The sequence below is a fragment of the Dictyobacter sp. Z7_2 genome (assembly GCF_057551105.1).
In genome coordinates this window covers 2,709,344-2,824,686 of sequence record NZ_BAAJPE010000001.1, presented here as the reverse complement: position 1 = coordinate 2,824,686, position 115,343 = coordinate 2,709,344, and the positions used below count along the sequence as shown (strand labels likewise).

At 49.6% G+C, this 115,343-nt stretch carries 81 protein-coding genes and 2 CRISPR repeat arrays (2 of these 83 running past the window's edge); of the genes, 35 read left to right on the top strand and 46 right to left on the bottom strand.

The genetic code is table 11. The features are described from left to right. The 5 genes from AC27N8_RS11200 to AC27N8_RS11180 all read right to left on the bottom strand — a co-directional run. Positions 1-514: the 5' portion of a CPBP family glutamic-type intramembrane protease gene (locus AC27N8_RS11200; RefSeq protein WP_487066929.1), read on the bottom strand. Its footprint begins 512 nt before the window's first position; 514 of the gene's 1,026 nt are visible here — the first part of the coding sequence; its start codon is at positions 512-514; the stop codon falls past the left edge of the window. 384 nt (positions 515-898) lie between these two features. Then, the gene (locus AC27N8_RS11195) at positions 899-1,033 is read right to left on the bottom strand and encodes a hypothetical protein (RefSeq protein ID WP_487066927.1); all 135 of its coding nucleotides are present in this window, start codon (positions 1,031-1,033) and stop codon (positions 899-901) included. Between the two features lie 519 nt (positions 1,034-1,552). Continuing rightward, positions 1,553-5,617 (bottom strand): DUF6788 family protein, encoded by a 4,065-nt coding sequence (locus AC27N8_RS11190; protein ID WP_487066925.1) that lies wholly within the window; start codon positions 5,615-5,617, stop codon positions 1,553-1,555. Positions 5,618-6,275: 658 nt separating this feature from the next. Beyond that, positions 6,276-6,725, bottom strand: a complete 450-nt coding sequence (locus tag AC27N8_RS11185; protein ID WP_487066923.1) for a YiiD C-terminal domain-containing protein — start codon at positions 6,723-6,725, stop codon at positions 6,276-6,278. Positions 6,726-6,932: 207 nt separating this feature from the next. Continuing rightward, positions 6,933-7,874, bottom strand: coding sequence for a phosphotransferase (locus AC27N8_RS11180; RefSeq protein WP_487066921.1), 942 nt, complete (start codon positions 7,872-7,874; stop codon positions 6,933-6,935). Between the two features lie 277 nt (positions 7,875-8,151). Between AC27N8_RS11180 and AC27N8_RS11175 the strand changes: the two genes are divergently transcribed. Continuing rightward, on the top strand, positions 8,152-9,144 hold the full coding sequence (locus tag AC27N8_RS11175; protein WP_487066919.1) for an HAD family hydrolase: 993 nt from the start codon (positions 8,152-8,154) through the stop codon (positions 9,142-9,144). A gap of 111 nt (positions 9,145-9,255) precedes the next feature. Here AC27N8_RS11175 and AC27N8_RS11170 read toward each other — a convergent pair whose 3' ends face one another. After that, entirely contained in the window at positions 9,256-10,125 is an 870-nt protein-coding gene (locus tag AC27N8_RS11170) for a hypothetical protein (RefSeq protein WP_487066917.1), read from the bottom strand. A gap of 841 nt (positions 10,126-10,966) precedes the next feature. Between AC27N8_RS11170 and AC27N8_RS11165 the strand changes: the two genes are divergently transcribed. From AC27N8_RS11165 to AC27N8_RS11150, 4 genes are all read left to right on the top strand, one after another. Then, positions 10,967-12,610: a PTS transporter subunit EIIC gene (locus tag AC27N8_RS11165; RefSeq protein ID WP_487066915.1), complete on the top strand. Its 1,644-nt coding sequence runs from the start codon at positions 10,967-10,969 to the stop codon at positions 12,608-12,610. Between the two features lie 6 nt (positions 12,611-12,616). Next, positions 12,617-13,066 (top strand): PTS sugar transporter subunit IIA, encoded by a 450-nt coding sequence (locus tag AC27N8_RS11160; RefSeq protein ID WP_487066913.1) that lies wholly within the window; start codon positions 12,617-12,619, stop codon positions 13,064-13,066. A gap of 108 nt (positions 13,067-13,174) precedes the next feature. After that, positions 13,175-13,435: an HPr family phosphocarrier protein gene (locus tag AC27N8_RS11155; RefSeq protein ID WP_487066911.1), complete on the top strand. Its 261-nt coding sequence runs from the start codon at positions 13,175-13,177 to the stop codon at positions 13,433-13,435. Positions 13,436-13,591: 156 nt separating this feature from the next. Next, positions 13,592-14,683, top strand: coding sequence for a cytochrome P450 (locus AC27N8_RS11150; protein WP_487066909.1), 1,092 nt, complete (start codon positions 13,592-13,594; stop codon positions 14,681-14,683). On the opposite strand, the gene AC27N8_RS11145 is transcribed toward AC27N8_RS11150, so the two are convergent. Continuing rightward, complete coding sequence (locus AC27N8_RS11145) at positions 14,684-15,571, bottom strand: NAD(P)-dependent oxidoreductase (protein WP_487066907.1); 888 nt, start codon at positions 15,569-15,571, stop codon at positions 14,684-14,686. It lies immediately after the preceding gene. Positions 15,572-16,104: 533 nt separating this feature from the next. Here AC27N8_RS11145 and AC27N8_RS11140 point away from each other — a divergent pair. From AC27N8_RS11140 to AC27N8_RS11125, 4 genes are all read left to right on the top strand, one after another. Then, a complete protein-coding gene (locus AC27N8_RS11140) occupies positions 16,105-17,463 on the top strand; it encodes a GNAT family N-acetyltransferase (protein ID WP_487066905.1) in 1,359 nt (452 codons plus the stop codon). A gap of 167 nt (positions 17,464-17,630) precedes the next feature. Further along, entirely contained in the window at positions 17,631-20,102 is a 2,472-nt protein-coding gene (gene ptsP / locus AC27N8_RS11135; RefSeq protein WP_487066903.1) for a phosphoenolpyruvate--protein phosphotransferase, read from the top strand. Continuing rightward, complete coding sequence (gene pfkB / locus AC27N8_RS11130; RefSeq protein ID WP_487066901.1) at positions 20,099-21,043, top strand: 1-phosphofructokinase; 945 nt, start codon at positions 20,099-20,101, stop codon at positions 21,041-21,043. The genes ptsP and pfkB overlap by 4 nt, the downstream gene beginning before the upstream one ends. Before the next feature lie 36 nt (positions 21,044-21,079). After that, positions 21,080-22,876 (top strand): PTS fructose-like transporter subunit IIB, encoded by a 1,797-nt coding sequence (locus tag AC27N8_RS11125; protein WP_487066899.1) that lies wholly within the window; start codon positions 21,080-21,082, stop codon positions 22,874-22,876. Between the two features lie 16 nt (positions 22,877-22,892). Here AC27N8_RS11125 and AC27N8_RS11120 read toward each other — a convergent pair whose 3' ends face one another. From AC27N8_RS11120 to AC27N8_RS11110, 3 genes are all read right to left on the bottom strand, one after another. After that, positions 22,893-23,699, bottom strand: a complete 807-nt coding sequence (locus AC27N8_RS11120) for an HAD-IIA family hydrolase (protein WP_487066897.1) — start codon at positions 23,697-23,699, stop codon at positions 22,893-22,895. A gap of 382 nt (positions 23,700-24,081) precedes the next feature. Continuing rightward, positions 24,082-24,897, bottom strand: coding sequence for a class I SAM-dependent methyltransferase (locus tag AC27N8_RS11115; RefSeq protein ID WP_487066895.1), 816 nt, complete (start codon positions 24,895-24,897; stop codon positions 24,082-24,084). Positions 24,898-25,036: 139 nt separating this feature from the next. Then, the gene (locus AC27N8_RS11110; RefSeq protein ID WP_487066893.1) at positions 25,037-26,137 is read right to left on the bottom strand and encodes a threonine aldolase family protein; all 1,101 of its coding nucleotides are present in this window, start codon (positions 26,135-26,137) and stop codon (positions 25,037-25,039) included. Positions 26,138-26,480: 343 nt separating this feature from the next. Between AC27N8_RS11110 and AC27N8_RS11105 the strand changes: the two genes are divergently transcribed. The 3 genes from AC27N8_RS11105 (at position 26,481) to AC27N8_RS11095 (ending at position 31,356) form a co-directional block, all read left to right on the top strand. Continuing rightward, positions 26,481-27,995, top strand: coding sequence for an MFS transporter (locus AC27N8_RS11105; protein WP_487066891.1), 1,515 nt, complete (start codon positions 26,481-26,483; stop codon positions 27,993-27,995). A 169-nt stretch (positions 27,996-28,164) separates the two neighbouring features. Further along, positions 28,165-30,075: a serine hydrolase gene (locus AC27N8_RS11100; RefSeq protein ID WP_487066889.1), complete on the top strand. Its 1,911-nt coding sequence runs from the start codon at positions 28,165-28,167 to the stop codon at positions 30,073-30,075. Between the two features lie 177 nt (positions 30,076-30,252). Continuing rightward, positions 30,253-31,356: a glycosyltransferase family 4 protein gene (locus AC27N8_RS11095; RefSeq protein WP_487066887.1), complete on the top strand. Its 1,104-nt coding sequence runs from the start codon at positions 30,253-30,255 to the stop codon at positions 31,354-31,356. 10 nt (positions 31,357-31,366) lie between these two features. Here the strand turns inward: AC27N8_RS11095 and AC27N8_RS11090 are convergent, their stop codons facing one another. Together AC27N8_RS11090 and AC27N8_RS11085 are read right to left on the bottom strand one after the other, a co-directional pair. Beyond that, positions 31,367-31,654: a hypothetical protein gene (locus AC27N8_RS11090; RefSeq protein ID WP_487066885.1), complete on the bottom strand. Its 288-nt coding sequence runs from the start codon at positions 31,652-31,654 to the stop codon at positions 31,367-31,369. A 212-nt stretch (positions 31,655-31,866) separates the two neighbouring features. Further along, a complete protein-coding gene (locus AC27N8_RS11085) occupies positions 31,867-32,199 on the bottom strand; it encodes a hypothetical protein (RefSeq protein ID WP_487066883.1) in 333 nt (110 codons plus the stop codon). Between the two features lie 601 nt (positions 32,200-32,800). Here AC27N8_RS11085 and AC27N8_RS11080 point away from each other — a divergent pair. From AC27N8_RS11080 to AC27N8_RS11045, 8 genes are all read left to right on the top strand, one after another. Continuing rightward, positions 32,801-34,111: a serine/threonine-protein kinase gene (locus tag AC27N8_RS11080; RefSeq protein ID WP_487066881.1), complete on the top strand. Its 1,311-nt coding sequence runs from the start codon at positions 32,801-32,803 to the stop codon at positions 34,109-34,111. 55 nt (positions 34,112-34,166) lie between these two features. Then, positions 34,167-35,321 (top strand): hypothetical protein, encoded by a 1,155-nt coding sequence (locus AC27N8_RS11075; RefSeq protein ID WP_487066879.1) that lies wholly within the window; start codon positions 34,167-34,169, stop codon positions 35,319-35,321. Positions 35,322-35,335: 14 nt separating this feature from the next. Next, complete coding sequence (locus AC27N8_RS11070; RefSeq protein ID WP_487066877.1) at positions 35,336-36,145, top strand: hypothetical protein; 810 nt, start codon at positions 35,336-35,338, stop codon at positions 36,143-36,145. A gap of 32 nt (positions 36,146-36,177) precedes the next feature. Continuing rightward, on the top strand, positions 36,178-38,802 hold the full coding sequence (locus AC27N8_RS11065) for a protein kinase domain-containing protein (protein WP_487066875.1): 2,625 nt from the start codon (positions 36,178-36,180) through the stop codon (positions 38,800-38,802). 300 nt (positions 38,803-39,102) lie between these two features. Further along, entirely contained in the window at positions 39,103-41,850 is a 2,748-nt protein-coding gene (locus AC27N8_RS11060) for a protein kinase domain-containing protein (RefSeq protein ID WP_487066873.1), read from the top strand. A gap of 310 nt (positions 41,851-42,160) precedes the next feature. Further along, positions 42,161-44,782, top strand: a complete 2,622-nt coding sequence (locus AC27N8_RS11055) for a protein kinase domain-containing protein (protein WP_487066871.1) — start codon at positions 42,161-42,163, stop codon at positions 44,780-44,782. 17 nt (positions 44,783-44,799) lie between these two features. Next, a complete protein-coding gene (locus AC27N8_RS11050; RefSeq protein WP_487066869.1) occupies positions 44,800-46,695 on the top strand; it encodes a serine/threonine protein kinase in 1,896 nt (631 codons plus the stop codon). Positions 46,696-46,822: 127 nt separating this feature from the next. After that, on the top strand, positions 46,823-47,458 hold the full coding sequence (locus AC27N8_RS11045; protein ID WP_487066867.1) for a transmembrane-type terpene cyclase: 636 nt from the start codon (positions 46,823-46,825) through the stop codon (positions 47,456-47,458). 97 nt (positions 47,459-47,555) lie between these two features. Here the strand turns inward: AC27N8_RS11045 and AC27N8_RS11040 are convergent, their stop codons facing one another. Next, the gene (locus AC27N8_RS11040) at positions 47,556-50,900 is read right to left on the bottom strand and encodes a glucodextranase DOMON-like domain-containing protein (protein ID WP_487066865.1); all 3,345 of its coding nucleotides are present in this window, start codon (positions 50,898-50,900) and stop codon (positions 47,556-47,558) included. 553 nt (positions 50,901-51,453) lie between these two features. On the opposite strand from AC27N8_RS11040, the gene AC27N8_RS11035 reads away from it, so the two are divergent. Beyond that, positions 51,454-53,859, top strand: a complete 2,406-nt coding sequence (locus AC27N8_RS11035; RefSeq protein WP_487066863.1) for a protein kinase domain-containing protein — start codon at positions 51,454-51,456, stop codon at positions 53,857-53,859. An 89-nt stretch (positions 53,860-53,948) separates the two neighbouring features. On the opposite strand, the gene AC27N8_RS11030 is transcribed toward AC27N8_RS11035, so the two are convergent. Continuing rightward, positions 53,949-54,380: an ester cyclase gene (locus AC27N8_RS11030; protein ID WP_487066861.1), complete on the bottom strand. Its 432-nt coding sequence runs from the start codon at positions 54,378-54,380 to the stop codon at positions 53,949-53,951. A 23-nt stretch (positions 54,381-54,403) separates the two neighbouring features. Beyond that, positions 54,404-55,474, bottom strand: a complete 1,071-nt coding sequence (locus tag AC27N8_RS11025; RefSeq protein WP_487066859.1) for a medium chain dehydrogenase/reductase family protein — start codon at positions 55,472-55,474, stop codon at positions 54,404-54,406. A gap of 135 nt (positions 55,475-55,609) precedes the next feature. On the opposite strand from AC27N8_RS11025, the gene AC27N8_RS11020 reads away from it, so the two are divergent. Next, entirely contained in the window at positions 55,610-56,227 is a 618-nt protein-coding gene (locus AC27N8_RS11020) for a TetR/AcrR family transcriptional regulator (RefSeq protein WP_487066857.1), read from the top strand. Here AC27N8_RS11020 and AC27N8_RS11015 read toward each other — a convergent pair. Then, complete coding sequence (locus tag AC27N8_RS11015) at positions 56,206-56,628, bottom strand: HEAT repeat domain-containing protein (RefSeq protein WP_487066855.1); 423 nt, start codon at positions 56,626-56,628, stop codon at positions 56,206-56,208. The two genes, AC27N8_RS11020 and AC27N8_RS11015, sit on opposite strands and share 22 nt — an antisense overlap. 115 nt (positions 56,629-56,743) lie before the next feature. On the opposite strand from AC27N8_RS11015, the gene AC27N8_RS11010 reads away from it, so the two are divergent. The 3 genes from AC27N8_RS11010 to AC27N8_RS11000 all read left to right on the top strand — a co-directional run bounded on the left by AC27N8_RS11010 (position 56,744) and on the right by AC27N8_RS11000 (position 61,986). Beyond that, complete coding sequence (locus tag AC27N8_RS11010; RefSeq protein WP_487066853.1) at positions 56,744-57,604, top strand: metallophosphoesterase family protein; 861 nt, start codon at positions 56,744-56,746, stop codon at positions 57,602-57,604. 295 nt (positions 57,605-57,899) lie between these two features. Then, positions 57,900-60,764 (top strand): transglycosylase domain-containing protein, encoded by a 2,865-nt coding sequence (locus AC27N8_RS11005; RefSeq protein WP_487066851.1) that lies wholly within the window; start codon positions 57,900-57,902, stop codon positions 60,762-60,764. A 322-nt stretch (positions 60,765-61,086) separates the two neighbouring features. Next, positions 61,087-61,986 carry an aldo/keto reductase gene (locus AC27N8_RS11000; RefSeq protein ID WP_487066849.1) on the top strand — a complete coding sequence of 300 codons (900 nt, stop codon included), beginning with the start codon at positions 61,087-61,089 and terminating at the stop codon, positions 61,984-61,986. Here AC27N8_RS11000 and AC27N8_RS10995 read toward each other — a convergent pair. Further along, entirely contained in the window at positions 61,983-62,213 is a 231-nt protein-coding gene (locus AC27N8_RS10995) for a hypothetical protein (RefSeq protein ID WP_487066847.1), read from the bottom strand. The genes AC27N8_RS11000 and AC27N8_RS10995 overlap by 4 nt on opposite strands. Before the next feature lie 92 nt (positions 62,214-62,305). Here AC27N8_RS10995 and AC27N8_RS10990 point away from each other — a divergent pair, with 92 nt between their 5' ends. Both AC27N8_RS10990 and AC27N8_RS10985 read left to right on the top strand, forming a co-directional pair. Next, on the top strand, positions 62,306-63,589 hold the full coding sequence (locus AC27N8_RS10990) for an aspartate aminotransferase family protein (RefSeq protein ID WP_487066845.1): 1,284 nt from the start codon (positions 62,306-62,308) through the stop codon (positions 63,587-63,589). Between the two features lie 59 nt (positions 63,590-63,648). After that, on the top strand, positions 63,649-65,163 hold the full coding sequence (locus AC27N8_RS10985) for a CoA-acylating methylmalonate-semialdehyde dehydrogenase (protein WP_487066843.1): 1,515 nt from the start codon (positions 63,649-63,651) through the stop codon (positions 65,161-65,163). Between the two features lie 92 nt (positions 65,164-65,255). On the opposite strand, the gene AC27N8_RS10980 is transcribed toward AC27N8_RS10985, so the two are convergent. The 3 genes from AC27N8_RS10980 to AC27N8_RS10970 all read right to left on the bottom strand — a co-directional run bounded on the left by AC27N8_RS10980 (position 65,256) and on the right by AC27N8_RS10970 (position 71,744). After that, a complete protein-coding gene (locus tag AC27N8_RS10980; RefSeq protein ID WP_487066841.1) occupies positions 65,256-66,329 on the bottom strand; it encodes a hypothetical protein in 1,074 nt (357 codons plus the stop codon). Positions 66,330-66,696: 367 nt separating this feature from the next. Next, the gene (locus tag AC27N8_RS10975; RefSeq protein ID WP_487066839.1) at positions 66,697-69,012 is read right to left on the bottom strand and encodes a hypothetical protein; all 2,316 of its coding nucleotides are present in this window, start codon (positions 69,010-69,012) and stop codon (positions 66,697-66,699) included. Positions 69,013-69,530: 518 nt separating this feature from the next. After that, positions 69,531-71,744: a hypothetical protein gene (locus AC27N8_RS10970; RefSeq protein WP_487066837.1), complete on the bottom strand. Its 2,214-nt coding sequence runs from the start codon at positions 71,742-71,744 to the stop codon at positions 69,531-69,533. 314 nt (positions 71,745-72,058) lie between these two features. Here AC27N8_RS10970 and AC27N8_RS10965 point away from each other — a divergent pair, with 314 nt between their 5' ends. Then, on the top strand, positions 72,059-72,529 hold the full coding sequence (locus AC27N8_RS10965) for a carboxymuconolactone decarboxylase family protein (protein WP_487066835.1): 471 nt from the start codon (positions 72,059-72,061) through the stop codon (positions 72,527-72,529). A 55-nt stretch (positions 72,530-72,584) separates the two neighbouring features. Here the strand turns inward: AC27N8_RS10965 and AC27N8_RS10960 are convergent, their stop codons facing one another. From AC27N8_RS10960 to AC27N8_RS10950, 3 genes are all read right to left on the bottom strand, one after another. Beyond that, positions 72,585-73,466 (bottom strand): PrsW family intramembrane metalloprotease, encoded by an 882-nt coding sequence (locus AC27N8_RS10960; protein WP_487066833.1) that lies wholly within the window; start codon positions 73,464-73,466, stop codon positions 72,585-72,587. Positions 73,467-73,727: 261 nt separating this feature from the next. Beyond that, positions 73,728-74,606 carry a class I SAM-dependent methyltransferase gene (locus AC27N8_RS10955; protein ID WP_487066831.1) on the bottom strand — a complete coding sequence of 293 codons (879 nt, stop codon included), beginning with the start codon at positions 74,604-74,606 and terminating at the stop codon, positions 73,728-73,730. Positions 74,607-74,645: 39 nt separating this feature from the next. Continuing rightward, positions 74,646-75,644 carry a GAF domain-containing protein gene (locus AC27N8_RS10950; protein WP_487066830.1) on the bottom strand — a complete coding sequence of 333 codons (999 nt, stop codon included), beginning with the start codon at positions 75,642-75,644 and terminating at the stop codon, positions 74,646-74,648. A 218-nt stretch (positions 75,645-75,862) separates the two neighbouring features. On the opposite strand from AC27N8_RS10950, the gene AC27N8_RS10945 reads away from it, so the two are divergent. Further along, positions 75,863-76,657, top strand: a complete 795-nt coding sequence (locus AC27N8_RS10945; RefSeq protein WP_487066829.1) for a Cof-type HAD-IIB family hydrolase — start codon at positions 75,863-75,865, stop codon at positions 76,655-76,657. A 265-nt stretch (positions 76,658-76,922) separates the two neighbouring features. After that, entirely contained in the window at positions 76,923-77,270 is a 348-nt protein-coding gene (locus AC27N8_RS10940) for an RNA recognition motif domain-containing protein (protein ID WP_487066828.1), read from the top strand. 105 nt (positions 77,271-77,375) lie between these two features. Here AC27N8_RS10940 and cas6 read toward each other — a convergent pair whose 3' ends face one another. Beyond that, complete coding sequence (cas6, locus tag AC27N8_RS10935; protein WP_487066827.1) at positions 77,376-78,395, bottom strand: CRISPR system precrRNA processing endoribonuclease RAMP protein Cas6; 1,020 nt, start codon at positions 78,393-78,395, stop codon at positions 77,376-77,378. Between the two features lie 476 nt (positions 78,396-78,871). After that, positions 78,872-79,353: a CRISPR direct-repeat array (repeat unit 38 nt; unit sequence GTTACATACCCATCGACCCGTTTGAGGATTCTGTAAGA). 235 nt (positions 79,354-79,588) lie between these two features. On the opposite strand from cas6, the gene AC27N8_RS10930 reads away from it, so the two are divergent. Then, positions 79,589-80,764, top strand: coding sequence for an outer membrane protein assembly factor BamB family protein (locus tag AC27N8_RS10930; RefSeq protein ID WP_487066826.1), 1,176 nt, complete (start codon positions 79,589-79,591; stop codon positions 80,762-80,764). Between the two features lie 1,124 nt (positions 80,765-81,888). Here AC27N8_RS10930 and cas4 read toward each other — a convergent pair. The 14 genes from cas4 to AC27N8_RS10860 all read right to left on the bottom strand — a co-directional run bounded on the left by cas4 (position 81,889) and on the right by AC27N8_RS10860 (position 101,645). Further along, positions 81,889-82,491 carry a CRISPR-associated protein Cas4 gene (gene cas4 / locus AC27N8_RS10925; protein WP_487066825.1) on the bottom strand — a complete coding sequence of 201 codons (603 nt, stop codon included), beginning with the start codon at positions 82,489-82,491 and terminating at the stop codon, positions 81,889-81,891. Further along, positions 82,488-82,757: a CRISPR-associated endonuclease Cas2 gene (gene cas2 / locus AC27N8_RS10920; protein WP_487066824.1), complete on the bottom strand. Its 270-nt coding sequence runs from the start codon at positions 82,755-82,757 to the stop codon at positions 82,488-82,490. The genes cas4 and cas2 overlap by 4 nt, the downstream gene beginning before the upstream one ends. An 18-nt stretch (positions 82,758-82,775) precedes the next feature. Then, entirely contained in the window at positions 82,776-83,789 is a 1,014-nt protein-coding gene (gene cas1 / locus AC27N8_RS10915) for a CRISPR-associated endonuclease Cas1 (RefSeq protein WP_487066823.1), read from the bottom strand. A gap of 503 nt (positions 83,790-84,292) precedes the next feature. Next, a CRISPR array of direct repeats spans positions 84,293-85,599; the repeat unit is 37 nt; unit sequence GTTACATACCCATCGATCCGATTTAGGATTCTGCAAG. A gap of 187 nt (positions 85,600-85,786) precedes the next feature. After that, on the bottom strand, positions 85,787-87,379 hold the full coding sequence (locus AC27N8_RS10910; RefSeq protein ID WP_487066822.1) for an MFS transporter: 1,593 nt from the start codon (positions 87,377-87,379) through the stop codon (positions 85,787-85,789). 97 nt (positions 87,380-87,476) lie between these two features. Further along, on the bottom strand, positions 87,477-88,100 hold the full coding sequence (locus tag AC27N8_RS10905; protein WP_487066821.1) for a TetR/AcrR family transcriptional regulator: 624 nt from the start codon (positions 88,098-88,100) through the stop codon (positions 87,477-87,479). A gap of 81 nt (positions 88,101-88,181) precedes the next feature. Beyond that, positions 88,182-89,945, bottom strand: a complete 1,764-nt coding sequence (locus AC27N8_RS10900) for a cellulase family glycosylhydrolase (protein ID WP_487066820.1) — start codon at positions 89,943-89,945, stop codon at positions 88,182-88,184. A 9-nt stretch (positions 89,946-89,954) separates the two neighbouring features. After that, entirely contained in the window at positions 89,955-91,238 is a 1,284-nt protein-coding gene (locus AC27N8_RS10895) for a hypothetical protein (protein ID WP_487066819.1), read from the bottom strand. Then, positions 91,235-94,678, bottom strand: a complete 3,444-nt coding sequence (locus tag AC27N8_RS10890; RefSeq protein WP_487066818.1) for a hypothetical protein — start codon at positions 94,676-94,678, stop codon at positions 91,235-91,237. Before AC27N8_RS10890 ends, AC27N8_RS10895 begins: the two co-directional genes overlap by 4 nt. A 171-nt stretch (positions 94,679-94,849) precedes the next feature. Further along, complete coding sequence (locus tag AC27N8_RS10885) at positions 94,850-95,560, bottom strand: LamG domain-containing protein (RefSeq protein WP_487066817.1); 711 nt, start codon at positions 95,558-95,560, stop codon at positions 94,850-94,852. A gap of 84 nt (positions 95,561-95,644) precedes the next feature. Continuing rightward, positions 95,645-96,502 (bottom strand): carbohydrate ABC transporter permease, encoded by an 858-nt coding sequence (locus AC27N8_RS10880; RefSeq protein ID WP_487066816.1) that lies wholly within the window; start codon positions 96,500-96,502, stop codon positions 95,645-95,647. 103 nt (positions 96,503-96,605) lie between these two features. Further along, entirely contained in the window at positions 96,606-97,574 is a 969-nt protein-coding gene (locus tag AC27N8_RS10875) for a carbohydrate ABC transporter permease (RefSeq protein ID WP_487066815.1), read from the bottom strand. Positions 97,575-97,712: 138 nt separating this feature from the next. Next, complete coding sequence (locus AC27N8_RS10870; RefSeq protein ID WP_487066814.1) at positions 97,713-99,023, bottom strand: ABC transporter substrate-binding protein; 1,311 nt, start codon at positions 99,021-99,023, stop codon at positions 97,713-97,715. Positions 99,024-99,295: 272 nt separating this feature from the next. Then, a complete protein-coding gene (locus AC27N8_RS10865) occupies positions 99,296-100,303 on the bottom strand; it encodes a LacI family DNA-binding transcriptional regulator (RefSeq protein ID WP_487066813.1) in 1,008 nt (335 codons plus the stop codon). A gap of 103 nt (positions 100,304-100,406) precedes the next feature. Beyond that, entirely contained in the window at positions 100,407-101,645 is a 1,239-nt protein-coding gene (locus AC27N8_RS10860; protein ID WP_487066812.1) for an MFS transporter, read from the bottom strand. A 416-nt stretch (positions 101,646-102,061) separates the two neighbouring features. On the opposite strand from AC27N8_RS10860, the gene AC27N8_RS10855 reads away from it, so the two are divergent. Both AC27N8_RS10855 and AC27N8_RS10850 read left to right on the top strand, forming a co-directional pair. Further along, positions 102,062-102,364, top strand: a complete 303-nt coding sequence (locus tag AC27N8_RS10855; protein WP_487066811.1) for a hypothetical protein — start codon at positions 102,062-102,064, stop codon at positions 102,362-102,364. An 18-nt stretch (positions 102,365-102,382) separates the two neighbouring features. After that, complete coding sequence (locus tag AC27N8_RS10850) at positions 102,383-103,396, top strand: DUF6745 domain-containing protein (protein ID WP_487066810.1); 1,014 nt, start codon at positions 102,383-102,385, stop codon at positions 103,394-103,396. A gap of 10 nt (positions 103,397-103,406) precedes the next feature. Here AC27N8_RS10850 and AC27N8_RS10845 read toward each other — a convergent pair whose 3' ends face one another. The 7 genes from AC27N8_RS10845 to AC27N8_RS10815 form a co-directional block, all read right to left on the bottom strand. After that, the gene (locus tag AC27N8_RS10845; protein WP_487066809.1) at positions 103,407-104,267 is read right to left on the bottom strand and encodes an STM4011 family radical SAM protein; all 861 of its coding nucleotides are present in this window, start codon (positions 104,265-104,267) and stop codon (positions 103,407-103,409) included. After that, positions 104,264-105,622: an STM4012 family radical SAM protein gene (locus AC27N8_RS10840; RefSeq protein ID WP_487066808.1), complete on the bottom strand. Its 1,359-nt coding sequence runs from the start codon at positions 105,620-105,622 to the stop codon at positions 104,264-104,266. The genes AC27N8_RS10845 and AC27N8_RS10840 overlap by 4 nt, the downstream gene beginning before the upstream one ends. Positions 105,623-105,635: 13 nt before the next feature. After that, positions 105,636-106,442, bottom strand: coding sequence for an STM4013/SEN3800 family hydrolase (locus tag AC27N8_RS10835; RefSeq protein ID WP_487066807.1), 807 nt, complete (start codon positions 106,440-106,442; stop codon positions 105,636-105,638). Next, positions 106,426-107,595 carry an STM4014 family protein gene (locus AC27N8_RS10830; protein WP_487066806.1) on the bottom strand — a complete coding sequence of 390 codons (1,170 nt, stop codon included), beginning with the start codon at positions 107,593-107,595 and terminating at the stop codon, positions 106,426-106,428. The genes AC27N8_RS10835 and AC27N8_RS10830 overlap by 17 nt, the downstream gene beginning before the upstream one ends. 16 nt (positions 107,596-107,611) lie before the next feature. Further along, a complete protein-coding gene (locus AC27N8_RS10825; RefSeq protein ID WP_487066805.1) occupies positions 107,612-108,538 on the bottom strand; it encodes an STM4015 family protein in 927 nt (308 codons plus the stop codon). A gap of 62 nt (positions 108,539-108,600) precedes the next feature. Further along, positions 108,601-109,293: an HAD family hydrolase gene (locus AC27N8_RS10820; RefSeq protein WP_487066804.1), complete on the bottom strand. Its 693-nt coding sequence runs from the start codon at positions 109,291-109,293 to the stop codon at positions 108,601-108,603. Between the two features lie 27 nt (positions 109,294-109,320). Further along, the gene (locus AC27N8_RS10815) at positions 109,321-110,535 is read right to left on the bottom strand and encodes a M20/M25/M40 family metallo-hydrolase (RefSeq protein WP_487066803.1); all 1,215 of its coding nucleotides are present in this window, start codon (positions 110,533-110,535) and stop codon (positions 109,321-109,323) included. A gap of 353 nt (positions 110,536-110,888) precedes the next feature. On the opposite strand from AC27N8_RS10815, the gene AC27N8_RS10810 reads away from it, so the two are divergent. Further along, a complete protein-coding gene (locus AC27N8_RS10810; protein ID WP_487066802.1) occupies positions 110,889-111,245 on the top strand; it encodes a response regulator in 357 nt (118 codons plus the stop codon). A gap of 77 nt (positions 111,246-111,322) precedes the next feature. On the opposite strand, the gene AC27N8_RS10805 is transcribed toward AC27N8_RS10810, so the two are convergent. Beyond that, the gene (locus tag AC27N8_RS10805; protein ID WP_487066801.1) at positions 111,323-113,098 is read right to left on the bottom strand and encodes a helix-turn-helix domain-containing protein; all 1,776 of its coding nucleotides are present in this window, start codon (positions 113,096-113,098) and stop codon (positions 111,323-111,325) included. Between the two features lie 442 nt (positions 113,099-113,540). On the opposite strand from AC27N8_RS10805, the gene AC27N8_RS10800 reads away from it, so the two are divergent. After that, positions 113,541-115,343, top strand: partial view of a CheR family methyltransferase gene (locus tag AC27N8_RS10800; RefSeq protein ID WP_487066800.1) — the 5' portion only. Its footprint extends 900 nt past the window's final position; the window shows 1,803 of its 2,703 coding nt (coding positions 1-1,803); the start codon lies at positions 113,541-113,543; its stop codon lies off the right edge, out of view.

The following is a 115,343-nucleotide window of genomic DNA, read 5'->3' as shown; positions in this document are numbered from 1 at the left end:
TCAAGTTCTCCGACGGCTGAAAAGGAACAAGATGGGCTAATCCAGTGATCCAGGCGCTCCCGTAAGCAATCAAAGCAACCACAAAAGGAACAAGAAAAGCCACAAGCAGAGCCAGCCTGACAGTGCGTCCACCCGATACTTTATCCCCAGCCAGCGTAGCTTCAGCTCGTCGCGTAGGATAAGCAGCGAAACCTGACAGCCAATATCTTTTTATCGACTGACTAAGCGGATGTAACACCAGACGGAATGAGATATCACTCCAACCTTCATGCAAGAGGAAGCGTGTCAAAAGAGCAGCGATCCCCGGCGACCACATCAGAAAAAAAATACCAAAGGGATTATCAGTCGCCTCCAGAAACCAATTTGCCAGGGCAGAAAAGATAATCAAAAAGAGAAAATAAACAGCTAATCCCCGGCGAGCAGTTAAGCGTCTCAACCTTAGCTCTGAAGGGGCAGAGAAATCCTCATCCATCCGAACATCCAACGCAAGAGACTTATTTTCACAAAAGAACATGATTGAACGATCCCCTGACATTCTTCAGACAACATCAACGTATATATATCTATACAAACGCAACCATACAAGAAATCGATTCATTTATTTTTCTAAGTGAAACTGTGCTCTAAGATTCATTTATAGATGCAAAGGCATCAGGAGAGGGGCAGGGAGATCAATGAGGAGGAGGTTTATATCCAAATCTGGCCGTAATAGCAAGAGGCCCACCTTCTGGATCATGGCTGATCACGGCGGGCCGCTTCTTTATTGAGTTAGTTTTAATTGTAAGTTAATCAAAATGTGACATAATCATCCCTCCATTTCTGGTTCATGATGTACGCACGTCATCTTCTATCGAAGATAGCCTGACCGGTGTTACGGACGTAGGTACGTCACTTTGTGTTAAAGCCAGGGATAGGCCATTGTGAAGAAATGCGTATGGGTCATGCTAAAAGCAACAGCACTCAGGATTAAGAGAGAAAGGACGACCAGGACGAAAAGAGCGACAGCCTGTTTGTTACGAAGTGCGAGCATCATGTGAGTAACCTTTCTTGCCAGAAAGCTGGCAGCGTTCCTCCAATGGAAGAACAAAAAATTTGGATATTAGCTCTTGAGAGCCAGATAAAGTATTTCGATTTACCAGTAACCAGATTTAGTGCGAACGTTTCTTCATGTAATGACTTAATCAATTCCTTTCACAAACGTCTTACCTACACAACCTCTGGTAAATATATTCGCATCGGATGCACTACTTGGTTCGCGTATCGATCAAGCAGTAGCTTGTGATTAAAATATACACTGAATAAGGACAAAACATGGCTGATTTTATCCATGATACGAGGTACTAGGTCGCTAGTAGACAGGCGAAAAGAATCCTTAATTGGTTTGGGCGTAACCGAGCCAGTGGATGGGGATATCAAATCAGGAGGCAAGACTCAAAATGAGGTGGATATCGTCATTTTTTGGGATGTCTGTATAGTTACAAACACCATTTTATAATTGAGGAGCGTTTTACTGCCATAAAATATATTTCATGACAGCAAAACGTCAAAAACCTTAGTTAGTTTTGAGGAATTCTAATTCCATTTCTCTTAGATCTATGCCCGCTTTACAATCTTCAAATATCTTCTGTGCTTCTTTAATATAATTCTTCCCTGTATTTTTATCCTCTATAGATTTATTTGTTTTTAGTAAAGCCAGTCCGTGGTTATAAATGACGCGAGCATATTCTAACTTCATACCCTTTGCAAGGGTTATATCCTCCGCTTTTTGATAGTAATTGATAGCCTGATCATAAAAACTATTTTCCAGTGCTATACTCCCTAAAACGTGATTAGCACGAGCAATTAGCCACTCTAAGTCATATTTCTTAGCTTCTTCTAGAGCTTGTTCAGCTTGCGAATAAGCCCCCTTAAGATCAGCAAGTTGAATTAATACATGTGCCAAGATAATACGACCATCAATAATTGTTTCCGTCTCAATGCCTCTAAAATTAATGGCATACGTTAACGTCCTTTTTGCACTTCTCAATAATCTTAAACGACCACGCTCATCAGAACTTATATGCTTGTCTTTGCTTTGAATAAAGCGCAGATAGCCCAACGTTATTAGAGATACACCAATATAAATTGCAACATGTGTTTTTCTACCGCTATTCAAAGAACTATACAGAGCCTCTTTGGCTTCCAAAATTTTCCCTTGTTCAAGAAAAGAGAAAGCTAAATATGCATTGAAAAAACTTATTGATGACTTATCCTTGGTAGTCTCTGCCAGATCAATAGCTCTTTTTATTTCACTACCAGCCTCAACCAGATTTCCAGTGCGAATATCCACAACTCCAATATTAAATAAATTGATCAATTCAGCAAGAGCTTCATCAATTTCCTTTGCCAAACGATAAGATCGCCGAAAAGCGGCCTGAGCTTGAGAATAGTCAGCCATTCTTAGATAAAGATCACCCATATTACAGCTAATGATAGCTATGTCACGCTGAGAATTATGCTGCTCTGCAATAGCTAGAGCCTTATTAAGATAAAGTAAGGCATCTCTACAGCGGCCACTAGAACCATCCACGTTCGATAAAATTGTATATACCTTTATAATATCTACTGCACTTGCAATAAGAGCTCGTTTCGCAAGTGATAAATAAGGATCATCGCTCACTTGTTGATTTTGATTGCCATTAATATCCAAAAGCAATTTTAAAGCAGTATTGGCAGTATCTTTAACTTTTTCATGATCACCTTCGCGCCAAAAAACATAACTTTGCTGTACTCTGATCTTTGCCCATACAATTCCAGATACAATATCATTGTTCTGTAATATCTGTACAGCGCGTTCAAGGCATTCTTTAGAACGAGATAACTCACCCTGGTTATACCAGGTCACACCAATATCCCATAAGAGCATTGCATGAATTTCTGCATCTTGTTTATTATTATGCGTGCTCATATGGCTAAGGTATATTTCAAGAGCACTTTCGAAGAATTGACGAGCAACTTCAAACTCTCCACTGAAGCGCGTACATTCTCCCTGTCTTTCGAGCAGGTATGACACACGGCTCCAGTTTTCATTTTGCAAGCCTAGATGTTCTAAAGCAATGCGGTAATGCTCTCTGGCTTCGCGATATGACGAAAGCAAAGAAGCGTGATTACCAGCCAGCTCGGCATACTGAGCAATTACCAGGCCATTAGCGCCACCCTTCACCAGATGGTTTGTAATCGTTGCCGCCTCTTCCTCCTCGCGATCCTTATGCATTTTGCGGAAAACGTCGGCAGCGCGACGATGCTGGCTAGCTCGTCGCGCTGCCGATAATCTATCATACAGGTATGCGGCCAGCAGCGGATGCCAGAAGTGATACGTTATCCGGGTGCCAGTGCCTTCTTCTGTGAGCATGCCAGATGTCAGAGCCTCTTCAAGGAGTTCAAGGACCTCATCTTCGTCGTATTGAGGAGAGGTTGCTTCCATCTCGCTGATCACCTGGAACTCAAATGAGCCTCCCAGCACTGCGGCCTTACCCAGCAAGCGCTGACATTTTTCGCTCAGGCGGTTGAGACGCAGCTCAAGTACCGCATTGATGGTATCGGGCAAGATATCGTTGCCGCTTTTGGTCAGAGCATCCAGGGAGGGAAGGTTGTCGAAGACGGTACGCGCTAATTCTTCGGCAAAGAAGGGATTACCAGCTGCTCGGTCGGTGATCTTCTCTACGACCGTTTCTGGAGCTTGTGAAACCTGCGAGACGAGCGAAATAATGTGATCATTGCTCAGTGGCTCCAACGAGATAACTTCGACTGCATTCTCGCGCCGCAGATCGGTCAGCAGCGGGCGCAAGGCATGATCAGGTGCCAGCTCGTTTTCGCGGCAGGTGCCAACGATGATGATTGGATATCCATAAGTACGGCGTGCCAGATACGCTAAAAGCTCACAACTACTGCTATCGGCCCATTGCAGGTCGTCGAGGGCGATCAGGAGAGGTGTGCTCTCGCTGATGAGCGTCAGTAATTCGCGAGCGGCCTCCCAGAGTCGTAGCTGCTCCTGCTCGGGAGAGAGCGAGTTGGGGAAGTTGACTGGTGGGAGCAGGTCATGGATTTCGGGGAGCAAGGTCCCCAGGGATTGAAATACAAGTGGTCGACGCTTGACTTCCTGGCGCTGCCAGATGCCTTGTTCCATGGCTTTGCGCAGGATCTCGGTCCAGAGACGATACGGGATAGTACCTTCTTGAGCATAGACACGGCTCCAGGCCACAGCCCATCCATGTTTTTTGGCATCGCGTCCCAGCTCTTCAGCCAGACGCGTCTTGCCGATACCAACGTCACCCATTAAGAGGATACATTGTGGACGCCGATTGGGATCGAGTGTTGCAATGGTCGAGCGTCGCTGTGAGCCCAGACGGAAGCGAGCTGTCTGCTCAGCAGTCGTCACCAGATCCTTTAGCTGCTCTAGCTCCTGCTGACGACCTACCAGCGGACTCTGATGTGTACGCCCAATCTGGATCACTGGCGCTTCGTTTCCTCCTGGAGCTGTACTCGTACCAGCTTCACGTGCCACACTTTCAGAGGCCACAGTCTCTTGATGCGCACGTGTCGTCGTCTTATCGCGTCCACGCCGTAGATCATCGTAAAGCTTGCGCGTGTCCGGCAGCGGAGCGATGTTGTATTCCTGCTTCAGGACGGTTGATAGCTTCTTGTATGATCGTAAGGCCTCACCACGACGACCCAGCTTCTCCAGAACGATCATCAAGCGCTGCACGCCTGCTTCATTGGTTGGATCGACAGAAATCAATTTATCCAGTGGCTCGATCGCGCTGGTCAGGGCATCGCGATCGATCATCATATCGGCCAGTTCGAGCAAGAGGCCGATCCAGTTACGCTTGAGCGTCTCACGACGCGTCCGTGTCCACTCATTCAAGCGATCTTCCGGCAAAAACTCACCTGCATAAAGATTCGCCGCCTCTTTGAGGAGCTTCTCTTTTGTCCCGAGATCCACTTCACTATGCTTGGTATCGTGAACTTGAGCAATTAAATTCTCGAAGACATCGGCATCCACCCAGATCTGGCTGGAGCCCGCGAGCGATAGCACCTCGCGCTCAGTCAGGAGCAATGGCGAGGTCGCTGGACGGCTACGGTTCGGCTCAAATACTTGCCGTAAACTATACACAGCGCGATCCAGACGACCTCCAGCGACATCTATATCCTGTTCGGGCCAGAGAGCCTCCATGATCTGCTCACGGCCCAGCTTACGGCCATTGACACTGACCAGACATCCCAGCAGAGCCCGTACGCGCTGATGCTGCCAAGAAGCATCGGTAACCGTCTGCCACTCCAGGGCATCGTGCGGATTGCGCCGCTCCAGACGAAATTGTCCCAGAGTATAGACGCGAATCACTGACTTATCACGTTCACTGGCCTGGGTCGTGGATGACGGCTGATCCCCAAGCATACTTGTCGCTACGTCGGGCGGGAGATGCTTTCCGACGTAACTGCGAGATGTACGCCCATCGATGGTCTGATACGCATACCAGTAGGGACCATGTCCCACCCCTTCACGGCAACGCTTACAACGAGGCTTTCCACAATAACTTACCTGCTGATGATAAGTAATTTTGCCAGTATTATTCACCATATATACTCCTGGGGTCACAGCCCGAAAGTCCTACGGTCATTGGATTTTTCATCGCCCACACATGCTTTAATTCACAGAGCTGTCCCATTTAAGTTTTTAATACCCAACCTCCAGCCAGCAGCGAACGGAACGTCATTAGCCAGAGACCCGGCAGCCATCAGAGTCTTCAGGCCACACAAGCGCATGTACAATACAATATATGGCTCAGAAAAAAGTGAGTCATTAAAAGGACGACCAGATGGCAGGTACATCAAATACTACTCAGAAAATAGTATATCGTATATAAAAGAAAACATCATCACTGCATTAAAATCACATTAAAAAAATCCAGCATGTGATCAGCAAAAAGGCGACATTGACAGGGTGACCAATGGATGGGGTTCTACACAAGGAAGAGTTTATTTAGCAGCGTGAGAAAGACATACAGTAGTGGATCGATTACACTGCTAAATAAACTCTCATCGAGTCAACCCGAAGAACCATCTTTTTTGGTGCATAGAAATATTCTTAATTGCCAGATGTACAATATAGAACGCATCGAAAGGCATAATTTAGCGATCATCTCTCATTGTCGGCAACAACCATACACACCAAGCATACCTGAACAGAACGTTTTCTTCAACATGGGCAGAGGCACCAAAATATGTAAGACATCTTCCTACGTGAGTAAGACCACGTAGCGCCCGGTAAAGGAGACGGCTACCTGTTCTCCTTCGATAATTTCTGCCTTTAGCTCAAGGCGACCACGGCCACGTGAGCGCAACATTTTATCGAAACGATCAAGTTCAGAGTCATCAGGACGATAGCAACAGGCTGAAAAATCGTACTTGACCGGATGCACGTATCTACATGAGCTATCCTGAATGATGATCTCGCCTTGCAGATGGTACTCCTGTAATAAGAACCAGACCATACTCCAGCCAGCAAGAGTAAGCAGGGAGCTCAAACTTCCACCAAAGGCCGTCCCGGCATGATTGATATTCTCTGCCAGGGGAGCGTCTAAGCGCAGCAACTGCTGCGAATAAGCTCCCACAGAAAGATGAAAATGCTGCGTAATAGGTATCTCTTTATAGAGAAGAGCTTGCAGCTCTTCCAACCGATCATACATGTATGTATCTCTCTACTCAACCACAAGACAGTTAATCTATGTATTTTAACTGCTTCACTCGCGTTAATCAAATATAGCCCCCTTCTCCACGAGGCGCAAAGCACTCATATACAACCAAGCGAGCTACTTGATATCATAACATAAGAATAGCCCGATAATTCCTATAAGAATATTATCGGGCTATTTTTTGCTATATGATGCTGCACTTTACTGTAATTGGCGAGCATAGCACTCTATGTTGCGGATCATTGCGGGTATCCACTTCTTCGATTCAGGCAATTCATAGATAGCCTCCAACAGCGTCCAGCGGATACTCGTAATCAGGATACAGACGGCTCCTAAAGCTAATTGCTCATCCAGTGACAGGCTCATCAGTGCTCGTACACATGCATGACGCTCGGCCCAGCCTTTCATCTCATCTGTATAGGCCTCGTAGAGCACAGCAGCCTCGACATTTCTGAAGGCGGCGCCATGCATCAAGCAATACATATCGCCCAGGTAGGGGCTGATATAAGCCATGGCCCAATCTATGGGCACTACCGCTGCGTTGCGCAGGATAAGATTCTTCACATGATAATCGTTGTGACACAAAGTCAATGGCACATGTGCATAGAGATGCTGCAAGCGCTCAGGTAGCCAATGTGCAACAGATATCAAGACCGCCTTGCGAGCAGCATCTAACCCATCATGTTGCAGCAGATAGTCCAAAGCTTGCAGATAGAAGTCAGGAGTCACTGTAAAGTGTTCGGGGACAGTGATCTCTTGCAACTGCACGCAAGAGATACACCGCACACGTGCCAGCACACGTGCAGCCTCCTGAAAATGCTCAATATACGGCTGCTTTTCAAGCGTCGTTGGTCCGACATCCTCCAGCAGAAAAAACTGTTCCGAGGGCGTCCGCCAGTAAGAATGAAGCTCTGCACGAGGCACATGCAACGGTTGCAGTACCTCCTGATACACAGCCAGCTCACGTGCCATCGACCCGGTACTCCGCTTCGCAATCCATGATTGCCCATTGGCAGTCGTCACACGCCAGACCTCTGATAGTCCCCACTTTCGTAACAGTTCCCAATGAGTCGTCTCCGCCCCCAGCGGATGTTGCTGTATATACTCACGCCAGGGCAAAGGTATTGTCGTTAAAGTTTGCATAATTTTCTCATCTGATCAAAAAAAACGCACAAGCCATTCATTATAGTATAGTCAATGCATTAAAAGAATGACAAGCAAAACATGACCTATTTCAGCAAACTTCATTAGAATCTGTTTTGCGACCGGGTGAACATGATCAACATCAGATTATGGGCGCAAACTCTTTTCATCTTCAGCATTTGAAGGTACACTAATCAAAATAGACTGATTAGCGATCACGTTGCTTGATTTCTTGCGATGGACGACAGATAGAGAGCACGTTCCCTGGAGATAGTACATGACACAGCATCCACATAACGCACATCACCCCACTAATGAAAAGACGAATTCAGAAGCAACATCACAAAAAGTTCTTCCATCCTGGCGAACCGGCGCGACGCGACAAGCCATCATAGAATTCGTCAGGCAGGTTACAGATAAGACGCAACCCACCTATCTACCGCCTTCAGAGCGTATTGCCGCTTTCGACAACGATGGCACGCTCTGGTGCGAGAAGCCATCATACGTACAAGAAGGATTCATCATTAAATTTTTTCAGGACAGCGCCAAACTTGATCCTCAGTTGCGCAACCGCCAACCCTACAAAGCCTTCTGGGAGAACGATCGAGCATACTTCAAAACCCTCGGAATACAGGAGGTAGGAGAGCTCGTACTGCAAGCAGTCGCGAACCTTCCACAGGAAGAGTACATCAAAAAAATCAGACAATTCTTCGCCGAAGCGCGCCATCCACTCTATCATCAACCCTTTACCAGCATCGCCTACACTCCCATGCTTGAGCTCATCAAATATCTTCAGCAGCACGAATTCCAGACGTACATCGTCACGGGAGGCGAAACAGATTTTGTCCGAGAAGTCTGTGAAGAGATCTATGGGATTGAGCGCGGTCACGTGATTGGTAGTGCCGTCGAGATTGACATCGACGTACAAGATGGGCATCCAATCATCATCAGGAAAAATGCTCTGTTAGAGCCATTCAACGAAGGAGTAGGAAAAGCGATCAACATCCATCTTCACATTGGCAGAAGGCCCATCATCGCAGTAGGAAATTCCGACGGCGACATCGATATGCTTCACTTCACCGAAGACCAGGGCAAGCCTTCACTTGCCCTTCTCATACACCATGACGACGCCGAACGCGAGTTCTTCTACGAAGATGGAGCTACTAACGCGCTCCAACTCGCCCAGGAGCGTTCCTGGCAAATCATCAGCATGAAAAACGACTTCGAACACATCTTCTCATTCGCCATTCCTCAGGCAGCCGATCTCTAAAAATTACAGCGATAATGAAAGAGAGAGTCTGGAAACTTAATGCTCTCCCAGGCTCTCTCTACCATTGAACGGATTTCTGCTCGTAGCAGGGATTGTACACGGCAACAGGTCTTACTGATCTGCCTGCTTCGTGGTCTCATCTGACGATGAGGACGGTGAGTCTTGACCTGCTAGATAGGAGTTATAGACGTTCGGAGGACTATCAGCTTTCTGAGTGGGCTCTGTTTCAGGAGCTTTAGCTGGCTCTGGCTCCTGTACAGGAATATTTTGTGGCTGCTCTGGTTCAGCAGATCGATTCTGCTCAGGACGCGACTGCTGTTCGGGATATGACTGCTGTCCGGGATACGGCTGCTGCCCGGGATACGGTTGTCCTGGATATGGCTGTTGTCCTGGGTATGGTTGTTGTCCTGGATATGGCTGCCCGGGATACGGCTGCTGTCCTGGATATGGCTGTCCAAAATCTGGTTGCCCGGGATGCTGGACTTTCGAGTTGGCGCGTCCTACCAGACCACCAAGGGCTCCAAGCCCTGCACCAAAACCTATAGCAATCAGCAAGGCAAATACCTGACTAAAAATAATAATCGCAATTTCAAGTTGTCGGGCATTCGCAGATGAAATCTGGGTAGATGTACTACTATTTGAAAGGGCATTCGCAGTTGCATCTAAGGTATAAGTTAAGTCAAGAAAAATCGAAAAGATAGCATAAAGGACTCCATCAAAAATGCCAGCCCAGAGACCTGCGATAGTGCCTGTGCCTACCTTACCAGTCTGCTTGGCGGCAAACAGGCCCGCCAGGAAGAAGGCAACCAGGCCAAGAATCCAATATGCGATAGAAAATAATACGCTCAGGCCACTTTTCAGAAACACAAAGGTGCCAATGCTAGTGAGAATAGCGGCAATGATAAACAATCCAATGCCAAAAATGAGTCCATAACGAAAAGCAATCTTGCCTGATTCAGGTGGATGTTGATCAGGTTGCATAATGTACTCCTTATTAAGAGCGGCAGGCTCTCACTAATCAAAGCGCTTAAAACTGTAAATTATCTAAATCCTACGATGCTATCACCATTATAGAGGAAAATAAATGATATCACCAGGCTCAAAGTCGATGATATCACAGGATTTAAAGATTATTTTTGCCAGGAAAAATTTCTCTACCTGAAAAGCGCCTGATAGAATTCAGCTACCTACAACACGTCTACTAAAGATATATGGATTCACCCATCAAATATTCTATAAGAAGAACGTGTTCGTAAAAGATTCCAAATTCCTATCGGGCATTCAATGAGACGAATAGGACATCGCCAACATCTTTTTGCTTTATGCGAATCTTCTCTCTGGCGATAGCTAACCATGTCTATGCAGATTATATCACCACATCATCATATTACAATACAGCATAAATTATACCGCAAATTATCATCAGAGATAGTCAATATAGCGCTTTAAACGAACTGTGACCAAAAGTCAAGCACTTCCCGCAACCCGACAAATCTGAGCTCATTAAATTAAATTGCCACGTAGCAATGTAGTGGTCTAGACATCTTGACAATCAACTCAAAAAAACTTATAGTAAGTGCATGTAGTTCTTAGCATTTCAACTCCAGGCACCATTCTACCTTTTATAGAGAAATGACCCAGTAAGAGAAAGGAGTGTTCATCTTCCACCTCCAACACAAGCGCAGATTATTTTCGCATCAACCATATACTGATAGGTTTTAAATTGCATTGAAGCTAACTTACTCACGGTTGAAATTAGTTATAAATGCCCTTTTGGAAGGGTTACAGACACGTAACTCTTGAGCAAAGGAGAACTTACATAATGAGTTCAGTAAGCCCATCAACTGAAAGCACAAAAGTCAGCGACCGCATCTTAGGATCGTTACAAACTCTCGGTCGTTCGCTCATGCTCCCGATCGCCGTCCTTCCGGCAGCAGCAATCATCCTACGTTTGGGGCAGGGAGACCTGCTAGGTCAATACCACTGGGGATTTATCCGCTGGGATTGGCTCGCTGACGGCGGTAACGCGATCTTCAGTAACCTTCCTATTATTTTCGCCATCGGTGTCGCCCTTGGCTTAAGTGGCACTGAAGGAACAGCTGCTCTGGCAGCCCTCGTCGGATTCCTCGTCTTCAACGCTGTCTTCAGCAACGTCATCCCTCACGTCACCACCGCAGGCGTATCCGCGCCCGACCCGAACATCACTATGGGTGTGCTCGGAGGTATTATGATAGGTGTCGTTGCAGCCGAGTTTTATAAACGCTATCATACTATCCGGCTTCCCGATTATCTTGGTTTCTTCGGTGGTCGCAGATTTGTTCCTATTATCACAGCCTTCGCCGCCATCATACTGGGCCTGGTTTTTGGAATTATCTGGCCCCCCATCAACATCTTCATCAATAACATCGGCCTGGGAGTCGTCGGCCTCGGCGCATTTGGCGCTGGCATATACGGTTTCTTGAATCGACTATTGATTCCGCTCGGCCTGCACCATATCCTGAACTTCTACTTCTGGCAAGAACTGGGCAGCTATAAAGGCCCTGCCGGAGTCGTTCATGGAGATCTCAACCGCTACTTTGCCGGCGATCCGACGGCGGGAAATTATATGGCTGGTTACTTCCCGATTATGATGTTTGGCTTACCAGCAGCTTGTGCAGCAATGATTCGTCATGCGCGCTTCCCGAAAGTAGCCGCCGGAATTCTCCTCTCCGCTGCCTTTGCCTCCTTCCTGACGGGTATTACCGAGCCTATCGAGTTTGCCTTCATGTTTGTAGCACCAGTACTCTATGTTGTCCATGCTCTACTCACAGGTACAGCACTGGCTGTCTGCTACATTTTGCAGGTACGCATCGGCTTTGGCTTCTCGGCTGGACTGATCGACTATATCTTCAACTTTAGTAAAGCGAACAGTTCAAATTCCTGGATGGTTATCCCTATCGGTCTGGTATATGCCATCGTGTATTACTTTGTTTTCAGCTTCTTCATCACCCGCTTTGATCTGGGGACACCTGGGCGCGGCGAGAGTTCTACTGGCTTGAGCGCAGACTGGATTCTTCCTGAAAGCCAGCGTGGACCACGCCTGAAGGCTGGTGAAGTAGCTCCATACGCAGCTGGTACTCCCGTAGCAACGAACGATGATGAAGATACAACACTGGCACGTAATATACTGGTTGCCCTGGGAGGTAATCCCAATATCCAAAGCCTGGAAGGCTGTATCACACGCTTACGTACCTTCGTCAATGATCCAGAAAAGGTTGATGACGCGACCTTGAAAAATCTCGGAGCCGCAGGTGTGCTCAAGAAAGGCAAAATCGTTCAGGTTGTTCTGGGGACAAAATCTGACCGTATTGCCGAGCGTATCAACAGTCTGCGCAAAGAGACAGTGACGGAAGCGGCTCCCACGGAAACAGCTTCAGAGGAAGATGTTCCCACGGTAGCCAGCACCGAAAGCTCACTAGAAAGTTAAGCGACTATGACAAAATTGAACGTTCTCGCCCCCATCGATGGCATCGCGATCGATTTGACCACCATACCCGACGAAGTTTTCGCGCAGAAAATGGCCGGAGATGGAGTGGCAATCGATCCGTCAGGAAGTATCGCAGTGGCACCGATCAGTGGGGAGTTGGTGAAACTGTTTCCGGGAGGGCATGCCTTTGGCATTGCTGCTGGTGATGTTGAATTAATTGTGCACATTGGGCTCGACACAATCGAGCTCAATGGCACGGGATTCGAAAACATCGCCACGGAAGGACAACACGTCGAAGCGGGCACACCGATTGTGCGCTTTGATCGTGCGACCATCGAAGGCCAGGGGAAAGTCATCCTGAGCCCGGTAGTATCCAGTGGAGGGGGAACCATCGTAAGCCGGGCCAGTGGACCTATCAAGGCAGGGCAGGACGTACTCTTTGTCTTAGAAGTTTAAACATCCGATCAGCCTGGTTCCGTTGTATAATAGAGATACAATAGAATCGGGCTGATCTCTTTTTCACGCCAGATCCGCACATATCAGGAAAGAATGAAAGGAATCACGATGGCCGAACGCACAATCACAGTCGCCAGTAAATCTGGCTTGCACGCCAGACCAGCAGCTATCTTCGTCCAGAAAGCCAAGAGTTTCCAGAGTCAGATCTCGCTTGCCAAAAACGACAAAACGGTCAACGGAAAATCTATCCTCTCAGTCATCTCGCTCGGGGCCACCCAGGGAGACCAGGTTATCCTCCAGGCCGATGGAGAAGACGCGGAGAGCGCCCTCGACAATCTCACCCTTCTGCTCGAAAAAGATCTCGGATAACTTCTTGCAAAGGGAGGCCATGCGGGTAGTTGGCTTCATACGATCATCCATGTTATACTTGCGCACATGGATGAAACGACACCAAAAGCCAGCACGATCTCTTTGACGGCGCATATTTTGCAGGACCCATTGAATCCGTTCCCATGGTATCGAATCATGAGAGAACGCTATCCGATCTACTACTCAAGCGAATTTCATAGCTGGTTCGTCTCGCGTTATGGCGATGTCCAGACCGTGATTGACGATACAGCTACCTTCTCCTCCGAGAAATCCATCTGGAGCCGACCGGGAGCCGATCCCAACCGAAGCAGCAAGACCTTGCTCTGGACCGATCCTCCCCGCCATCGTCAGTTACGGACACTGATTAATCAAGCCTTTACGCCTCGTACGATAGCAAATCTAGCTCCCCGCATCACCCAGATTGTCCACAGCCATCTCGACGCCATAACTGCGCAGGGCTCGTTAGACATCATTAAGGACCTCGCGAATCCGCTACCCATCATTGTCATCGCCGAGCTACTGGGCATCCCCATACAGGATCAGAGCCAGTTCAAACATTGGTCGGATATCATTGTCAGCACAGCACGCAAAGAGAAAAAGCAAGCCGTCATCGATATGAATACCTACTTTCTTACGATCGTCACGCAGAGACGTCAGCAGCCAGAAGAGGATCTCATCAGTGCTCTCATCAGCGCCCACATAGAGGGCATATATCTCACGGATGCCGAGATCCTGAGCTTTTGCCGCCTCCTGTTGGTAGCCGGACACGAGACCTCAAGCAATCTGATTGGAAACGCCATGCTCACCCTTGATGAACATCCAGCCGCGCTCGCCGAGATACAGGAGCGGCCAGAGTTGCTCCCAGGAGCCATCGAAGAGGTTATCCGTTACCGCACGCCAATACAGCGCCTGCGGCGCGCCGCGACCATCGACGTCCAGATCGGCGACCAGTTAATTAAAGCCGGCGAGATTGTCTCCCCAATTCTGGGTTCAGCCAATCGCGACGCAGAATATTTCTCCGAGCCCGAAACATTCGACATCCATCGCACCCCCAACAAACATAGCGGCTTCGGGCACGGCATCCACTACTGCATCGGATCATCGCTGGCACGTCTGGAGACCAGGCTGGCTCTAGAAGCGCTCCTGACACGCTTTAAAACAATCAAGCGCTTACCAGACATCCCACTGCACCACGTCTCCAGCTCCTTCGTCTACGGGGTCAAAAGCCTTCCGATGACCTTCTCTTAATTATAAGCCGGCGTCGTCTGAGATACCCTGGACCATTTCTACCCAGTCGTGTTCGCCGCGTCCTTTAGCGATGCCTGAAAGGAAGCGATCATGTAGCAGGCTCGCCAGTGGTAAAGGCAATTGTACCTGCTCGGCGGTATGAAGCACGAGATTGACATCCTTTAATCCCAGCTTCATTTGAAAGCCAACGGGCGTAAAGCTTTTTTCGGCGATCTTCTTGCCATAGTTTTGATAAATCGGGCTGGCAAAGATGGTGTGGCTGAGCATGTCGATCAGTTTGACACGGTCAACTCCGTTCTGCTCGGCAAATAGAGCGGCCTCCCCCATCGATTCCATAGCAGCGGCGATCAAGAAATTGCCGCTGACCTTGACGACGTTGGCGTTAGCTGGCTCTTCGCCAAAATCGAAGATGCCCTGGCCAAAGATGTCGAGTAAAGCGCGGACACGTTCTTTTGCCTCAGCCTTGCCCGCCACAGCAATCCAGAGTTGACGACCGGCGGCCGCTTCAGGACGTCCAAAGACAGGAGCTGCAACATAGCTACAGCCCTGTTGCTCATGTAATTCGCTCAATTTACGGGCGATCTGCGGAGAGACGGTGCTCATCGACAGGTGGATACCACCCGGTCCGAGACGAGAGAGCAATCCCTCAGGACCTAGCGTGATTGCCTCTAAAGCCTCATCGTTGGCCACCATCGACACAACAATTCCACCGCGTTCCGCTACATCGCTCGGATACAATCCTGACTCTGCTCCCGCATCCACGGCCGTTTTTATCTTGTCGGCATCACGATTGTACACCTTCACAGAATAACCTGCATTTAATAAATTCAATGCCATCGGCTTTCCCATATTACCCAGCCCAATAAAACCGATCGATTCGCTCATCATAGTCTCCTTATTGATTAGTGTGCTTTAATTTTAACACGCAAAAAAAGTGCAATAAGAGACGAAAAATATCCTCACAAGCCAGAGAGTCAGGCAGCATCACGATATCGACCTTGACAAATACGCTTTTATCAAATATAGTTAAATTGAACACCACATCAATTTACGCACGATTGAACAGAAAGGGGGCTACCATATATGAAGAGCGGTAAGAACTATCAGCTATCATTTGCAGACCGGTATGCCACTATTGTCATCGTGCACCTCATCCGCACGTATATTTTGCCACCTGCGAATAATCATCCGGCCCATGGGATCTCTGTGCCCATTTTCGAGAGTGTCTTGAACACGTCACCTCACCATTGACTGCTTAAACACACAAATCTCAACCGTGGGCATCAGAATGCAACGAGCCTACGGTTTTTTGTGGTGGTCGTAGCTCCATACGCTGATGATTCTTAACCCCAACATGCTTATCACCACCAGGATGGATGGAAATCGATTCAACATGATTAGAGAAACGAGGTTACATCATTATGTTTACGTCAGAGGATAAAGCAGCCGCAAATTATCGTCAAGATCTGGGCGATGGCTTGATCATACGCTGGTCAACCGCCGAGGATGCGGATAATATTGCTCAACTGACAAGTATCGTTTTCCGCGATAAAGAGGAAGACCCTGCCAACCAATTCATGTACACAATGACAAAGTTACTGCTGAGCGGTCGCTCGCCTGTAATGGGTCCGGGAGACTATGCGATCGTAGAAGATCTGCACAAACAGGGAAACCCCATCGTCGCCGGCATCTGCTTGCAGCGTCTCACATGGGAGTATGATGGTATCCCGTTTCTCATGGGGCGGCCAGAGATCGTGGCTACTGACCCGGCCTATCGCAACCGTGGACTGATTCGCAAGCTCTTCGATATCATCCACGCACGCAGCGCCGCCGAAGGACGTCTGATAGAAGGCATCACAGGAATTCCATACTTTTATCGTCAATTTGGCTACGAATATGCACTAGAGCTCGAAGGCTTCCATACCGTTCCAGTTGCCGCTGTCCCGGCGGCTAAAGAGGGAGAAGCCGAGCCATATACATTACGCGAAGCGACTCTTGAGGATATTCCACGCATGAAGGATTTCTATGACCAGCAACGAGCCAGAACACTTGTCTCCACTCAGATACACGAGACACATTTCCGCTGGTTTATCGAAGGCTGGAAAGAAAATCCTGAGCATGATAAGCTAGATACGACACTCGTCATTGTCGATACAGAGAACACGGTCCAAGGATTTCTCGCGCTTCCCGCAAGACGCCGCGGCAGTGAGCTTATCATATGGTTAATGGCTACCAATAAACACACAAACGTGCAAGCCATGATGCCATCAGTTTTACGCGCACTCAAGGCCTATGGAGAAAAGATACCAGCCTTAAAGCCAGAGAACCAGGCCATCAAAAACTTCAGGTTCTACTTATACCCTGACCATCCTGTCTATCAAGCCCTGGAAGGTCTCGGCAAGCCAGAACAGCCATATGGTTGGTATATTCGTGTAGCAGACCTGCCAAAATTCATCCAGCACATCGCGCCAGTACTCGAACGACGACTGAGTGACTCTGCGGTTGCCAATTATACAGGTGAATTAAAGCTCGACTTCTATCGCGACGGGCTCCGTCTGGTCTTTGACAAAGGACATCTCGTTACAGCCGAAAAATGGCGCTCGACGGTTTTGAATAATAGCTCCGATGGCGGCTTCCCACCGCTCGTCTTTTATAAGGCACTCTTTGGATACCGCAGTCTGGCTGACCTACGTCAGGCTTATCCTGATGTCTGGATCAACAACCCTATCCTATTCAACGCATTGTTCCCTGCTCAGGTATCGTGGGCCATGGCACTTTAAATATCCTGTAAGTATCTTCCATCATCAAACTGATGCTGGCAAGAATAGCATCTAACAATCTGGCTTGTAATCGATTACAATTAGTATATCATTGTAATCGATTACAAGAGTTCATAAAGATCGCTGATGATCACCATCTATGGATTTGACTCTGGGAGATGCGAAACATGATTGAGATCAATGAACGACAGATCCACTTACAGGCTCACCCAGCCAACAAGCAGGAAGCCATTCGTCTCGTAGGAAAGCTCCTCGTAGATAGTGATAATATCTCCGCAGACTACGTGACCAGTATGGAGAAGCGTGAAGAAGTAGCCAATACCTATCTCGGTAACGGCATTGCTATTCCGCATGGCATGAACGAGAATCGTGATCTGATCAAACGCACCGGAGTCGCTGTGCTACAGGTACCAGCAGGAGTAACCTGGAATGATGGTGAGACCGCACATCTGATCGTCGGCATCGCTGCGAAATCTGACGAGCACATAGAGGTCCTGCGCCGACTGACGCGTGTACTCAGCAACGAGCAAGAGGTTGCTCGTCTGACCAGCACAACCGATCCCCGGGATATTATCGAAACGCTGACAGGAGAACGTCCGGCACCATCCTCTTCCTCAGCTGTGTCTGCTGATTATGAACAATTCTTTGATGGCGTGGTACTCAATAAAACGGGACTTCATGCAAGACCTGCGGCCATGTTTGTCAATATCGCCAAGCGTTTCCAGGCAGATATCCAGGTACGCAATGGAAATCACATCGGCAACGGGAAGCGCCTCCTATCATTATTGCAGCTGGGTGCCGGTCATGATGCTCACATCCGCGTCTCAGCACGAGGAGTCGATGCCAATGAAGCGCTCAAGGCATTGCGCGAGGCTCTTGAACAAAAGTTTAACGAAGAAGACGAAGTATCCAAGCCAGCCACAGCAAAAAGTGCGGAGCCAGCCTGGATACCACAGCAGGTAGCACAGACATGCGTCGGAGTAGCGGCAGCTCCTGGAATAGCTATCGGACCCATCAAGCATTTTATCCACACAGAAATCAAGGTCGAAGATCACAGTAGTGATCCCACCATTGAGGGAGAGCAACTCCAGCAGGCATTAGACGCCGCTCAGCATGACCTCACGGCGCTCTATGAACAGGTAAGCGCACGTTCGGGAGCCAGTCAGGCAGCTATCTTCCAGGCACACAGTGAATTCCTCGCTGACACCGCATTAATCCAGCAGACGGTGACACGTATCTATCAAGGACATAGCGCCGCCTGGGCATGGCAACAGAACATCGAGGAGCGTGTCAAGCAACTCAAGCAACTCAACGATCCGACTCTCGCCGCTCGTGCTGCGGATCTCAATGATGTCGGAAACCGCGTGCTACAACATCTAACCGGCAACGCAAGCACCCAGGAGGAAACGCCATTCAACGCGACGCCATCTATCCTGATCGCCGATGATCTCGCCCCCTCCGACACAGCCACGCTCGATCCGCTTACCGTGCTCGGTTTTTGTACCGCCGGAGGTGGTCCCACCTCGCACACAGCCATCATTGCCCGCTCGCTCGGCATTCCAGCCGTCGTCGGCGCGGGGAAAGATATTCTGACGCTGAAAGAGGGTACGGCCAGCATCCTGGATGGATCAAGCGGCAAACTGTACCTACAGCCCGGCGATGCAGACATTCAGCACGCACTCGAGCTCCAGCAACAGGCTCAGAAACAGCAGAACGTGGCTGCACAGCAACGCTTCGAAGCAGCCACCACGACCGATCAACAGCGTATCGAGGTGGTTGCCAACATCGGCAATGTCGAGGACGCGCGTAAAGCGGCCGAGGCGGGCGCTGAAGGCGTGGGACTCCTGCGCACAGAGTTTCTCTATCTCGCTCGCGACTCGGCTCCCACCGAAGACGAACAGTTTGAGGTCTATCGAGCAATTGTCGCAGCATTTAAGCAACAACCAGTGATTATCCGCACGCTGGATATTGGCGGAGACAAAGAAGTAAAGTACCTCAATTTGCCGCGAGAGGAGAATCCATTTCTAGGTATCCGTGGTGTCCGGCTTTGCTTTGAGCATCCCGAACTCTTCATCCCGCAGCTACGAGCTATCTATCGAGCAGCGGCCTACGGTCCAGTGAGTATTATGTTCCCCATGATTGCTACTCTGGAGGATTGGGAGAAAGCCTACTCAACCGCTGAACAGGTGCGCCAGGAGTTAGATGCTCCAAAGATCCCAATTGGGATCATGGTTGAAGTGCCAGCCGCCGCCATCCTGGCAGAACACTTCGCCAAAGAAGCCTCCTTTTTCTCGATCGGCACCAACGACCTTACCCAGTACACGCTGGCAATGGATCGTGGACATCCTCAGCTTGCCAAGCAGGCCGACAGCCTGCATCCAGCCGTCCTCACCCTGATTAAGAGAACCGTAGAGTCTGCCAAACAAGCAGGCAAATGGGTTGGTGTCTGTGGTGGTCTGGCCTCTGATCCATTAGGAGCACGCATCCTGATCGGTTTAGGAGTCACGGAGCTTAGCGTCAGCATTCCCAGCATCGCCGCGATCAAAGCACAGATTCGTAGCGCATCCCTCACAGATATGCAGAATACCGCCCGGCAAGCACTCCAGTGCCGTACAGCAGAGGAGGTGCATAATTTATGAGTAAAATCGCCACCATCACCATCAATCCAGCCATCGACCTCACCGTCGAAGTCAAGCAATTTGAAATCAACAGCGTCAACCGTGGCCAGCATATGCAGATGGATGCAGGTGGCAAAGGCATCAATGTTGCCTCATTCCTGTCCGATTATGGCTATAAGACAGCCGTCACCGGCTTCCTGGGGCAGGATAACGCAGATATCTTTGAACAGCACTTTAAACGTAAGCAGATCGATGACTGTTTTGTACGGCTGACCGGTCAGACACGTACAGACATTAAAGTCATTGATCCCATAGTTCAGCAGACGACGGATATCAACCTGCCCGGCCTCCAACCCAATCAGAAAGAGATACAACAACTATTCGTACAGTTGGAAACATTAATAGAGACCTGCGACTGGTTTGTGCTGGCAGGCAATCTCCCTCCCGGCATACCGGAAGAGATCTATGCCGATATCATCCAGCTGCTCATTAAAAGCGACAAGCAGATCGTGCTGGATACCAGTCGACAGGCGCTACGAACAGGCATAGCAGCCGGCCCCACGATCATCAAACCCAATATTGTCGAGCTCCAACAGATCACAGGCCAAACATTCAGCGATGAACAGAGTATCGTGCAAGCCGCACAGGATCTGCTTCAGAGCCATGCGCAGCTACAGCTGGTCGTCATCTCCATGGGAGAGCAAGGAGCAATATTTGTCAATACACACACAGCGCTCCTGGCGGAGCCACTCAAAGTGGTAGTAAAGAGTACCGTGGGGGCAGGAGACGCAATGGTGGCAGGATTGCTCGTCGGGATGATTGAACAGGCTGAATTGGCGGGGTGTGCCCGTCTGGCAACTGCCTTCTCGGCTGGTACCATCACTCAGATCGGACCACATCTACCGACGCGTCAGATCATCCAGGAATACAGCCAGCAGGTAGTCATCCAACCACTGATGTAAATAGAGTTTATACCTCTCGTGCAAAGGAGTACGATTATGCCAAAGATTGTGGCAATTGTCTCATGTCCAGGCGGTATTGTCCACACATTTATGGCTGCGGAGGCACTTCAACGCGCCGCCGACGCACTTGGAGAGAGCATAAAAATCGAGACGCAATTCTCGACCGAAGCTCAGAATGTGCTCACAGCTGAGGATATACAAGTCGCGGAGATCATCATTACTGCAAGCAGCGCCGATCTCGACCTCACACGCTTCGCGGGCAAGCCAATCTACACCACGAACACACAAACAGCTATCCGAGATGGGCAAAATGTCATTCAGGAAGCCACAAAACTGCTTCCAGCAACTCAGGCAGCGATTCCAGCAACGCAAGAGATCCAGAGCGCCAACATCGTAGCCATTACCTCATGCCCAACCGGCATCGCGCATACCTTCATGGCCGCAGAAGCGCTCGAACGTGCAGCAGAAGCCTTAGGACACCACATCAAAGTCGAGACGCAAGGCTCGGTCGGAGCGCAAAACACGCTCACACCCATAGAGATCAGACAAGCCAACGTCGTGATTCTGGCCGCTGACGCCAAAGTCGACAAGAGCCGCTTCACAGGCAAATCAATCTATGAGACCTCAACCAACGACGCGCTCAAAAACGGCCAGGGACTCATCAAGCAAGCCCTGGCGCAAGCGGCATCGACCTCGACAGCCACAGGAGCAACAGAAGCCGAACCAGTCGACTATCTTACCGAGATCCAGCAGACAAAAGCGAAGCGCTCAGCCACCAACATGGGTATCTACAAGCATTTGATGACGGGTGTATCGTACATGCTTCCCTTTGTCGTCGCGGGAGGTTTATTAATTGCACTCTCATTTGCCGTTGGGGGCATTAACGCGGCTGACACCAAAGGCACGCTGGGCTGGGCCTTAAATCAGATTGGAGCGGGTACAGGAGCTTTTAGTTTAATTGTCCCCATCCTGGCCGGATACATATCCTACTCGATTGCCGATCGTCCTGGTCTGGCACCAGGTATGATTGGAGGTGTTCTCTCAAGCGGTATTGGTGCGGGCTTCCTGGGAGGTCTAATTGCTGGCTTTCTGGCAGGTTATGTCACACTTTATCTGAGCAAGTGGATCAACCTGCCCAAAAATCTAGCGGGACTCAAACCCATCCTGGTGCTCCCCCTAATCAGCACAGCAATCGTGGGGCTACTGATGATCTTCGTTATCGGCACGCCAGTCAGCTACATCCTGGACGCGCTCACCAACTGGCTCAAAACCATGCAAGGAGCGAATGCCTTCATCCTCGGCCTGCTGCTCGGCGGTATGATGGCGATCGATATGGGAGGACCGATCAACAAATCGGCCTACACGTTCGCAGTCGGGCTTTTGAGCGTCCATCTCGACACCCCTATGGCTGCTGTCATGGCTGCAGGCATGACGCCTCCCCTCGGACTCGCTCTGGCGACATTTCTCTTAAGGGATCGCTTCACAAAAGATGAAAGGGATGCCGGTAAAGCCGCAGCCGTCCTTGGACTGGCCTTCATCACAGAAGGAGCCATCCCCTTCGCTGCCCGCGATCCGCTCCGCGTTATTCCTGCGACCATGATCGGATCAGCTGTCGCCGGAGCCATCTCGATGCTCTTCAACTGCCAGCTACAAGTGCCACATGGAGGCGTTTTTGTCCTGCTCATCCCAGGAGCCGTCACCAATCTACTACCTTACCTGGTTGCGATCGTTATCGGCACCTGCGTCACAACTGGAGTACTCTTTATCACCAAGCGCTCCCTTGTAAACAATAAACTAGAACTCAAGCAACAAGCAGCACTCGTCCAGGCGTAATCTCTATGAGAGAGTTTTAAACTTCAATATCTGCGATCGAATCCATAACCCAGGTCGGGCGGTAGGGATAACGCTCGACCATTTCGCGATTTGAGACGCCAGATAAGACTAAAATCGTATGCAAACCGCTCTCTATACCGGAGACGATATCTGTATCCAGGCGGTCGCCGATCATGACAGATTCCTCAGAATGCGCGTTGAGCTTGCGTAAGGCCATACGCATCATCAGAGGATTCGGTTTGCCAATGTAGTAGGGCTTGACACCCGTAACGGCGGTGATCATAGCAGCGACCGCTCCCGTAGCAGGCACCATACCACCCTCTCCAGGCCCCATAACATCGGGATTGGTAGCAATGAAGCGTGCTCCTGCGGCCACAAAGCGGCTCGCCAGCGAGATGCGTTGAAAGCTATACGTCGTCGTCTCGCCAAGCACGACATATTCTGGATCTTGATCGGTCAAAATATATCCAATATCATGGAGAGCCGTCGTCAGACCGGACTCACCAATCACAAACGCCCGGCCGCCGGGACGCTGTCCATCGAGGAACTGAGCCGTCGCGAGCGCGGATGTAAAAATTGAGTCCGGCGAGACTTGTAGTCCCATATAAGCCAGGCGAACTTGTAAATCGCGCGGAGTATACAGTGAGTTATTGGTAAAAATCAAGAAAGGGATATTTTTATCCCTCAGCTTAGCCACAAATTCTGCCGCGCCCGGTATTAGCTTCGAGCCCCACACAATCACGCCATCCATATCGGTCAAATAATTTTTTATACCTTCCAACTGAGCGCCTCCTTTCCAGAAATCCTGAGCAGAGATTTTCATCAGCAAACAGCTTCAAGTGTAGCGCACAACTACAACGCCTGTCAATTACAACAATTTTACTCTGGAGTTCCATCGGCAAAGATTCCACCGGGGCAAAGCTGGTCAATAGTAAATCAGGGAACCAGTGAGATATCATCAATTGGACAGATGAGCTTCATCAGCGATACGACAGGCTGGGCAATTGGTAGCCCATCAAATAAACTGAACACCTTAGAAAAAACGACAGATGGTGGCAAAACCTGGCAGAAGATCAGCTACACCATCTATTAGCAAAGTAGATTAGCGCACAAAAATATAGAAAAACGACGGGAGATAGCAACATCTCCCGTCGTTTTTCTGTTAGAAATACTTCTCAATATTTAAGAGAATATTTCCTTACACATTATTTATTCTTTGTAGCTGTTATCAACACTGCTGGCAAGACAAACAGAAAACTACCATCCTGCTCTTCAATATGCAGCAGTTCGCGAGCTGCCGGAGAGGCATCACGCATAAGCTGCTCGATTGTCGCCACGGACTCTGCAGGAGTCCGCATCCTCTGGGTCCAGGTGGGAAGATCCAGAGCGATATTCCATTCGCGCTCCGCCTGTACCGTCAGGCCAGCCTCAAGCAGCAAAGCATTCCAGTCAGAGAGGCTTTGTGAGCGTACATGCGAAGGATCACGCAATATCTCGATCTTATGCAGTAACGCATCTATCTTTGCATCGGCGGGAGAGATCGTATCATCTAACAGCAACTTACCACCAGGCTTCAGCACACGTGCCCACTCCTGTACAGACTGGCGAATCTGTGGAAAGTGATGCGCCGCCTGCCGACATACGACGAGATCAAAGCTCGCATCCTCACACGGTAGTTGGAGTGCATCGCCTTCCAGAAAACTGATCGTGGTAAGTTGACGCCTGAGTGCTTCCTGCTCCGCTACTTCCAACATTTCACGTGTGAGATCTAATGCAACGACTTCAGACGCATAGGGAGCCAGAACAAAGGCCGCATGCCCACCACCAGTGGCGATATCCAGTACACGCTCAGTGCCAGTGAGGGCCGCAGCCTCCACGAGCCAGGCGAGATCCTGACCATTCGCATGAACAGTGCTGGTCACATAAGAGGATGCCACCGCGCCGAAGCGGCTCTTGATCAACTGGAGCTTCGCTTGCGTAGCGACATCTTGAGAAGTGTCCTGATGCTTACTATCAGACATAATAATCCCTTTCATCGAAACAGATGAGCGTAGAATCAACTATCCCGCCCTACCATCGAGTATAGACAACCTCAGATGATATGTCTAATACCTATCTATTTTCAATCTGATACCCAGCAAGCATCAACTTCGGCCAGGACTAAGCCTTCTGCTCAGCTCGTTTGAAGATTTCTTGAAAGAGCTCGACGATTGTTTCTTCGCTGAGATCAAGTGCGGCATCGCCTACTGTGAGTTCCGTAACCTGATAAGCAGGCAGTTGCGATGGAGCAAGCCATCCAATCAGCCAGACTGCAGTTTCAGCGGAGACATCCAGGGCAGCCTCCATTAAAGATGTCGCATCGCCGCGCAGAAACACATGCATCATATTTGTCTGAGGTACAGCAGGCTTGATCTCGATCTGCGGGATGATTGAGAGTGCAGCAGCGATATCCCTGGCCTTCTGGCAATAGGCATCCATACGATCCAGACGCTCAGCCAGACATTTGCGCGCTGACACAACGTATGGATACAGTTTAATCAGATTGCCTCCCTGACGACGCTGCCAGATACGCGCTTCCGCAATCACATCAGCAGGGCCAGCCAGTGCAGCTCCGGCGATGCCTCCCAGGCTCTTATAAAATGAGACGTAGACAGTATCAAACAGAGAAGCGATCTCGCTATAGTCGCGCTGATAATAAGGCTTACATTCCCAGAGGCGTGCACCATCCAGATGAGTAGGAATATGCTGCTCGCGAGCCCAATCAATCATCGCGGTCAACTCATCCCAGGCAGGAAGCTCTCCACCAATTTCACGCTGAGGCAGTTCGAGCAGCAGAGCACCCAGCGGCTCCGCCACAGCCTGGAGTTGAGCCAGGGTCATGAGTTGATGAGGAGAGCCTATCGAGACGCTCTGCAAGTTATGTAGACGCTGAGCCGCCTGAAACTCATGGATCTCTAAATGGGAGGTCGGATGATAACCCACACGCGGCACATGACGCCGATCGGTCCAGATACGCAAAGCTATCTGCTGACACATCGTACCACTCGGCATAAAGACAGCCGCCTCCTTGCCCAACAGGTGAGCAATATCAGCCTCAAAGCTAGAGATCAACTCACCGTTACCATACATATCGGGTAGCTCATCCGGCAGCATGTTCTCAGATAGCTCAAGCAGAACCTGCTGCGGGCTCTGAGGATAGTGCCCTGTCAGGAAACGCGTGCAAGCCTTAAAAATATCCTGCTTATTAGAAAGATTAGTCATGTCAAGATCCTTGTGTGGATATCTAGACGCTCCGAAGCGCCAGAGAACAACGTTTATTCAAGATAAAGCATACAGTTTCAGCACGAACAATTTGTATCAATTTCATCTCAGCAGAGTGTATATACAGTAAGTGTACCCGCTAAAACCATAGCAGAAGTCATTGTATAGATAGATCCCAGCGCCTCCGTACTATGAGACGGGTTCACAAGCTATCCTCCTAACTAAAGGCTATACGAAGAATAGCAGCAATTGCGCAGTGGGTCGCCCGACACAACGTTATGTTCAGTATATAATAAGTATATTGCCAGACATACATTTATCAATCAGAAACCGGACAATAGGGATGAAACAGCAAGAACACAATACCCAGGAAACAGCAAACAACCAGTCACCAGTTTCCGCCAACGCGACACAGATCCAGGCCAGCACCACGGGAAGCGCCAATAAATGGGCCATTCTGGCTGTAGCAGCGATTGGCACCTTTATGGCAACGCTGGACTCATCGATAGTCAATATCAGCCTACCAACGATTGCCCATAATTTTAACGTACCACTCAATGGCGAAATTGAGTGGGTTGTGATTGCTTATCTGGTGGCAACAGCCGCTATTATGTTGACTGCCGGGCGTCTGGCCGATATGATCGGGCGCAAGATCGTCTGGATTATTGGTCTGATCATATTTACCATTAGTTCAGCTTGCTGTGGATTATCTCCGACACTGATTTTCTTGATTGTCGCCCGTGCCATCCAGGGGCTTGGGGGCGCTCTGATCATGGCGGTCGGCCCGGCGATGATCACAGGAGCCTTTATGCCACAGGAGCGAGGAAAGGCACTGGGACTCAATGCTATCGTGGTTTCACTTGGTATCAGTGTGGGACCCGTGCTTGGAGGCTTCTTAACCGGCGCTCTCTCCTGGCGCTGGATATTTTATGTCAATATCCCGGTTGGGATTATCGGTTTCATTGCAACTCTGATTGTGCTCAAAGGAAGATCTGAACGTAAAGCCACCAAATTTGATCCACTGGGTGCACTTCTACTTGCAGTTGGTCTGGCCTGTATTACGGCGGCACTTTCGTTTGGACAAGAATTTGGTTGGACTTCGCCAATTATCCTTAGCTTACTGATCATAGGAGTTATTGCACTTATTGCTTTACCATTCATCGAGATGCACGTATCCACGCCTGTCATCGTCCTCTCGCTCCTCAAAAACCGCGTCTTCACCTCCGCCACGCTCAGTCTGTTGCTAGGGACGCTGGCACTCTTTGCTGTCAGTTTTATGATGCCTTTCTATCTGGAAGATCTCAAAGGCTTTCCGACCCAGCTCTCGGGACTCCTCCTCACACCGATGCCGCTCGCGATTGCTTGCATTGCTCCTTTCAGTGGCACGCTGGCCGATCGCATCGGGACGCGCTGGCTCGCCGCTGGAGGACTGGCCATCGCTTGCCTTGGTCTGGTCTTGATCAGCTTCCTCAACGAACACAGCAGTATCTTCGACATCTGCTGGCGGCTCTTCCTCACAGGTGCGGGACAAGCTATCTTCCAATCGCCAAACAACAGTGCCCTGCTTGGAGCAGCTCCCAGACAGCATCAAGGCAGCGCCTCTGGCTTTCTCGCAACCTCACGTGTCGTAGGGCAAAGTATCAGTATTGCACTGGCGGGCGCGGTTTTCGCTGGATTGGGTGGCGCTGCTGCCGGAGCTATTTTAGCTGCGAATACCACATCAGTGCATACAGCAGAACTACAACAGACATTCGATCAGAGCTTCCATGCTGCATTTATTGTCTGCGCCGGAGTAGCCGCAATCGGTATTCTGACCTCTCTGGTACGAGGAAATGAGCAACGCCAGGGCAACGTATAACCTGCCATCTAAATATGTAGCCAGATATAACGCCATCCCACCTTCAAGTTAAATCGATATCATTCGATATATAAATACAGACGAACTATCCCTCATGTGAAAAAGAAAAATAGCTACGGTAGCGCTAGAAACACGAGAAAGCAAGGTGGGCGTGGAGGGCAATGCAGTAATGCAGCATATATCCAGTATGAGGAGGCAGATACTAAAGCGTTTGCTTCCTAAACAGCGATTGACCAATATCGTATCAATCATCATCATTATTCATCTTGGGCTTATCGGGAGCGCCACACTCTTCATCATCCTGCGTGCTCACCATACAGCTCCACAGCGAGCCCTCGCCACGCTGATTACCAATGAAGCCAGGCAATGGAGCACAGATACACAGACAATGAGGCCGACACAGCCCTTTGCGCCTTCAAGCACAAAAAGGATACAGATTGCGCCTTTCTTTAGCCACTATTATCAGCTCCACGGAGCAGAGAACTGCCTGGGAAGAGCCATCACCAGCGCCATTCCCACCAGACAGGGCTGGCTACAATTTTTTCAATTCAGCGCCTTACTCCTGAGACCAACTCAACCATTACTGCTACCAACGCCACAGGATATCACATTCGCATTAGTCGATCATGGCTCAAAAGATACACACACCAAGATTATTAATTTACCGCTTATCCAGGCATTACTTATTGCTGGCGCACAGATTCCCATTGGAGGGCTGAGAAGTAATCTCACTTACGTTGATCTGCGCAAAGCAACAGCTCCTGAACTGATGAGATCAGCTCCCTCCCCAGAAAGCAACCCGACGCTTCAAGCAGGCATTTTTATTCAGGGAGGCACGAGAGGCGGCAGAGCAGTAGGACATGTTATTACGTCAGCATTCTGGCATTATATGCTCAACAAGTACAACGCACCCGATGGCTGGCAAATAAATTTCGGCGCTCCATTAACGGAGGCTCTCACATTTACACTCTGGCAAAAAAAAGTCATTCATCACATGCAACTACAAGTTTTTGCCCGGGGAGTGCTACTACTTGACCAGGATAGCTCCAGGCGGGCACATCGGCCAATCATTCAGCGGCTCGCCACCGGCCCAGACTATCTATGGATCATGGGGCCGCCGACGATAGCAACTTCCATCCAACCCACCATCTGGACGTCCCTCTCAACGATGCTCTTCGCTACCCCGGCTGCACGTAGACCGCTGGCACATGTTGGGAGGAATTTTGCGCTGACACTGCTCGGGGCAACTCTCTGGGCAAGAAGTCGACTCTGGTATCAAGTCCAATGGGCCTTGCCCAGAGGCCGAAGAAACGGTTGGGTGTTAGCAGACACAATGAGTATCTTTCCGCACTATCATCAGGCCGCCTGGTCATCATTTGACGTGCTTTCGCCAGCGCTTGCACGCTATCTGGCACAGCAAGGCGATAATGTGAGTACACTTCTCTATGATGTTACCCGGCAGCGCTACTATAACTATCAAAGTAGTAACCTGCTTATTGCTGCCAGTTCTATCAAAGTGCCAATCATGTTAACTTTTCTTGATATGATTGAGCGACAGCGACGTACTATCAGTAGTAATGAATTGACGTTGCTCACAACGATGATTGAGAATTCTAATAATGACGCTGCTTCGATCCTCTACTATAATAAGATCGGAAGCGCCAAAGGCATCTCAGCATTTATGCAGCGCATCGGAGTAAGTAGTATCCAACCGGACGCCTCAGCCTGGGGATATAGCCTGATCAATCCACAAGCGATGGTCAGCCTCCTCACCAGGCTGCATGCCGGATCAATCTTGAGCACCGATCATCGCCAACTTGCGCTTAATCTGATGCAGCACGTTGAAGCCGATCAAAGAATAGGCATTGGCGATACTGCACCTGGTTCAGCGTATGTAGCGATGAAGAATGGTTGGGTGGTTGGTCCAAATAATCTCTGGGTCATGAACACCTCTGGCATCGTGACATTCAAAAAAGAGACCTATATTCTCTCTGTTTACACACAAAATCAACCAACGTTGCTGGCTGCGCAGACCATTGTGAACAAGGTCTGTGCCAGTATTGTTCCGTTAATCATCTAAAAAGATCAGATCGAGGGCTCCATAGACCTTTCTGGCTTATGGAATAGAAGCTATTTCACAATTGTTCACTCGTAAGTACGATAAGAACAACGCATAATCGATAGTTGTATCACTTTTACGTCTAAAAATAGAAACGCACATGTTAAGGAGCCCTCCAGTTATCAGGAGCTATTTATTTTGAAAATCGCACTTCTCTCCCCCTTCATCCATCCTATTGCGGAACCTTTTGCAGGAGGAACCGAAGCATTTATTTTCCATTTCTCCCGAGCCCTCTTGCAAAAAGGGGTCGAAGTAGTCTGCTATGCCTGCGAGGGGTCATATATTCCCGGAGTCGAGATCCGTACTTTTGCGGTTCCTAAAGATGCGCTCTCCTACCCCCACGCCTCCAGAGAGATGGCTGGCGATGATATACTGGTCATTCGTGCGTATGAAGATGCTATCATGCATCTGGCAATTGAAGATGCACGTACTGATCCATCGATCGACATCTTACACAATCACTCATTCTCGGCCATTCCATTTTTTCTCTCGCACCTGATTGAGATGCCCATCATGCATACGCTGCATCTGCCACCGATGCTCCCAAATATGACCCATGCCCTGAGTTTTTGTAAAAGCCGCAACATAGTACTGCCAATTGTCGCCATTTCTCAGCAGCAGGCTCGGCTCTGGCAACCGTATTATCCAGTCAGCACCGTCATTGCCAACGGCATCGACGTAGAAACACTCCCCTTCAGCCCAACCCACAATGACACACTCGCCTTCGTAGGACGCATTGATCCAGATAAGGGATTAGAGGATGCGATTGCGGTTGCCTCACTATTAGGGAAGCGGTTAGCCATTTATGGGGAGCCACAGCCTTATAACTACAGCTATTTTGAGACATCGATTCAACCACTTTTGAAAAAGCATCCCAATGTCATCTATCATGGCCTGGTCACCCAGCAAACCCTCTTTCAAGCCATCTCGCAGGCGCAGGCGCTGATCTTTCCAATCAAGTGGGATGAGCCATTTGGCAACGTGATTATCGAATCAATGGCGGTGGGGACACCTGTCGTGATGTATAATCGTGGCTCCGCCTCGGAGTTGATCACCGATGGCCTCAATGGAGCCATTGTGCCACCCGATGATATCGCAGGTCTGGCTAAAGCGATAGAGCAGGTAGCAACTATCGATCGTTCTGCGTGTTCGTTATCCGCACGAACGCACTTTAACATGGCTACCTGCGCCGAAAACTACCTCGCATTTATTCAGACCATCAATCAGATTTTGATCTCCTGAGTAACGCTGATTACTCCTCAGAGCGTCGGCCAGAGAGAAACTGATCAAGTGCTCCATGGACAAAGACATGCACATACATCATAGTAACTTGCACGCGCAGAGCAGGAGTCAAGGCATGCTCTACTTGCAAGCGCCGTACAGCACTTTCGGCCAGGGGATAGGCATACGCTTTCAAGTCAGAAAAGACACTACCATCAGGGGTATAGGTAAAGACAAAGTCGCCATGCTCAATCGCAGATCGTCCAGCCAACCATGCCTCCCTGCCGATTGGAGCCCAGATAGAAAGTGAAAGTTTCATAAATACCTCTCTTTTGCCAACGCATGCAGATATATTTATATAATGAGGTCCATTTTACACTACCACAAATACCGAGACAAGGCCGTCCCATAGGCAACATTGATAGAAAATTGCAAGGGATGATAAGAAAGAAAAATTGAGCTGCGGCGATCAATGTTTTTCACCGATGAAAAACCCTGCTGATTGGCCCCAAGGCACATTGCGTGGCACCATTAAATATCAGGAATAGCTACTGGCAGTAGGACATATCCATAGCCCAGGATGCAATAGATATAGATACCTGACCCACGCAGTTTCCCACGTATCCGGTCAACATGTTTATCCATCATCAAGCGCACTTTTGCATCTACATCGCACCGGTAGACATCCATAGCCAGATCAGTATAAGTGACAGGGGTCCCAGCCAACAAAGGTGAAAAAAACTGATATTCGGTCCGCGTGAGTTCGATCAATCGGTTCTGGATACGTATCATGCGGCGCTGAGGAATCAATCGAATATCATCAATATCAACGGCAGAGACAAACGACGTTGCCAAACTATTCATAAGCGATGAGATCCTTCCAGAGTTAAAGCTCCTTCTAGCACAAAAACCACTTTCTCATACATGCATTTCATCTCCACACAAATATTGTATAGAGAAATTCTTCATGAATCAACGGCATTTTTTTCAGAAAAGATAGCCATGAACCGTCGACTCTCTACAATCCACAAAAATTCATAATTAATAGCTGCACCTTTCGGTAAACATATGTTACAGTATTTAAACAGTTATTTCAAATATACCATCGCGGAGACGGAATTTATTCCTAGCCCATATGATTAGAAAGGTTGTTTAAATAGACTCAATCGTTATACAATTTCTCCAGGTAAAAAAAACTGCTATACATATACTGCTTGCTACAAAAATACTTTTAAAAACTAGTGTCTATGATTCATAGAGAAAAGTTTCATTACAATGGAGTAGCCAAGCACTCCAATAGGGAGTAAGCCAGGGCTTTTCTGTGAAAAGAGGAGGTAAATTCTAAAAGAAAAGTGTGCATTTTGTCCCTACCTTCCTCTATCAGATTACCAGGGCTCGTTTTATACTATAGGGAGGGGACTTCTGGCAAAAGCAGGCCCAGGCAAGAGAAAGGACAATATCGGCCTTGATAGACAAAGCAATTGATTTACAAAAGGGTTTGATGATTCGTGGCTACAGCTTAACAGAATTTCTTGGCTATGAAATGGCTACGCTCGTCTATCATGCTCAAACGGAAGAGCTCTGGCTTCCACCAGAGATTACTATCCGGCTTTTCCATCTTCCCGATACGTTTTCAGCTCAGGAGAAGGCCCGTTTCATGAGCAATTTTATCGATGAAGCTCAACGTATGATTCTGCTCCGTCATAAAGCGCTTTTCCCTCTCTTTGGTTACGGAGAGCTGGATGATAGCGCTTATCTGCTCACGCCTTCTATTCCCGGAGAGACATTGGCGATGCGCATGAAAAGGAGAGATCCCTGGAGCCCACAGGAGGCACTGGAGTTACTTGTGCCGCTCGCCGATGCCATCGATACGCTTCATCATCACGGCCTGATCCATCAATTTCTCAACCCTGCTCAGATTCTCATCACACACGAGCAGGTGCCACAAATCACGAGCCTACGGCTAGCGCAAATGGTCGGCATGCAGAATATACATCCATCGCCGCAACCCATCGCGCACCTACAGGCACTGGATGGCAACTACCTTGGTGAGCCAGAATATCTGGCCCCCGAAGTAGTAAAGGGCGATCAAGCCGATCAGCGCTCCGATATTTATAGCCTGGGAGTGCTTCTTTTTGAGCTCTTAAGCGGTCGAACACCCTATAGCGGCGACAACTATCTCACTACCGCCAGAAAGCATCTTTTTGAGGTACCATTGGCCATACGCGAGCTGATCCCAGATCTTCCAACGCAACTGGAGATTGTGATCAATCGCGCCATACACCCGCTTCCTCAGTACCGCTTTCAGACGGCACAGGATTTTATCACGGCCTACCAGCAGGCGTTACAAGAGCATAAGCTGCCATCCTATACATCTATGCTTGAGGCTCTGATGCTGCAAAAGCAGAGTTTGCCAGAGGTCGCTGACGTCAATTATGCACTCTCGATGTCCTACCTTACTGCCAAAGATGAAGCTCAGATTATGCTCGAAGACGATGCCCCATCTACTCCTGAAGATCAGGAAGCTGATGCCTGGTTAAACACGTCTCCGCCTCCCGTCGCCACAACGCGTACGCCGACGCCGATGAGGCAGCAAACTGATCAGATTCCCAGGCAGCGTATCGATAAAGCGACAGCGCTCAATGCAGCGCGGCGCGAGCAAACGAATGATCAACAACCAGATGCGCAGACGCCAAAGGCGCATCCAGCACGTAAACAATCTGGTGCTCCCAATAGACGAGATACCACCTCCTATGAGACATCATCGCTCTATTAAAAGCATCAAAATCGAAGCCTCACCTTCCCATGCGCATATGAGGAGATAATTATCTATGGATTCCAGTCCTATATCCCAGGGAAAAAATATACACATTCTTAGTTCCATGCGTCGCTTACCTTATTTTTTACCAGCGGCCCTAATATTCTTAACTTTACTCGTCAGTATGTTTTGTATGAGCGTTGTTGCATCCTGGTTAGAAATTTTTATTCCGCTTCTCACATGTATCATTACAGCAGTACTTATCCTATCCATAGTACGGACCTATATTGAGGATCAACAAAAAGACCAGAAAGATCTTATCGCTCAGATTTCTTCCACCTGTCAGGCGATCATAGAAGGGAAAAAAGCAGAGCCTATTCACGTCGCGCAAGACAATAAAGAAGTCATCAATCTTACTGCTATCATCAACACACTGCTAGAAAAGAATATCAAAAGCCAAAAAGAAGCCAACGCGAATAAAAAAGAACTTGCGACGCTCAATGCCCAGATCGAGCAATTTACGAAAACGATTCAACCTGTAGCTGATGGTGATTTACGGATTGCAAAAATCCCTATGCCTGGAAGATTAGAAGAGATCACCACTATCTGTACCGAGTTGGTTGAAGATACAGCGCAATTAATTATATGGGCGCAAGATATGTCCAAGCATATCATCCAGATAGCGCACCAGCTCATGACGCAATCGGTCGAAATCACACGGTCGACAGAAAAGCTTGTCGAGCAAGATAGCACGACCATCCAGGCATTGGAAAGTCTCGTCATTCTGGCGCAGCGCCTGGAGCAGACGCTCTCTACCGATCTTGAAATCTTTCAAGCGAGCTGGACATCGCTGCAACACAAACAGCAGATAGCCAACACTTATAGCAATCATATAGATGTCAGATCTTCTAATCCAGCCGCCGAAATGGATCTGTTTCCACTCGTCTTGAACGAGCCACTGGCAATATCCAAAACCACCGAGGAACAGTTCGATTCAGGCCCGCTGTTGACGAATCTATTGGAACGAGCGCATGAAATTACCGGCCTGGCAGAGCAAACGACAATCAATCATGACAGCTTTGCGCAGACCGTCTATCAGATCAATGAAGTGATTATGCAATTTTCCAGCATGGTCAACTTGATGGCAACGCTCGCTGATCGGTGGCGTCAGGCAACAGAAAATTATACACTTCCAATAGATGAAACAAACGACACATCACAATTTTAGGAAAATACATTATTATGACACAAGATACAAATAGACGGTTCTTACTTATCCCACTCATTATCATTATCGGCTGCCTGGGATCATTTCCTATTGCCCAGCATTTTCTTGTTTCAAGCAAACTACAACCGACTAAAACCGTCACAATTACATACAAAGATGGGCAATGTACCTCTAGCATACTTGCCCAGGCTGCAGCATTGCCAACGCCGGTAATACCAACACCTACTGCTACAGCCACCCCTGTTGCGTCAAAGCCGACACCAACAAAAACACCAACAAAAACACCAACACCGCAGTCCACGCCAACCATAGCAGCCTCGCCAACACCAACGTCAGTTGCGTTGCCCGATACGCTGACAACGGTTTGGAAACAGACAAACAATACGCTTCAGGATTATACCCGTGCCCAGGGCTGCGCGACAGCATTCGCCGATACGTACGAAACGTACAACTATCAGCAACTGGAAAGCATCACAGCTGCCCTGCCTATGCTTTCAGCCGACGGAAAAAAGCTCTTTGCCGAAGGATATGGGCAGAGAAAACCAGATCCACGCACAACCGAAAACTGGAAGCAACAGGTCGTCACAAATGCCGTTGTCCAAATGGCATCGGCCACGACACCGACATTAGAAACATACACCTATCAAAACAATGAGCTCTTTCTTACATTCAATGTGCAGTATCAACTGACCACATATACAAAGGGCGTCAAACAAATCACATATGCCTCCATGACAGTGCGACTCAAAAAAACCAAGCCAGATGCCACGATACAAGGTGTTGGTTGGCAGGTTTCTGACTGGCGTGAAAACCAGCAGGCATAGTCAACGAGGAAAAAGGTACAGAGGAGAAAAGGATGTCACAGCATTTTCTGCACTACACGATTACAAGTACGCTGGAAAAACGCGCAGCCAGTACAACCTATCTAGCTGTTCGCGACCTTGGACCAGCACGTACCGTCGCCTTAAAAATCTTTCAAGAATCCAGCTTCAAGGATGAATCCGAGCAACAAAAGTTCGTGCTTGAGGCTGAAAAATTCAGCCTTCTCAGCAATTCACATATCGTGCCTATGATTGAGGCAGGAGTCGAAGAGGAACAAGCATATATCGTCAGTGAATATATGCCCAATGGCTCGCTACGTGTGCGTCTGGATCGGAGTTATCCACAGCGACTTCCGCTCCAGCAAGCCTTAACTATTATCTCACAGATCGGACAAGGGCTCGCCTACCTCCATGCTCGCTACCTGGTTCATGGACAGATTAAACCTGAACATATTCTCTTTGATACCAATGGACGCGCACTCCTGTCCGATCCCTACTGCTCTACCCGTCCCGCACCCTGGGGCATAGACAACGAAAACGCCAGCGATGCGTATCGCTATCTGGCACCAGAACAATTTGAGGGTGAAAGCACTGCATTGAGCGATCAATATGCGCTCTGCTGCGTAGCCTATGAGCTCTTGACAGGACGACCACCGTTCACGCTCAGAGATCCACAAGCATTAGAAGAGCAGCAAAAATATATCATACCGGGCTCGTTCAGTAGTACGCTCCCTGATCTATCGCTCACGATCGAGCAAGCCATCCTGAAAGGACTTTCTAAAGAGCCATCACAACGTCATGCCGACATCATCACATTTTTAGCGGCATTACAGGCCAGCAAGACTTCGACGGCTCCCGACCTTCCTTTGCCGCGTTCGAAGCGCAGAAGCCAATCCTTAACTCCTTCTATCCCCATCGCGCCATCCATCCCTACCCCGCCGCCGATGCCAGCTAAAAAGCCTGCCGAACTGTCGACAAGCGCCACGCAGCCTCAGACGCCCAGCAGTGAGATAGAGGAGACAATCGATGCCTTTGAGAACAATAAAGATAGCATCTTCGCATCCCTATTCGGTATAAAAACGCCACCGAAAGAGCCAATTACACCCCTGCCTCCTACTCCAGAAGAGGATCAATATCCCGATGATCTCTTTGAGATCGCCACATCCCATCTTCAAGCGCAAGATCATCTCGACGAGATGGATGATCTGCCAACGCCACCTACGGTTCATGACGAGGATGAGGACCAGTATCTTGACGATCTCTTCGCAATGCCTACATCTCATTTCGACGAGAAGCAGGAGCAAGACGATGATCTTTTCGAGATGCCAACGTCTCATCTCAGCGAGAAGCAGAAACTGGACGATATTCTCGAGATGCCAACGTCTCATCTCAGCGAGAAGCAGAAACCGGACGATATTCTCGAGATGCCAGCAGCCACCATTCGAGCCAATGCAGTTGGGTCGTTGGATGAACTTCTGCAAGAGATGGCAATAGAAGATGAGCTACTGATGTTGGGGAAAAATGCCTATCCCGGTTCATCAGAACCATATCATGCAGGTGCGATACCACCGATGTCTACATACCCCGAGGATGAGGAAGATGAAGAAGCCACAGTACAATTCGTCTATCCTGAGGAGGATGATGTACAGCCAGCACCATACGAGCCAGAAGAACTGGTTGCCGTTGGAGCAGCTGCCGCTGCCATCCCTCTTGCCTCAACTGTGCCACTGGGACAAACACCACCTACGCCTGTGGTGAAGCGTAGCGGCGCACAATCTTCGTCAAACTTTTTCGTCACATCGCTGGATAGCCTGCGCAATGGAGATTTTGTCTCACAGAGGACAGTGCTATGGGCAGTGCTGCTCTTGATTATGATCGGCAGCCTGATGACCTATAATGCATTGGCAGCCACAACCCCACAATCATCTTCGCTTGCACTATTCGCTACGGATACCACTCCTACACCCAAGGCGGTGCTCGATCAGTTGGGATTTTTGCCTACAGCCACTGCGACCAGCAAGCCTACGGCCATACCCACTGCCACTGCCACACCGAAGCCCAAGCCTACAGCAAAGCCAACCAAAAAGGCCACACCGAAGCCCAAGCCTACGCCCACAGCGACAGCTACAGCCGTACCGGTATACGTTCCACCGGTTATTATACCGACGCCTACGCCAAAGCCTACGCCAAAGCCTACGCCAAAGCCTACACCAAAGCCGTCTCTTATCTATTCAAATACTGTCTCGACGCAATCGACGACAACAAATGTCACAGTGATGGCATTTATTCCAAATTTAACTGTTACCAATACCAGAATTGAGGCGGATATCGTCACTCAGGGCAATGGAGGAGGCATCGTTTTCCGCAACAATGGCACAAGTTCCTACCGCCTGCGCATTAGCACCAATGGTACTTACGATCTGGTAACACCGGCAAAGGCATTGGCAAGTGGCTCCACTTCAGCCATCAAACAAGGCAATAGTGTTTCTAACCATGTCACTATCATAGCCAAAGGAAGCCAGATCACTGTCTGGGTCAACTCAACCATGATTATCAACTTACAGGACAGCAGCTCGAGCTCCGGTAGCGTAGGTATCATGGCCAACGATTTCGGCACAGCTACCACGACCACCTGTGTGCTCAACGTCTATACAGCTTAAGGAGAAAACAGCACAAGAGGAGGCTGAAATATCAGCCTCCTTACCTTACTATCAGGGAAGTCAGAGACCTGAGCAAGCAAGTTCAATACAGCTCATGATCAAATAAAAATTTTCGCATCCAGGCATAAACCTATCGTAACAAAAGAGCAGCCCAATCACTATTTGAAGCAATCCATAGATCCTAATTAATATGCAATTATATTTATCCTGATACTCATACATGGCTGCTATAACAATTGATACATGTGAATAACAGACAATAATTTGTAGCTCAGTACTCATCAAATGAAGGAAATCAGAATGTCGCAGCATTTTCTGCACTATACACTTACAAGCACGTTGGAACGACGTACAACTGGCACAACGTATCTGGCCATCCAGGACGAGCAGCCGGCTCGTACTGTCGTCTTAAAAATATTTCACAAACCGACCTTTAGCAGCGCATCTGAGCAGAAAACATTCATGGAGCAGGCAGAAAAGCTCATCCAACTCACCCACCCACACCTTGTCCCAATGCTTGAAGCAGGTATCCATGAGGAACAGGCCTACGTTGTTAGCGCCTACCTACCAAATGGCTCGTTGCGTATTCGTCTGGATAGAAACTATCCACAGCGACTTCCTCCTCAACAAGCCTTCGCGATCATCACACAGATCGGACAAGGGCTATCCTCTCTGCACGCCCACCGGCTCACACATGGGCAGGTTACTCCTGAACATATTCTCTTCGACGCCAGTGGACAAGCACTTCTATCTGATCTCACCAGCGCCACAAGACTGGCTCCGTGGGATGCCGACAACGAACATATAAGCGATACATTTCGCTATCTAGCCCCAGAGCAATTTGGTAATGAGCAGAGCGCATTGAGCGACCAATACGCACTCTCCTGCATTGCCTATGAACTACTCGCAGGGCGCCCACCATTTACACTTCGAGATCCTCAACAACTGGAAGAACAGCATAAGTACGCAGAACCCACACCTCCGCGTAAGATTATGTCATATCTCTCGCCAACCATTGAGCACGCGCTTTTAAGAGGTCTGGCCAAGGATCCAGCCAATCGTCATGCAGATATCTCTACCTTTCTGATGGCACTCCAGCAGGTACAACCAACGCTAACCGGAGCTGACCTTCCCTTGCCACGCTCAAAGCGCAGAACAACATCCTTAACGCCACCAGGCCCTCCATCACGTCCTGGCAGCACTCAGCCGGAGCAAGCAGTCCCCACACCAGCGATGCCACCTATAATCGCACCGCAATCATCTACCCAGCCAATACAGGCCGCACAAGCAAGTGCGCCGGTAGAGCTACCGGACAATCTTTTACCAGCAGAAAATCCACCCCTGGACGAGGCAAAAGAGGAGGAAGAAGAGGCCATCGGTCCTGGTATCCCAGAGCTTGGCATCAATGCCCTTTTCGCCCCACTTTTTAATACAAAGATACCCAGGGTTGAAGCTGCACAACCACCATCATCGCTGCGCGAAAATATCAGGGCCGCATCGCTCCCTACGGCACCAATTTTACACGACGAACCTTCACAAGCAGCACCTATCCTTGATGATCAGCCATTGCCAGCAATGGCCATCAACGAGAAGCCTGCGCAAGAGGCTATTTTTGCTGACGAACCTTTGCCCACTGTGACGCCGAATGAAGCGCCTCTATTTAAGATCGAGGAGCATATCACTACTTCAGAAAGAGGATTAGAAGAGGAGGAAGCACTTCCTCCTGCGTTAGCGACTCCTGATGCTTTAGACGATTTTGCTCTATTCAACCCGATCAGACTGGAACAGGACGATACCGTTGAAATTTTCGCTACAGATCAAGATGATATGGTTGAAATTTTTGACAAAGAACCAGAAAATAGCTCTCTCGATGAGCTCCTACAAACAATGGCACTCGAAGAGGAGCTGATTGTAGCGGATATACATACCAGACCAACGCCAGCTCTGGAACAACAGCAACTGGATAACCAGACGCATGTTGCTGATCTTCCTACAACAGCGTTGGAAGCTGTCGCTCAACCTGATATCTCTACGCCAGAAGCTGTCTCTCAACCTGATGGAGACGACAAAGACACATTACTCATACAATCAGACCATAAAGTATCCGGTACCACATCACTATTCACACTCTTATCTGCAAAACAGGTCCAGGAGAAACCCATCGCGGCACAGCCTGCCATTCTGGCGCGTCAAGCCCCACAAAAACGCGAGCTGGCCATCGTGATGTGGTCCCTGATACTCCTCGTAATGCTTGGCAGTCTGTGGACCTATAGTGCACTGGCTGCGACAACACCGACGCCATCGACCCTGACGCTGCTTTCAAATCTCTCTTACCCAACGCCGAAGGCTACGATTGACACGCTGGGAATCTTGTCTACCGAGGGCAACGACGGATCTATAGCACTCGTCATACCAACCGCGACCTCAGATCCGGTCTCAGTTCCAACCAAGAACCACCCAACGCCCAAACCAACATCCAAACCAACTGAAAAAGCAAAGCCCACTACTCCATCTATAGCAATTGCCATACCAACGCCCAGGCCAACCAGAGCAGCAATTGTCCCAACCGCTACGCCCAAACCGGCGGCGACAACGACTCCGCCCAAGCCGACGGCCACGCCACAGCCCACAATGCCAAAGGGGGGACAAATCATCTGGTTACGCTCTATTGTCAATAACATGTATGTACGAGCCGCAACTGAGCAGTCAGGTTCTCCGCTGCAAGTCACAGCCACGCAGGTTCAAACACAAGAGGAGTTTAGAATCATCAACAATGGAGACGGCACAGTGGACTTCCAGGCTGTCGTCAATGGGAAATACGTCAGTGCCAAAGGTGACCAGACAAATACACCGCTACTGGCAACCGTCACTGAGATGAATGGCTGGGAGATATTCAATTGGATCAATCTTGGAGGTGGAAAGGTCGCGCTGAAAGCCCGCGAAGGGTATTATGTCAGCGCTGCTCTCACAACCAAAAATTCGCCTCTGGAGGGTGTGGCTTCAAATATAAGTACCTGGGAAACCTTTACCTGGGGAACTGTTAATTAATGAGACAGCAAGGCTGTTCAAGCAACATAAAAAAAGAAAGAGCAAGAGCATGTTACCAACATAACATGCATTGCTCTTTCCCCAAGAACTATTTGCGAAACACACACATCTTCAACGATGTGTCGAGCCAAATTTATCGCATCAATATATCAGGCAGATTATTCGCGACCTATTCCATTGCACATTCATACCGTGTAGGTGATAAATCCGTAAGCAATTATATTTATTTTAGTTCCTGTGACGAGACGGAGATGACAATAGGTTTCGCAAACAATGGCACGCTCAGTATTTATAAGCGAAGGAAAACAGAATGTCGCAACACTTTCTACACTATACAATTACGAGCACGTTGGAACGACGTACGGCCAGCGCTACCTATCTAGCGATCCACGACGAGCGGCCAGCACGCACGGTAGTCTTACAAATCTTTCATAAGCCAACTTTTAGCAACGTATCCGAGCAGAAAACCTTCTTGCAGGAGACTGAAAAATTCACGAATATCAGTCATGCGCACCTTGTTGCGATCCTCGAAGCAGGCATCCACGAGGAGCAGGCATATATTGTCAGTACCTACATGCCAAACGGCTCGTTACGCATCCGTTTAGATCGAGCGTATCCACAGCGGCTCCCGTTCCAGCAAGCCATGACCGTTATCTCACAGATCGGGCAAGCACTGACCTACCTACACGCCCGCTATCTCATCCATGGACAGATTACACCTGAGCATATCCTCTTCGATACAGGTGGACGTGCTTTATTAGCTGATCCCTACTGCTCCACCAATACGCCACCGTGGGGCTCCAATAATGAAAATGCTAGCGATGATTTCCGTTATATCGCCCCCGAACAATTTTCCGATGGGCCGAGCGAGTTGAGCGATCAGTATGCTCTCTGCTGCGTCGCTTACGAATTGCTGGCAGGTCGACCGCCCTTTACACTCAGGGATCCCGCGAAGTTAGAAGAGCAGCAAAGATATGAAGAACCAACATTACCCAGGCAGCTTGTCTCCACTCTCTCTCCAGAGATTGAACTGGCGCTCCTGAAAGGGCTCGCCAAGGAGCCGGCACAACGCCATGCAGATGTTGCCACATTTCTAGCAGCCCTGCAACAGGTACAGGCCACGATAAACAGCCCCGATCTTCCTTTGCCGCGCTCAAAACGCCGCACATCATCCCTCATTCCTCCGATACCAACATCGCGACCTGGTCACACAGGCTCCAATGCACCTATATCCGCATCGCGACCTGACAACATGGACTCCAACCCACCAATCTCAAATCGTCCATCACAGCCGACAGGGATACCCAAATCATTTGCCCAGAGATCGCCTTCAGCCTCAAAACCATCATCTTTCGACCAATCAAGTGGTCCCATGCAGACACCATCTTCTGCCGGGCGAGAAACAGAAGATCCCCTCAAAACAGTCCATCTTGCGGCGGAAGATCCCGGCAACGACGCGATGTTCTCATCTCGCTTTGGCCTAAAAGCGCCTGCGCCTCATACCTCTCGACCAGCATCCAGGCCCCAAAATATCTCTCCGGCCTCCAAACCCGAAGGTATTCCCCCGGTTTACAAACCCGAGAGGATTCCAGAGGACGACTTTGACAATTTCCTTGAGGAATTGGCGCTCGAAGAAGATGCATCCGATCTGATCATGTCCGCACCTCCTCGTCAGAACGCCCTCCCTGATAACTTCAATGACTTTATGGAAGAGATGGATCTTGAAGATAACTCAACCTCGGGTTTAATTATGTCCCCGTCTGCTCCTCAGAACGCCCTCTCCAATAACTTCGACGACTTCTTGGACGATACAGCACAGGATAATCGGACAAAAACGCGTGCAGTGACACCCTCAATACCTCCACCAGCCGCCAAGAATGTCACCTTTGATCCCTTCGAAGATATGTTGCAAGAGATGGCTCGCGAAGAGGAAATAATGCTCGCTACCAGTTCTTACTCCAGCCTCACGGAGGATGACGATCAAGACGAGGCAGATACCACGACAGCAGGAGCAGCCTCAAATGGGGCCGTCGTACTCAATACCAGCGCAGCATCTGCGTCATCGCCATTGCGGACAACAGTGGTGACGCCATCCGGATGGCAGGCCGCCACAAAAAATATCTCAACCATCGTCATCTGGTCTCTGGTACTCTTGCTAATGTTCGGGTGCCTGCTGACATATACTGTCCTGGACGCCATAACGCCGACCTCATCGGCGCTCACGCTGCTGGCTACCCTCCCTACTCCAACGCCGAAAGCAACCGTTGACGCCTTAGGAATCTTGTCGCCCGAGGAGATAAACAGCACACCAACCACCGTTCCAACAGTAGAAGCAACCCCTACGGCCCAGCCAACTGCCAAGCCCACACCAAAACCAACCGCCAAGCCCACGCCAAAACCAACCTCCAAACCCGCTCCGACCGCAACACCAACCGGACCGACGATACCGATCACCGTCCCAACATCGGCACCTATAGTCCTACCTACGCCAACACCAAAACCAACACCTATACCGACTGTGCCGATAGGACAAACCGTCTGGCTAAAAGCGACGGCCAATGGAGACTACATTGACGCCTCGCTCAATACCAACGCTCCATTGTTTGCCAATGCCACTCAGGTACAAACCTGGGAGAAATTCCGTGTCCTTGATGCTGGTGGTGGCTATATCGCCTTACAATCCGTCGGAAATGGAGACTATGTCAGTGTCAGAGCAGACACAGCGAACGCTCCCTTGCAAGCCGAGTCGACCACGATTGATGATTGGGAGGAGTTCAAATGGATTATCCTGAGCGACGGTAATATCGCACTGCTCTCCAAAGCAAACGGAGACTATGTTAGTAGCTGGCTCTCGACTGCCAACACTCCACTCTATTGCCAGGCAACCAGGGTCAGCACATGGGAGACGCTCAAATGGGGAACCGCAAACTAAAGCTAAAAGGATAAAACATGTCGCAGCACTTTCTGCACTATACAATTACCAATACACTGGAGCAACGCACCAACATTTCAACCTATCTTGCTACCCATGACCAGCAACCCGGGCAAAGTGTGATGTTAAAAATATTTCATCAACCGACGCTTACCAGAGCGTCCGAGAGAGATGCATTCTTACAGGAGGCGGATAGGTTCAGTCAATTGAGCCATCCCTCTCTTGTCCCGCTCATTGAGGCAGGCGTCGAGGGGAAAAAGGGATACATTATCAACGCATACATGCCAAACGGTTCACTGCGCGTGCGAATAGATCGAGCATATCCACAACGACTCCCATACCGACCAGCGATGGCGATCATCATCCAGATCGGGCAGGCACTCTTTCATTTACACGCGCGCAATCTGATCCATGGGCAGGTACAACCAGAGCATATTCTCTTTGATGCTCATGGACGGGCACTGCTCTCCGATCCTTATTGCTTTCCCAATCCTCCAAACTGGACAGCCAGCAGCGAAAACGCCAGAGACGTCTTTCGCTATCTGGCTCCGGAACAGTTTGATGGTATCCAGAGCAAGTTAAGCGATCAGTATGCCCTCTGCTGCGTCGCCTACGAACTATTCACGGGTCAACCGCCATTTACGCTCCGGGACCCACAAAAATTGGCCGAACAGCAAAAGCACGCCGAGCCGACACCTCCCAGACAACTTGACTCCAGCCTTTCACCAGCTATCGAACAAGCACTGCTGCAAGGGCTTGCCAAAAATCCTAGGCACCGCCATGCAGACATCGCCGCTTTCTTGATAGCTCTTCAGCAGGCGCAGACAGAGATAACAGGAGCAGAACCTCCATTGCCACGCTCAAAACGTCGCACATCCCCTCTGGTACCTTCTCCACCTCCAGCGCGCCCAAATGCCACAGAAGTGAAACAGCCAAAAACGACGCCTCCAGCGCAGCGCCCAAGCAATACAGAAGAGATACGAGAAGTAATGCCTCCCACGCTAAAAAACCTCAACAGAGAGGCTAGCTTCTCGCCTCTCGCCAACCCCAAAGTGCAGAAACCTCAGGAGATTCCTCCTATTCCCGAGGCTCAAAAAACTCAGGAGATTCCTCCTGTCCCCGAGGCTCAGAAAACTCAGGAGATTCCTCCTGTCCCCGAGGCTCAAAAAACTCAGGAGATTCCTCCTGTCCCCGAGGCTCAAAAACCACGCGAGATTTCCCTTGTCCTCGAAGCTCAGAAACCTCAGGAGATTCCTCATATCTCTAAAAATCAGAAATTGCCAGACACTTTTGACGAATTCCTGCAAGAGTTGACACACTTTAACGAAACAGAATTTGATCTGATGCCACCTGTATCTGATACGCAAAAAGCTCTACCGGAAAATCCAGATACCTTATTACAAGTAAAAAAGCACGCAACGATAGCAGAAGCGCGGCAGGATATGCCTACACCTGCCGCCCAGGATGATGTAAAAGCTTCCTTTGAGACACTGTTGCAAGAACTCGCTCTTGAAGAAGAGGCCTACCTCGAGACAATCCGCAATGAGGCAATCACAGATCAGAACAATGAGGAGCATCAAGCAGCACCGCCAGTCCCTACGTCAGTAACTGGCAGACATGCAGTTAACAGTACATCTGAATGGCAAAGCATCCGGCAACATCCTACAACTATACTGATACGTTCCCTGGTACTCTTGATCATGGTGGCTAGCTTATGGGCGTATAGCGCATCTGCGGCAAGCTCACAAACCGCATCAACATTGGAACTGCTGTCGCATCTCTCCACGCCAACGCCACAGGCAACAATCGATGCACAAGGAATTTTGCCGCCACAGGCAACAGGCACGACCAATATGAACCCATCGCCCACTGCGACACCAAAATCGGCTCCAACGGTTGCCCCTTCCCCCTAACCAGCACCGTAACACAGTACCTACAGAAAACCGGTCAGTGTCGGTGGCTGTAAAAGCTTAAAATGGGGTATAGTGAGGACGATCAAACTGTTCACTTTCAATTCAATGTTGCGAAATGGGGGGCTTTATGACATTCACTCTGATTATGCTTGGATCAGGTCTCTTCTGGACCATCACCTATATTTTGATCATTCGACGTAGCATACTCGATCAAACATATGGTATGCCAGTCATTGCACTCTGCGCCAACATATCCTGGGAGTTTATCTACTCATTCGTCCTACCATCAGATGGCATACAGCGGTTCGTCAATATCGTGTGGTTCGCACTTGATGCAGCCATCATGTATTTTTTTCTCCGCTACGGCCCCAACGAATTCGCGGATCTCTCAAAGCGCACTTTTTATACGCTTGCCACACTCACACTGATCACAAGCTTTTGTGCCGTCCTCTTCATAGAGCTTACATTTCATGATCAGGGAGCCTATTCCGCCTTCGCACAAAACCTGCTGATGTCGGTGGCCTTTATCTCCATGCTCTATCGACGCAAAGCTCTGCGCGGACAATCGATGGGCATCGCTCTATGTAAACTGATCGGGACCGCATGCGCATCACTTGCATTTTATCTCTACAATCCGCTTTCTCAGCATTCAATCTTGCTACAATTCCTCTATGTTGCGATTCTCGTGTATGACATAATATACGTGGTGATGATCTATCAACAACAAAAGCAGCAAAAAATATCACGCAACCAACTCATCTAATCATCACATCCACAACGCTCAACGTACAAGACGACCCACTGATACTCCTTCTGGAGGGCGAGTGGATCGTCTTGTACGTTAAAGTACATTTGTGCGATCAGGGTATGATTACATCCTGTAAAGTAACTGCATGCTGGGCATAATTAAGTTCGTCAGCTTGATTGACGCCGCCAGGCGTCAGAAGATCCATCACCTTTGGAACGGTGGCGGGATCAGCTGAGCAGAGCGGATCGCTGCTGGCAGCCTGACATACACCGAATGAGTAGGCCCCCGGTGTGGCTGTAAAAGCACGTGCGAGATCTGAGCTAAAGCCATCCTGTCCAGTTAGCGTGACGGTAAAGCCCCAACCTGATGTCGGCGTCCCGAGTGTAGCCTTTGGTACGCTGAAGGTAATGTAGCGCGAGATGGCGTTGGCACTGATCGCAATCATCCCCAGAGTGTTTCCCTGCGCATCGACATAACGCTGTCCGAAGCCTTGTACCTCCAATAATTGGCTCCAGGCCGATCCTGGCGCGATGGTATAGTTACGCTGCGGGAACGATGCTGCGGTCGATGTGGTTGTGGCATTTGGAGTATGGACATACACATCGATCATTTGAGCACCAAGATTACTCCCAAAGGTGGGTGTCAGATCACGCGTCTGTAACTTGAAGATGATATTGGTACCATCATCATAGATGCGGAAGTCCTGGATGTCATAAGCGCCGGCATGAAAATCTGATGCAGTCGGATAGGCATAGGTACCGGGACCGTTGTCATCATTGTTTGCATCGGTCGTCTCAAAGAGCAAGGTGCCCGGCGTGTAATCATAATAGACCGTACGCTGATCATGGGCCGTGGCCCCCCTGGGACTGACTGCGACGGTGTTCAGTACCGTATTGCCTCCCCTCACCGGTACCGTTACGCTGAAAGAACCGGTCGCTGACGCTTTGGCTGTCACAGTACTTGTCTGACTCTGCTGATCGGTATTGGTTGCCGCAACATAGATAGTAGCGCCGGGAGTAGCTGTCCCTGTTACGGTAATCGATGAGCTACTGACGGCCGAGTTATTCTGAGGAGAAGTCACCGTCAATTGAGTTGTACTGGTTTTATGCGCCACATAACGATCATACGTATTACCCGGCTGCTCAAGCAGCCGATTGGAGAGAATATCGTTGAAAAGCCTCACATACGATGCAGTCGACCAGGTCAAAGGATTAGCAGAGCCATCAGGTTGTCCATTCTGGAAACCGATCGAAGCAAGCGTCGGATCGGACCCATAAGGAGAGGCTGCCAGATTGGCAACATCCCAATCCTGTTCAGGGAGCAAGCCAACACCTCCACTCATCTTCTGCATCGTTGACAGTAGCGAGACAGCCGTTGAGAGATCGCCTGTAGTCAATTGATACTCACCACGTTCAGCAGTCAGAGCCGGCCAGACATGTCCGGTTCCTTTATTGCTAGGAGCCCAGGGATGCCCATCGGTCACACCATCGCCATAGCCGTCACCGTTATAGCGATCCCATCCGGGGCCGCTGGCGGTCTGCACTTTGATGGTTTTGTCGACAACGCTAAGCGAGTTTGTAATGGTGGGATCTTGTGACGAGATTTCTCCCAGACGTACGAGCTCAAGGAAGCCGGCATCGATCACAGAGCGCTGATCCAGCGTAGGACCACCATTGCCCAGATTATAGCTGATGGCAGCGTTCGGATCTCCGGTCTTTGAGAGGCGAATAAAGTATGGATTCGTAGAGAGAGGACCAGTAGTCGTTACCGTCCAATTTTTGATCGAGCGTTGCCAATCGTCAGCGACTCCCAGCCAGAGTTGTGCACTCTGCTGATCATTGTTCTTCTGGGCAATACTGGCGGCCGCCACCAGGCCAGCGATCTCCGCAGCGATCGTCGAGGGAGAGTAACCACCTTGCTCCTCCCAACGCTCTACACCATAAGAGGGTCCATGGCTGATCACAAAGTTGGCCGCAGCCTTGATATGGTGCTGATAAAGATCACTATCCGTCATGCCCATCTGGTACGCCATGATGATCGGATAGCTGGCCTCGTCAAGCTGCGTATTGAACGAGTCAGGCGCAATCTTGCCATTCAACAGGCTATTGCGCGGCATCGAGCCATCCGCTTGCTGCTGACGATAAAACAGGAAATTCACCGCATCGCGAGCCGTCGCCCTGTCGCCATCGACATAGAGAGCCGACCAGGTCTCATAGAGGTCGCGAGCAAAGACCTCGCGATACGATCCAAAGTAGGTGTTGTTCGGATCTCCGGCCGAAACCGCCTGTCCCCATGGCGATGCCAGACTGGCCACAATCGCCCCGGGGAATGTTTTATCCTCCGACGCCTTCACAACGTTGGCATTCTGATAATATTCTTGCAGCAGTCTGGCAACATCAACGTTTGAGAGCTTGCCCGCCGGAACCAGTTGATGCGGCAACGTTAAATGTACATCATAATTGAGCCAGCCAGCCGTATATCTGGCAAGCATCGCCCCAAAGCTCCCCGACAGCGAGCCTCGTGCCGCTTGTAGTGCGGTAGCCTGCGTCTGACCCAATCCAAGAGCAAGCGTGAACGTTGAGCCACGCGAAAGATCAGTTTGCGCCGTCTGCACCACATTTCCATTGGAGGCATCGCTATAAAGGGGAGTCAACGTATGAGACGTGTCTAACTGCTGCAAGCCATCGCTACTCGTACCGACAAAGCCACTGGATACCTGCTTAAAGGGCTGAGACGCCTCCAAAGCGCTATAGATTGGTACAGCATAATCACGATTGGCAGCATTCGTTTTCGTTTGTGTATCATAAGAGATCGGGATCGGATGACCTGTAGAGGTATCAATCGTGCTATTATCAGCGCCACCATTGCCGGTTCCACCTCCGCCATTGCCGTTGATCGTTGGATCATAACGCACGTAAAATTTGTATGCAGAGAGGGCGGTTCCTTTGAGCGGTTCAAAATGTACTTGCATCACGACAGCGTTATGGTCCGGATCGGTGAGATAATCAGTCACGATGCGATACTTACCACTCTTCGCCGTAGACGTCACTTCACAGGCCAGCGCAGCACTATTCAGAGCTTTGACGGTGTAGGTCATATCGCGTGTTTGCAGATCCGTAAAGGTACTGCCATCGGTGACCACAAACTGCAAGGTGTTCACATTGGTCGTGTCTATAGTTGGATAATAGACATCGCTCAACACTCCGTTAGCGATCGTGTACCAGACTTTAGAGGTGGTATTTCTGGCTGTCCCCAGGCAATCCTTGCGAGCCAGATCAAAATAGGAGAGAGCTCCCGGCCCATCAGGCGCAGCCACTGTAGCCGCATAAGCTGGTGCGCCAGAACGCAATAACGAACTTACAGGTAAAAGGATAATCACAAGTAGAAGGAGAGGATTCCAGGCATCCTTACGTCGATTGGACCCCGCCAGGGAGGCATCCTTAAGATATCGCATCATAACATCATTGTCCTTTTAGCAATATAAAACGTTCATCATAGAAGGAAAGGAGAAGCACTAGCACTGTAATTTGTCCACATCTTTCACCATCGAAAGACGCCGCAGAGATTTTTAAATCTCCCGCTATGGCATAAACGAAACACCTTAATTATACGCTATCATCTCACATACTAGCATCTTTCTACAAGAACTATTAGAGAACACGCACATATAACAATACAGCATCATGAATTTGCCACCCTCGGATCCCAAGTAGATTACTAAAGACCTATCTGCTTTGCATTCCTGGAGAGAGAAGATTAAACTTATACAATATCTGTGGAGAAAGCTCACATGCATGCAGCCCATCAATCAGGGGAGAATGGAAGCCGCTCTAGTACTTTTTAGAAAAAATCGAAATCAAATCGTTATTTGAGACATTTCATAAGTTTTAATTAATATATTCATCAAATTTATTCTGGTTTCAGCAGTGAGGCTGCTATGGCAAGAGATGCTTACAAACAACCAATCATATTATGCTCAGCACATCTAAGATAAAATAAAGGAACACAGAATGTTGCGACACTTTCTGCGCTATACAATTACCAGCACACTTGAGCAACAAGCAGCCAGTACGACCTACCTGGCAACCCACAACGATCGACCCGCTCGCACGGTGGTGCTAAAAATCTTCCATCAACCAATCTTTACCTATACCAATGAGCGAGAGATCTTCTTGCAAGAGGCTGATAGATTCAGGCAGCTCAGCCATCCTCATATTGTGTCTATTCTTGAAACTGGGATCGAGAACGAACAAGCATATATCGTCAGCAGCTACATGCCCAATGGTTCACTACGTATCCGTTTAGACCGGGCATATCCACAGCGCCTCCCATTCCAACAAGCCACGACGATTATCTCGCAGATCGGACAGGCACTGATCTATCTGCATGCCCGCTATTTGACCCATGGACAGGTAAAACCTGAGCACATTCTCTTCGATACCAATGGACGTGCATTATTATCTGATCCCTATTGTTCCACTCTTACGCCACCATGGACAGCTCAAAATGAACACGCCAGCGATGCTTTTCGCTACCTGGCGCCAGAACAGTTCGACCACCAATGCAGCGAACTCAGCGATCAATATGCGCTCAGCTGTATAGCATACGAATTACTCACAGGTCGACCGCCCTTTACACTCAGAGATCCTCAAAAATTAGCAGAGCAACAGAAATATGTAGAGCCAACTCCTCCCAGGCAGATTATCTCCAGCCTCTCGCCCACAATCGAGGAAGCACTCCTGAAGGGACTCGCTAAAGATCCCACACAACGCCACACAGATATCGCCACCTTTCTGGCAGCCATACAACTCGTACAGACATCTATTACTGGCTCAGATCTTCCCCTGCCGCGCTCAAAGCGCCGCTCGTCAGCGCTCGTCCCTCCGATACCCACATCTCAGGAGGAGCCAGCAGCGGCTAAACAAACAACGCCAAGGTATCCCTCTCGGCCGATAGCACCACCATCATTATTCACCAGGCAGGAGCCAGAGGCTGCAACCAAACCACCACTTGCTCAGCCGAGACATCCACAACCGCCTCGCTTTCCATTGACGCGTCAGACCGATGATCCACTAAAAGAACCGCATTCTTCAAAGCCAGAGCTCAATAATGATGCTATTTTTTTGCCACTATTCGGCCAACAAGCATCGCCATCCGCGACGAAGATCCCTGCGTCCAAGCCAGAAAATGCGCCACCAGCCTCCTTTGAGGATTTTCTACAAGAAATGATACTCGAAGAAGGCACATCATCTGAGATGGTGCCATCGGAAGATCAAGCTGCCCTGCCAGAAAACTTTGATGATTTATTTGAGGAGCTCATACAAGAAGAGAGACCAAAAGCCCAGGTAGAGCCACCTCCTCCCCCCGCTCAGGACGCGATAGCCGATCCTTTTGCAGATATGCTCCAGGAGTTGGCACGTGAGGAAGAGGTACAGTTTACCACCAGCACCTATTCCGCACCAACAGAGGTCATCGCTCAGAGCAATGTGACGATGCAGACCGTAGAGCCAAATGGGATGGCCATGCTCAATGCAGACGGCACATCCCCCCAACCTTCAATCCAGCTAGCGGACAAGTCAGCAGGGATGAATATACCTGGATGGCAAGCCATCTCAAAGCATCCCAACACGATCATGGTGTGGTCGCTAGTACTCCTACTGATGCTCGGCAGCCTGTGGACATATGGTGCCCTCTCTGCCACAACATCAACATCATCCACACTCGCCTTGCTTTCTAACCTTTCGACCCCGACACCGCATGCATCCATCGACACACTGGGGATGTTGTCTCCAGAAACTTTGATTGCACATACACCTCCAAAGACTGTCCAGCCCACACCAAAACCCACCAGTAAACCCAAACCCACGCCGAAACCTACCAGCAAGCCTCAGCCCACACCACCAACAACGGCGACAGCTATCATACCAGTAATCGTTCCAACCGCCACGCCCAAACCAGCGCCGACCGCCACACCAACGCCTCAACAGATACCACAGTCCACAACGCCCCTGGGAAAAACCATCTGGCTACAAGCGACCGCCAATGGACTGTATATCGGCAAAAGCAGTCAGACAGATACGCCTCTCTACGCGGACGAAACATCGCGACAAAACGCAGCACCGATTAAGATTGTCGATGCAGGCAATGGTATGGTAGCGCTCCTGAACCTCACCAATGGACTCTATGTGACAACCAACATGAATGAATCATATGGCCCATTGGAGCCCGCCGCCAGCACAATACAGGATTGGGAAAAATTCCAATGGATCGATCTTGGCAATGGACAGGTTGCACTCAGAGCCAATCCCAATAATTGCTATGTCAGCACCTGGCTCAATACAGCTAATACACCCTTATACACAGCAGTAAAAACTATCGGCGTATGGGAAACCTTAAATTGGGGAACTGTTAATTAAGAATTGATACAACTAATAAGAATTGATACAACTAAAGAGTAGAACTTTGTACAAGCACTACTCTTTACCGTCAAGAAGGCTACTTTGTTTTAGGAAGGAATCAACCCGACTTGCTGTAATAGTTGCAGAGTATCTGCACAGAGCCAATACTCTGCAATTTTCCCGGCTTCGACGCGCAAGAGATCTATGCCCGCATACTCGACATGTTTCCCTACTGCATCAGGTGAAGCCCCTACAATGCCCCCTTGATAGGTTGCTCGAAAGAGCCAGCGGCCCGCAATGTTGTCTTCATCAACAAGAGGGCCAACCGTAGTAGTAAAGCTGTAGTCGGTAAAAACACCGATAGTGGCACCAAGCCACTGCTTCAGCCCATCAGGACCATGCACCTCGTCAGGACTATTACCAACAGGAGCAAAATGAGCGACGAAATTTGGTGCAATAATCTCATCAGCGAGGGACAAATTTCCATTCCATAACGCACTCCAAGAGAGCCAGAGTTCTTTGTTGGATGATAAAGTCATAACAATATTTCCTTTCACAATCACTATCTATCTATATAGCCTGGAACAAGCACGACTTTCCCCACCGTTTGACCCGATTCGGCCAGATGCATCGCTTCAGCCGCTTGCTCCAAAGGCATACGCCTGGCGACCTGAGCCTGGATACGTCCCTGAGCAAGCAAGGCAAACACTGCCGTCAGCGATGTACGGAGCCTTTGGTGAAATTTTTGTGGCTGCCGTGTTTTGCCGCTATTAACATCAAAGAAGTATGCATGACGACCGTTGGGTAGAACATTCCATAGGTAGAGCTTGAGCAGAAGGATAATGAACAGCGGGATCAGCGATGCGTTGCTACCAAATTTAGATTGCATGCCGGAGGACACCAGAGTACCACCGGGACCAAGCATCCGCCACGAGTTGTTGATACTTTTGCCTCCCAGAGGATCAAAAACAGCATCGACTCCATTAGGTGCAAGCTCGCGAACCTCGGCTACAAGGTTATCAGAGTGATAGTCGAGCGGCTCAGCTCCCAACGTACGCACAAAATCAAATTTGGAAGGAGAGGCTGTACCAATTACGTGCACGCCAGCGACACGAGCGAGTTGAACAAGCAAAACTCCTACGCCTCCCGTTGCGCCATGCACGACAATAGTCTGACCTGAACGCACCTTCGCCATGTCGTGCAGCATACCCCATGCAGTCGCGCCATTGACAACCATCGTCTCTACTTCAGCAGCGTCTACTCCGTCAGGCACGGGGATAAGATCATCTACAGACAACACACTATAATCGCTCCAACCCCCAACCTTGATTAATGCCGCCACCCGCTGTCCAATCGCGAACTCTGTAACAGAAGGGCCAAGTCTGAACACAATCCCTACCAGATCGTAGCCCGGCACAAAGGGGAAAGCAGGCTGACCTGGATACATTCCACGACGCATCGCCTTCTCCGCGAATGATACACCCGTCGCCTCAACTCGCACTAGCACCTCGCCTGCCTTCAGCGACGCCAATGCTCGGTGCCGCACCTGCAATGTTTCCGGCTCGCCCACCCCTGGTAGGACGATTTCCGTCGCCATAACGACATCATGATCGGTATTCGTCTGTGAAGACATAAGAGTTTCCTTTCTTGACACTGAACCCACTTCTCATTATAATTACGAGTAAATAATCGTATTTACAAAGCAATTATACGAGTAATCTATCGTATTGTCAAGGAATTTTTGTGAAGCAGATCGAGAGGTAATTTAATGGGAGAAAATCAAGAGCGCCGTCAGGCGCATCGTCAGAAACGTGGTCTGTCACGTGTGGAAGAAATTCTAGCCGCAGCAGGAACACTCTTTGTCGAGCGTGGCTACGATAATGTGACCACCAATATGATCGCGGCGCATGCAGGAGTATCTCCGGGATCGCTTTATCAGTTTTTTCCACATAAAGAAGCCATCGCACAGGCATTTGCCACCCAAAGTATTGAGCAACTCCACCGCTTTTACAATGACACGGTTTTGGTGCCAGAGGTAATGACGCTACCACTTCCACAATTTATCGACTACTTCATCGACGGATTAATTTCTTTTAACAAAAAAAATCCCGGTTATTTCGCCCTTTTGCAGGGATCAACCATCTCGCCACAACTCGCCAATGCCCTCTCAGAGCAACGCCAGGATGTATCAAGCCAGATAACAAAGGTCATAAAGTTGCTCACCCCTCACAGTTCTCCCGAACAGCGAGAAGTCATTGCCACAGTGACCTATCGCACCCTCCTGGCCCTGCTACCTTTTATTCTGAACGCTACTGACCAGCAAAGCAACGCATTCATACATGAATTAAAAACGATGATGATTCGCTATTTTGAGCCCATGCAATAGCGTCGTTTTGAGATCTGAAGCGCTGACATCTGGCGCAATGTGAGGGTAATTGAATCCTGAACGCGTGCGTCGGTCTCGTTTTCGAGGGCTTTCACCAGAGCAGGATAACAACGCTCATCTGCGAGGAGAGAGAGGGATACGATGGCAGCTCTGCGTACAGCGGGTATGGGATTGCGCAACGCCAACAGCAAGGCGTCAACGGCGGCCGGGCCTCCAATCTGACGCAGAGAGCGGACGACGCGGACACGCACAAAGAGATCCTCATCCTCAAGCAGATTCTGCAAGGGCTCGATGGCCGATAGATCTCCGATCTCGCCAAGCGCATCCACACTGCTGGCGCGGACAGAGGCTTGCTGATCGTGTAGAGCATTGAGTAAAGGCTCCAGTTGATGCTGAGACATAGAGCGCTCCATAACATTGTCTTTTTATCGATCGTCTACTATACTACAAGTGTTCATGATTTTCTCTTATTTTACCACTGGTTTGCCATAGATCCAGTAGATATTGGGAACAGCGATGAAATTATATGCTATCAGTGATTTACATCTAGGTGTTCCGAGCAATCGTACAGCCTTAGCAGCACTGCCTCATTATCCCGGAGACTGGCTGATCATTGCCGGCGATATTGGAGAGACGATCGAGCATCTACACTACGCCCTCACGATCTTAATCGCACGTTTCGACAAAGTCATCTGGGTACCTGGCAATCATGACCTCTGGACCATTCCTTCCGAGCATGAACCCGGCTTAGAGGGAGAACAGCGCTATCTCTACCTGGTTGAAATCTGTCGCAGCTATGGAGTCCAGACCCCTGAAGACCCCTATTTAATCTGGCCGGGAGCAGGTGCACCGACGATCATCGCTCCACTCTTCTTGCTCTACGACTATAGTTTTCGTCCACCGGATACCTCAGCCGAGCAAGCGATCCTCATGGCAGAAAAAGCCAACATCGTCTGTACGGACGAATATCTCCTGCATCCCACACCATACGCATCGCGCATTGCCTGGTGCCAGCAACGCTGCGATCTCACCGAAGAACGCCTGCAAGCAATCGATCCGACCTATAAGATAATCCTGATCAACCATTTTCCGCTGCGGCGCGAATGCGCACGCGTCAATCGTATCCCACAATTCTCCATCTGGTGCGGCACCACGCGGACGGAGAACTGGCACAGTCGCTTCGCAGTCTCCACAGTGGTCTACGGGCATGTACACGTCCGAGCCACCGATTATATCGAAGGAGTGCGTTTTGAGGAAGTATCATTAGGCTACGAAAAAAATTGGCAGCAAGAAAAAGGAGTCAAGAGCTATCTGCGAGAAATCTTGCCAGGACCGCAAGCACCATTGGTATCCGGAGAAACCCAATGGTACGCATAAAAATTAAATTTTAATTATCTCAACCATATAATTCGGGCGCATAAGTACTTATCACCCATACACAATGGAAGTGTTATGATTACGTGCCTTGATCAGTCTACTATTGTGTAGTACTATGGAGAAAGTAACCCTTTACAGATATAGATTATAATGCTTCTCTCTTTTTGATACTGTTTGGATAGGTTGGATTGGCATTCGTAGCAGCAGGGGAAGAAAAAAAACTTTATCAGGCAGTGAATTTGTACAGAATAACACAAAACATTTCATTGCGTGTGCCTATTTTTGAGGAAAATGTATGAGTGATAATTGGAATCCGCAATCAGAAAATAATCGACAACCGCAGTCAAGGGATCAATATAACAATTCAGCAAAACAACCGCCAAATCCAAATAGCCAAAATCCTCAGGTAAATAATGCTAACCGACAGCCAGCGACGCCATCTCAATCTGGCATTCCAGGGCCTATAAGCAATTATGGATTACAGCCGGGAAATATGCCTGCACCACCGGCAAACGTACCGCCGCGGGCAGACGCGCCACCAATGAATCAGTCATTAACTCCGCAGCAGGACTTTCCTCCCAGCGGACGATTCGGAGGCAGGCCCGCTTTCCCACAGATTGACCAGGCATTAAATCGCGTTCGTGGCTGGACAAATAAAATGGCCGCCATAGCAGGCCATACCGTACAACCACCTGCTCCACCGATGGCTTTTTATCAACCGCCAGCCCCGGTTGCCGTTTATCGACCATCATCGATAAAAGATCTGCAACAAAAAAAGATTGCCAGAAAAAGCTCATTGCGTAGAAATGCGCGTATCCGCAAGATCAGCAAGCAGATACGGCAAAGGCGTCTCAAAAAGAATCACGGTGTCAACGGCGTCATCGCTATCATACTCATCGTGCTAGTCTCGATCATCATCGTCTCGACCTCGGCAGGCAGCGCTTATGGGTATAGCTACTACTTGCAACAACAACCGCGGGTGCAGCGCTACGCCAATCAGCAGTTGCCTCAAATGACACGTATCTTTGATCGCAACCAGACGCTCCTCTATGAGGCCTATGATCCTAATTCAACCGTTGGCAACGGCGGCCGACGGCTCGCAATACGCTATCAGGACATTCCTAGAGTGATGCAGGACGCTATGGTTGCGATCGAGGATAAATCCTTCTGGACCAATCAAGGTGTTGATCCCTTAGCGATTATCCGCGCAGGAGCCAGCAGCTATGGTGGTGCCAGTACTCTGACACAACAGTTAATCAAAAATCTCTCGGGCGATACGCAAGACACGCTAGTGCGCAAAATCAACGAGGCTGCGATGGCAGTCGGGATGACACAACAGTATCCCAAATCCAAGATCCTAGAAATGTATTTCAATGTAGCCCCCTTTGGGTCACAGGATGCAGGAGTCGAGATTGCAGCGCAAGATTATTTCGGCCTGACATCAACCTGCGAGCCAAACCAGCCCTGTGCGCCAGCGATCTCTAAACTAGAGTACAATCAGAGCACAAAAAAGAACGATCCAATTCTCGGTCTGGCGCGTGCTTCCCTGCTGGCAGGTATTCCCAACTCACCAGTAAGCTTTGATCCATCGATAGCGGCAAAAAACCGGGAAGCTGCACTCAATCGACAAAAGCTTGTCCTTAAAGCCATGTTAGACCAGAAGATGTCGGTAGATGGAAAACCACTGACGAAAGCGATGATCCTCCAGGCGGAGGAGATCACTGCGAAGATGGTGTTTAAACGACCCAGTTCGACGAAGCTGGCACCAAGTTTTGTCGACTATGTGATTAACCAGGTCGAGACCGCTCTCGGCAATGGTAACGCCAATAATGGCGTAGAAGCGTTCGTCACCGGTGGTTACAACATCCAGACGACAATTGATCTAAATCTCAACAATTATGCTCAGGCTGCCATTCAGAGACATATCTATCAACCGGAGCTACAGAAAGCGGTTGGTGGCATAGAAACGTTAAGCACCAATAACAATGTACATAATGCGGCGGTCGTGGTTGAGGACGCGAAAACAGGCGAGTTACTCGCGATGGTCGGCAGCGCCAACTACAACTCGACCGATCCAGCGGTCAATGGACAATACAATGCGGCCAATAGCCCTCGCCCAACCGGTTCAGTGTTTAAACCCTTTGATTACACAACTGCCTTCGAGATGGGTTGGAATCCTGGCGTTGTCTTACAAGACACACGTACATACTTCCCGAATGGCGCTCCGGCTGGCACAGAGGTGCCACAAACCAATGACCAGGCCCTGGCACAATCCATCATTTATGCACCGTACGACTACGGTCAGAAATATTGGGAAAAACCATTTACGGCACGCTATGCCACGGCTAACTCGTTTAACATTCCAGCTATTCGAGCCATGCAATTCGCAGGTGCTCAAAATGTTTTGAACACAGTTCGTCGCGTGGGAATTACCTTTGCGAACAACTCTGGTCTGGACGGATTGTCCTGGGCAATTGGATCAAAAGACATCTCGCTCCTCCAAATGGTGGGAGGCTATCAGACTCTGGCAGATCAAGGAAAGCATATTAAGCCACAAGCGGTCCTCAATATCTGGGACAATTATGGCGATGAGCTCTACCACTACGACGAGAACAAAGTAGTTGCCTCCAAGGCCTTCTCACCTCAGGTGGCTTATGAGATGACTTCGGTACTCCAGGATGAGCCGTCTCGTTCCTTCGAATTTAGTGGTGACCACGATCTGTCTTTCTCGGATGTGGATGTCAATTGTGCCTACAACGTCACATGTCAGTACGAGGTTGCTGCCAAAACTGGTACAACCGATAACTTCAATGACAACTGGACGATGGGCTATACCGCAGATGTGGTGGTGGGAGTCTGGGTCGGCAATAGTGATGATTCGCCGATGAGTAATGTGATTGGTATCACGGGTGCCGCGCCAATCTGGCATAGTGTGATGGAACGCGCGATGGGATGGTGTAACAATACCGTTGAGCAAATGCCCAATCCCAACAATCCATTTGTCTACGCAGATAGCATTCCCTGTGGACCAACCCTCCACCTGCGTTTCTCCAGCCATCCACAATGGAAATTTGCCGTCCCTTCCGGTATGAGCCAGGCCACATTGGATGGATTATCATCCAATGCTGCTCAAGTAGATTGGCTGATTAATGGCGACTAACACCCGTCGCTAAAAGCCTCCCTGATAAGATGGCGCCACGGTTGCATGCACAGCCGTGGCGCCATCTTGTTCTCTCCAAAACCTGCGAGGATCGGACGTTTAGTATATAACGTCACCCGGGTTGAGCACTTGACTCAGATAGTCAGAATACTCCCAACAAATTTACAGCCAGCCTGAAACATTTTTTACTCATGATACGTGCCAGAAAGAGGCAATAAGAAGCAAGTGAGCATCCAGCCATCTATTGTAGTACTGGCTGGATGTTCACTTGCCTCTTGTTGATGGGATATAATGTTGTGAGTAAATAGTAGGGAGAGAAATCATGGAAACACGTCAATTTGGTAAGACGGATATGCAGGTCAGCGTCCTCGGCTTCGGCGGATCAGAGATTCGTGGGCATTCGTTGGCCGACGTCGAGCAATTGCTGGGAAGCGCTCTGGATGCAGGTCTGAACGTGATTGATACAGGTGAGTGCTATGGCGATAGCGAGGAGCTGATTGGTAAAGCTGTCTCGACGCGGCGCGACGAGTATTATCTGTTCACAAAATGCGGTCACGCAGTCGGAGAAGAGTTGCCCGATTATCCAGATTGGGACCCGCGCCTGCTGGAAGCCAGCATCGATCGTAGCCTGCGACGCCTGCAAACTGATCATCTTGATCTGTTGCAACTCCATACCTGCTCACTCGACGTGCTGCGCAAAGGCGATGTGATTAATGTATTGGAGAAGGCAAAACGTCAGGGCAAGACCCGCTATATTGGCTTCAGCGGCAGCAATGAAGATGGTCGCTATGCGGTCCGCATGGGAGTATTCGATGCCCTACAGACCAGCATCAACATTGCCGATCAACAAGGCATCGACTTTCTCCTCCCAATGGCAACCGAGCGAGGCATGGGTATTATAGCCAAGCGTCCCGTCGCCAACGTCGCCTGGATCGATCCCAACCTCCCCAAAGAAGCCTATGGCTATCAGTACAAGGAACGTCTGGAAAAACTCAAATACGATTTCTTGCAGAGCGGTCCCGGTACCGCTTTTGGAACGGCACTACGCTTTACATTGAGCGTCCCAGGCGTTGACACAGCCATCGTCGGTACAGCCCATCCCGAGCGTTATGCACGCAACGCGGCCTTGATCGCCAGCGGAAATCTCTCTGAAGAAGAATATCAGACCCTGCGAGCACTCTGGGAAGAACGCGCCGACCAACATTGGCTCACTCTCGATTAATAAAAGTAGCGGCGCGGCTCCGCCGTGCTGTCTGTGGCTCGTATGACCACGCTCCACATGGGGTTCCATTGAGCGATCTTCCCGTAGTGGAGTGTCTCGTCGGCGTTGCTTCCAGATACAGGTGGAACGGTGTCGTGCGTGCAGTGACAGCACGGCGGAGCCGCGCCGCTACATCGGTTGACCTGGACGCCTGGCACGTCGCGATCAAGCGAATTGCAAGGGACCATCTTTCTTTGTGGCAGTATTGTAATCTGCTTGATCGCGGCGCGCCCTGCTTAATCGTAGGGTGCGTTCAGAGCACGACGCTTGAGGTTTTATAATGGATACATCTGAAAAGTATGCTCGTTTTGTCACCACGAGTTTTGTGAAGGGTATTGAGCCGGTCGTTGTGGAACAGGCCTTGGGCGCTGAGATATTTGCCGCCGATGGTAAGACGTACCTCGATTGTTTCGCAGGGATCGCTGTCGTCAATGCGGGTCATGTGCATCCGAAGGTTGCTGAGGCCGCCAAAGCGCAGATCGATCACCTGATCCATGCAGCCTCCTACATCTACTATGTACCCAGCACGGCTGATCTGGCCGAGCTACTGGCCACCATCGCTCCTGGTGCCCTCCAAAAGACGTTTTTCTGCAATTCGGGAGCGGAAGCGATCGAGAGTGCGCTGCGGATGGCAAAGGTGGCGACGGGCAAGCGCGAGATCATCGCGTTGCAGATGGCTTTTCACGGTCGGACGTATGCGACGTTGTCGATCACAGGCAACATGGCACGTAAGACTCGTGGAGGTCCATACATGTCTGGAGTCGCGTTTGCGCCTGCTCCCTACTGCTATCGCTGTCCCATGAATCTGGATCACTCATCCTGCGGGCTGGCCTGCGCCGATGCGGTCGAAGACGTTATCCGCTATCAGACCAGTGGTGACGTGGCGGCATTCGTGGTTGAGCCAGTGATGGGCGAAGGCGGGATTATTCCGCTCCCAGATGGCTATCTGAAACGCGTCAAAGAGATTCTGGATAGCTATGGTATTTTATTGATTGCCGATGAGGTGCAGACTGGCTTCGGGCGCACTGGCAAGATGTTTGCCATCGAGCATCATGACGACATCGAGCCGGATATCCTGGCACTCGCCAAAGGGATCGCGGATGGCTTCCCGCTTGGAGCTGTGATCGCTCCTGAGGCCATCGCGGATAGCTTTCAGCCTGGGGAGCATCTCAGTACATTCGGAGGCAATCCGGTCTCCTGCGCCGCCGCCATTGCGAATATCGGCGTCTTGCAGAACGAGGGGATTATCGATCATGCCGCCGAGCTTGGTATCTGGGCATTGGAGCAGCTCCATAGTTTGCAAGAAAAGTATTCATTGATTGGCGATGTGCGCGGTCAGGGTCTGATGCTGGGACTTGAATTGGTGAAGGATCAGACATCAAAAGAGCCAGCGACAGCGGAGGCCGCACGTGTGAGAGCTCTTTGCCGCGAATCTGGAGTCTTAATCGGCGTCGGTGGACAATTCGGCAACGTACTCCGCCTCCAGCCTCCCCTGGTCATCACACAGGAGCAGCTGGCTCATGCAATCCAGATACTCTCGGCAGCGCTGGCCACGATCGAGTAATCAGGCAAGCGACATTCCGATGTCCAGACTTATTCTAGAGACTAAGGAGGAACAAGGTTATGACACTTTCAAAAAAGTCACAGGTCCAAATCTTGCGCAACTATATCGGTGGCAGTTGGGTAGAGGCAGAGGCTCAGGAGACGCAGGAAGTCCGCAATCCCGCAACGGATGAGGTGCTGGCTCTGGTTCCTCTTGGTACAAAGAGCGATATCGCTCAGGCAGTTGAGGCCGCAGCGACCGCCTATCCTGGCTGGCGTGCCACACCTCCTCAGGAGCGTGCCCGTTATTTCTTTAAGCTGCGCCAGATTCTGGATCTGCATCGTGATGAACTGGCACGCTTGATCACGACCGAGATGGGCAAGACACTCGAAGATGCTCGTGGCGAGATTCAGCGCGGCATCGAGAATGTCGAGACGGCATGTGGCATCCCCACGTTGATGATGGGTTATAGTCTGGAGGATGGGGCCTCACAAGGCATCGATGAAGAAGTCATCTATCAACCAATGGGAGTCTTCGCAGGCATCACGCCCTTCAACTTCCCCTTTATGATCTCCTTCTGGTTCTGGCCCTACGCCGTCGCCAGTGGCAACACATTTATCTTGAAGCCATCCGAGCAAGATCCTCTGGTGCAAAAGCGCGTCTTCGAGTTGATCGAGCAAGTCGGCTTTCCCGCTGGCGTGATCAATCTGGTCAACGGAGGAAAAGAGGCGGTCAACGCCCTGCTGGATCATCCAAAGATCAAAGGGATCTCGTTTGTGGGTGCCACACGGACAGCCGAATACGTCTATAGCCGGGCCGCCGCAACTGGCAAGCGCGTCCAGGCATCGGGAGGCGCCAAGAACGCCATCGTGGTGATGCCTGACGCCGATCTGGATATGTATCTGGGCACCATCATGAACTCATGCTTCGGCGCCGCAGGACAGCGCTGCCTGGCCAATTCGCTCATCCTGACCGTCGGAAGCGCTCATGACGCTGTACGGACACGCGTATCCGAAGCGGCCTCCAAATTACGCCTAGGCAATGGCCTGGAAGCCGGCATCGACATGGGACCAGTCGTCTCGGCAGCCGCACGTGATCGCATCAAGGAAGCCATCACCAACGGCATCGCGGAAGGAGCAGAGGCGGTCCTGGATGGACGTAAAGCCAGCGTAGCAGACTATCCCGAGGGCTACTTTGTCGGCCCGACCGTCCTCGACGGCGTCCTGCCCACCATGAGCGTCTACAAAGAGGAGATTTTTGGCCCTGTGATCAGTCTAACCTCGGTCGCCAGCCTGGATGAGGCCATCAATTTGATCAATGCCGGCGAATATGGGAATGCCGCCTCTATTTTCACTCAGAACGGTTTCGCCGCCCGCGAGTTTAGATATCGCGTCGAGACAGGCAATATCGGCATCAACGTAGGAGTCGCCGCACCCGTATCCTATTTTCCATTCAGCGGAGCTAAACGCTCCTTCTTCGGTAATCTTCATCCCCAGGGACGCGACGCCGTGCGCTTCTTTACCGAAAGTAAGGTCGTGATTACCCGCTGGACTCCTGGTGACGGCGAGAAAACGATCACCGGCATCGGACGCTAATATTCTAGCGATGACCCCATATGGAATGCATGCTCACGGCTTCCACACTTCCTCCATCTGATTTCATACTGATTTCAACATCCAGTATGAAATCAAACGGAGGAAGCTTTTTGGAACTGAAAACCACGTACGAGCGCAGTAACTCCAACTGCCAGAGCTATCCCTCCTGCAAACACTTCCAGCCAGAAGAGAAGCATCGCATTACCTCCAAACAGCGACCAGATGCCAGTAGGTGATACATTGAATCTGCTTCCTCCTTGTATCCAAGTAGAGATGGTCCAACCTGTGCTGGCCAGGAAAAAGAGTATGACACAGGAGAGAAGAAATGTTCCCACGTTCAATACTCTCCGGAAACTTTTCTGACCCAGAGTGCTTGAGGCCAGAAAGAGTGCCAGGGCACTGAAGCTGGCTGTAGGACCAACAGCCACAATAAAGTCAGTCCAGGTATGAAACACCGAACCCGTAGATACTTCTGGGGCGACGCGTGTCCAGGCAAAGACAAGTGAGAATATCAGAAAGAGCAAGGTGAGAAAAAATGTTCCTCTCATACCCTGGATCAAGGCTTTTCTTCCCGCCACGAAAAGCAGAAACAAAAGGCTGACAAAAAACAAGGGAATGAAGGTAAACACAATCGGCTTCAGCAATCTGGAAAGCCCATCGGTATCAAAAAAACCCTCTGAGAAGATCATCAATCCTACAGACCCCATAAAAATGGCACCGCAGACCCACGCAGCGCGGCGCGTTGCAATAGGCCACGGCCTTCCTGCTTCATTTCCTGCATACAACGCGACAAAAGGGACACAAAAACTAAGGCAGAGCAAAACTGGCCAACCAGTGAAAACCATCGCGTTATTAAAAAAAACGCTAAGCGAACTGTCCTGTTCCAAGGTCGAGATAAAAAGATCATTCCACAAGATCGTTATTCCCATAGCCACTGCCAGCGCAAGCAAGAAGGTAATGAGAACAGAACGCCGCTCTCGAAACATAAAGAGCATATTCTCCCTTCGATAGTATGGGTCCAAGCGAGCATCAAGTACCCCCATCAGAAGATCCAAAGCGGTGGTAAGGGTCACGGTATGTTGTTCCAGAAGTTCGAGCATCTCCTGTTCATAGCGCTCACGCCAAGCATGTGGATAGAGATGTAATATCCAGATAACTAATTTCATCAATTGCCGTTTTCCTCTCAAAAATGTTCCTGATCAAGAGATCACACATCAGGTGAAAAAGCAGGCAGGCGCTAGAACTCCAGCGCCATGATTCGCTGCATTGTCGTCAATTGCTCGCGTATTTACTATTCAGTTATACACTATATCGTAAAATTTAGTAAGTATAACTGAATATTAACACAAAAGCCACTCTTTTGCAATCCCTCTACCATGCAACCACGCGAGAGCAAAGCGGTATTCCTTATGAGATCTTGAAGCGAATATGGTTTTGGACGCTCCCAAATCTTATGATAGATAGAAATATGTGCCTCGACACCAGGATGTCGAGGCACATATGTATTTATTGATAAAAGTAGATTACCTGCAATTATGGATAGCTCACCAGATCAGCCTGACCAGCTGAGCCACCTGTGTTGTTGATGACATTACTAATGGTACCCGTATTTCCCAAGGACACCGTCACCAGATCATGGAATTTCACACCTGCCACATTTGGTGCCTCAAAGGAATGCGCCTCGACCACGCTTGGGTTGGTACTGAAGTAGCAATAACTACCGAGTCCCCAGGCTTCATGCGTGGTGACAGAGTCAGCTACCTTATAGGCGGCATAGCCCTGCACGCTTCCATTCATCCAGGATGATTGGTCGGGGGGATCATACGGAAGCTCGTTCTGGAAGAAGTAGGTACGTCCGCCGTTGCCATTCCAGATCACCTGATACTGCTGATAATGTTCCACGAACAGGCCGTAGGCTGTGACGTTGTTGCCATTGACAACCAGACCGTTGGCAGCCGTGTTGGAAGTCCAACCGACACCGTCGCCGTGATCAGCGCGCCAGAGCCACATGTGATCGGTGATAACGTTGTTGCTATTGATGACGAGGCTCTGCGTGGCCTTACCGACGCCTGCGCCGCCGATGCGGAAGAAGACATCACTGAGCACGGTCGGATTGGCGGCATGCGATTGAGAAGATCCTGTTGGACCTACCTGCAATAAAGCCGCAGAGTTCTCAGATCCGGCATCGAAGAGCAAGCCTGCGATCGAGACGCCATCGACATCGGCGACCGTCATCGGCGTGATGCCATTATCTGGAGTGAGGGTTGCCAGACCTAATCCGAGCACAACGGTGTTGGCCCTGGTTACATTGATTGAGCTGCTGAGATGATAAATACCCGGTGTAAAGATCAGATTCAATCCCTGCGCCAGAGCACTATTGATCGTGTCGGCCGAATCAGTTGGCCTGGCAATATAAAACTTGTTCATGGGCAAAGATGTTCCCGCAGGAGCCCCACTGGCCCAGGTGGTTCCCTGAGTGTTTGTGCCAAGAGCGGGGACAAAGACTTGATAGTTACCCGAGGAATCAATGTAAAGGAAAGGCTTCTCTTTGATCGTTGGCGCCTGATTCACCACGGTATAGGGAGGATTAGGAAAGGTTCCAGTTGGCGCGTTGGTTGCACCAACGAAGACCATGTTCCAGTTGGAGCCGGACCAACTGCCCCATGTATCATTGCGCGAGAACCATTGCTGCTGCGATCCCGAGCTCACCTGACCGCTGACATTACTATCAGCCAGGAAACCACCACTGGACCATCCACCATCATCCAGTCGTAAATTCCCCTTGATATCCATACGACGCAAAGGTGCAGCCTGCGAGACCGCCCACTGATCGGTGCCCGACGTTGGCGTGACTTCCATGTTCTCGGCATCACGCCAGAAGTTCAGGGTCGCATTCCCGCCCATCCAGCTGGCATTGACATTGACGCCTCCATTGATTTTGACATCGTCAGGATTGAGTCCTAAGCCCAAAATCTGCTCGTAGAAGCCAACGTTGACATTCGCATTGTACGAGCCCGGCTTGAAGAGGATCGCATACCGATTCGTGCCAAATTGATTGCTTTCTTGCTGGCTAAAGAGAGAATCCAGTTTGCTTTGAATCGTGGCACTGGACATCGAGGGATCGAAGATAATCACGTTGGAACCAAAATCGGGCGTTCCAGTCGTCGCCAATAAAGACGAACTGATGGGTGGCTCGATCGTTGTATCTGTCGTCGTAACTGGCGTGGGGGACGGGGTCGGAGTTGCAGTCTCGGTCGCGGTAGGCGTCTCAGTCCCGGTGGAGGTCGCAGTCGGACTTCCATCTGTGATAACGCCCCAGTTGAATTCCTCCCAGATCTGTATCGAGGTCCCATTCGTGTTCAATGGTGCATCAACCAGATAGGTATTCGCACTCACGTATTTGTTTGAGACAAAGGATTGCAAGGCAATCGTCCCATTGCTCTGAGGCAACCAGGTGAATTGTTCCCAATCCTCAACATTGTCTATCACAGCCTCCAGAGGGGCTTCGGACTGATCAACACGAGCACTGATATACTTATTAGTAGCATGGGATCGCAAAGCAATTCGCCCATTATCAACATCAACGACATCAAATTCTTCTGCCGCTTGCATCTCAGTCGCCCCTGCATTCAGCGGCTGATTGGTCTGATCTGTGAGCACGCTCACATAGTTACCATTGTTTGCCGACTTAAGCCAGATAGTCTTACCAAGAGGAGCGCTCATATCATCGGCATAGGCACGAGCCAGGAGATCGTGGCCTACCTTGCCCTGAAAAAATAAGGCGAGCACAGCCGCCAAAACCAGAAAACCCGCTAGTAGCGCAAAGCCAAGCCGTTGCGAAAACCTCATAGTGCTTTCCTCCGTGAAAGACTCCATGTCCAAACATTGTTATGGAACAATCATCCTTCAAAAGGTGTAATTGTGTCACGTGTTCATAGAAATTTTGTATATACAACTAAACTCAAAGTGCCACAAAGCCTTCCTCAAGCAGATGTGCTTTTACCATAAAATGTGATCATAGAGTGGAGAGGAGTAAACGATAAAGAGTCCATTATCATACTATCAAAAGCAATGCTAAACGCCGCGCTCACGCGGCTAGTGAAGTCGCATTGAATGGTACGAGATAGGCTAGTATGGGGCAGAAAGATTATATATGAATTTTGTACGTTTCTCTAACGATATCATTCTTCCCTACTATATGTATTTTATCTGAGCGGTAAAAAGAAGTCGAGGGGAATATAGGGACATAATATAATCGGTGAAACAAAAATTACACTATACGATGATTAGCAGACCTACATCATGGGACAAAGGTGCTATGATGTAGGTCGACGTTCATCAAGTAATCTTGCCTGCCCCGCTTACAATCAGGGATAGCTCACCAGATTGGCAACGTTGCTGCTTGAGTTGGATGGTCCACCACTATTGTTGATGATATGACTAATCGTTCCCACACCCCCCAACGACACCGTCACCATGTCATGGAATTTCACTCCTGATGTGCTCGGAACCTCAAAGGAATGCGCCTCTACCACACTCGAGTTGGTGCTGAAGTAGCAGTAGCTGCCCAGTCCCCAGGCTTCATGCGTAGTCACCGAGGATGCTACCTTGTAAGCAGCGTAGCCCTGCACACTCCCATTCATCCAGGATGACTGGTTGGGGGGATCGTACGGGAGCTCGTTCTGGAAGAAGTAGGTGCGTCCACCGTTACCATTCCAGATCACCTGATACTGCTGATAGTGTTCCACAAACAAGCCATAGGTTGTGACGTTGTTGCCATTGACGATCAGTCCATTGGCAGCCGTGTTGGAAGTCCAGTCCACTCCACTACCGTGATCAGCGCGCCAGAGCCACATGTGATCGGCGATAACGTTGTTGCTATTGATGACGAGGCTCTGCGTGGCCTTGCCGACGCCCGCGCCGCCGATGCGGAAAAAGACATCGCTGAGCACGGTCGGATTGGCGGCGTGCGATTGAGAAGATCCTGTTGGACCTACCTGCAATAAGACTGCCGAGTTCACAGTCCCGGCATCAAAGAGCAAGCCCGCGATCGAGACGCCATCGACATCGGCGACCGTCATCGGCGTAATGCCATTGGTAGGAACCAGCGTAGCCAGACCCAATCCAAGCACAACCGTGTTGGCACGCGTTACATTAATCGTGCTGCTGAGACTGTACACGCCAGGGGTGAAGAGCAGATTCTTCCCTGCCGCCAGGGCATTATTGATGGTTGCTGCACTATCGCCCGGTTTGGCAATATAGAACTGGCTGATCGGCAGAGAGGTCCCCGCCGCCGAGCCACTGGACCAGCTGGTTCCCTGCGTGTTGGTTCTGAGAGCAGGCACAAAGACCTGATAGTTGCCCGACGAGTCAATATAGAGGAAGGGCTTTTCTTTGACTGTTGGCGTCTGCGTGACGGTCGTATAGGGTGGACTGGGGAAAGCTCCCGAAGGCGCATTGGTCGCACCAACGAAGACCATATTCCAGTTGGAACCCGTCCAGCTACCCCATGTATCGTTCCGCGAGAGCCATTGCTGCTGTGTTCCCGAGTTCACCTGACCACTCACATTGCTATCGGCGAGGAAGCCACCGCTGGCCCATCCACCATCATCGAGCTTCAGATTCCCTCTGATATCTACGCGACGCAAGGGTGCAGCCTGCGAGACTGCCCAGGTGTCGGTGCCGGAACTCGGAACGATCTCCATATTCTCAGCTCCACGCCAGAAGTTCTGCGTGGCGTTATGATCTGACATCCAGTTAGCTGTGACAGTAACTCCACCATTGATGGTCACAGCATCAGGCTGTAGCCCCAGGCCCAGAGCCTGCTCATAAAAACCAAGGTTGACATTGGCATTGTATGTCCCTGGCTTGAAGAGGATCGCATACCGATTCGTGCCAAATTGATTGGTTTCCTGCTGGCTAAATAGAGAGTCTAATCTACTTTGAATCGTGGCACTGGACATTGAGGGATCAAAAATAATCACATTGGAACCGAAGTCAGGCGTTCCTGCTGTTGGCGTCGGTGTTGGCGTGCCTGTACCTGCCACCTGCCCCCATGCAAATTGCTCCCACCCTTGAATCTGTGTCACGTTTGCATCCAGCGGTGTATTGGTCTGGTCGGTACGCGCACTGACATAACTGCCGTTGGCAGCGGACTGTAAGGCAATTGTCCCGTTGCTTTGTGGCAGCCAGGTGAACTGCTCCCAACCCTGCACCGAGGTCGCAACCGCTTGTAACGGCGTGTTCGTCTGATCCGTACGCGCACTTACGTAGTTGTTGTTCGCAAGAGCTCGCAAGGCGATCAGTCCATTGCCTGCATCAACAACATCAAACTCCTCCCAGCCCTGCACCGCAGTCGCAACCGCTTGTAACGGCGTGTTCGTCTGATCCGTACGCGCACTTACATAGTTGTTATTGTTGGTTGTCCTGAGCCAGATGGTTTCACCTACCGGTGCACTGGCAGCATGAGCCTGATTCGCTTTCCCTGGACTTAACTTTCCCTGAACCAGTAATCCCATCACCCCTGCCAGGATGAGCAACCCAGCTAACAGCGAGAAGCGCAACCGTCGCGAATTTTTCATATCGCTTTCCTCCATGAAAGACCTTACAAAGTGTCATAGTTTTGCAAAGTATCGATATCGATTTCGATCCTGTCTATACAACTGTACATTCCAGATCGACATTTGTCAAGATTCTTTACTAAGTACTCTGCCTGAGCAGCCATTTCACGCGCCTCCTGTCTTTCGTAAAGAGGAGCATTTCCTGATGAGTAAATGGTATGCTGACGTTGATGCAAATTGGCACTTGTCTCTCTGCCGTTCTCAGCGTTAAGATCGATAACAAGAGATTCATATGACAGAGGCTCTAACAGAGGAACTAAAGGAGGATGTATCTTATGCCAGAACGTATGCGCTATCCCAAAGTGGCACCGAAAGCTTATCATGCCATGTCCGAATTATCGAAGTATGTGCACAATTGCGGACTTGAACCATCTTTAATCGAGCTCGTCAATGTCTACGCCTCGCAGATCAATGGCTGCGCCTTCTGTACAGATATGCATTGGAAAGATGCACGCGCCGCCGGCGAGACCGAGCAGCGCCTGTATGGATTGTCTGCATGGAAAGAGACGACTTACTATACGGTGCGTGAACGTGCAGCGCTGGCATTGACCGAGGCTGTGACCAGGGTCGCCGACACGCACGTTCCTGATGAGCTTTATGACGAGGTCAAAGTGCACTTTAGCGACGCAGAGCTTGTGAATCTCACCCTGGCGATTGCATCAATTAACAGTTGGAACCGTCTCGTCCTGACATTCCGTACAGAGCCGGGTTCTTATCAGCCAACCAACACAGCAAATGCCAGGTAAAGGGCACACACACCTTTGCCACATTTCAAACTTCTATTGTCAGAAAACACATAGATCAGAATGTGAGATTTGAGGTAATGTGCCGTATTTGTCGTCGGATAGATTGTTGATAGACAATCAGCAGTGAGATTACTCCAACGAGACAGAGGATGATGGTTGAGAGTGAGATCTGGATGCCTGCAAATATGACCAGATAGATCACTAATGGCGATCCATCCCAGAGACCGTGCAGGAGAGAAACGAAAAGATACATGAGAATAACCTTCAGGTTAAAGCGAAAGCGTTGGGGAGTACTTTCTTGAAATAAGGTTGCTCCCAGGAGAGCAGTCCAGATACCATGACCAAATGGGGCAATCAATCCACGCACGATGGTGGTGGCAATCGATGCCTCTACATGTCCCTGTGCAATAAGGAAGGCAGTAAATGCATAGCCAGTGCTTTCGAGAGCGGCAAAGCCCATACCGACGGCACCTCCCAACAAGAGTCCATCCATTTGTGAAGTATGAGGCATCCGGCGCGCCAGAATAATCACTGCACCGATTTTGCATCCCTCCTCAATCAATCCCACGAGCAAGGCGCTGCCAAAGGATAAGCCATTGGTGGGATTCGATGCGATCGGCAAGAGTAAAGTCTCAAGAATTGAAGCCCCAATGACTCCCAGAACGCCTCCGATGCAGAAGCTGGTCGCGATTGTGACCGGCGAGAGGGCGCTAATGTGCTGATGGTCGTATAAAAATGCAACAAAGACGACGGGTATAAGAAAGTTTCCAATCAAGATGACAGTGGGATACAGATTTGTATTGTTCGTGAAAAACATGACCAGTGTGGTGATGATAAAAAGTAACAAGCCGATGAAAAGGGTGCGTAACCATCTCCCACCCCTGCGCGGCAATGGCTGAACAGGTTGAGCCGGAGATTCCCAGGCATTTTGTGACATAGACTTTTCCTCTGGTTAAAATAGGAGAGACGTTATTTGAAAAGCTCTCTTCTCAGCGTTATCAAAGATAGATGATTCTTCTTTAACACGTCGAAACATGCATAGGTGTAGCCAAAAATATCTCTATCTTTTCGCATCCAAATAGAGATGGCATGAGCATATTTCTACGTATAAATATGTCAGTATTGCCATCCCCGTGTCAATAAAACGCTTTTATGCTGCTAAAAATTGCAAGTAAAACAGCAATAATGCAAGGATAGATTAACTTTTGATTGATCCAGCTAGAGGCTTATACCCCCAGACAGTCAAAACGATCCATAACGCTCTGTAATCGTCTGACTGCATGTCAATCAGCGTCTGCTGATAAAGCTGATCCAATTCTTCCTGCGAGACAACATCCCATTTCATGATGAAAGGTTGGAGCAATTTGAAAGCGGTAGCGTGGTTATGAAAAAAACTATCATGGGGTTCAGTCCCTGATGAAAACTCCAATACATGGGCCATCTTCTGCACGTTCTCGCATCCTGCATCCTGCACAAAACGGCGCAGCATAGGAATGATGCCCAGATGGATGCCATTCGGCGAGAAACTCTGTCCCGCTTTGGCAAATGCCTTACAGAAAAGTTCGTTCATTTTCGCAAAAGCAAACTTATTTGAAAAGCCCCACTCGGTCTCAGTGAAACGCACAATGCCTCCGGGACGCGCAATACGCAGGCATTCTTGCACAAATTTGGGCCAGACCTCAGGCAGCATAAAGGCGACAATAAAGCGCACATTTACGATATCGAAAGAATCGTCAGGGAAATCAAGCGGCTCCAGAGCATTCATCACAGCAAACGTGGCATTGGTCAGGTGCTGTGCTCTGGCCTGGGCCTGGGCATAAGCAATCATCTTTTGACTGATATCGACGCCGACCACTTCAATATCGCGATGTTCGAAGGCGGTCTCAAGCACCCAACCTCCAGGGCCACAGGCAATATCCACAATGCGCTCGACATGAGAGAAATCCATACCTTCGGGGAAAAGCCCTCCCATCTCCTGCGTCACCAATTGATCTTGACGCATCAGACGAGCCATCTCAGCCGAACTTTCAGTATCAATGACATAGGTGTTTTCCGGCTGCTCCGACGATGTTGCCATAGTAACCTCCATTCCTTTTCTCAAATCCATTGAAACTGTTTAATTGGACCGCAAAAATAGACGAAGAAGCTCTTCCTCTATCTCTTGCCAGACAAGTGTCTGCGCTTTATGTAAAGTTACCTCTTGCTGCTTGCGCATACCTTCGGCAAACTTCTGCTGTACACGCGCATGGAAATTCTGAAAATAGGGGAGTTGACTCTCATACGGTGGCATCATACGCAACTGAATGCGCTCCGAGGGATAGAATTGTTCAGCCTCAAAGCCAAGCGCCATCAGATGCGCATAGCGCTCGCATAGAGCTTCATCCTCCGGAGTGAAATGAGCTGGATGGGCACTGGAGACCACCAGGCAGCCAGCAATGTTAGTATGACGCGAGATGGGTGCCGCAATCGCGCTCTGCTCATATTGCACCCAATGCACAGACGACAGAGAAAATTTCTCCTCGCGACTCTTCACCGAGACCAAACGGGCTGCGTTGACCGCTGATCCCGCCAGCGACTCAACTCCCAGAAAGATTGTACTCTGTCCCAGGTCGCGTTTCCAGGGATGCGTTCCAATTCCACCGATCTCGCGCAGGCTACGCACGATCCTGCCATCGAGGGGACTCACACAACTCACGATGCTAATCGCCATCCCCTGGCGATTGGGATCAAGTTGCGCGAGCGCTTGCTGCAAAATGAGATCAAATAATGATTGCGGCAAAAGCGCTGGAGGTGTATGGGCGTAGGCGTTGAGTACACGCGCATAAAACTCGGGTAGAGGATGCGCGGGCACCTCTCTTTCGACGGAGAGATGATATTCAATATCAGGAAAATCTTTGGCGAGTAGTGGCAGAAAAGTAGACACATATTCGCGTGGGATCGCTTTCAGGAGCAGGTGTATATTCTCATGACGCGGCTGTGACTCACTGGCAGCCCAACGCGTCAATGTCAAAGCATTCACATGCATCTCTCGTGCAATACGTTGTCGCTCTTGAGGATTACGAATAATAACCTTTAACAGATCTTGCCACTTATCAAATTGTTTACTATTATTCATATCTAATCTCTCGTCATCTTATACACATCATTACTTCCTATTATAAAAACAATCAAATTTTGCTGTCAAACTTTTTTCATTCTTTATATATTTTCAATGGTCAGGACAAGAAAAACAAAGCAATATAGACGACTCCTCTCAGCTATGATATCGTTTAGCTATCAGTAGAAGCACGGAGCTTTTACTCTGGCTAACTCGATTTAGGAGCACTTTTTCTTATGTACCGCCTTCTCGCCATCGATCTGGATGGAACACTACTTCCTCCGGATCACATCATTACTCACCGTACACAGACTATTCTGCAACGCGCCGCAGAATCTGGCATTCGCATCGTCATCGCCACGGGACGCGTCCCTACGATATTTCGCTCACTTCTGGGGCAGTTGTCACTCAACGCACCTCAGATCACCAGCAACGGAGCGGCCATTATAGATCTCCGGACCAACAGTGTCATGCAGGAGATATTTGTCCCGGCAGAGGCGGTCCTGCCAGCAATCGAAGCCCTACGCAGTCTGGACCTACAGATCTGCTACTACACCAGCCAACATCTCTACATGGAGAAGGCTTTCTACGCCTTTCACGATAGCAACTATCTTACCAATGTCGCGGCCAGGGAAGTCGATGACATCACAGAGGTCGCGCAGCAGCCCTGCCTCAAACTGGGAGCATACGGCGAGGCCGGTACCATACGAGACAAAAGACTGCAATTGGATCATCTCTTCAAAGGACAACTCTACGTGACACAGACCTCTCCCCGCTGGCTAGAGATGCTACATCCAGACGTCTCAAAAGCCAACGCGCTCAAAATAATCGTCGAGAGTCTTGGCATCAAGCCAGAGGAAGTCATCGCCATCGGAGACAATCATAACGACATCGAGATGCTACGCTTCGCCGGACTCGGGATCGCGATGGGAAACGCGCACGACGAAGTCAAAAGTGTCGCCGACTACGTCACGCTCAAGAACACAGAAGATGGTGTCGCAGTCGCGCTAGAAAAATTCCTCTCATTATAGAGTCAGATAGAATGGAACTATGTGGGCAACGTAGAGAGAGTAGATACGGCAATCAAAAAGAACAACGTTGTCACAAGCAGACATCCTATCATACACAGACGTACAACACCATTATGCCATCAAATTTGCCGACAAAAATAAATAGATTATAAAAATGTCAGAGAAATGGGAATAAATAGTTTTATCCAGACGTTTTAATAGACGTATGACATCGAAAATGAATTGTATCGCTTCTGTGAGAAATGGTTTCTTCGAGCGTCAATAGATGAAGAGATGTCACATACAGGAGCATACACAAATGAGACTTTACGTTGGGGGACTCCCCTACCAAACAAATGAACAGGATCTTCGCGATCTATTTAGTCAGATTGGCGCAGTTTCTTTCGCTACAGTTATCACAGACCGCGACACCGGCAGAAGCAAAGGCTTCGGCTTTGTCGAACTGGAAAATGATCAGGATGCCCACTCAGCTATTGACCAACTGAATGGCACAACCCTGGGCAATCGCACCATCACCGTCAACGAGGCTCGAGAGCGCCCCGCCGGTGGTAACCGCGATCGCAACTCAGGTGGCGGCGGCTATGGCGGCAACCGTGGCGGCAGCCGCTACTAAGCTCAGGCTTAGTCAGCGTACCGCAAAAAAACAAACTAAAGGAGGAGGTCAGCATACGTGCTGGCTTCCTCTTTTTCGTTGAGCACAGATCGCGCCATCCAGGTTCTAGCGTTCAACTGGACTGGCTACTTCAACATCCTGCACAATGCGATACCAGCCGTTGCCCTTGACGACGTTCTTGCCCACGTGAATAAGCTCACCAATGATCAATATCGGCAGCAACGCGCTCAGATCCCCCGTAAAAGTAGCCTCTCCCAGCAGGCCGCCAATCGGAGTCGTCCGCTTCTGTCGATTAGAATAGCTTTTCAGCTCCTGCCAGCGCGTCCGATCAACACTGCACGCCACCGCCTCCGCCTGCTCCAACAAAGCAAACTTATCATCCCGACTCAGCACAAAATCGGCATTGCCATAGAATTGTTCCAGCGTCACATAACGCTCCAGCAGCCTCTGGACCAGCGGTCGCAGGCTCGCATTCTTCACCAGATGCTCACGATCAACCAGTCTGAGCGGCGTCACAAACTGTAACGTCAACCGCTCATGATTGAGCATCTCGGCTCGCCGCACACATTCAGCGATCTGCACACTGATAAGCTCACTATTCACACGCGTACTGCCCTCAGCATAGATCGTCTGCCGCTGCTCGGTCCAGGGATGATATACTTCTACCTGCTCAACCTGGAAACGTCCACGCTCGCCACGATTCTCCTCTAGCCGACGTCCCAGACCCTCCGCCTCAAGCTGCGACAACGACAACATAATGTATGGCAACAACTGGATAATATTGCCAAAAAAGGTCATCCCAAACGAAAAATGCTCCCCAGGGCGATAACGTCTCTCCCCCTCCAGCGGCGGAATGATCACGTATGGACGCGGAATATCCTGTCCCAGAGCGCTCTCCTCGCGCAGCGGAGCCACAATCGCACTCACCGGACACGCCTCGTGTAGCGGACACTTTCCACATGAGGCCGCGCTCTTGTTCGTACAAAAGCGATACCAGATCGCGTTGAAAAAGCTTCCCCTCAATGACGCTCCACTATAAGCGTCAAGCTCCAGGATAGTCGTCGCTCGGACCGTAAACCATAAATGCGTCGTCGTCAGGGTCGCGGATCGAAAAGGCACTTGCATCCTATTCCCTCGTTTCTCTCTATATTGCAAGATTACAGCATATCAGCCGATAATCTTAGCACCAGTATAGATAGCACACGCGCAAAGGTCAAGCAAATAGCTCCAAAAGCGCATTTTGTCACAATGAGATACATCTGAAGAAGGCCCGCCATATTTAGCAAAGCCGCCAACCCCAAAAAAGCCCCCCAATTAGACCTCCATTCGAAAATCAAAACGGAAGCGAGCATCAGATCGACAAAACCTGTCCTGATTTGTCCTATATAGGTAGCCTCCTGTAGGTTTTTGACGCTTTTGGGCCTGGTGCATTTCGAAAATACCCCGCCATTTTGAGCAGATTTCGATTTTCGAAACAGCGGCCGATATGCTATACTAGAGGCACATATCTCAACAAAAATGAGGCGCTGAGAGCCTCATAGAGTGGCCTGCGTGAGATTTTTTAAAGATTTCGTAGTAAGCATACTCTTGATAAACCCACAGTTACATACCCATCGACCCGTTTGAGGATTCTGTAAGAGCACATACAACTCAGGAATAATCTCTCGCACTATGTTACATACCCATCGACCCGTTTGAGGATTCTGTAAGAACTACTTTCGACAATCTGAATATCAAGAAGCTCTTCGTTACATACCCATCGACCCGTTTGAGGATTCTGTAAGACTATAAACAGATGCGCAGCGTCTCAGCGAAGGCCTGGGAGTTACATACCCATCGACCCGTTTGAGGATTCTGTAAGGAGACAGCGGCGTAATAGGTCGCGGTCAACATGATGTTACATACCCATCGACCCGTTTGAGGATTCTGTAAGGGTCACGTCCATTATCAGCTAGTGAAATGGGACATGGATGTTACATACCCATCGACCCGTTTGAGGATTCTGTAAGTTTGTGTAATATCTGACCGGTCATCCATTTCCCAGGGTTACATACCCATCGACCCGTTTGAGGATTCTGTAAGTTGTTAAAATTGCGACTCTCCTGGCCGCAAATGCGTGGATACATACCCTTCGATCCAATTTGGGAGGATCGAAACTAATTCATTTGTAGAATCATAGAAACGATAGATCGGGTGCAGATAAATAATCGCCTGCAAGAAAAAGAGAGCCATTCTTTATTCGCTGATTTAGAACTACTACGAGGCTACAGTGCTTCAGTTCGCACAGAGGAATATTAAAAACAAAGGCGATGTGATATATGGAAATGCAAGAATACGAGGCATCAAATGAAGGAAAGCAGCCGATTGTGTACAATGCTTCCTTTCATCCAATTGATGGTATTTTTACCTACAGCAATCTACAGCAGAAAGGGCAAATCCTTTACGTTGGATATGGTACTCCCAATCATACACGACCTTTTTCTGAAACGCTAAGGCTTGTTGCATGTAACCTGAACAACAAGCAAGCTATCTGGCAGCTAACCGTTCAGACAACGGGAACCGCCCAACTTCGCGCGAATAACAGCATTGTCTATCTTCTCTACAATAGAGTAGGGACTCTCCCACCGTTGCTTGCCGCTCTTGATGCAGGTACTGGGCAAGAACGCTGGCAATATGCATGTACGGGCACCCGGAGCATAGTTATCTGCAATGGGATCGTGTTCCTGCACAGTACAGAATTGCAAGCTATTGACGGAAGAACAGGAAAGATGCTTTGGCGTTACGACTTCAGGCGCATTGGGGATAGATTGGGAAGTTCACTATCCGTAACAACTGATGCTGTCTTCTTTACAGGATATAGCTGGGATTCTCAGGAGAGTGAGACCTTTGTCCGCTCTTTGCATTTAACGTCGGGAGCAGTACGCTGGAATACTTCTTTGGGCCTAGCTGCACCACTAAGTCCTCACAGTGAAAATGTTCTTGTGGATGGAAACATTCTCTACACCGTAAAAAGATCAAGACACCTGCAATCTGACGAAGTTGTTGCTCTACACGTTCAGGATGGAACACTCCTTTGGCACAGTAACAAAGGAGTGTATAGTAAACCACTTATGGTGGAGAAGAATGTACTCTTAGTTTCGGGGGGTGAGATTCTTACTGCGCTCAATGCCTCTACAGGGGATTTGCTTTGGACACAGAGGATAGAAGGCTGGATCGACTTTTATGCCTTACCTGATCATAGACTTTATGCGAATATATCAGGGACATCTCTCTCTGCTCTTGATAACATGACCGGAAAAAGGATCTGGTTTTCCCAAAGAGGCTGCTCACAAATCCATGGAGCATGTATGGCTGTAGACAGTACGAATATCTATATGATAGAGAGAGATCTCAAGGAAATCGCCATTCTCAACAGAATGACTGGAAATAAGCAGCAGTTTCTGCAAATTGGAGAACATGAAGCGGAAAGATTCAGGGTTGTTGCGGTTAAGTAAGACTCATTTCAAATAGTATTTACTTCTTTGACAATGAAGCCCATATTCTTCTTGGAGTATGGTAGTTCTTTGAACTATGAATTAGTTTCGCTAGTAGAACTGCAATATCCGAGAAAGAAATAGATGAGAAAAACGCCATTTCTACAAATGAATTAGTTGCACCCCTCATTTAGGATTCTGCAAACCGTTCGTGTTCAGACTAGGATTACTTACCACCGTGGGGTACATTCCCATCGATCCGCTTCAGGATTCTGTAAGTTCTTCGAGGTCGACACAACGAATTTCTTCGTCGCGAAGTTACATACCCATCGATCCGCTTCAGGATTCTGTAAGATGCTAAACGAGCGACTGTACCACTGATTGACCGCGTTACATACCCATCGATCCGTTGAGGGATTCTGTAAGCTGCCGTTGGATCACGTTCACGCTGAACGGTGTCAGCGTTACATACCCATCAATCCGTTGAAGGATTCTGTAAGACAGACTGCAAGTTGTTGCTGGAGCAAGGCGATTTGTTACATACCCATCAATCCATTTAGGGATTCTGTAAGACAGACTGCGCCTACTCAATAAATGACATAGGAGAGTCGTTACATATCCATCGATCCGTTGAAGGATTCTGTAAGCTGCGGCGCTGGGGGTGCTTTGGCATAGCGGCGGCTGTTACATACCTATCGATCCGTTGAAGGATTCTGTAAGTCGATGGATGATCTGGAATGCTTTGCAATCTTCTCTTCTGCGGTACATTCCTATCGATCCGTTGAGGGATTCTGTAAGTCTTTCTCGCCGCATCATCGTGCAAGATTTGCATGCGGAGGTACATTCCTATCGATCCGTTGAGGGATTCTGTAAGTCAACTCAACGACAACCTTGTTGACTGTGTCTCAGGGTACATTCCTATCGATCCGTTGAGGGATTCTGTAAGATAGACAATCAAGCGCTGTTGTCGATCTTGTCGTATGGGTACATTCCTATCGACCCGTTTGAGGATTCTGTAAGTCAAGTATGGTTAGTTCCGTATCCAGAGTGTTAAATTTAGTTACATACCCATCGATCCGTTGAGGGATTCTGCAAATCAATCCTCATGAGCTAAAATAATAGGCCATGAGGATCAATATCTGGGCTCAGACAACGTCATTGCAAAAGCGTCGAAATTCGCAGGTGGGACATCTCATGTAAGCTTTTGTGGGCTCCGGCATGTCTTCGTTGTCCATGAGTTGCTTGATTGCCTGTATGATGATTGGGATCTTTTTGCGCAGGGCGGCCGTGATAACTATCTCTTCGGCTTTACGCAGCGGGATTGAGTAGAGAAAGCCTCGTCGTACAGGAATCTGCCAGATTTCCTCGATCATGAGGGCGTAGGCTGCGATCTGCACTTTGAAATGTGGTCCAGCTTTCAGCTCAGAATGTTTGTATTCGACGATGATGGCTTCCTTGTCCTCTGCTTGCAGCGATGGCACAACGATGAGTAGATCAATGATCCCTTTGAGTCCGAGGGCGGTTGAGGCGATTTGATGACGGAAAAGCCTTTCTCCTTCCTCGATGCCGTAGCTCTTGAGGCTGCGGCGGATTTCTCGATCTTCTTCCTGCTTGTGACTTTCGATGCCTACTTCCATGGCGTATGTAAGCGGTCGGACATCTGGCAGGCAGTAGCGATAGTAGGCAAGTCGTGGGCAACAGACATATTGTTTGACGTCGGTGACATCAATCAGCCAGGGATCATTCATTGCGATACATCTCCTTCCTTCTCCTCACGTTCGATGACTTGACGACCGGTCCAGGCTCGATCGTCAAGCGGAAAGAGTTGTATATTGGCACCATGATCTCCTAGCCGCTGCCGAATTTTCAAGAGGAGCTCTCGCTGATGGGCTGTCGAGAGTGTTCCCAAAAAGGCGCTGTACTGGATGCGTGACAGTCCATAGTCCAGACAAGCATCAGCGACCTTGCTCCGTGTGCCATCATGAGTGATATCATAGATCAACAGATAACGCATCACATGTATCCCCTCACTCTACCAACTTGCCACGAAAGGCTTATACGTCTCGCGATCACCGCGCAGATAGCTGGCAAGATGTCTCGCCTGGCTCTGCATAATAAAGCGCAGAGCCTGACGCTTCCCTTCATAAGCATCCACACCGCCATCGAGTCGCTCCAGAACCTTATCGGCGATCTTGCGACGCGTCTCCTCCGTCAAAAGCAGCTCCTCGTTCTGCACAAGCGGCACATGCTTATTTATTAATCCGATCACGGTACGGTCAACGATACACTGACGGAATTCCTCGATGAGATCCAGTACCAGACTTGGCTTCCCCGGACGATCGGTGTGCAAAAAACCAGCGTACGGGTCCAGTCCCGCCAGGATGACTGCCTGCTCCACCTGCGCGTACAGCACCCCATAGCCATAGTTGAGCACGGAATTGAACAAGTCCTTAGCCCCACGCGTCTCGCGGCCCGGCCATGACAGGTCCGCAGGCAACACACACTTAATTATCTCCCAATACTTCTGCGCCGCCCTGCCCTCGATCGAGAACAGCCGCTCACGCATTTCATCCAGAGTCTCTCCAGGAAGCGTCTCGACATCCTGGATAGCATCGCGCAACGCATCGATACGCATCAGCATCTCCTGATAATAATCCTCATCTTTACGCGACTTCGCCATGTATCGTAGCAGATTCACCTGATTCTCTAGCTTCCCCATCACAAACGCCTTGCTGACCGCAACTCCTTGAGCAGTCGAGAACGCCAGCAATTGTGCCCGACGCGTCAAAACCGTACCAGTCAAACCAGCCGCGTACAGTCCCGCCACAGGATTGCCTCTGCGACCCAGAAAATGGATCGGTATCCCCTCGTCGCTGCAGGCCTGGATAACATCGCTCGAAATGCCCACGCCACTCGCCACCACAACAATCTGCCTCACATGGATAAGTGGCGCCTCCTGAAACATCTTCTGCTCACGATACACCCGAATCCGCCCTTGATGCTTCCCTAAAAAGAGTCCCTTACCCTCCACAATAAAATCAATCATAACAACCAGTATCTCCTTTACCGACAACGCCATCTCCCCTCAATCGGAGAGTGCTTAAAACGACTATAAGCAACACGCCGCAGCGTATAGACAACATTGCTTATAAGCCGAGTATAGTTTGAGCTTACCAACAAACCGTCGGAAATCTACAAAGAGATTTCGAGGCCGAAAAAATTATCCTCCCGAGCTCATACAATGCCCTCAAAAAACGCCTGACATAGACACCATCCGAAAATCGAAACAAAATATGTCATAGAGCAGGAAAATCCTGTCCTAATTTGTCCTATATAGGTGACTTCCTGCATGTTTTTGACGCTTTTGGGCCTGCCGCATTTCGAAAATCCCCCGCCCATTTGAGCAGAATTCGATTTTCGAAACGGAGACCAATATGCTATACTAGAGGCAGCTACTTCGACAAAAACGAGGCTCTCAGAGCCTCATAGAGTGGCCTGCATGAGATTTTTTGAGGATTTTGTGGCAGGCATACTCCTGCTAAACCCACGGTTACATACCCATCGATCCGATTTAGGATTCTGCAAGACCTAGCACAAGAGGCATGGGTACAGACGGTTAGAGTTACATACCCATCGATCCGATTTAGGATTCTGCAAGTTTAATGTACTGAAACGCGCCGTGGAGCTTAACGGCAATTGTTACATACCCATCGATCCGATTTAGGATTCTGCAAGATGTTGCCTTGGCACGATACCGATCAGTACCATGCGTTACATACCCATCGATCCGATTTAGGATTCTGCAAGGCATTGATACTCAAAACTGCCATCATCCTATTTGCCATGTTACATACCCATCGATCCGATTTAGGATTCTGCAAGTTGTCTACGCATGCGTTGCGGTGACGAACTGGATAAGTTACATACCCATCGATCCGATTTAGGATTCTGCAAGTTGTCTACGCATGCGTTGCGGTGACGAACTGGATAAGTTACATACCCATCGATCCGATTTAGGATTCTGCAAGATGCTCACGAGTGGGCCTGACAGTCCAATAATCTCCAAGTTACATACCCATCGATCCGATTTAGGATTCTGCAAGAACTGCATGGAGCGGACAAGATCGTTGCAGTGGTGAGTTACATACCCATCGATCCGATTTAGGATTCTGCAAGCCGCAGCCTCAAAGAACGGCGTGGCAGTTGGGCCGAACGGTTACATACCCATCGATCCGATTTAGGATTCTGCAAGGTTCGTGAGGATAACAGTGATCTTATCTGCTTCCAGTGTAGGTTACATACCCATCGATCCGATTTAGGATTCTGCAAGAAGAACTGTGGACAATTCTACGATTTTTTTATTACGGGCATAGGGTTACATACCCATCGATCCGATTTAGGATTCTGCAAGCGTCACTTTGGATACTGCCACCACGAACCCGATGATGTTACATACCTATCGATCCGATTTAGGATTCTGCAAGATCCACTGCTCGCAGCGCAATACCAAACATCATCAGAGTTACATACCCATCGATCCGATTTAGGATTCTGCAAGATCCACTGCTCGCAGCGCAATACCAAACATCATCAGAGTTACATACCCATCGATCCGATTTAGGATTCTGCAAGGTTGTGATATGCGCCGTTGTCGATGTTAAAGAATCGTAGGTTACATACCCATCGATCCAACTTAGGATTCTGCAAGGATACTTTATTAATCGACAATGAGCGTTGATGATCTGTTACATACCCATCGATCCGACTTAGGATTCTACAAGTTGCAGGCTTACAGCATGAGCAACCATCTCAATATCAAGGTACATGCCTATCGATCCGACTTAGGATTCTGCAAGCTTGATCGTGAGAGCGTTGAAGTAGCGTCAAGATTGATTGGTACATTTCTATCAATCCGATTAACGTGTAGTTTACGTCCTTCAGACGCTGCACACATCGCCGCTTCGCCGAACCAAAAAGAGAGCAGGCAGATCGCTATACCTGAATACATAGGGATCTGTCTGCTCTCTTTTATAAATGAAGCTTCTAATCGAGGACAGGTACAGGGATTATCTCTGCTGACAGATCATCGCCTGGCTCGCTTTGAGCGATCGCCTCCTTCTTCACATTCCCCAGCAGGAAGGCGGACAGGACAGCGGTACAGAGCAGGGCGACAGCCGAGATGGTAAAGCCAACGTGTATAGCATTTGTGAAGTCCTGACCAAGCATAGCGTGGAGAGCCTGACCTGAGATTGGCAGGCTGGCAGGAAAATGGATTTTGCTGGCCTGAGTGCCTGCGCTGGCGACGACATCGGCGATCTTCTGACTGATCGATGTCGATACGCCGATCTTCGTGAGACTATTCGTGATATTGGTGGTGAACTGATTGGTGGTCAGAGCGCCCAACACTGCGACTCCGAAGACGCTGCCGATCTGGCGGCTGGTGGTGACCATCGATGATGCCAATCCAGAGCGCTCGGGCGGAGTTGCGGCGAGGACAGCCGTCGTGAGTGGACTCAGCGTCAGGCCAAATCCGATGCCCAGTAGAGCGAGCTTCCACCAGATGTCAGCATAGTTGGTTGTCGGATCGATGCTGGTGAGCAGTAGGAGCGCAATCCCGGAAAAGATTGTCCCGATGGTGACCGGAATACGTGGGCCGAAACGCGCTGTCAACTGACCAGCCAGCGGAGCGGCGAGGAAGATGCCCATCGTATTCGGCAGCGTGCGCAATCCCGAGTTCAACGCACTATAGCCAAGGATGCCTTGAAAGTATTGTGTGAGAAAAAAGACGGTCCCTAACAAGGCAAATCCGACGATCAGGGCGGCCACGTTTGACGTCGAGAAGACCGCGTTTTTAAAGAATGATAAGGGTAGTAAAGGATCACTTTCTCTCGCCTCAACAACGATAAAGGCTACAATCAAAACAGCCGCCAGCGCAAAGAGCGAGAGAATCAGAGTTGAAGTCCATCCTTGAGTGCCACCTTCAATCAGAGCGTAGGTCAGGGCCGTGAGACCAGCGATAATCAGGACCTGCCCGGCGATATCGGCACGTCTGGCGTTGGGATTGCTGGATTCCATGAGTACACGCCATCCCAGTATGAAGGCAATTATGCCTATAGGAAGGTTGACAAAGAAGATTGCAGGCCAGCTCGATAGCTGAATCAGCGATCCTCCGATCAGCGGTCCAGCAGCGAGGGCGATGCCGGAGACTCCAGACCAGATACCGATCGCTTGTGCACGTTCGCGGGCGTCGGGAAAGCTGGAGGCGAGTACCGAGAGGCTTCCAGGTGAGAGTGCTGCTCCGCCGATGCCCTGCAAGACACGTCCGGCGATCAGCAGGCTCAACGTTGGCGCAAAGCCGCACAAGGCTGAGCCAAGCGTAAAGACTCCCAATCCGACCAGAAAGAGTCGCTTGCGTCCAAAGCGATCACCCAGTGTGCCCGTGGTGAGTAAAAGGACTGCAAACGGCAATGTATATGCATCTACGATCCATTGCAGATCAGCCAGACTGGCATGCAGATCATTTTGCATCGTTGGCAATGCGACAGTCACAATCGATACGTCAAGCAAAACCATAAAGAAACCAAGACAGGTGATCACTAATGTTGTGATCTTCCTCGCACGATTCTCTGCAAACATATATGTCTGCCTCCATCCAATGTTTATTAGCACTAACTAACATAAAAGCTCATCAAAGGCGGCCAAAAGAGCAGCCTCATCCAGTCGTGCGATCCATTCAGGGCCGTACGGCTCGTAACCACAAACTGTTCATTTCAGCCAAAACTTCACCGTTAAATTTTTCTGGCATATCAAGCATCTGACTATACTGCATCGCAAATACCATGCTCATATATCCCCAGCAGATAGCCTTAATATTGGCATCTGGCAGCAACAAATCCTGATCTCTGGCATTTTCTAACAGTAGCTCAATAAAAGCATAAATTTTCTGATTATGCCTGCTCACGCACTGAGCAAGTTCGGGATCATGCGACTCTGCAATAGCCTGGAAGAAAACTCTCTGAATCTCTGGATCTGCTTTAACGGCTGTATGGTAGTCCAGAATCACGTGAGAGAGAGCATCCAGAATATCTTTTTCGGCTCTTTGCTGCACATGCCGCTGCCAGCGCTCCATGAAACGCTGACTGCACATAGCAAGCACCTCCAGAAACAATCCCTTCTTGCTACCGAAGTGCCGATACAACATTGGCTCAGTCACATCGCTCTCTTTTGCCAGCATACCAGTGCTGGCTTCAGGATAACTATAGGAGGCGAAAACATGCTTGGAACGCGCCAATATCAACTCCCGCCGCTCCTCGCCCTTCATCCGCGTACGCTTTTTGTCTTCATGCTCTTCATTCATTGGTATCCTGCCTATCGTGCATATGTTTGTTACCGATAACTAACTTATTAATGAGAGTATAGACTACGCGAGGCGCTTTTGTCAAGAGGATTTTGATCGCCGCCTGCGCACAAAAACAAATACCCCGACGCATACGATGAGGCAGATGAAGAGCGTCACCCAGAAGAGTTTGATCTCCTGCCAGATTGGTGGTGCTGGAATGTTTAGATTGGCATTCGGAGCCAGCAGTTGTGCCGCTAACTTGGGTTGGGCATTGATATGGAGAACCCCCATGTTTTTTTGTGGTCCAGCCTGCCAGGGCCAGGTTCCAACTATTTTCGCCGGAGCAGAGCGAAAGTCATAGAGGGTCCAGGCCAGATAGCCCTCACTATCGCTTGTGCGCAAAAAGCGCAGGATCGAGGCATAATAGCTCGCCTGTTCAGCCTCTGTATGTCCATTGGGGAAGAAAGGACTATTCCAGGTGGGCAGGCCAAACTCGCCCAGGACAATTGGCAATACTGGGTACGCGTCACGCATCGAGCTATAGGCAGCAGGCAGATTGGCAGCGAGAGCATAGTAGTGGAACGACACAAAATTTGTCCCCGGGATATCATTGAGAGCGGCCTGAGCGGTAGCCCAGCCGATAGTCATCAGATGGTTCGGATCAAAGCGATGTGCCAGATAGGTAATATGAGTCAGCCAGGCATTCACCAGGTATTTGCCCGCTGCGTGATAGTCTTGATCTGGCTCATTTTTCAGATCCCAGGCCAGAATGGTCGGATTATTTTTGTAACGCGTCAATAAGGTCTCAAGCTGGCGATCCGTATTAGGCCATTGCAGCAACGCATAGTCGGAGTGAAAGTCAAACAAGGTGACAATCACGTGCAAGTGATTATTCGCGGCCCGCCTGAGTAAATCATCAAGCTTGTCCAGAGGACGCTGGGCCAGCGGAGGTTGGCCAGGTGCTGAGCTGATCGGGGTTGCAGTCGCATTCGTGCTCAGATCGGGGCCACCAAATTGATCAAAGGGTACAAAGATGCGGATCGTATTGAGTTTGAGAGTACGTATAATGTTGAAATCATAGTCAATCGTCTTCGGCGTATACCAAATCCAGAAGCGATTCCACGCCGCATCAGTGGGATAGTAATTAATACCTGCAATATGATACGGTTGCCCTTGCCACATCAAACGCGGATGTAGCGGGTCCTGACTCACAAAATTGGTGGATGACGGCGCGGGATGCGTGACATCGATATCCTGGCTACCGATCTGCATCCAATGGCGCACGCGCCAGTTGCCATCTGCCAGGATCATCACGACCTGATACGCAACGATTCTCTCACTGGCGAAGACTACATTCCCATGCTTATCATGAATAATATTGATCATATCGACATTGCTATCGGTAAAAGAGACGATCGATCCGTCAGCGGAATAGAAGTGAAGTTTTAGCGTATGGGACATATCTGCCTGCTGCACCCGCCATCCATGCGACGCAACCTGATGAATTGAGCTACCAACATCAGAGAGTGCCGGCCCCGCGAAGTAGGACTCAACTCCATAAAGAGCCTGTTTCACCAGAGAGAGATCCCATTGTAACCATGCCCGCAGATAGGCGGATTGAATCTCGGTGCGGGACAACTGATCCATGACGCGTCCCGTATCGGAGTCGTCAGTCTTCCAGTTCAGCTTAACATAAAGATCAAGTGGGACGTTGGGCACGATATGAAGCGCCGAAGCTGGATCAGCTCCCTGGCTATAATAAACGATGAGCGCGTTACTCGCTGAGAAGAGATACCAAAAGCTATATGCGATAAAGATAATGATCATCAACCAGAGGATACGTTTAAACAGATATTTGGGCATAGCTTTTTCCTATCTCAACGTGATTTTTTGCGTGACCACTCGCAAGCCAATAGTGACCTGGACAGTATAATTTCCAGGTGGGAAAAGCGACTTGAGAAGCTGAGTAGATGCATAACCCGCATTAGAAAGACTATCCAGTTGTTGACGCTTACCATCGGGATTGGTAATCACAACTTGAAGTGGAGTGCCATCGGGAATATATTGTCCTAGTGAGGCGAGCAATGGACCAGTACGCAGTACATAAGCGTGATCGATAGCATCCATCTGGACCTGTATCGAAAAAGTATTCACAGCAGGGCCTGCCGAAAAATGGACAATACTGCTTTGACTCACTACTCCTAACATAGTTGCTCGCAATATATAGTCACCAGGCAGCAGAGGAGCCGGAAATGGAACTTCGGCTATACCATCGATCGTATAGGCCGGGATGCTTCCAAACGACCCATTGGGGTCCTTAAGCATAAAGGTAATCAATGTCCCATCCGGCACAACATTCCCAAAGCGATCATGCAGCGTCGCCGTACGTAGCGTTGTAATCAGGCGACCGTCAGCAGATAGTGGTTGCGGCGTAGCAGAGACGGAAAAGGGAAGTGGCCAGCCCGCAACTTCCAATAGTGTTCCCTCAAAACCATGGACCTCGCCAATCGTGGCTGAGATCAGGCTGCGCCCCGCAAGCGTATGACTAAAGATACGTGTCCAGGCTAATAAGTTATGGACGACCAGGCTTCTGCGCTCCACGGTATTATCTGGATGGCGCACCAGAACTTCAATAGGTGTACCTTCCAGCACGGGATTCCCAAAGCGATCAAAAGGAATTACCACGACCATACTCCAATGCAGATCATCGGCGATAATCGCGCGAGCACCAATCAAAGGTGTCAGCGGCTCAACCGGATGCGATGACTGGATAATCATTTGAGCCATTCCCTGTGCCTGATCTGCTCGGACGGTTAAACGCACGAGTCCAGCTTGCTGCGTCTCTTGTCCACTTAACATAAAATGAGCAACGCCCCGATGAAAAATCGTTTGATAGAGATGCGGCCCGTAACTTCCGGCCGCGATCAGGAGCACAGGTAGCCCATCGACATCTCCAACAGGTCCCACCGTAACGGTCGTGGGAGTCCCAGCCACAATCATCTTTGCCGCGCTGATTGACAGCGTTCCATGAAGTACAGGAGGCGGTGGCGCCTGTCCGGCACAACCAGTCAGCATAAAACTCGTTACAAGCAGGAGCATCACCATTTTGAATAGAGAACTCCTGACCACAGCATGAGCGCAACCGACACCTGTCATGTTGGCAGCACCCCAATCATATAGTTAATGCTGATGCGCACCGAGCTATAGCCCGTTCGTGCCGGCATAGGAGAACGCTCCAACCATGGCAACCTGGTTGTAAGTTCGTAACTGGGATAATGCAAAATATTCGTAGAGATAGCTGGTTGCTTCAAAATAGTTGTGATCGAGAGAGACGGGGTGATAGGTAGATCAAAGCTTTCGTTACTTTCAGGCTCATCGGCCTGCTCCACATACATACTATCCATCCACATCACCTGATTATCAGAGTCGTAATAGGTTGCCAGGATATGAGGAATCGTCGCCTCACTGATACTTGTGTTATATAACGTACCCACCAGATGAGCAGTTCCATCAGCACTATATTTCACACTCACATCGTGTGCCACAACGCCCCGATCAAGATTATGGTCGGTGACAACGGCCTTAGCAGACACATCAAAAGAGGCAATCGGCGCCTTAAGGTGTAAGGGAGTCTTTAATCCAGGCTTAAAAGCTCCCATCAGTGTAGTAGCATCGATTAAACCCGTACCGGCCACACCCTCGAAATCGACACGAAACGGCGTCACTTCCTTGGGTAGCAGTTTATGCAGCATATTTGTCTGTGCATTATAGGTCGAAAGCCCGATATGGTTTCGATCATAGAGCACCGCGGTAACTGTCACATCCGCGGGATTCACATCGGCATTCACCAGTTCGCCCACCACGCTATAGACCGCCCCTACCTTGACCAAGCGAGCCGACAGGATCTGCAACAAGGGACGATCCTGGATATCGCCGAAAGCGGTCGTTCCGGTCGTTACAACGGTCCTTCCCTGAGAGTGCCAGCTCACCGTTGGGCGGCGCAAAAATTCATCGGGTGATGATGCCGTACTGGCACGTGCAGGCACAATATACCAGGTCCCCGACCGTTTAACCATAGAGAGATAGTCGCTTGTGGGATAAGCAACCAGTGCAGTAATCCACAGCGCATCGGCGCGTACCTCTATGTGATCGGGACTTTGCTTGAGAATATGGACATACACCGAACTGAGCTTGCCATACGAGGCGACCAGTCCATTGACAACGGATAGCTGTAACATATAGAGATCCATGCTTGGGCGTGTGAGAGGATCAAGGATAGCATATGCGGGACCATAGTTACGAAAGTCGAGATCGTTATAGTAGTTCTGAACGATCATCACAGGATCATTCTGCTGCTTTATGAACGACATAACACCGTAGCCAAGCGAACCTAGCAGAATCAGGCAGAGAGCCACTGTACGCAATTGCCTGGCCGTAGGAGGCGCTGGCCTCGTTCGCTTGAGTTTCGCAATCCAATGCAGCCCTAATTGCCAATGCTTTCGCTCCTGCTCATCCTCGGCAGTAGGCGGCAGGCACGACCAGCGCACTAAGTGATCGTGTATGCTACCAGCGATGCGCCGTGGAAGCATCACGATAAACCACAAAGGTTGTAAGAAGGTCGACCGCAGTAAAGAGCTATGTACCAGACGGCACATATACTTTTTCACAAAGTGCACGAATTGAAGCACGCCAAGAAAGATAAAAAGGCCACGCAGCACAGGCCACCATACCCCCGAACTCATTGCCAGAAGCGCGGCAAAAATCGAGCCGATAGGGACAGTTCCCCACATGATACTCTGATAGACTGGAATGTCATCACGTGGGATCACAGCGGGCAAAGGCTCAATATCGGCACGCTCCCAAACCATCACACCATCTTCTAGCCGTTGCAGACGATGCCAGCCCGAGAAAAAGAGCAGCGGATCATAGAATTGGTCGTTGGAGAAGACATACTTCAAGCTATACTTTTCTGGAATAGTCAGGATCTGCTGAAGCGAACCAATACCGGGTATGCCTGCATATTTTGCCCCCTCCAGACGCTCAACTGGCGACGTATTTAATTCAGGCAGTTGACGAGCCGAATTATAGTCGCCGTCAACCGATGTGGCAAGCGTCTGAGACGCAAGCAGGGACATCTGATCACCAAAGCCAAGCGTGATATAGCGCCAGCGCGAATGTTGATCCTTATTCAGAAAGGTCACAATCGGCTGAAAATCAATCGAGGCCGGCTGGAAACGGCGAAATTGGGTCAGGTTAGCCACATAGATAGAGATAACCAAGTAAAAAATCAATAAACCCACCTGGACGCCGCGCCAGGTAGCAAATCCCATCTGCTCCTGGAGATACCTGGCCAGGCCACCATTCCGTATGCTCACAACGAACGCCCCCAGGATGGGGAGCTGGATAATTGTGGCCCAGAAAGTAAAGCGATCAAGGGTCAAAATTTCAAACGCTTTACCCAAAATCTTATGCGGTATCGGGGTTGTCCCTCCGGTACCAAGCAGAACGAGCAACGAATAAGACAGCGCCAATGGCCAGGCTTTCGTGCTATAAGCCTTGTAAAAAACGTAAGGAAAAGTAATCACCGAAAGGCCATATGGAACCAGCCAGAAGACAAGACCAGCAGAGGTGTTCACTAAAAAGCTATCCCGTGATGCATGAGGGATCGGAACCTGCGCAATCGGATCGGTTTTACTATAGATCCAATAAGGCAGCACAACTATCACGAGAGCAGCTACCATACCAGTCAGATAGATAATAGATCGTCCACTCACAGGGAGAATGCGTCGCAGGCGTCGCACAAGTAGCGGGCGCAGATTTCTACGCGAAACGCGTGGTGGTCGCTGTGTCGACTCGTCTGGGAGCGGCAGACGAAACTTCTGCACAATCACTAATCCGACCACGGGCAGCACAAAGAAGATAGCTCCAAAAAGGGTTGTCACGTGATGTCCGGCCGTGGTCGCAGCATTACAGGCCAGAGCTTTGAAAAGCTCTTGTTTCCTTCCGCTTTCTAGCCAGTTATAGGCAAAAGCCAGTGCATTTAACAAAAAGCCTATCGAGAAAGTCGTTGGCAGCTGCCCAAAGACATGGACCGTTTCAGTGAGGCTGGAGCAGAAGACAACCAGCAACGCAGCATAGCCTGCCGCCTCTTCACTGACCCAGATTGTTGAAAAGCGATAAGTGCCCAGCGTGATATTTAAGATAGAGAATAATTGCACCACAATAAAAGCATTGAGCAGACTACCACCCAGGAGATGGGCGACCAGTGCCACACTCTGCTGTGATCCCGGAGGATAACTGGTCATCGTAAAACCGGTATACCAGCGATATTCCCATGGGTCCCACCAACTGCGATAATAGTGATCGGCAAAAAAAACGTGGATCAGGGCATCATATGTCTTCTTAAAATCGTAGGAGAGTAACAATACCCCATGATAAACAAAGGCCAGTGCCAGCGCTATCAACAGGTGTTGGTTAGGCGCTTTTAAGCCAAAATGGATAGAAAGAGAAGATTTCGAAAGAAAGTTCAGCCTTAAACGCCTTTTGAGGATGGCAACGACTTTATTAGGACTATGGCCTACCGGTTCATATGCCATCAGAAGCTCCCCTCCTCTCCAGATAGATAAAAGCATGGGATCGCTTACGTCAAGACAGATCTGCTTTTGTTTCAGTATAGTCCGTCTCTTAAATCAACCATTGTGCTTTTATCTACATCTTTTGAATGGAGAAAGCTGCCACGAAGCATACTCTTTCCGTGATACGTATTATTATAAGGAGCTGATACGAAAGCTGCTTACACGTAGGACAGCTAACGAGGCGTGAATTTCAATCGGACCATTCGAGAGATGAGCTGTACTTGTACTGGTGGCAGCGCTCACAGTGGTTCCATCGATGGAGAAGTTGACATTCGCGCCGCGTACCTCGACACGATAGATATGTGGCAAAAATTTGGGGTCATAATCGATGGTTTCAAAGCTTCCTTGCTCCATAGATCCCATTGGATCGAGATAGACTTGTGCCTGGGGATGCAGTCCGTTGGGATATTGACCGGGATTGAGCAAGTTCAAGACACTTGCAATATAACCATCTTTGCCAGGAGCTTTATCAGCTCGGAGACTTACATTTGCTCCAGCATCGGCTATTTTCATGACCTGAATCCGCACCTCAATCGCATAGTCAGAGATGCTGATCCGATAGGGCGAGGTGATCGCAAGTTGATCAGAGCCATTCGTTTGTAGAGAACCATCATTTACCTGCCAACCACTCGAAGCATGCCAACCATCCAGGCCATGGGACCAGTCAGCCTGATAGAGCACCGTCCCGGGAGCAAGCGCTGATTTTGTGGCCAATGGTGAAGATGTGGCAGTTGGAGAGGTTTGTCCAACTGGCGCTAAAGCAGAGCTACATGCTATCAAGTACAACATCATTAGCCCAACCAGTAAAGACATGCCTCCCCATCTCCAACGAAAACTGTCCATAAACAAAGTCCCTTTTCACTCTCGCTCAAAAGCTTGTGGACCCAGTGCAAATGGTCATTGACAGTCTAGATAACACAAAGCACATTATCCCTTCAAGGCTCCTGATGTCATACCAGCAGTAATGTAGCGCTGGAAAGCGATGAGCAAGATCGCAGCGGGGATACATCCCAACGTCGCCACAGCCATCAAGCCATTCCATTGCTGATTAAACTCTCCCAGATAGTTATAGATGCTCAGCGAGATTGGCTGGATATCATTGGTGGTCGTCAATGTGAGGCCAAAGAGAAAATCTCCCCAGGCAAACAGGAAAGCGAACAGGCCAGCGGTAACGACTCCAGGGACACCCAGGGGCAGCATGATGCGAAAAAAAGCTCCCCACTCTTTGCAGCCATCGACGAAGGCCGCTTCGACCAACTCGTATGGAAGCGATTGAAAGAAAGCGCTCATAATCAGGATATCAAATGGGACCGCATAGGTAGTGTCAGCCAGAATCAATCCCGGATAGCTATTCAGCAATCCCAGGTTGTTGAAAATCAGGAACATGGGAGTAGACAATGTAACGGTCGGGATCATTTGAGCGAGCAGCAAGGCAAAAACCAGGATGAAAGCAAAGCGCTGTTGAAAGTGCGCCAGCGCATAGGCCGCCGGTATGGCAATGATCAATGAGACAACTACGGTTCCCAGCGCAATCATCAGACTGGTCGCCAGATGGGGCAGTTGAGTCGCAAGCACACTTGAATATGCGCTTAATGTAATCTGCGAAGGCACCAATGGCGCAGGGATGCTAAAGATAGTTGCATTTGTTTCCAGGGAGTTGATGATCATCCAATAGAGAGGAAACAGCATAATCGCCGTCAAGATAACGCCAATAGCGGTTACCAGAACAGTCTTGAGAGAAAATCTCCCTCCAGATTTAGGCTTTGAAGCTATTTGAGTCTGCACTGCAAAACTCCTTTATTCCAGCAGTCGAACATAGATATTCTTCCTGTAAGGTGAATATGCAATAGATCGATAAAACGTCTGCTCCCATGCATGTATAATGGAGCTATCCTCTGTTCTTGCGATTCTCCTGCTGCGTCCACCAGAGATAGATCAGCGCAACCACGAGAGAGATCAGCATAATCATGTTTCCCATTGCAGCTCCCTGCCCGAACAGCTGCTGCGTAAAGGAGAGATTATACGACCAGGTCGCAAAAGTTTGTGTCGCATTGGCGGGACCGCCACTCGTCGTGACATAGATCACATCGAATACCTTCAACGTATAAATCAAGCCAAGCATTAAGACGACACCAATCACTGTACGTAGCAAAGGAAGCGTCACATAGAGGAAACTCTGCCAGCGTGTTGCGCCATCGATCGAGGCCGCCTCATAGAATTCCTTATCGATACCCTGCAAACCACTATAGATGAGTACCATGTTCAGCGGGATACCAATCCAGATATTGGTGATGATCACCGCCCCTAACGCCCAGCCTTGTGTGGTCAGCCAGCCGAAGTGGGCCGGCAGGATGTGCAGGGCAGAAAGAAATTGATCGATGATACCATTGGTCTGATCAAAGAGCCAGCGCCAGACGGTCGCGGCAACGACTAATGGAAGCAGCCATGGAAGTAGTAAGATCGAGCGCAGGAAGCGACTGAGCGGGAAGCGCTTGTTAAAAAACAGCGCTAAACCCATGCCAAGCAGGAACTGCGGAATGATCGAACCAAGCGTAAATAAAAGCGTATGGAGAGCTGCTGCCCCGAAGACCGAGCCCTGAATAACGCTGATATAATTTGCCAGCCCCACAAAAGGTGCGATGCCGGTGATCTCTGCTTGCAAATCGTACTGCTCAAAGCTCACGCTAAAACTGTAATAGAGTGGATAGCCAAAGAAGAGAAGCAGATACAGAATAGCCGGCACCAAAAACGAGAAGCGTATCCAGTTTGAACGATTCCTCATACGTTTCTGCCGTGGTTGCACCGCAGCTTTTCTATCCAAAATTGCTTGTAGATTTTGTTGTGTATGTGTCGCCACAATATACCTCCCTGAGCCAACGACCTGAGGAACGTCACCATACCGAAGAGCTCACCAAAGGCCATTATCAACACATTATCGACTGGAAGTCAATCACGACTCCAGTCGACAACGTATCAAGTTACCTGGTATCGTTGGCTACTTATTCAGTAGCGGGGTAATCTGCTGCTGGGCCTGCGTAAGCGCGGCTTGGGGAGACTGGTTTCCCGAAATCGCCGACTGTTCCGCTGTCCAGATATACTGTGAGATCGTGGGATACTTTACTCCGACGGTCGCGGTACGAGCCTGAGCTGTGTTCAGCTCATTGGCGAAGATGGCCAGACCAGCATTGGTTTTCAGGTATGTCTGAGCAACACTCTTCAGTGGAGGAATATAGCCATTAGCCTGATCAAACACGAGCAACTGTGCTGGCTCTGACAACCAGTGTACGAGATCCCAGGTGGCCTTCTGATTCTTGTTCTTGGTCACCGGCAACGTCCAGACTTCTCCGCCCAGTGGGGAGACCGACTGATAGCCCGCCTGTGGGACCGGAATGGGAACAACTCCATAATCAACTTTCGCATCATCGAGCATGCCAATGTTCCAGGGACCGTTGACCATCATGGCTGCATGACCATTCTGGAACTGCGTCTCTACATCACCTTGAGCCCAGTTCAATGAAGCCTTCGAGAGTGAACCTTCCTTCACCATATTGGTGATCAATTGTAAAGCGGCGACTCCCTGCGTGGAGTCAACCTTTTCAAGCTGAGCACGATTAGACCAGAAGAAAGGCAAGAATTGCCATGTACCTTCTTCAGTAGCTTTGGCAGAGAGGGCCAGGCCATAGGTATTGCCACTGGTTAACTTTTTGGCATCGGCAGACAACTCAGCCCAGGTTGTAGGAGGTGTCAATTTAGCAGCGCTAAATATCTTCTTATTATAGTAGAGCGCCAGGTCGTTACTACCCACAGAGACAGCATAGGCTTTATCCTTATAAGTCATCGTGGAGTATGAGCCATCATAGAAACTGGACTTACTCATATCGCCAGTCAAATAAGAGTCGAGCGGTGTCAGAGCACCTGTGGCAGCAAAGTTTGGTAGATCGGGATTATCGAGTTGCAACAGATCAGGGAGTGTCTGCGAGGCGGCTTCTTGATCTGCTTTTGAGAGTAATGAGCCAAAAGGGACGGCATCCCGTTTGATCTTGATGTTAGTATGCAGCTTCATATATTGATTGAACAATTTAGTAATCTGCGTATTTGCAGGCTCAGTTGTCCAATAATCCATCTCGGTAATTGTTGTGACGCCATTGTTAGTTGAGCTAGTGGTAGAGCCTCCACAGGCGGCAAGCATACCAACTAGCATCAATGCCAGACAGCCTGCGGAGAGAGCCTGGATCGTCCGAAAAAATGATCTTTTCCTCGGCGCCATATTTGGCCCGGCATGTATATCGGGGGTTTGAGCGCTCACAGCATATCCTCCTTTGGATTTGAAACAGTTTGATACGAAAAGTCCGTGTATCAAATAAGCAAAAACGATACGGATAACTCACGTGTGCATAAAAACACAGTGCAGGCGATCTTAGACGCATTGAGCTATTCAGGCAAAACAGCGCCTGAAAATGTCTAATCTCCCCCACACATCCATTTTTTCAAAGTTGTTGAAGCGCTTCGTTAACAAGAAGTATAAATAGCAAAAATCAAACTGTCAAGTGGTTGTCAAATTATTGTGGAATGTTTTTATCACTGTTTTACACGTGGACCCGAGCTACGACGCAAGGTCAGATGAGATTTTATCAGAACTTGAGAGGGGGATTTTGCCGTGCCATCCAGCTGATGAATCAGCATTTCGGTGCCGATGCGTCCCATTTCCGCAAAGGGAAAATCGATTGAGGTCAAAGCAGGAGTCGTCATCTCAGCCAGTCGTGGAGAAAGCACCGCCACCAGCGAAACATCATCCGGGATAGAGAGTCCTTTATCGGCAATGGCATGGATAATTCCGCCGCTTGGCCAGGGAGTCATCAGGACAAAGGCACTGATCTCAGGATCTTGTTCCCATAAAGCCATCGTCGTCTCATAGCCAGCCTGCTCATTAGCATCACAGCAACAATCCTTGCCTGTGAGACCATGGCGCTGTATTTCGCGATAGAAGGCATCATGAGAGCGACGCACATAACCAACATTCCGATCGAACATACTCTGAGCTTGATTAATCAAGGCAATATGTTCGTGTCCCTCCTGCACCAGATAAGCAATAGCCTTCTCCAGAGCATCATCAAAATCCAGATCGACATAACTGATGCCATCATTGTGCGAGCCATGACCAATCATCGTAAAGGGAATATCCTGCTTCTTCAGCAGATCCATGCGAGGATCATCCAGAGCCACCTCCATCAGGATCGCCCCATCGACAAATCCCTGATGAGCCATATTGAAAGTTTGATCCTCATTGGTGCTGGTCCAGAGCAGAACAGCATAGCCATACTCATTGGCCACATCCACGATACTGGTCACAAATTCCAGCACTGGACCCAGCCCGGACGTGCTCGACGGATACAGCAACGTGATAATCTGAGTGCGCTTCGTCGCCAGGGCACGCGCCAGCGAATTCGGTTGATAGCCCAATTCCTCCATCGCTTTAAAGACGCGCTGCTTGGCCTCATCAGAAATATGCCGCTTCCCACTTAACGTATAGGAAACCGTACTCAACGCAACTCCTGCTCTCCGTGCAATGTCAGACATCGTTGGCATTGACTTTTCTCCTTAACCCCCATGACATAAAGCTTACTGACTACTCTATGTAAACAATTTAGTTTACACTATAGAGCAGGGACTTTGTCATTGTCAATCGACTTCATTCGGGAGCCACACTGCTACCTGATTTATCGTCACGCATGGTTCGCAGGTAAAGGAGCAAGGGAGGACACAGAACGATCCCTGCTACGACCAGCGCGGCGCGTATACTCACTTGTGTGGCGATCAAGCCCAACAAAGGGCCACCCACAATCTGCGCGATGGCGCTCACTTGTTCACGCACGGAGAATAGAGTGGCTCGTACACTCGAGTCGAGATGCTGGTTCATCCACACTTGTCCCAATGACAGGCTGGGGCCGCTGACAGTCGTGAAAAGAAAGAAGAGCAGTAAAGCCAGAGCAAATTGTCCTGCCAGCGCGAAGCCGATCACGCTCAGTGCTGACAGGCTATCGACAATAAACAGCGCAACAATGACTGCGCGGCGACTGTTTGTATCGACAAACTTGTTGGCGAGCGAGATGCCACAAAAGTTCGTGATGACAATGCCAACTTCAATTACACTGAACCATGTAACAGACGTGAGTCCTCCCAGTGTCGGAAAGACAAACGCGTTAATCAAATAATAGTTCCAGAGTTGATGGAACCCGGCCCCAAACACGCCTGCGAACACGGCAACGCCGAGGATGGTCAGTAACACCGACCGCTGACGCACCAACTGAATACTCATCCGCAACGTATGTCCCGCCTGTTGCATCATGGAGCGGTTCTCCCTCAGGGCAGGGACAAAATGCCTCTCAGGCATCACAAAGGCCAGCCAAACACTCAGCGCAATGATAAGGCTTCCACTGAGCACAAGTGGCAGGTTGAGGCTTATATTGACAAGCAGAGCACTTAACGCAATACCCGGGAGCGAGAGTAGAGAACTAATTTGTGCCGCCCGTAGATACACAGGTCCCACACGCTTTGATTCAATTTCATCGGCAATCCAGGCCGTATCGGCGCCATTCATCAGCGTATTCCCAAGTCCTATCAAAACCTGAGCCGCGAAGATAATGCCAACCATAGACCATAAGCCTTCCACAAGATATCCAGCACCAATCAGCAGTATGCCAAGGACGACAGCAATCCGACGGCTATACATGTCAGAGAGAATACCCGTTGGCATCTGAAAGAGAAAGTTCATGGATTGTCTTAATGTCCCGATGAGCACCAGTTGGATGGGATTGAAGCCAGCTACATTAATCAGGTAGACAAGTTCAACTGGCAAGAATAACCCATAGAAGAGCGACAGCGCACCGCTCAACATGATATAGACAAAAGAGGCGTCTCGATTACGCATAGTATCCCCTCAAAAATTTTCAGCACAACGAAAAACATGTGAAGGAATAATGCAGCAGATGGAGACAAGGTAGATAGAAAAAGCACAGCCAGTAAGATGTATCCCTATAGCTGAGATATCAATGGAGAGGGAAAATTCCAGCGGAAAGAAGACGCCCTTTACAAGCAGGACGCTAACAGAATAGAATGCTCACTCACACTGATGATACATCTCCATGTACCGCATTAATCAGTGCAGAAACCAACATATATGAGTACCTCTCTTTCAGGTCTCGCAGATCTTTTATTTGTGTATGAGTAACTCATCAAAGCATACGCTATATGATCGGGAAAAACAAGCCTTTCCATTACCGTATTGATGACCTCCAGAAAGAATAGAAAGACAGAAGGATAATAGAAACCAAGGAGGAACATGCTATGTGGCGTCACGGAGATGTTTTGATTGCTCAGATAGATTCCATTCCAACCACAGCTACAGCTACGCAGAGTCCCATTCTGGCGCGTGGTGAGATCACAGGACATAGTCATCGCGTCGAGACTCTGGCAAATGCAACCATCTATACCGATCTTGGTCACGGCGAAGATCTCTATCTACAAGTCACCAGCATCGTACGCATCATCCATGAAGAGCATCATCCTATCACGCTTCAGCCTGGCAGCTATCGTGTCTGGAAGCAGCGCGAGTACACGCCTGAGGCGATTAAGTATGTGCGCGACTGAGAAAAGGAGAGAAGTAATATGCTACAGATAGCAACATTCACTCCTGATGAGGCGAAAGCTTTGATCCTCAGCAGTAAAGCTCCTGATAATATGCTGGTACAGGGCGATCTGGATCTATCCATGCAACAGACGTTAACCAGTTTGCCCGCTGGCTTGCAAGTGCGAAATTTAACGCTCAATCATTGCTCCGCGCTCAAAGAGCTGCCCGCAGGTCTGCGCTGCTACCAACTTGAGGCAGAGGATACTGCACTGATAGGGTTGCCGGCAGATCTGCAGGTCACCTATCAGATCAACCTGAGTAACTGTTCCCAACTGGAATCCCTGCCTGCTGGTTTAAAGGTCGGCAGGCTTAATCTCAACAATTGTAGCGCACTCAGAATGCTACCCGAAAACTTCAACGTGTTTTTTCTGATCATCTCAGCATGTACAGCCATGCAAGCATGGCCCGAGCAAGGTCCATCCTCGATGGGACGACTAAACATGCGCGGCTGCATTCGGTTACGTACGCTGCCTTCCTGGCTTCAGACTGTCGCGCAACTTGATATCAGCGAATGTCCTAACATCACAGAAGTGCCAGCAAACCTCCAGGTACGCTCCTGGTTGGATCTGGCCGAAACGTCGCTGACATCACTACCAGCAAGCCTTAAACACGTCCAATTGCGCTGGCGCGACGTGCGTATCAACGAGCGGATCATCTTCTCGCCTGAAACTATCACAGTGGAAGAAATTCTTGCCGAGGAGAATACCGAGCTACGCCGTGTGATGGTTGAACGTATGGGCTACGAGACTTTTATGGAGCGCAGTCAGGCCGAGGTCATCGACGAAGATCAGGACCCGGGCGGACAACGTCGGCTATTGCGCGTTGCCATCCCAGGCGATGAAGATCTCGTCTCACTCGCCGTCAAATGCCCATCGACCGCTCACAGCTACATGCTACGCGTCCCGCCGACCATGAAGAGTTGTCATCAAGCTGCCGCCTGGATCGCCGGTTTCGACAATCCAGACGACTACAAGCCTCTAGCCGAGACGTAGCCTCTCTTCTTCACCAGATTTTTTGTGCGGGGATGCGTTCAAGTATCCCCGCCCCAAAGACTTCATGTAGCTTCAGATCAGGCATATGTATGTATCCGATATGACAGCCACAGGTGGCAGCACTACAGCTTCTGGCATAGAGAGCTTTTTCGAAATCAGGCTCGTAGAGATTGCCGATTGGTTCCTTGATAAAATGGCAGCGTCGCATAGTGCCATCGCCATCCACAGAGATCACCTGATGACCACCAAGACAGTCTCGTCCCAGGCTGGGATGATATTTGGTGTTGAGGGGAAAGAGGGGATCAACTCCCGTAAAGCGCTGAAGCTCTTGCGGGCTATAATAGTCGGGATCACGTTTATAGGCATTGATCCACAGATAGACGTGCTCCGGCAAAGCTGCCCGCAGAGCATCAATCTCCTCGGCATGCTCTTTAAGTCCAACGACGCCTACACTAAATTTAATTCCACGCCGATCCAGTTCCTGACACTTGTCAAGAAAGCGCTGGCGCGTGACCTGCGTCGGATGATAGGTGACCCAGAGTGCCGCCTTGCTTTTGTCACATTGCTCAAGCCACTCCAGGCGGCTGGACAGATTGGTCTGAACGGCAACTTTGGTGACCTGCGGCAGATTGGTAAGACGAATAAATGCATCATGATAGCGTCTACGAACCAGAGCCTCACCCCAGGGCGTGAAGAAGATGCCAATCTGATCATCTGCCGGACGGTCCTCGACCCAGGCGATAAAACGCTCCAGAGCCTGACGATCATTTTCGTGCTCCTGACGCGTCTCCACATGCTTGGCAAACGGACAGTAGGTGCAGCCATAGTTACAACTTGAGAGTGGTCCACGATAGAGAATTGAGAGCTTCATCGCAGTTCGTATCCTTCCATAAGTGCCTGCACATGCGCCGAATAGAGCCAGGGTCCAATCGTATCCGAATAGGCCAGACCATGTGCTGTCAAAGACATCATATGATCTGCAATCATAGCCAGCTCATACTGAAGCAACTCTTGCAGCTGTGGGAGATGGACAAATACATCCTGGCCAAAGCGTTGGCGATACGCCTGCCGATCGAGTCCACCGGCCTCCAGCAAGGATTTAAGTACATAACGGCGCTGCTGCTCATCCTCGTTGAGATGAAAGCCATAACGCGCATACGCAAATTGTTCTGTGGGTGTACCAATATACTCTGCCAGGATAGCCTGTACTCCTCTGGCCCCAACCGCATATTCGTTGGAATAATGATGCGTCCGCGTATATGAGCGAGCACCACAGCCCAATCCAATCATGCCATCATCCTGCACACAGTAGATCGGACCTGACTCAACTGGCACATGTGCCGCTTGAAACATCCGCATTGAAACCTGTGTGTATCCCGCTGAGAGCAGCAGATCTCGCGCCGCTTGATAGCAAACCAGACGAATATCTACGTCCTCACTATGCGCCGTACTACGCTGATGCATATGATCCAGACCAGTCAGAGGGCGTACATAGAGGGGATAGAGATACAGTTCCTCCGGCTGATATTGTAACGCGCTGCGTAGCGAATCCAGCCAACTGGACACCGTCTGTCCGGGAAGTCCATAGATCAGATCGATATTAAGGGCGGCGAAGTCAAACAAGCGAATCTGCTCCAGGGCGCGATGAACCTCACTGGTCTTCTGAGCTCGACCGGCTCCATGCGCCTCATGCTCAAGAAAGCTCTGCACACCGATACTGATACGGTCTGCTCCATGCGCTTTAAGGACCTCCAGACGCTCGGGAGTGGCAGTCAGAGGAGAAGTCTCCACAGACATCGAGATACTCCCCGGCGAGACCTCAAACAGGTCTTCCGAGATAGCAAACAGCTGCTCCAATTCCTCGGGATGCAAAAAAGTTGGAGTCCCTCCACCGATAGCGACGCGGGCAGTATTGAAGCCACCAGACCGATCGAGTTGCCGGCGGACCTGTTCAGCCTCCCGGCGTAGCGTCTTCAAGTATGAAGTAACAAAGTTGCCGCTCGGATTCGCCGTCGTAAACAAATTACAGAAGCCACAACGCATCTCACAAAACGGCACATGCAGATACAGAAAGACTGACTCCCGATCCTCCTGACGCCAGAGATCCGTCAGTGACAGACGCTCCGGGAAATGACGATAGGCCGTCTTATGCGGATAAGCATAGGTATATGAGCTATATGGAGAGCTCTGCACGCTCTGTAACATCGGCAAAAGAGTAGATACCATCACAACTTGCTCCTCAATCAAACAAAATACATTCGGTATAAGGGACAGTCCAGACAACCGGATGCGCGATACGATGACCGTTGTAGCCATCCTCACCATACGCGGTTCCATGATCGCCACACAGGATCGCCAGGAATGGACCACGACGCCCAAGCGCCTGCACCAGTGGAGCAAGCTGACCATCCACATACTCCAGAGCAGCGGCATGAGAAGCCAATGTATCCTCCTTACCTTCGCTCTGAGGCAAATAGAAGTAGTTAGGTTGGTGCAAGGCAGAGACATTCATGAATAAAAAGACCCTTGATCCCAACGCCACACTCTCCAGTGCTCGACAGGCTGTCTCAACCTGATGCGCAGTCGAGTCTGGATTGGTCACGCCAAGTTCAGGCGACCAATAGCTCTCTTGAAACAGTCCCGGCAAGACGTTTCCCAGTGGGCTCTGCCGATTGAAAAAACCAACTCCGCCGATGCAGATGGTACGATAGCCCTCTTGCGCCAGCCCGGAGACAATATCGGGAGCATCAAAGACAAAAGTAGACTCGGTAGTTGTCTCGCTCCCAGGAAAACGCGCCGCAAACAGTCTCTGATGTCGACCGGGTGCGGCAGGCGTGGGTAAAAAGCCAGCAAAGAAGGCTTGATGGGCCGCATACGTAAAGCTACCCGGCGAATGGCGTTCTTCCCAGCCAGTGGCAGGCAGCAGGCTCGCCAGGAACGGCGTACGTCCCTTATGGAACAGTTGTTGTGCCACATCATAGCGCAACGTATCCAATGTGATAAAGAGAATATCATGAGAACCAATCAGCTCAGGAACATTTATCATCAGATATCCTCTCTAAGAGTGCCGAGATCTCCGCGCTGTAAGTATCCTGCGTACGATGCAATACCCCGGGCAAGAGATCACCAAACGCATTCATCTCAAGAATAGCATGTCGCCGATAATTATGCGCCGCAAAAAGGAGATCAACTCCCGCATAGAGGTTAGCAGGAAACAGAGCCGCCGCCTGCTCACAGGTATGCAATCCCGCCTGCCAATTATCCACACCAATCATGGATTGGATAGCCTCGACATCACCGCGCTGATTGAGCAGGTGCAGGTTCGTCATCGGACTCTTACTCAGACGCGCCACGACATGCCGAGCCTGTCCAGCGATCACCACCACACGACAATCAAAAGACTTGTCGGAGAAAGTCGCTTTGGGAATCCACTCCTCGATATGTGCTCGCTGGCGACAGACCATGTTCACCAAAACCGAAATTTCAGCGCTCTTCGTATATGTTTTGATATTACGCGTATTATAAAAATGCCAGCCAGATCCATCATGAACCATTTCGATCGTCGTAATCGCCTGCTGACGCTGTCCATGAAAGCGAAAGGCAATGATCCCCGCAGCGCTTGATCCATGGGCAGGTTTGATAAAGACACGCGACCAATCACGTCTGACAAGCTCGGACATCATCTCATCGTAGGAATGAACAGGGTCCAAAGCCTGCGGCACCGCAATCTGATGCTGCACCAGGTACTGATGACAGGCACGTTTATCAAACATCAGCAAGATGTCTTCCGGCCGATTCATCAGACACACATCACGCAAAGCGGGCATCAGTCCAGTGAGTAGCTGTCGATAGCCTAGATACCATTGTCGAGAAGGAAGCAGTTGCCCTTTTTCCAATGGGAGGGCATCAAGGCAACGACGGCTAATGGGCTCATAGTTGACATCATCAGGATCGGCACACTCGGCCCCCAATGCCAGTAAAGCTCGCTCGACGGCCTGACTCTTGCCCGGCGATTCGATACGCACAAGAGTAGTAGGCGTGATAACATCGGTCAGCGACGCCACGCCAGAAAGCAAGTCAAGATAGCTAATCAGACGTGCGGGCTGTAAGCCAGCCTGTCGCAAAGCTTGCTGAAACAGCTCCACACGCCGATCATCAGGAGTCCCAATGAGAACAAATGCTGGATATGGATCATTCATCTTCACGTCCCTCTACCTACTCACTCACAGCGATATAGCGCTCCTCCTCGTTATCGATATCATCACTCTCCCGCTCGCTCACATCCACCTCGATAGGCAAGGCCTGCAACTGTGCCACTATCGCATCAGAGCAGAAGTGATGATGCAGATCCAACTTCTCCAGCCCACGGATCGCCGGACAATCCAGTAGCGCCTGCGCACCGCGATCGCCAAGTGCCCCATAAGATAAATCCAGCACTTTGATGCGCTCCAGCAACGGTGAGACCGTGACTGCGGCCGCCAACTCATCCTCATACTCACTATCCCGTAAGCCCAGGTAGCGCAAATGAGGAAATAGATCGCCCGCCAGCAGAGGAGCAAAATCATCTATGGTCGTGTCACCACCATAATTTTCAGAACCCAACCAGAGTTCCAAATGTTCCAGGGCGGGTAGATGAGACTGCCAGATTTCATGCACGACCTGACGACTAAGGCCGCCCGTCTCCACAATCAAGGTACGCAGATGTTCACTGTGGATATTTCCCAACTGCAATCCATCGCCACCACGTATCTGCAGATGCTCCAGGCGGGGATAAGCCACCACAATTGGAGAGAGATCGCCCTGTTTAATCCACGAAATCTCACACTCATCAAAAGTTACATCTCCAATGAAAAGTGCCTTCAGTGCTGGCAGTTTCTCCACCGAAGTCGTCAGCAATTCGATAATCTCATCAGGAGGACCATCCATCACGTCCGCCCATTCACCAATCACCAGAGCAGACACGAGCGAGGCCTGTGGATCATTCACAAAGGCCGCCACAATGACATCCCAATCCGTATCATCAGTACGACTATCATAAGCAAGACGATAGGCAAAGGTGGTAGGATCAACAATGCCCTCATCAAGAGTAAATTCCTTAACCGGTTTCCCGACAAAATGATCAATATGGTAAGAGATTGCCATAAAAGATTTTCCCCTTTGCACGTAAATGTAAAACAGGAATCTGTGGGACTACTACTCTATTCTTACTGAGAGGTAAAAAAATGGTAATCAGCCTTATCTTTTGCCAGACACATATCAGCGACATAAGGCAGATTCTCAGGCCAAACCTGATCTCCTTGAACCCAGATGGTTTTCATCCCCACCGCATGAGCGCCCTGAATGTCAGCCACAGGATTGTCTCCGACAAAGACAATATCCTGAGGAGCTTGCTTGAGACATGCTGCGGCCGCCAGAAAAATAGCCGCCTGTGGTTTCTTCAGGCCAACAGCCTGCGAGATAAAAATACACGAGGTCAGCTTATCGATGCCAAGCCTGGACAGTTTCCGACTTTGATTGAGGATACTTCCATTTGTGATCACGCCAAATGGAACGGCGGCCTTCTGCAATTCAGCCAACCAGGAACTCATCGTGGCATCCGGCATAATATGCTGGGATAGCTCTTCCCTGAACATCTTTACCAGATATCCGACGGTCATACCTCGAAGTGATGGATATTCTCGACGCAATTGTCTAAAAAGTATCGTGCGTTCAGTCTCAGCACGCTGATCCAGATAGATGATACGCTGTATGATTTTCGCTCGCTGCGGCTCCTCGCGTACCGGGATAAACCGATGCACAAAAGAAGCAGCCCAGCGATAAAAAGCCTCATCTCTCGCATAAAGCGTATCATCCAAATCAAACAGCATCGCCTTAACAGGAAAAGGTAGCTCAAACATACATCCTTGCCAATGGGGCCTTTCTTTTCATGCGTGAGAGGTACTGATTGCGGCAATGAGACCCGCCAGAAGCGCCACACGACTGGGTATAGGTGGCAAGGCGACATATTCTTCGTGCGTATGTGCTCCGCCACCGATAGCACCAAGGCCGTCGATACTGGGACAACCAAGCTCGGCAGTATTACAACAGTCAGAAGCTCCCCCTCTGGTCTCAGGTAGATAGTTGGTATGAAGGATATCCTCTGCGATCCATTGGACCTGTTGGGCCATAGCCAGACTCTCCTCGGTAGCAGGCATAGGCACCATGCCATCTGGCTCGGGATAGAGCGTAAGCTTTACATCTGGGACAAGTTGATCCTTCAAAAGCTCGCTCCAACGAGCTTCGGCCGCCAGACGATCTTCCGAGCGCAGAAAGCGTGTATCGTAGAGGATCTCGGCAAAGTCCGAGACGATATTCACCTTTGATCCCCCTCGGATGGGGCCAGCGTTAATTGTAAAGCCGTCGCGCCATCCCATGAAGCTCTGCGCCTGGATAATCTGATGCGCCAGTTCGAGAACAGCATTACGTCCTTTCTCCGGACTACTACCCGCGTGGGAAGCTACGCCCTCGGCGGTCAGTCGATAGTGTGCACAGCCTTTGCGTCTGGTCACAACTGTCCCGATAGCGCTGGCCCCCTCTAATCCGAGCACGTGCGGATGCTCCTGGGCAATCTGCGTGATCAAGCCAACGTGATAGCGCGAGGAAATCTCCTCATCAGGTACTGATAAGAAAATGATCTTACTGAAATCTTGATATTGCTGCTGCTGAAGTATCTCCAAAGCATAGATCCCCTGTAGCAGTCCAGCCTTCATATCCACCGTGCCGGGGGCATAGAAGCGCTCAGATTCAAGGCGTATGCGTGCTGAGGCTGCACCGATGGGATGAACGGTGTCATGATGCCCCAGCAACAGACAGGCCGGCGCGGTAGGATTGTTCCCCAGAATCGTTCCGATGACCGCATTTCCACGCGCATGCTCAATCACGGTGGTATGCATGCCGACGCGCTGAAGCAAAATCACGAGTTGCTCGGCCATCTGATTGAGCCCAGGAGTATAATCGGAAGGCGAATCAATCAAGCAGAGCGTTTGCAGATCCTGAAGGAAGCGGGGCATTGCTTGTTCGATCTGGGTAATGCCTTCTGTCACGAGCGTAGAAACGAGATCAATACGAGAGGAACGCTGACCGGCTTCAGAATTTTGCATAAAACTTTCCTTTATATATTGTATCGGGTAATGTCGTCATGCGCTTACGTCGAGACCAATTCGCTTGAGCGCGGTGTCCCCTGGGATAAGTTGTCAGGTATGCTCAAACTGTAGCAGGTAGGAAGCAATAAAGCAACATCATCCAACACATTTGCGTATTTTCACTATTATAAACGAACACCCATGCGTAAGTTAAACGAGTAGCGTAGCAAACACGTAGTATATATAGAGCACTTATTCATATTTATCCGTACTCTTTCTGAATCCTCTCTAAGAGGAAGCACCTCATTGAGGCATCCGATATGAGCAAGAGAGCACGTCAGAACGAGATAGAATGAGAAAGATTAACATGTATGAAAAAACAAATCCTGGTCATTGACGACGAAACAGAGATACGTCTCTCTATCCAGGCCCTCTTTGAGGATACTGATTATGAGGTGATTAGTATCTCAAATGGGCAAGAAGCCCTCGAAAAGCTCCAGCAAGGACTGAAGCCCGATATTGTCCTCCTCGATCTGATGATGCCAGATATGAGTGGTTATCGTGTACTTGATGAGTTCTATCGTCTAGACTTGCATACAACCTTCTCACTTATCGTGATGAGCGGCGATGTTTTGCTGAAACAGCAGATGGATCAAATGGAGATCAAAGGATTCCTGAGCAAGCCTTTCGATATCGATAAGCTTCAACAGATGGTTGAGTCCCTGTAAAAACAACACCTGGCAAGATACAAGTGGCTACGCTAGAAAAAAGCTTCCAGGCAACTCACGTAGCCACTGACCTGTTACTAATAGCGCTCGTGCACCTGGGTCGGAAAAGTGCTTCTCATTTTGGGAAGTTGTTGCAGGATATCTTTGAGCAAGGCAAGCGACTTTTCCGCCGTCTCTCGGCCCGAGATAAAAGAGATAGCCAGACGCTGCTCAAGCACATCTGTGTAGCGTTGATAGAGACGCACAAAGTAGTTAGGATCGTTTTCGTTAGAGGCTCCATGGATATGTTTCACTTCAAGCGCGAGAGCACGTGAGAAACATTGATCGGCCACATCGTAACAACGCATAGCGAAATCCTGGACAAGCGTATTGTGACCAATCTCCTCCGACATTTCCCCAATGGCAAAGTAGGTCTCAGCCAGAATAAAAGATGAAAATCTATTGGTCACCTCTTGTGCTGAGATTTCAGGTAACACTAAAAGTGAAGGGGTTGAGGTAGTTGCATAATGTCCAGACATATTTATCGCGTCACGAATGAGGGTCAGTGATAATGAGGTATTGCGTAACGCGTCCAATACTTTTTGACAAAGAGAAAAGGCTAATGAACGTTCTCGTACGGCAGTATCCCCATAACCGCCAAGCTGTGCCACCTCAGCCCGGCGACTCAGGGCGCGAATCATATAGGCCAGCGCCAGATAAGCATCATTTTCTTGCTCCAACGGCAGAATCGTCAGTTCTTGATGCCTTTCCAACAACCCCAGCAGAATCTGACGGCATTGCTCATCTATCTCCTCGAACAAAGAAGCGCAGTTGACCGAGATTACGCCCCCGCTCTGTTGCGACCGATGTAATGCCTGCTGCTGACGCCAGGTACACAGATCCAGTAAGACCATCGCCTGCGTCAAGCGAGCCTGAGTCTCCCCATTCCAATCGCGGCCAATCTGATATAGCGTACGGCTTTGCATCAGAAAACTCAAAGATTGCTGAAATTGTCGCTCAATCTCCTCCGTAGAGAGCGAGGCGATAGAAACATAAGCAGAACTTTGTACCTGATAGAGAGACGCATAGACACTGTATCCCAAGCCCAAGTAGAGTTGTCCGGCAATCTGCATATTGTGCGTTGAACGCAGTTGCTTACGCGCTTGTAAGTAGTGCTCCTGAGCGTACTGATAATAGCCAAGTACTCTGGAAGCATCACCACAATGCAATTCAATCTGAAACAGCTGATCGGCAGTTGGAGTGTCCATAATCTGAAAACTAGAGAGAGCACGCAAGTAATAGGTCAGAGCCTGTTCATATGCCTGTACCTGATAGGCATTTGTGCCAAGAGAATCCAGAATAGCAGACTTATACTCGTCCGGGGCCAGTGCCAGAGCATACTCCAGATCGAACTGGGCCGCCGAAAAGTTCAGTTGCTCTTGCGCACGTATCCCCTTAAGAAAGGCATAACGTGCACGCTTTTGCAAAGCCAGCCGTGTTCCGGTATCAAGTTGTGTATCGCCGTAGTCTGCCACCGGATCGGCCACAATCCCTTTGCCATGCAAAACCATATCCAGAAGGGCAACCACCTCTTGATCGTTGTAACTATCCTCATGTGTCTGACCTAGATGCGATTCAGCTAACGGGACAAGCGAAAGCTCTGCTTGAGGTTGCTCAAGCAACTGCTCCAGATAATCAATTGATTGGTCAAGCTGTTTGGCAAAGAAACGCAGAGCATTGCGTGATGGGGCAATTTGGCCACGTTCAACCGCACTAATATATGACTTTGAGAACTCCTTCACTCCTAGTTCTGCTTGTGTCAGCCCCTTTTGGCGGCGTATTTGACGGATATACTCTCCAATCAGAAAAGGCATCGTTGGACCTCTTTCTTTAAAAACTTATGGCGATGACCAACATAGATTATCTTACGTAATAAATCCTTGCTTTTTTATTAATTGTTAAAAGTTCTATCAAAGATGCAAAGGTCTTGTATTCTTACATAGTACGTTGTCTTAAGAGCGGCGTCAAGGAACGAGAAGCGCATTTTTAAACAATTTCCAGGAAATGTCAGCAAAATATCTTCTTTAAAAAGCATACAAACATTATTGGAAAAGTCGCGCCTGGGCCTCGTTTCATCGCAATAACAAAGCAAAAATACGCATTAAGATCATCTAAAAAATGCATGTATCCGCCAGAAAGGAGTACAAGCACCATTCGTGATATACTTATAAACAGCCTTTATTCACAGGGTAGGAGTATAGGATATATTTGACCTTATAAGAAGGATACGTTTGGTAAGAAGAGGATCATTACACAATGAACGAAAATGAGAAGAGGGCTTCTCTCACATACGATCTTGTCATCATGGGTGCCTCAGCCGGAGGAGTCGAAGCGCTTTCGATTTTAGTCAGTACGTTACCCACACCATTCCCAGCACCGATCATCGTAGCTCAGCATCTCGACCCGAATCGTCAAAACTCGCTCAACCTGATCTTGCAACAACATACCAGTCTCCCAATTGAACTAGTAGAGACGAGTCGCCAGCTCCATGCAGGCATTATTTATATTATACCCTCCAACCTGCATATCAGCATCAAAAATCAGTACGTAGAGATCCATGAGGGGCGTAACAAACATCCAAGAGCATCAGTCGACACGCTCTTCTCGACGGCCGCCGAAGTCTATGGAGAGCGTTTGATCGCAGTAATCCTCACTGGCTCTGGCTCCGATGGAGCAATTGGAGCAGTGAATGTCAAAAATGCCGGTGGAACCATCATAGTGCAAGATCCACAAAGTGCCCGTTACCCATCGATGCCACTCTCACTTCCTCCCACCATCGTCGACTTCGAAGTCTCCATAGAATACCTGGGGACGTTACTCTACGATCTACTTCACGGAGCCGATATCCCCCAGACAGAAGAGAAAACAGAGGACATTCTCCATGAGATCCTCGATCTTGTCAGCAGGAAGGCCAATATGGACTTCCATACCTACAAAACATCCACCATCCTGCGGCGCATCGGTCGCAGGATCGCCGTCACACGCTGCCGCACCATGCGTGACTATGCGGATTACCTGATCACCGAGCCAGAGGAAGTTGAAGAGTTAGTCAAAGCATTTCTCATCAATGTTACGCAATTCTTCCGTGATACTGCAGCTTTCAACTATCTCAGGCAAGAGATTCTCCCAACCTTGATCGCCTATGGGCGCGAGCATGATCACATTCTGCGCTTCTGGACGGCAGGCTGTGCAACAGGTGAAGAATCTTACTCTTTAGCCATGTTGCTGACGGATCTGCTCGGTGAAGATCGTCCCAATTGGAGCATTAAAATCTTTGCGACTGACCTGGATGAAGCCGCTATCCATTTCGCTCGCCGAGGATTGTATTCAGAGAATCTGCTCAAAGGAGTCCCTGCTGATTACCATAAGCGCTTCTTTGAACAGACCGATCAAGGATATCGCATCTCAAAAACCTTGCGGCAGATGATCATATTTGGACAACAAGATCTCAGTAGAAGTGCCCCCTTCCCACGCATCGACCTGATCCTATGCCGCAATGTCCTGATTTATTTCACGCCTGAACTACAAGATTATGTCCTCAATCAATTCGCCTTCTCGCTCTCTCCTCATGGTTACCTCTTTCTGGGCAAAGCCGAAACGGTACGCCCTGCGCAAGCCTGTTACGAGCTCATCAACAAGCATTGGAAGATCTATCAATGTACAGGCAAAGCGTTACCCGCCATTCGCCGTCAGACGCTCTCCAATATAAAATCGTCGGATCTAGAAAGGCTATCGCTGAGTAACGCAAACAAACAAGTGAGAAAGTCCAACACCGAAATAGATTTAGTACCTCCTACCTTTGAGCTAAATCAACTGAAGCGCCTCAACGAAGTTCTACTCCGCTTCCTCCCTGTGGGAATTGTCGTCATCGATCGCCACTACCACGTCCTGACATCAAATGTTGGTGCCCGCCGACTGCTGGGATTGCATGATGGTATCAGCGAACAAGATTTCTTGCATACAGTCAGAGGTATTCCCTATCAAATAACGCGTACAGCCATCGATGCCGTCTTCCGCGAACACAATGTCATCTCTCTGCCAGAAGTAGAATTGAGCATT

Bases quoted from the DNA above. Each gene is read 5' to 3' on its own strand.
- AC27N8_RS10900 (WP_487066820.1), bottom strand. From the start codon at position 89,945: ATGCCCAAATATCTGTTTAAACGTATCCTCTGGTTGATGATCATTATC.
- AC27N8_RS10835 (WP_487066807.1), bottom strand. From the start codon at position 106,442: ATGATAAATGTTCCTGAGCTGATTGGTTCTCATGATATTCTCTTTATC.
- AC27N8_RS10820 (WP_487066804.1), bottom strand. From the start codon at position 109,293: ATGTTTGAGCTACCTTTTCCTGTTAAGGCGATGCTGTTTGATTTGGAT.
- AC27N8_RS11085 (WP_487066883.1), bottom strand. From the start codon at position 32,199: ATGAATAGTTTGGCAACGTCGTTTGTCTCTGCCGTTGATATTGATGAT.
- AC27N8_RS10805 (WP_487066801.1), bottom strand. From the start codon at position 113,098: ATGCCTTTTCTGATTGGAGAGTATATCCGTCAAATACGCCGCCAAAAG.
- AC27N8_RS11140 (WP_487066905.1), top strand. From the start codon at position 16,105: ATGTTTACGTCAGAGGATAAAGCAGCCGCAAATTATCGTCAAGATCTG.
- AC27N8_RS11050 (WP_487066869.1), top strand. From the start codon at position 44,800: ATGTCGCAGCACTTTCTGCACTATACAATTACCAATACACTGGAGCAA.
- AC27N8_RS11000 (WP_487066849.1), top strand. From the start codon at position 61,087: ATGGAAACACGTCAATTTGGTAAGACGGATATGCAGGTCAGCGTCCTC.
- AC27N8_RS10895 (WP_487066819.1), bottom strand. From the start codon at position 91,238: ATGACAGGTGTCGGTTGCGCTCATGCTGTGGTCAGGAGTTCTCTATTC.
- AC27N8_RS10960 (WP_487066833.1), bottom strand. From the start codon at position 73,466: ATGTCACAAAATGCCTGGGAATCTCCGGCTCAACCTGTTCAGCCATTG.
- cas6 (WP_487066827.1), bottom strand. From the start codon at position 78,395: ATGCAAGTGCCTTTTCGATCCGCGACCCTGACGACGACGCATTTATGG.
- AC27N8_RS10965 (WP_487066835.1), top strand. From the start codon at position 72,059: ATGCCAGAACGTATGCGCTATCCCAAAGTGGCACCGAAAGCTTATCAT.
- AC27N8_RS10865 (WP_487066813.1), bottom strand. From the start codon at position 100,303: ATGCCAACGATGTCTGACATTGCACGGAGAGCAGGAGTTGCGTTGAGT.
- AC27N8_RS11165 (WP_487066915.1), top strand. From the start codon at position 10,967: ATGAGTTCAGTAAGCCCATCAACTGAAAGCACAAAAGTCAGCGACCGC.
- AC27N8_RS11170 (WP_487066917.1), bottom strand. From the start codon at position 10,125: ATGCAACCTGATCAACATCCACCTGAATCAGGCAAGATTGCTTTTCGT.
- AC27N8_RS11025 (WP_487066859.1), bottom strand. From the start codon at position 55,474: ATGTCTTCACAGACGAATACCGATCATGATGTCGTTATGGCGACGGAA.
- AC27N8_RS11075 (WP_487066879.1), top strand. From the start codon at position 34,167: ATGGATTCCAGTCCTATATCCCAGGGAAAAAATATACACATTCTTAGT.
- ptsP (WP_487066903.1), top strand. From the start codon at position 17,631: ATGATTGAGATCAATGAACGACAGATCCACTTACAGGCTCACCCAGCC.
- AC27N8_RS10995 (WP_487066847.1), bottom strand. From the start codon at position 62,213: ATGGTCCCTTGCAATTCGCTTGATCGCGACGTGCCAGGCGTCCAGGTC.
- AC27N8_RS11175 (WP_487066919.1), top strand. From the start codon at position 8,152: ATGACACAGCATCCACATAACGCACATCACCCCACTAATGAAAAGACG.
- AC27N8_RS11160 (WP_487066913.1), top strand. From the start codon at position 12,617: ATGACAAAATTGAACGTTCTCGCCCCCATCGATGGCATCGCGATCGAT.
- AC27N8_RS10850 (WP_487066810.1), top strand. From the start codon at position 102,383: ATGCTACAGATAGCAACATTCACTCCTGATGAGGCGAAAGCTTTGATC.
- AC27N8_RS11150 (WP_487066909.1), top strand. From the start codon at position 13,592: ATGAGAGAACGCTATCCGATCTACTACTCAAGCGAATTTCATAGCTGG.
- AC27N8_RS11185 (WP_487066923.1), bottom strand. From the start codon at position 6,725: ATGTATGATCGGTTGGAAGAGCTGCAAGCTCTTCTCTATAAAGAGATA.
- AC27N8_RS10885 (WP_487066817.1), bottom strand. From the start codon at position 95,560: ATGGACAGTTTTCGTTGGAGATGGGGAGGCATGTCTTTACTGGTTGGG.
- AC27N8_RS11180 (WP_487066921.1), bottom strand. From the start codon at position 7,874: ATGCAAACTTTAACGACAATACCTTTGCCCTGGCGTGAGTATATACAG.
- AC27N8_RS10990 (WP_487066845.1), top strand. From the start codon at position 62,306: ATGGATACATCTGAAAAGTATGCTCGTTTTGTCACCACGAGTTTTGTG.
- AC27N8_RS11090 (WP_487066885.1), bottom strand. From the start codon at position 31,654: ATGAAACTTTCACTTTCTATCTGGGCTCCAATCGGCAGGGAGGCATGG.
- AC27N8_RS11040 (WP_487066865.1), bottom strand. From the start codon at position 50,900: ATGATGCGATATCTTAAGGATGCCTCCCTGGCGGGGTCCAATCGACGT.
- AC27N8_RS11125 (WP_487066899.1), top strand. From the start codon at position 21,080: ATGCCAAAGATTGTGGCAATTGTCTCATGTCCAGGCGGTATTGTCCAC.
- AC27N8_RS11030 (WP_487066861.1), bottom strand. From the start codon at position 54,380: ATGACTTTATCATCCAACAAAGAACTCTGGCTCTCTTGGAGTGCGTTA.
- AC27N8_RS11065 (WP_487066875.1), top strand. From the start codon at position 36,178: ATGTCACAGCATTTTCTGCACTACACGATTACAAGTACGCTGGAAAAA.
- AC27N8_RS11100 (WP_487066889.1), top strand. From the start codon at position 28,165: ATGCAGCATATATCCAGTATGAGGAGGCAGATACTAAAGCGTTTGCTT.
- AC27N8_RS10970 (WP_487066837.1), bottom strand. From the start codon at position 71,744: ATGAAAAATTCGCGACGGTTGCGCTTCTCGCTGTTAGCTGGGTTGCTC.
- AC27N8_RS10855 (WP_487066811.1), top strand. From the start codon at position 102,062: ATGTGGCGTCACGGAGATGTTTTGATTGCTCAGATAGATTCCATTCCA.
- AC27N8_RS10945 (WP_487066829.1), top strand. From the start codon at position 75,863: ATGTACCGCCTTCTCGCCATCGATCTGGATGGAACACTACTTCCTCCG.
- AC27N8_RS10810 (WP_487066802.1), top strand. From the start codon at position 110,889: ATGAAAAAACAAATCCTGGTCATTGACGACGAAACAGAGATACGTCTC.
- pfkB (WP_487066901.1), top strand. From the start codon at position 20,099: ATGAGTAAAATCGCCACCATCACCATCAATCCAGCCATCGACCTCACC.
- AC27N8_RS11005 (WP_487066851.1), top strand. From the start codon at position 57,900: ATGAGTGATAATTGGAATCCGCAATCAGAAAATAATCGACAACCGCAG.
- AC27N8_RS11105 (WP_487066891.1), top strand. From the start codon at position 26,481: ATGAAACAGCAAGAACACAATACCCAGGAAACAGCAAACAACCAGTCA.
- AC27N8_RS11045 (WP_487066867.1), top strand. From the start codon at position 46,823: ATGACATTCACTCTGATTATGCTTGGATCAGGTCTCTTCTGGACCATC.
- AC27N8_RS11055 (WP_487066871.1), top strand. From the start codon at position 42,161: ATGTCGCAACACTTTCTACACTATACAATTACGAGCACGTTGGAACGA.
- AC27N8_RS10910 (WP_487066822.1), bottom strand. From the start codon at position 87,379: ATGTTTGCAGAGAATCGTGCGAGGAAGATCACAACATTAGTGATCACC.
- AC27N8_RS11070 (WP_487066877.1), top strand. From the start codon at position 35,336: ATGACACAAGATACAAATAGACGGTTCTTACTTATCCCACTCATTATC.
- AC27N8_RS11190 (WP_487066925.1), bottom strand. From the start codon at position 5,617: ATGGTGAATAATACTGGCAAAATTACTTATCATCAGCAGGTAAGTTAT.
- cas4 (WP_487066825.1), bottom strand. From the start codon at position 82,491: ATGAATGATCCCTGGCTGATTGATGTCACCGACGTCAAACAATATGTC.
- AC27N8_RS11060 (WP_487066873.1), top strand. From the start codon at position 39,103: ATGTCGCAGCATTTTCTGCACTATACACTTACAAGCACGTTGGAACGA.
- AC27N8_RS10955 (WP_487066831.1), bottom strand. From the start codon at position 74,606: ATGGCAACATCGTCGGAGCAGCCGGAAAACACCTATGTCATTGATACT.
- AC27N8_RS10980 (WP_487066841.1), bottom strand. From the start codon at position 66,329: ATGAAATTAGTTATCTGGATATTACATCTCTATCCACATGCTTGGCGT.
- AC27N8_RS10890 (WP_487066818.1), bottom strand. From the start codon at position 94,678: ATGGCATATGAACCGGTAGGCCATAGTCCTAATAAAGTCGTTGCCATC.
- AC27N8_RS11155 (WP_487066911.1), top strand. From the start codon at position 13,175: ATGGCCGAACGCACAATCACAGTCGCCAGTAAATCTGGCTTGCACGCC.
- AC27N8_RS10905 (WP_487066821.1), bottom strand. From the start codon at position 88,100: ATGAATGAAGAGCATGAAGACAAAAAGCGTACGCGGATGAAGGGCGAG.
- AC27N8_RS10830 (WP_487066806.1), bottom strand. From the start codon at position 107,595: ATGAATGATCCATATCCAGCATTTGTTCTCATTGGGACTCCTGATGAT.
- AC27N8_RS11115 (WP_487066895.1), bottom strand. From the start codon at position 24,897: ATGTCTGATAGTAAGCATCAGGACACTTCTCAAGATGTCGCTACGCAA.
- AC27N8_RS11010 (WP_487066853.1), top strand. From the start codon at position 56,744: ATGAAATTATATGCTATCAGTGATTTACATCTAGGTGTTCCGAGCAAT.
- AC27N8_RS11020 (WP_487066857.1), top strand. From the start codon at position 55,610: ATGGGAGAAAATCAAGAGCGCCGTCAGGCGCATCGTCAGAAACGTGGT.
- AC27N8_RS11110 (WP_487066893.1), bottom strand. From the start codon at position 26,137: ATGACTAATCTTTCTAATAAGCAGGATATTTTTAAGGCTTGCACGCGT.
- AC27N8_RS10815 (WP_487066803.1), bottom strand. From the start codon at position 110,535: ATGCAAAATTCTGAAGCCGGTCAGCGTTCCTCTCGTATTGATCTCGTT.
- AC27N8_RS10950 (WP_487066830.1), bottom strand. From the start codon at position 75,644: ATGAATAATAGTAAACAATTTGATAAGTGGCAAGATCTGTTAAAGGTT.
- cas1 (WP_487066823.1), bottom strand. From the start codon at position 83,789: ATGATTGATTTTATTGTGGAGGGTAAGGGACTCTTTTTAGGGAAGCAT.
- AC27N8_RS10845 (WP_487066809.1), bottom strand. From the start codon at position 104,267: ATGAAGCTCTCAATTCTCTATCGTGGACCACTCTCAAGTTGTAACTAT.
- AC27N8_RS10825 (WP_487066805.1), bottom strand. From the start codon at position 108,538: ATGGCAATCTCTTACCATATTGATCATTTTGTCGGGAAACCGGTTAAG.
- AC27N8_RS10840 (WP_487066808.1), bottom strand. From the start codon at position 105,622: ATGGTATCTACTCTTTTGCCGATGTTACAGAGCGTGCAGAGCTCTCCA.
- AC27N8_RS10985 (WP_487066843.1), top strand. From the start codon at position 63,649: ATGACACTTTCAAAAAAGTCACAGGTCCAAATCTTGCGCAACTATATC.
- AC27N8_RS11035 (WP_487066863.1), top strand. From the start codon at position 51,454: ATGTTGCGACACTTTCTGCGCTATACAATTACCAGCACACTTGAGCAA.
- AC27N8_RS10930 (WP_487066826.1), top strand. From the start codon at position 79,589: ATGGAAATGCAAGAATACGAGGCATCAAATGAAGGAAAGCAGCCGATT.
- cas2 (WP_487066824.1), bottom strand. From the start codon at position 82,757: ATGCGTTATCTGTTGATCTATGATATCACTCATGATGGCACACGGAGC.
- AC27N8_RS10975 (WP_487066839.1), bottom strand. From the start codon at position 69,012: ATGAGGTTTTCGCAACGGCTTGGCTTTGCGCTACTAGCGGGTTTTCTG.
- AC27N8_RS11120 (WP_487066897.1), bottom strand. From the start codon at position 23,699: ATGAAAATCTCTGCTCAGGATTTCTGGAAAGGAGGCGCTCAGTTGGAA.
- AC27N8_RS11015 (WP_487066855.1), bottom strand. From the start codon at position 56,628: ATGTCTCAGCATCAACTGGAGCCTTTACTCAATGCTCTACACGATCAG.
- AC27N8_RS10860 (WP_487066812.1), bottom strand. From the start codon at position 101,645: ATGCGTAATCGAGACGCCTCTTTTGTCTATATCATGTTGAGCGGTGCG.
- AC27N8_RS10940 (WP_487066828.1), top strand. From the start codon at position 76,923: ATGAAGAGATGTCACATACAGGAGCATACACAAATGAGACTTTACGTT.
- AC27N8_RS11145 (WP_487066907.1), bottom strand. From the start codon at position 15,571: ATGATGAGCGAATCGATCGGTTTTATTGGGCTGGGTAATATGGGAAAG.
- AC27N8_RS11195 (WP_487066927.1), bottom strand. From the start codon at position 1,033: ATGATGCTCGCACTTCGTAACAAACAGGCTGTCGCTCTTTTCGTCCTG.